Raw genomic sequence first — 83,471 nt, forward strand, 5'->3', positions numbered from 1 at the left:
CAGGAACTGTTTGGCCCGGTGGCCTCGATCATCACCGCACGCGATGCGGCCCATGCTCTGGCACTGGCGAATGACAGCGAATTCGGCCTCGCTTCCACCATTTACACACGCAACGTCGAGCTTGCCGAGCAGATGGCCGATGAACTGGAAACCGGTGGCGTGTTTATCAATGGCTATTGCGCCTCCGACCCACGCGTCACCTTTGGCGGCGTGAAGAAAAGCGGGTTTGGCCGTGAGCTCTCGCATTTCGGTGTGCGCGAATTCTGCAATGCCCAGACGGTGTGGCTGGATCGGCGCTGATTGCATAACGATGCCCGGGAGCCTTATGACTCCCGGGCTCACGCGCTATTCGTTCAGGTAATACAGCTTGTTCACAATCATCCAGCGGTAATTGATGTTCAGCAGCGACAGATAATCGGTAAATCGCATACCGAGATAATCATCAACGACTTTTACCGCGGCGGCATCGCCCGTGACATCGAGGCTGAGTACTTCCCAAAACGGTTTGACCTCTTTGGCTGCCGGCCCCTCAGCCTTGATCGCGCTGATAAATTCCTCCAGGGATGCCCATTCAAGCTTTTCCTCAAAGTGGCCAATGATGCGGCAAGACGGATGAAAGGCCTGTCGCAGCAAGGCTTCATCAGCGAACACCATGCCTTCTACATAATTGCGGACCACCACGTTGATGTGTTCTTTAGCCAGCAGTTGAGTCGTCATGTCATACCTCCAGCGTTCCCGTCCTCGCACCGCCGGATCAGGTTGTTCGATCATCCATCCCACCTTGAAAGTCTAGCACCGCGCGCTTAACCGTCCCGGACGGCGACTATGATGATGGGGGTCACTTGCCTTTCGAGGAGCTGAGAGATGTCGCTGACTCTTTATTACCATCCGCTGTCGTCGTTCTGCCACAAAGTGCTCATCGCGCTCTATGAAAACGCTGTCGACTTCGAAAAGCGGATCATCGATCTCGCCAACGATGCAGACCGAGCAGAGCTGCAAGCGCTGTGGCCGTTCGGCAAGTTCCCGGTCATCCGCGACCATGCTCGCCAACGCAACGTGGCGGAGACCACGATCATCATCGAATACCTGGACCGATTTTATCCGGGTGAACATCCACTCGTTCCCGACGATTGGGACACCGCGCTGGAAGTCCGTCTATGGGACCGAATCTGCGACCACTACCTACAAACGCCGCTGCAACAGATCGTGCTCGATCGCCTGCGCGACGCTCACGGAGATTTGACCAGAGAACGTTCCACACTGCGGACAACGTACGGCATGCTCGACCACCAGATGGCGTCGAGAATCTGGCTCGCCAGTGCAGATTTCAGCCTGGCCGATTGCGCCGCGGCCCCGGCCCTGTTCTATGCCAGCACGCTCGAGCCGTTCCCCGACGACTATGGCCACTTGAAAGCCTATTTCGACAGACTGATGAACAGGCCGTCCGTCCAGCGGGTCATCGACGAAGCCAGGCCCTGGTTTTCGTTTTATCCATTTGAAGAGGCCATCCCGGCGCGATTTCGCCAGCCGCCGGACAACACCTGACCGGCCTCGAAAGTTCGCCTACCCCACCACGTCAATCAACTGCTCGCGCTGCGCCCCCGTCAGCATCGGACCAAAACCGGCACCGGCATTTTCCGCCATGTAACGCGGGTTGCTGGTGCCGGGGATCACGCAGGTCACCGCCGAATGCGTCAGCAGGAACTTGAGCGCCAGTTGCGCCCAACTGTTGACCCCCACTTGTGCGGCCCAACCCGGTAGCGGCTTGCCCTTCAAGCGGGCGAGCAAATCACCGCCGCCGAAGGGCCGATTGCAGATCACCGCCACGCCCCGCTCGCGACACAGCGGCAGGATGCGTTTCTCGACGCCACGATCGTCCAGGGCATAGTTGATCTGCAAAAAGTCCAACGGCTCGGCCTTGAGCACCGCTTCCACCTCGTCATACGCCGACGCCGTGTAATGGGTGATGCCGATGTAACGGATGCGCCCCTCTTCCTTCCATTTGCGCAGTGTGGGCAAATGGGTTTTCCAGTCCAGCAGGTTGTGAATCTGCATCAGGTCGATCCGGTCGGTCTGCAGCAGCTTGAAAGACTGTTCCATCTGCGCGATGCCTTCTTCGCGACCACGGGTCCACACCTTGGTGGCCAGAAACGCCGGCGAGCGCGGCTCATGAATCGACAGCAGCTCACCGGTCGTCTGTTCGGCGCGGCCGTACATGGGCGAACTGTCGATCACCTTCCCGCCCTTCTCGAACAACGCACGCAGCACCGCAGGCAGTTGCTTGTAGGCCGGACTTGAAGGCTCGACATCAAAACCGCGATACGTGCCCAGCCCAACGATCGGCAAGCGTTCGGCGCTGGATGGAATGGCCCGGGTCAGCATGTTCTTGCCTCCTGTTTCGGTCGACGGCGTGGATGCTGCAAAAGCCGGATCGAAGGTGAAAACCGCCGAAGCACCGGCAGCCAGCGTGAGTATTTTTCGACGCGTGTAGCCATCAGTGTGGCTCATGAAATTGCCCTTCTACATTTTTGCTGTCAGCCACGGTCCACTGCACTTCTCACGTCGCACGCACGAGGCTGGCCACATCAGCATAGCTACCGGCGACTGCGCCGCTTTTTCCGACGGCAGGACGTTGAGCCATTTCACAGCGACGGGCACGGGTGCCCCTCCCGGTGCGTCGCGCGATCGGTCTACTACACTCTGACAGCGATCAAGCGATAGCCGTCTTCAGGCCAGAGCCGCCAATGCCGCCCACTAAAGTTAGCCGAATGCCACGCATCCTGGTGTCAACCGTCGTCATCATCGCCGTCGTGTATCTGGCGCTCTGCGCTGCGCTGTTCGTGTTCCAGCGCGCCCTCATCTACTTCCCGCAACCCCGCGCCGTCGGCACCTCGGCAACGCTGCTCACGTTATCGGTCGACGACGCGCAGGTGCTGGTGTCTGTCAGGCCTCACGAGGGGCCGAACGCGTTGATCTATTTCGGTGGAAATGCCGAAGATGTCTCCCGGAGCCTGCCTTCGTTTTCCGCAGCCTTTGCCGATCACGCCGTCTACTTGCTGCACTACAGAGGCTACGGTGGCAGTTCCGGATCGCCCTCCGAGGAGATGATTTCGCGCGACGCCCTGACCTTGTTTGACCTGGTCTACGCCACCCATCCACACATTACGGTGGTCGGTCGCAGCCTGGGCTCGGGCGTCGCCGTGCGCCTCGCCAGCCAACGCCCGGCGGCGCGTCTGGTGCTGATCACGCCCTACAACAGTGTTGAAGAACTCGCCGCCCGGCAGTTCCCCATTTTCCCGGTGAAGTGGTTGCTCAAGGACACCTTTGAATCCTGGAAATACGCCGCCCACATCACGGTGCCGACGCTGTTGATCGCGGCGGAGCACGACGAAGTGATACCGCGTTCCAGCACCGAGCGGCTCTTCACGCATTTCGCCAAGGGGGTGGCGTCGCTGAAGGTCATACCGGGTACGGGGCACAACTCGATATCCGAGAGCCCCGAATACCTCAAGGTGTTGGGCGGTGGTTTGTAAATGGCGGCGACTAGCGCAGCGACCGGAACGCGGTGCGAAGCTCCTCGGTAAACAGCTGCGGCTGTTCCCAGGCCGCGAAGTGGCCGCCCTTGTCGGCCTGGTGGAAGTAGATCAGGTTGCTATAAGCGCGCCGGGCCCACGACTCCGGCGGGCAGTAAACATCCTCCGGAAACACAGTGACGGCCACCGGCAGCGAAATCTCGGTGGTCTTCTGTGCGGCCGAAGAAAGCGGGCTTCGCCCCATGTTCTCCCAGTAGAGCCTGGCTGCCGAGGCGGCGCTATTGGTCAGCCAGTAGAGGGTGATGTCGTCCAGCACTTCATCCTTGGTCGGCAACTGTTGCGGGTCGGCGCCGTATGTCCACCGGGCAAAGCCTGGATGCACGAGCATGAGCGCGGCGAGGAAGGCCGGTGAATCCGTCGCGCCGTAACCGATCATCTGCGGCCGCGCGGCCATCATCGCGCTGTACGCCAGGTTCCCCTGTTTGACGAGCGTGGCGACGGCGTCGTAGGTCGCGCGTTCCTTGTCGGAAAATCCCGCCGGTGCCGGTCCGCCGACAGCGAGCGCCGCGCTCGCTTCCGCCGGTATCGTGGCGGGCAGGTTAAGGTGAATGCCGCGCAACCCGGTCGGCGCCTGGCGCGCCATCGCGCTGGTAATGGGCGCGCCCCAGTCGCCACCCTGGGCGACGTAGTGGGTGTACTCGAGGCGCTGCATCAGCTGCGCCCAGACCCGCGCGATGTGGTCCGGGTCCCAACCGATACCACTCGGTTTGCCAGAGAAGCCGTAGCCAGGAATGGACGGAATCACCACATCGAAGGCATCTGCCGCACTGCCCCCGTGCGCGGTCGGGTCGGTGAGCGGACCGACGACCTTGATGAACTCGAACACCGAGCCTGGCCAACCGTGGGTCATGATCATCGGCAAAGCGTTCGGGTGCGGGGAGCGCACCCAGATAAAGTGGATCTCGACCCCGTCGAGGGTGGTCACGTACTGCGCCAGATTATTGAGCTGCGCCTCGGCCTTGCGCCAGTCGTAGTCCGTGCCCCAGTAGCGAACCAGTTCCTGCAGCTGTGCCAGCTGTGCGCCCTGTGATCGATCGGAAACCGTCTCTTTGTCCGGCCAGCGGGTCGCCGCGATACGGTTGCGCAGATCGGTGAGGTCCTTGTCCGCAACATTGACGTGGAAGGGTTGAATGGCCTGGGGATCGGCGGCGGGAGCGGCGCTGGCGAGGGCCGAGACGCAAAGCACGAGGATAGCGATAGCAACCGCGAATAGGGGCTTCATCTTCATTACCTCAGTTGAGGGTCACGATAAGTGATGAGTTTGCGCTTATCGGTCACCGAAGACGCTTTACCAGCCGGTCAGAGAACGCATTGGGTAATGCCATATCGCAAGGGCGAAAGCTTCGCCACGCGTCAGGGCGCTTGCGTAATCTGCGGCGGACTGGACCTTTCAATATAGATGGCGTTGGGCGACTTCGGGCTATGAATAGGCACCAATCACCCACTTCACTTTTTCCAGCGCCTCCCGCAGTGCGCCCATCTCTGCCGACCCCAGCGCCAAGCGAATCGCATGCGGTACATGGGCAGAAGTCGCAAAAGGCTCAGCGGTTGAAATCGCGACTTTTTCACGCAGCAGCGCCGCGGCGATCTGGTCGGCCCTCGCATCTTCAGACAGAGGCAGCCAAAGAAAATAGGACGACGGGTGGCGAATGCACGGAAGGCCCGCCAGCACTTCTGCGGCGATGGCTTGCCTGGCCTGCGCATCCTGGCGTTTTTCAGCTTCCAGTTGCATGACGGTGCCATCGTCGAGCCACGTGCTCGCAATCGCCGTCAGCACACCCGGAGTATTCCAGGTGGTTGCCCTGATCGTGCGCTCCAGCGCGGGGACTTTTTCGGCCGGGGCGGCGACGAAACCTACGCGCAGTCCGGTGGCCACACTCTTGGAGAGTCCTGAAACGTAAACGGTCCGCTCGGGTGCGAGTTGCGCTATCGGTGCCGGCGGGTTCTCGGCAAGGAACGCATAGGCGGCGTCCTCGATGATCAGCAAGTCATGCTTGCGCGCAATCGTCACCAGCGAGTCGCGCTGATCGGCACTCATCACCCATCCCAGTGGATTGTGCAGCGTCGGCATCGAGTACACCGCCCGCACGCGGCGACTCCGGCACAGACGGTCCAACGCCTCCAGATCAGGCCCCTGTTCGGTCACGGGAATGGGCACGATTTCAAGGTGCAAGGCTTCGGCCAGCACGATGAACCCTGAATAGGTCAGCGCATCCGCAGCAATCACATCACCGGGTTGCAGCAGCGCCATCATCGTCACGGCCAGTCCATGCTGAGCGCCACTGACTATCAGCACTTGCTCGGCCTCCACCGTCAGCCCTCGGGCGAGTAAATGACGCGCCACCGAGGCGCGCTCATGCAGGCGCCCGGCGTGTGGCTGGTAGCGCAACAGGGATTCCAGATCACCGCCCGAGGCGAGTTGGCGCAGGGCATTTCGCAAGAGTTCTGCCTGCCCTGGGAGCGAGGGATAGTTGAAGTTGAGGTCGGTCATTCCCACGGCAACGTTTTTCTGGTCAATGCCCAAGCCCGGCGGCAAAGACGTCTCCCGCACGAACGTGCCTCGCCCCGTCTCGCCGCTGACCAGGCCCATGGCTTCGAGCTCTGCATAGACCCGGCTGGCGGTCACCAGCGCCAGCCCTTCTGTCGCCGCGAGTTGGCGATGCGTCGGCAAGCGCGTGCCTGGCAACAATCGGCCTGACCGGATGTCAGCCGCCAAAGCATCCACTAATGACTTGTACCGTGAGCGAGGCATGTCGAGATGTATCCATGACAATTTTTTGATTGTAGTGATCATCGACCATACGATGGATCTCTGCAAATTCAGAGAGCCCTCACATGGAACGGACCCTGCAAAACCCAACGACGGAAAAGACCGCGAGCGGATGGCTCAACGGGTTCATCGGCGTGCTGATTTTCAGCGGCTCGCTGCCGGCCACACGGTTGGCCGTGCTGGAATTCGATCCGGTGTTCCTGACCGTCGCCCGAGCGGCGATTGCCGGGCTCCTGGCGCTTTGCATGCTCGTGCTGTTTAAAGAAAAGCGGCCCGCCAAGCATCAGCTTATGCCTTTGGCGATCGTGGCAATGGGCGTTGTAGTAGGGTTTCCGCTGCTGACGGCGCTGGCGCTGCAGTACGTGACGTCGGCGCATTCCATCGTCTTCGTTGGCTTGTTGCCACTCGCCACTGCGGTGTTCGGCGTGTTGCGCGGCGGGGAGCGTCCACGGCCGGTGTTCTGGTGCTTCTCGGTGCTGGGCAGCGCGTTGGTCGTCGGGTTTGCCGTCTCCCAAGGACTGACCGCTTCGCCGACCGGCGACATCCTCATGCTGCTGGCCATCCTCGCCTGCGGGCTGGGTTATGCCGAAGGTGCGAAGCTTTCAAGAACCCTCGGAGGCTGGCAGGTGATCTCTTGGGCATTGGTCCTGTCGCTGCCCGTCATGGTCCCGCTGACCTGGTTCATGGCCCCGGCTTCGTTCTCGGGAGTCACCCCAGCCGCGTGGTTGAGCCTGGCTTACGTGTCGCTCTTCAGCATGTTGATCGGCTTCGTATTCTGGTACCGCGGGCTGGCCCAAGGAGGGATTGCCGCCGTCGGCCAGCTGCAACTGCTGCAGCCGTTTTTTGGGTTGGCGCTGGCGGCCACGCTGCTTCACGAGCACGTCAGCATCGGCATGCTGGGGGTTACCGTCGCGGTGATCCTTTGCGTGGCCGGGGCGCGAAAGTTTTCGAAGTGAGCGAGCGCGACAAGCGTTGCTGCCAGTTTCCGCCATTGGCGCGCTGGCAGGCTTCTTCAGAATCGAACTGCACATGGGCCGATACCGGGCTGACGAAAACGTCCGCTTCGCTTAACGCAACGGCAGTCAACTCAAGCATGCGCTCGCCCTGCCCGCTGGCCAGCGCCTGATCTTTATTGGCCTGCGTATCGAAGACCCAGATAACCCGCAGACTGGAGGGAAACAGGTCGTAATCGACCTCGTGGGTCAGCCAGCAGAACCCGACGATGTCCACTTTGGCCGTCTCACACGCCTCGGTCAGGGTGGCAATCAGGCGACGCTCGATCTGCGCCTGATCGCGTTTGCTTAACGGCATGGGTGAATCCTTGTGACGGGTAAAAAGACGCCATCATACGACACCGCTATGTCCTCGTTGGCGGACGCACTGCGCCCAGCGCAAATATGTCTCTTTCGCCCGTGAACCTTGTGTTGAAGCGCCAGTCATAGCCGAGCCGTGAATTCCACTTGCCCGCTCAGAGCTATTCATCCATGCGCCAAACCCGCCCGTTCGTTCGCGTTGCCTCGCTCTGTTTCATTCCTCTGTTTTCCCTGTTCGCCAACCCCGCCCACGCCGGTGCCGAAAGGCAGTTGGTGGAAGCCATCAACGACTACCGCGCTCATCCCGATCGCTGCCTGGGGCGCGCGGGTCGAGCGTTATCGCCGCTGGCATTGAAGTCGAACCTGGCTTTGCCGATCGGCTATGGCGGCGGTTTGCGCGATCGATTGAAGGCGTCCGGCTATCAGGCGGTGACCGTTCGCACGATTCGCGTGGTCGGGGCTCAGGATGCCGATGAGGCCTTCGACATGCTCCAGAGCGATTACTGTGGGGCGTTGCTCGATACCCAATATGCCGACATTGGCGTCAGTCGCGCCCGGAGTGAATGGCAGGTGGTGCTGGCGCAGCCCGTGCTGGACAGTCGCGTGGGTGATTCGCGAGCCGTCAGCAAAGCGTTGCTGGCACAGGTCAATGCGGCACGCTCCACGCCGCGACTTTGCGGTCGTCAGCGCTTCGCCGCCGCACGGCCATTGGCCTGGAACGCAGCCCTGGGCGCAGCGGCGCAAGGGCACAGCAAGGCGATGGCCTACGGCAACTACTTCGCCCACAAGGACCCCGACGGTGGCATGCCCGCAGACCGGGCCAGAGCCGCAGGTTTCCGTGGTCGGCAGATCGGCGAGAACATCGCTGCCGGCCAGGGCTCACCGAGTAAGGCCATGTCGGGCTGGCTGGCCAGCCCGGGACATTGCGCCAACCTGATGAACCCGATGTTTACCCAGATGGGCGCAGCCTATGCGGCGGACGCGCGCAGTGATGAAGGCGTTTATTGGACGATGTTGTTTGGCGCGCCTTGAGTGATTGAGCGGCGCCTTATTCAGGGCGCCGCACCGCCCTCACCTTCCCACTGCCACCACCGCCGCAGAAAAACTGATCGCCGCCGTCCGATTCAACCCCCGACACCCCGACGCCAGCCGGCAGCTTCACGCTCTCCAGCACCTCGCCGGTGGTCGAATCGATATGGCGTAACTCACTCTCGTCTTCTTCCCAGGTGCCATGCCACAACTGACCGTCAACCCAGGTCACCCCGGTGACAAAGCGGTTGGATTCAAGGGTGCGCAGAATCGCGCCGGTCTCGGGATCGATCTGATGAATCTTGCGATCCCGATACTCGCCGACCCACAGCGTCCCTTCCGCCCACGTCAGCCCTGAGTCACTGCCGCCAGGCGCCGGAATTGTCCCGAGTACACGGCCGGTCTGCGGGTCAATTTTCTGGATGCGATCTTCGGCGATCTGGAACAGGTGCTGGCCGTCGAAGGCGGTGCCGGCATGGGCAGCGACATCGATTGAACGCAGTGTCTTGCCGCTCGCCGGGTCCAGGGCGTTGAGTTTGTCGCCGGTGGCAAACCACACGTGCTGGCCGTCCCAGGTGACGCCGTGCACCTTGTCGACACCGGCAAAGGGTCCATATTCACGAACGATTTTGGCTGCTGACTGTTTCATGTTGGCATTCCTCGTTTCGGGTGGGTGACGTTCATCCTAGTCACCCGGCAGAGGCACCGGGAGTAACAAGGTCGTCGCGAAACCCGGCACCGGCGGGGTCATCCAGCGACGCGCCCGACCACGACCGAACGACTGCACCTTGCCCGCGCGGGCCAGTTCGTCGAGTGCCCGTTGCACCGTGCGCTGGCTGGCGCCAAGGGCCAGTGCCAGGGCCGAGCTCGACCACGACTCACCGTCGACGAGGAAAGCGAACACCGCCCCGTGCTTCTCTTCGACGTGTTGCGCCAGCACCACAACGTCGGAGGCAACCAGCGACACCAGGGCAAACCCGCGTTGGGTAGCCGTCACGCCGGCCAAGGGTTTCAGCGCCGCGCGCAGTCGCCCGACTTCGACTCTCAATCGTGCGCGAAGGGACTCATCGGCGTGCTTCAAACGAAAGGCCCGGGCAATCAGCGTTTCCCTCGACACGTCGGCCGGCCACGCTTCGGCGAGTGCTCGTGCGAGGGCCAACAAGACCGGGCGTGTGGCGAGGGAGACCGACATGCCGGCACCACGCACGGCGTAGCGACAGGCGTCCACGACCAGCGATGTGGACGCGAGCAACGCTTCAACCTCCTCCAGCAACAGAGGCCGTTCTTCGCCATGGGCAATCAAACGCGCGACGGGCGTGTTCAGGACAAGGGCAGCGTTTTCCACCTCGGCCGTCAGCGCAGGAATATCGGCGTCGCGCGCGGCGTGCTCGGCCCTTGTGAGTGCAGACCGCGCCTTGTTCGTCTCGAGCCGTCGCATCGCGATCCCCGCCACGACCAGTTCGTGGGCGGCGCGCAATGCCGGCGGCAATGGCGCGGGGTCAAGCTCGGCGAGCAGCACGTCAGCCTCTTCGAGATGCCCGATCAGCAGCAAACGCCGAATCTGCAGATACCGCGCATGAGCGGCGTTCACTCGATCGCCGTGCGTCTCAAGCGTCACCCGCGCTGACTCGAGCGCCTTCACCGGCCAGCCCAACTCCCGGGAGGCCAGCGCGATCTCGGCCTCGGCGACCACACAGCGCGCCCGAGCCAAGGCCTCCTTCGGTCCGAAGACCCGCGCCGCCCTCTGCACCAGCGCCTTGGCTCGCACCAGATCGCCGAGTTGCGCCATCGCAATCCCGCGCAACGCCAGCACCGGCGCATCGTCGCGCAACGCGACCCGGTTCAGCGCGCCGAGCGGATCACCCGCTGCCAGCGCCTGCGCTGCGGCCGTGATCAGCGAGTCCATCGCAATCCCGCCACCGTTGTCACTCCCACTGTCGGATGTTCGCTGTTGAGTCTATCTCACGATGCACCATCACGAGGGCGTGACTCTAAAGCCGCAAGTGCCTGCCCCGCCGCTGGGAAATCCTTAAGCGGGTATCGGTTTTTCTTATCGGGTGATTTAAAACGGTTGCTCAGCCTGAGGAACGGCGCGCTTTTGTTTGCACAGCAAAACCACACACTCGCTGACGAAGGCGCCGACCACCGCCAACGCCATGTCTTTCTGTGAATCCCAGGGATCGTTCTGCGCACCGATGAAGGCACGCGAAGTGTCGTCGCCCAGGTAGGCGCCGCCGATCCATTCCACCATTTCGTAAATGGCCGACGTCGACAGAATGATGTTCAACGCCATAAACACCAACCAGAAACCCCGCAACGGCGTCAGGCGCACCAACACTTCTCGAATGGGATAAACCATAAACAGCCCATAACTCAAATGGACCAGCCGATCAAAATGATTGCGCTGCAACCCCAGCGCTTTATCGAGGCTGACCCCGGTCAAGGCTGAACACCATTGGTCGTACGGCACCTTGGCATAGGTGTAGTGGGAACCCAGTTCGTGAATGCACAGGAAAACGAATACCAGGCTGATGGCAACCGCCGACAGGCGAAACCGGCCAGAAACCGCCACCAGTGTGCCCACCAGGAACAGCACCAAGAGGTTTTCCAGTGCCCAATCCACTCGGCTGCGGGGTGAATAACCCGACACCACGACGATCAACACAAACAGCATCAGCAGCGTCAGGTCGTATCGCTGGTGTGCCTTGGGCTGCATGGTTTGAGTTCCTCAGTCGGAGAGTGACGACCGCTCCCGGGGCCTTCTATATTGATCAATTGATCGCGAGTCCGGTTCAGGCACACCGACTAAAGGCAGCCCTCGCAACCTCATCGTCCCACCGAGCGCAGGCCGGCGGTGTTCAGTGGCAACTGATACGCCGCCGTAAAGTCCCGTGATGTAAGCGCTTTCGCCTGCGAGCCGCGTCTATGGGTCCAGATAGACGCGGCCCCGCCCCGTGACGCCAGTAAAAGACTCTGCCTATCACGACCCAATACTCCCCCTATTAGCTGACTTCCCAACTGGGGTCTAACCTTATTCGAGCGTCGGCACCATAAGCCGGCCGGTCAAGAGCTGATAAGGAGATAGGAATGGGTCAGAAACCTGACTAAACCTGCCGTAGGCCACCGTGCAGGCAACTCGATTGCCGCTGTTCAGAATTCCCCTGTGATCAAAACAATCAGTTGATCAAACTGCTGGCCCTGCAGCCTGTGTCATTGGTTTCGCCCGTTGCTGTTTAACGCCCACGTTGGGCCGGATAGCCGGATGAATACGACCAAAGGTAGCTCACACATGGCAAACGAATCGAAATGCCCGTTCATTAGCGCCGCTGGCGGTGGCACGACAAACCGCGACTGGTGGCCGAACCAATTGAATCTGAAAATCCTCCATCAGCACTCGTCCCTGTCCGACCCCATGGACAAGGACTTCAACTACGCAGAAGCCTTCAAAAGCCTGGACTTTGAAGCGGTCAAAAGAGACCTCACTGCGTTGATGACCGATTCCCAGGACTGGTGGCCGGCGGACTTCGGTCACTACGGGCCACTCTTCATTCGCATGGCCTGGCACGCCGCCGGTACGTACCGCACCGGTGACGGTCGTGGTGGCGCCGGTTCCGGCCAGCAACGTTTCGCGCCGCTCAACAGTTGGCCGGACAACGTCAGCCTCGATAAGGCACGTCGGCTGCTCTGGCCGATCAAGCAAAAATATGGCAACAAAATTTCCTGGGCTGATCTGATCGTCCTCACCGGCAACGTCGCCCTGGAGTCCATGGGCTTCAAGACCTTCGGCTTTTCCGGCGGTCGTCCGGACGTTTGGGAACCGGATGAGGACGTCTATTGGGGCTCGGAAAACAAGTGGCTGGGCGGCGACACCCGCTACGGCAAAAAAGACGAGCCCATGCAAGAACCCGGCGAAGGCCCACTTGTAGCTGAGCCAGGGGAAAACGAGGCAAGCCGCACTGAACAGGGGCGCAACCTGGAGAACCCGCTCGCCGCCGTGCAAATGGGCCTGATCTACGTTAACCCGGAAGGCCCGGAAGGCAACCCCGATCCGGTCGCGGCCGGGATAGACATCCGCGAAACCTTCGCGCGCATGGCGATGAATGACGAAGAAACCGTGGCACTGATCGCCGGCGGCCACGCCTTCGGCAAGACCCATGGCGCCGGACCTGCCGACAATGTCGGCGCCGAGCCCGAAGCCGCGGGCCTGGAAATGCAGGGCCTGGGCTGGAAAAGCTCTTTCGGCACTGGCAAAGGGGGCGACACGATCACCAGCGGCCTGGAAGTGACCTGGACCACCACACCCACGAAATGGAGCAACAACTACCTGGAGAACCTGTTCGGCTTCGAGTGGGAACTGAGCAAAAGTCCGGCCGGTGCGAACCAGTGGATACCGAAAAATAACGCCGGCGCCGGCATCATTCCGGATGCTCACGACCCGTCCAAGCGTCGCAATCCGACCATGCTGACCACCGACCTGTCGCTGCGATTCGACCCGATCTATGAGCCGATTTCGCGGCGTTTCCTGGCCAATCCAGACCAGTTGGCCGACGCGTTCGCCCGCGCCTGGTTCAAGCTGATCCACCGCGACATGGGTCCCCTCTCCCGCTACCTCGGCCCGGAAATGCCGAGCGAAGAGCTGCTGTGGCAAGACCCTATTCCAGCGGTCGACCATGCCTTGGTCAACGACAGTGACGTCGCCGCGCTCAAGAGCAAACTCCTGGCCTCGGGCCTGAGCGTCTCGCAGCTTGTATCAACGGCTTGGGCGGCGGCGTCGACTTTCCGCGGCTCCGACAAACGCGGTGGCGCCAACGGTGGGCGTTTGCGTCTGGCCCCGCAAAAGTTCTGGCAGGCCAACCAGCCTGAGCAACTGGCGAATGTGCTGGCGAAACTCGAGGGTATCCAAAGCGAGTTCAACAACAGCGGCAAGAAAATCTCGCTGGCAGACCTGATCGTGCTGGCCGGTAATGCCGGCGTCGAACAGGCGGCGAAAAATGCCGGTCAAACCGTGACGGTGCCTTTCTCACCGGGGCGGATGGATGCCTCCCAAGAGCAGACGGACGTGGAGTCTTTCGGCTTCCTCGAACCCATCGCCGATGGCTTCCGCAACTACCTCAAAGGCAAATACAGCGTCCCGGCCGAGCATCTGTTGATCGACAAGGCGCAACTGCTGACACTCACCGCGCCAGAAATGACCGCGCTCATTGGCGGCATGCGTGTGTTGAACACCAACGTCGGACAAACCAGGCACGGTGTATTCACCCAGCAGCCAGAAGCATTGACCAACGACTTCTTCAAAAACCTGCTGGACATGGGCGTGGAATGGAAACCGGTGTCGGAGGCTAATGAGGAGTTCGAAGGGCGTGATCGCAAAACCGGCGAATTGAAATGGACCGGCACCCGCGTCGATCTCGTGTTCGGCTCGAATGCGCAGTTGCGAGCGTTGGCTGAAGTCTATGCAACCGCTGATGCGCAGGAAAAGTTCGTGAAAGACTTCGTCGCCGCCTGGGCCAAAGTGATGGACCTGGATCGCTTCGACCTCAGGTAACACGAGCGGTATCGCTGAAACTGCAACGCCTCCCACTGTGGAGGCGTTGTTCGTTCAGGCGCGGCGCTGGCGGGAGGATGTCTGATCGCAGAAAGGACTAAGTGGGAGAGATCGTGGCCAGGGCGCCAATCAAAATGGTCAACACCAGAAATCCACCCAGGAAAATCGCCATCTTGCCCATTGGGCCTCCTACATTATGAGTTTGCGGTGCAGCGGTTGCCGCGACTGCGGAGCGTGCCGTTATTGTGAGCCGGTGGCTGTGTGCGTTACAGATGCAGATGACGCGGGAAAATACGGATCAGAACACCGAATCGGCGCTAGATCGCCTTTGAACGTCAATTGCGCCAGGGTCTATTTATGCCGCTGAGCTTTCATAAAATGCACGCCAATGGCGATGACTTCGTCATTGTCGACTCGCGAAACGCGACCAATCCAATGACAAGTACCCTGGCTCGGCGAATGGGTGATCGGCACCGAGGAGTCGGCTTCAATCAACTCGCGGTGGTGCTCGATTGCGAAGGTGCAGATGCGCGTTTGATGTTTTGGAACGCAGATGGCTCCACATTGGAAGTTTGCGGCAGCGCCACGCGGGGCGCCGCGGATGTGCTGATGCGCGAATCAAATACCACTTCAATAGCGCTCCGAACCAACCGTGGTCTACTCACTTGCGAACGAACTTCAACCGGCGCAATTTCCGTCAACATGGGGGAGCCGCTTTTCGGCTGGTCGGATATTCCCCTGGCTCTGGAACTGGACACTGCTGTTTTGCCACTTGCTGGTAGCCCAACAGCTTGCAGCATGGGAAATCCGCACTGCACCTATTTTGTAGATGATCTGACAGCCATCGATATAGCGGCTATCGGCCCGACAATTGAAACAAATCCCCTATTCCCCCTCAGGACGAACGTGCATTTCGTCCAGATCATCAACCGAAAACACATTCGGTTGCGCATTTGGGAGCGCTGGGGTGGCATTCCGCTCGGTTCAGGTTCCTGCTCTTGCGGTGCCGCTGTAAACGGAATTCGTCGTGGCTTGTTAGACCACACCGTTGAGGTTGAATGTGATGGCGGAACTGTGACGGTTCAATGGGATGGCGTGGGACCTGTGTTTCTTATTGGACCGGTAGAGGCCGCTTTTTCGGGGACAATCACGGATAACCTATTACACGTTTTATAGTGACTCAAGTTTTTGCAACAGCCAGGCCAGGTCGTAAAAAACACTGCTCAGTCACCCTTTTGCCCCATTGATCCCCCTCTTGTTCCTGTTCCAACTTAAAACCAAAGCCTTCATACAGTTTACGAGCGGCATCAAGACCTTTGAATGTCCAAAGCCGCGTCGCGCAAAAACCCTGTTCGTCACAGAAATTTATTGCTTCAACCAACAAGCGTTTGCCTGCTCCCTTACCTCGCGCTGAGTCATCAAGAATGAAACAGCGGAGAATCGCTTCGCCGCCCTCTCCTTCGCCGTCTATCGCGATGGAACCTACAATTCGCTGGCCGTCCAACGCCACCCACACCTCGTTGCGTGGATTGTCCAAACGCCCCATCAACTCCGCCATGTCTGATGCAACCAGACTTTCAAACGGCTGACCGAAGTCCGAATGTCTTGCGTAGTAGTCAGCATGCATTTCGACAATACGGCCGATGATTCCGGGACGGTAGCCCCGAGCAATGTCCAATTGCGCGGGAGGCAATTGCTCTGTATCAAGTCGATGGGCTTGCAGCGCGACCGCATAGTGGGCGATGCCCTCACTCACTGCCTGCTGTTGCTCATTCGTTAAGTGAGCCAAGGCAGCGCTCACCTGTTCTTTCGCGAATGAATCAATGGCTCGAAGGGTCTTCTTGCCTTTCGCCGTGAGTCGCAGTTTCTTGGAACGTGCGTCATCCTCGTGTGGAGCCTCTTCTATCTCGCCGGCCTCAATCAGCTTGCGCACCATACGGCTCACGGTGGACTTTTCCAGGCCGAGGAGCTCCACAAGCTCCACTGCCGTCATCGAACTCCGCTCCCCAATCTCCACAATCGTGTGGACGGACGAGGGTGGATAGTCCGTCGCAGCCAGCGTGGCTTGCATGAACCCCAACTCTCGCACCATGAGACGCGATACCGAACGGACTTGGTTAATCAGGTTTGATTGGGAATGAATCACGAGAAGCACCTCGAACGAAACGTCTTATTAGTTGCATAGAACAACCAAATAATCGTCAATTGAGGCTGGCTTCTGACCCAGTGCAACCGAGACACTGAGAATTCCAAACGCCCACAAAAAAGCCCACTGACCGTCACCGGTTCAGTGGGCTTTTGATCAGGCTTCTAGTTACAGAGCCATATCAGTCGCAGCATTAGCCTTCGGCGCCTTGGCCTTCTCAGCTGGAGCCGGAGCCGCCACCTGACCAATCACCGGCGGCGGAGTCCGACTTTTTCTGCTTAACCGCTACGCGGCAAGCTCGACGTAGCTCGACTCCCCACCTCCGGTCGCGCCCGACAACCAACCCCATACGAAGGTCAGCGTGGTACGTCCTGCGTGATCAATGCCTACCGTGCCACGAGACCAGCCGGAAAGAATCTCACCATCCGTGGTCAAGCACTGATAAAGAAGCTCAATGGTATCGGGGCCTGTCACGCGCCCGACTTGATTACCCCTGCGGATATGACCACCCTGGTAAGTACCCCAAATAGCACCTTCCTCGACATGGTAGTGAAATACTGTGCGTGCATCAGATAGCCCGTAGGCGTTGTCTGCTACCGAAAATCGGCGATTGTTCAAACGCTCGCTGATTTGAGAAAAGGGGATTTCCATAAATGTCGCGTCCTTTAGTCGAGATGATCCATTCCACCTTGGATGATCTTAAGCCATTTTGTCACGACGGATGAGGCACTGCTTTGGCCATCTCTGGAGATGCGAGCTCACGACGATATAAAGCAAGATGGGTTCACCGCACGCTTAAGCACGACGAGGAGTAAATCCGCCCTATTCAGGTCTGCTTCGCAGCCCAACGGGGGCAAGCCCCCTCGCCACAAAAAACTCGTCAGTCTTAGCATTTCGTGATCTGCAAGATCGAATTGCGGACACAAAAAAGCCCACTGACCGTCACCGGTTCAGTGGGCTTTTGGCTCACCGAATACCTACAGGACTGAGACAGATCATGAGCATTTTTAGTCGTATCAAAGCCCTCATAAAGCAGGAACCGAAAGAACAAATCGTCGGATATTCCATACCAGAACTGAAGTCGATCTTTACTAAGTCTTTATTAAACATTGATCCTCCCCTACCCGACTATCCGCAAAACACGTCTTTGGAGGACATAGGCATTCCAGCCTACTACTCTCCATTTTTAATCGGCAACGAAGATACTCATAAGCTCTTGACGCTCGTCGAAGACAACTTCACGTATGCGACTGAAAAAACGTTTAACGAACTACCCGTAAAGCAGTATGTAAACACTCAAAAAACTGAGCACTTGGTGTTTTTCATATCTACCAGAGAATTCAATTCTGTGACTGTACGACTGGTCACCAATAGTGTTGATTTCTTGGCCATCATTGCTCGCGAGAAATTCTCCGTGCCTCCTCCATGGATTGTTTTCGAGGGGTATAACCCTTCTTGGTGGGGAGGCGATATGCAAGGCGCTCAGGGCTACTATAACGACAGCTACTTCTCGCCGTTTTTCACAAATTTAAGCGCCGCAGAAAGGGAAATTTATTACGCAAGATACAGCGCGACGAATGAATGGATAAAAAGCTTGGAATTGATGTACGACGTTGAGTGATCGTTTACCTTTCTGGGGCCGCTTCGCAGCCCAACGGGGGCAAGCCCCCTCGCCACAAAAAACTCGTCAGCCTAAGCAATTCGTAATCTGCAAGATCGAATTCCAGACACAAAAAAGCCCACTGACCGTCACCGGTTCAGTGGGCTTTTGATCAGGCTTCTAGTTACAGAGCCATATCAGTCGCAGCATTAGCCTTCGGCGCCTTGGCCGGAGCAGCCGGAGCAGCAGCCGGAGCCGCCATCTGACCAATCGCCGGCGGCGGAGTCAGCTGCAACACCTTGGCGGTGTAAGCCCACTCTTCAGCCACTTTCTCAGGGTTGCCATTCAACTGAGTGCCATAACTCGGCACGATCTGATGCAGCTTTTCCTGCCAGGCAGGCGATGCAACCTTGTCCTTGAACACTTTCTGCAGCACGGTCAGCATGATCGGTGCAGCCGTCGAAGCGCCCGGCGAAGCACCCAGCAGACCCGCGATGGTGCCGTCTTGCGAGGCAACAATCTCGGTACCCAACTTCAGCACGCCGCCCGCGGCTTCATCACGCTTGATGATTTGCACGCGTTGGCCGGCTTGCCACAGGCGCCAGTCTTCGGCTTTGGCGTTCGGGAAGTATTCTTTCAGGGCGTTGAGGCGGTCTTCGTCAGACAGCATCAGTTGGCCAGCAAGGTACTCGACCAGCGGGTATTCCTTGATGCCGACTTTGGTCATTGGCCACACGTTGTGCGTGGTGGTGGTGGTCAGCAGGTCCAGGTACGAGCCTTCTTTGAGGAACTTGGTGCTGAAGGTCGCGAATGGGCCAAACAGGATGACGCGCTTGCCGTCCAGGACGCGGGTGTCCAAGTGCGGAACCGACATGGGCGGTGCGCCAACGGAGGCTTTGCCGTAGGCCTTGGCCAGGTGTTGCTCGGCGATGGTCGGGTTTTCGGTCACCAGGAACGAGCCGCCGACCGGGAAGCCTGCGTATTCCTGGGCTTCAGGAATGCCGGACTTCTGCAGCAGGTGCAGTGCACCACCGCCCGCGCCGATGAACACGAACTTGGCGTCGGTTTCGGTTTTGCTGCCGTCTTTCAGGTTCTTGTAGCTGACGCGCCAGCTGCCGTCTTCGTTCTTGGTGATGTCTTGCACTTCGCTAGACAGTTTCAAGTCAAATTTCGGCGTGGTTTGCAGGTGCGCGACGAACTGGCGGGTGATCTCGCCAAAGTTCATGTCGGTACCGATCGGGCTCCAGGTGGCCGCGACTTTCTGGTTCGGGTCACGCCCTTCCATCATCAGCGGAACCCACTTCTTGATCACAGCCGGGTCTTCGGAGTACTGCATGCCGGCGAACAGCGGGCTCGCTTGCAGGGCTTCATAGCGCTTCTTCAGGAACTTGATGTTGTCATCGCCCCACACAAAGCTCATGTGCGGTGTGGAGTTGATGAACGAACGCGGGTTCTTCAGCACGCCTTGCTGAACCTGCCAGGCCCAGAACTGACGGGAGATCTGGAAGGCTTCGTTGATTTCAACGGCTTTCGGGATCTGAACGTTGCCTTTATCGTCTTCCGGGGTGTAGTTCAACTCGGCCAGGGCGGAGTGACCGGTACCGGCGTTGTTCCAGCCGTTGGAGCTTTCCAGGGCGACGCCGTCGAGGCGCTCGATCATTTCCATTGAAGTGCCAGGTTCCAGCTCATTGAGCCAAACACCGAGGGTCGCGCTCATGATGCCGCCGCCAATGAGCAGCACATCGACTTTCTTTGCCTCTTCCGCGTGAACGGACGTGATCCCCATCGACAAAGCCAGCCCCAGCAGGGCCGTGTTCATTTTCTTAAACATCTGTAGCACCTTTGATAAAACGTCATCCGCCCTTCCATCCCCATGCTTGATGCCCCTGGTTCACAGCATGCAGGCAGCATGCTGCGGGTTGCGCACGCATAAGGATTGGAGGGTGGGCACACAAGGCCGACGTGTCTCCATCGACCTCAGTTTATATGTCCCTACTGAACTGACTTTTTATCGTTATTGGCTTCAGCTACTTGAGCGACAGTGATTCTGTTGGCGCGTCTCAAGGACGCACAAACTGAATAGGTCAAAGCAAGTTGGCGCGCAGAATATCACGACACGGCAAACCCGCGCGTCTGTTCCCGACTTGATAGTCCGCCTCGGCCACTATACTCATCGTGCTTTTCTCGATGAGCCGGTGAGGAGATGTCATGAGCGACACAGTTGATCTGCGCAAATATTCCTCCCAAGTGGTCGACGGCGTGGAACGCGCGCCCGGACGATCCATGCTGCGTGCCGTAGGTTTCACCGACGAAGACTTCAAGAAACCGCAGATCGGCATCGCCTCCACCTGGGCGATGGTCACACCCTGCAACATGCACATCGACAAGCTGGCGATTGAAGCCGAAAAAGGCGCGAATGCCGCCGGTGCCAAGGGCGTCATTTTCAATACGATCACCATTTCCGATGGCATCGCTAACGGCACCGAAGGCATGAAGTACTCGCTGGTGTCGCGGGAAGTGATCGCCGATTCCATTGAAGTCGTGGCCGGCTGCGAAGGCTTTGACGGTCTGGTGACCGTGGGCGGTTGTGACAAGAACATGCCGGGCTGCCTGATCGGTATGGCGCGGCTGAATCGCCCGTCCATCTTCGTGTATGGCGGCACCATCCGGCCGGGCGCCGGCCACACCGATATCATCTCTGTGTTCGAGGCCGTGGGTCAGCACGCGCGGGGGGATATCAGCGAGATTCAGGTCAAGCACATCGAGGAAGTGGCGATTCCCGGCCCCGGCTCCTGCGGCGGCATGTACACGGCCAACACCATGGCTTCTGCGATTGAAGCGTTGGGCATGAGCCTGCCCGGTTCCAGCTCTCAGGACGCCGTCGGCAGCGACAAGGCGTCGGACAGTTTCCGTGCCGGTCAGCAAGTCATGGAGCTGCTCAAGCAAGACATCAAACCGCGCGACATCATGACCCGCAAGGCCTTTGAAAATGCCATTCGGGTGGTGATCGCCCTCGCCGGCTCGACCAATGCCGTGCTGCACCTTCTGGCCATGGCGCATGCCGTGGATATCGAGCTGACGCTGGATGATTTCGTCGAGTTGGGCAAGGTGTCCCCGGTGGTGGCCGACCTGCGTCCCAGCGGCCGATACATGATGAGCGAACTGGTGGCCATCGGCGGCATTCAGCCGCTGATGAAGCGCATGCTCGCCGCCGGCATGCTGCATGGCGATGCGCTGACGGTCACCGGCAAAACCCTGGCCGAAAACCTGGAAAACGTGCCCGATTACCCCGAAGGTCAGGACGTGATCCTGCCCTTCGACCAACCGATCAAAAAGGACTCCCATTTAGTTGTGCTGCGCGGCAACCTTTCGCCCACAGGCGCAGTGGCCAAGATCACCGGCAAGGAAGGCCTGCGCTTTGAAGGCACGGCTCGTGTGTATCACGGAGAGGAAGGCGCACTGGCCGGCATCCTCAACGGCGAAGTCAAGGCCGGCGATGTGATCGTGATCCGCTACGAAGGCCCCAAGGGTGGGCCCGGCATGCGCGAAATGCTCTCGCCGACGTCGGCGGTCATGGGCAAGGGGCTGGGCAAAGACGTTGCGCTCATCACCGACGGCCGCTTCTCCGGCGGTTCACACGGGTTTGTGGTGGGCCATATCACGCCCGAAGCCTTTGACGGCGGGCCAATAGCGCTGATTGAAGACGGCGACAAGATCACCATCGACGCCGAAACACGGCAGATCACGGTCGATGTCTCCGACGCCGAACTGGCCGAGCGCAAAACCCGCTGGGTGCGCCCGGAATCCAAGTACAAACGCGGGGTGTTGGCCAAGTACGCGAAGACCGTGTCCAGCGCCTCGGAAGGCGCGGTGACGGACAAGTATCTGTAATCGACGTTGTCAGGACTGAAGAGGCCTTCAAAATCACCGAAACCAACTGATCGGTACGCAAGCCTTAAAGTCTGAACCGATCCACCGACTGCGAGAGCTTGCCTGCCAGGGTGGACAGTTCATCGGTGGTCGAGGCGGTCCGGCCGATGACCTTGCTGTTGCCTTCGGACATACCGGCAATCATTTCGACCTGATGGGCGATTTCATTGCTGGCCAGGCTCTGCTCACCGATGGTGCGGGTGATGTCATTGACCAGTTGCGTGGTGTTCAGCGTGGCGTCGAGGATTTCGCGGATGGCGCGCTCGACGTCGGCGGTCACGGCCATGCCTTTGTCGACCTGCGCCACGCCCGCCTCCATGCTGGTCACCGCCTCGCGGGTGCTTTGCTGGATGCGTGAGACCATCGTGGCAATTTCCTGGGTAGAGGCGCTGGTGCGTCCCGCCAGGCTGCGCACTTCGTCTGCTACCACGGCAAATCCACGGCCCTGCTCACCGGCACGAGCGGCTTCGATCGCGGCGTTGAGCGCCAGCAGGTTGGTTTGATCGGCGATGCCCTTGATCACCTGGATGATGCTGAAAATCCCTTCGGACTCCTTGTCCAGCGTGCGGATCACTTGGGCCGATTGCTGCGCCGAACGCGCAATGCCGTCCATGTCGTTGACCACCTGATGGATCACGCGACCGCCATCCTTGGCCAGTGCCTCGGCCTGATTGGCCATGTTCAGTGCGCGCTCGGCATGCCGGGTGATTTCCTCGATGCTCGCGGTCATTTCGCTGGCGGCAGCCGCCATAGTGCTGGCCGCTACGCTTTGTTGCTGACTGCTGCCGGCGACTTCGTGGCAGCCGCTGCTCAATTGTTCGCTCATGCCGCTCACGCCGTGGGCGTTGCTGCGCACGGCTTCGATCATGCCGCGCAGGTCGCGCTGCATGGTCGCGAGGCTGCGAATCAGGGCGCTGGCTTCGTCGTTGTGGGTGGGTTCGACAATCGGTTCGCTCAGGTTGCCATGGGCGATGCTGTCAGCAATGCGGCTGGCAGTCTGCAACGGCCCCATGATGCTCAGCATCACCGAGCGCCCCTGGGCCAGCAGCAATAACAGGCTGGCGATCAGGACACCGCCGAGGGTGAAATTGGCATTGCTGATGACATTCTGAGTGTCGGCACGGGTCTGTTGGGTGTTGGTCTCGATCAGTTCGCTGAGGGTGGCCAACTGACTTTCCAACTGGCTGAATATGCTACTGAAACTGCCCAGTTGTTGCTGCGCGGCCTGCGGATTTTCCAGCGCCACCCCAACAATGCCTTCGGCTGCGCTGATGTAGGTATCAAGGCTGGGCTTGATCTTGTTCAGGGCCCCTTTGATGGTGTCGTTGACCGGCTGCTTAAGGTTTTCACCGAGCATTTCACGAAAATGCGCCGCATGTTCCTCGATGGAACTGCGCACCTCGGCTTTGCTGCTGGTGCTTTTACCCAACCCGACCAACATCGCGGACAGCACGTCGGCGCGTAACGCATCGTGCATCATGTCGGCTTCGAGGTGGTTGCGCAGCACGGTCATACTGACCTCGTTGTCATTCACCGCCGCAGCCATTTGGGTATTTCCCAGGTAACTGACCAGGCTCATGATCAACGCGGTAGCCAGCCCGGTGCCAATCAGCAGAGTCAAACGTAATTTTATGGACACTCTGTGGTTCCTCTCTCGGCACGTTTGTCAGTTGCGTTGAAGCCAACCGCGGATTGGTTTGCTAAAGAGATTATCGACCGGCACGAGTGGTTAATGAAGCGAAAGTCCATACGCGCATGTCTTTACGACATGCGGTATGTTTTTTCGGTTTTGAGGGCGCCTGAATCAGGCAGCGGAGAAGAAGTAGCGCGTCAGGTGAAAGAAGATCGGCGCCGCGAAGCAAATCGAGTCCATCCGGTCAAGCATGCCGCCGTGACCTTTGATCATGGTGCCCCAGTCCTTGGCGCTCAGACTGCGTTTGATCGCCGACATGACCAGCCCACCGAGGAAGCCCATCACCACGATGACGAACGACATCAGCAGTGACTGCCAGAAGCTGAAGGGGGTCATCCAGAACATGCAGCCGCCAATCAGCGTTGCGGACAGGCCACCACCGACCAGACCTTCGACCGTTTTTGACGGACTCACCAGCGGCGCAACTTTGTGCTTGCCCAAGAGTTTGCCGAACACGTACTGCAACACGTCACTCAACTGAACGACGAACACCAGGTAGAACAGCAGCAGCGCGTTTTGGCCGGCGAATCCTTCCAGATCCAACAGCAACAGCGCGGGCGCATGGCTGATGCAATAAATGCAGATCATCACGCCCCACTGAATCTTTGCCGTCCTTTCCAGGAAGCCGTCAGTGTCCTGGCTCAGCACCGCAATCGCCGGTAGCAGCAGGAATGAATACACCGGAATCAGCAGCGTAAACATCGAATACCAGTGCGTACCGATCAGAATGTATTGCAGTGGAATCAGGATGAAAAACGCCGAAAACAGGGCGTTATGATCTCCCCGCCTGGTCGGAGTCAGGGTGATGAACTCCCTGAGCGCGAACAGTGAGATGAATCCGAACAGGACGACCGTTGCATTGCCGCCCAGCAGGTAGGACACGAAGAAGATGATGACCATCCCCCACCAGGCATTCACACGCTGATTGAGGTTTTCGATGGTCGAGACAGCGCCTTCCGTTTTGGCCCGCCGGGCCAGCAATCGACCGGCCAGCGAAGCAATCGCCAGCAAGCAGGCCAATCCGAAAAAGAACCACAAAAACTTTGCTTCAAGACTCATTTCGACAACCCCACAATGGCGTTACGCGCGCGTTCCAGAAACACCTGTTTAGCCTCGCCAGCAATCCTTTCCATCGGATTGCCGATACGGATCGTGCAGATGATCGGCAGAGGGACGTGTTTGCCTTTGGGCATGGAGCGGTGAAGGTTTTCCAGATAGATCGGCACCAGGTCGACATCGGGGAAGGTCTCGGCCAGCCGGTAAAGACCTGATTTGAATTCCCCGGGCAGTGCCTCGGATGAGCGCGTGCCTTCCGGAAAGAAGATGATCGAATGACCCGCCTGCACCACATCGAAAATGGGCTCCAGCGCGTTTTTACCGGGCGCCGGTTTACGGTCGATCAGCACAGCATTCAGGCCTTTCTGGGAGATGTACGAGAGAAATCGGTTCTTCCCCCAGTAATCGGCAGCGGCGATCGGCTTCACATTCAACCTCGCCTCAGGCGGCAGGGCCGCAATGATGGCCAAGGTGTCCATGTGACTGGTGTGGTTGGCGAAATAGATTCGCTGACGCGTGAGATCCGGCGGGCTCTCCCATCTGGCCGTGACGCCAATCAGCAGTCGAAGAACAGAAATCAGCGCATTACTGATCCACATGGTCGGTCCCCTTCAACTGCTTGGCGATCGCCAGCGTTCGCGTGACGCAGGTGGCGACTGAACCAAGGGCGATGACAACCAGCGCGATCAACAGTACGTAGTGAGTGCCATAAAACTTTGCTTCGATGGCATTCAGCAGCAGTCCTGCGGTCATCACGGCCATTCGATGCTGCTTGGCCATAGGGCCGATGAAGGTCTGCTTGAGGCCAATCGAGCCGCCGAACACCCTGACATAAGCAGTCAGTGCCGCCGCCAGGGCAGCAAACCATCCGAGGTCGGATTGGCCAATGGCATACCCCAACCCTACGATCAACAAACTGTCGGCGATCCGGTCGGGGAATTCGTTGTAGAGACTGCCGATGTCAGACTTCTTGCCGCCCTCTATCGCCACCATTCCATCGAAGAGGTTGCACAGCAGGCGCAACTGAATGCCGATCGCGCAGCAGATCGATCCAATGACACCGCTATCAATATTGAGCGCCACGACGCCAGCAAGCGCGAAGGCGATGCTGGCGACGGATATCTGATTGGGGGAAATGTCTCTTTTCACCAAAATGTCGGTGATGTGTTTTGCCCAGCCCGCAGAGCGCGTCTTGATGGGCCTTCTGTTGTCATCCACTGGCCAATATCCCTATAAGTGATGAGTTACTACGTGTTGCATTGTAATGGCGAGTCGCGCTGACTACCCAGGAATATGAGTCCTCAACGCAAGTTCGTTTTTTTCTCGGCTGCATGCTAGGTTGTACGATGACCGATAAGTGATATTTTTCACTCTCGCTCCTACAACCCACAACAACAAGGAAACACCGATGAAAAAAGTGAAACTGCTGATTGGATTCTTGTGCCTCTTCAGTGGCTACGTAGCCGCCGCCCCCGCTTCCGCGGACAAGGATGTTGCACAAGCCGTCGATCATCTGACGCAAGCCATGCTGCACAAGAACATTGCCGAACTGAAAGCACTGACCGCCGAGAACCTGACCTACGGGCACTCCAGCGGAAAGATCCAGGACAAGAAAGCATTCATCGACGATATCGAAACCGGCAAAAGCGCGTTCAAAACCCTGGAGATGCAGAACCAGACCATCACCATCTCGGGTGACGTAGCGTTGGTCCGCCATCACTTCTCGGCTCAAGCGCTCAAAGGCGCCGAAGTGGTTCCGACCGAAATCGAGAACTTCCAGATCTGGCAAAAACAGAAAGGCCACTGGTTGCTGGTCGGTCGACAAGCGTTCAAGTTCTGATTTTTGTGTAACGAAGGGGACATCGGTTAGCCAGGCTACGTTGTCCCCTGCCTTCTCCTTTACTACAAAACGACCGTTGATCCGCGAGTGCGCGGCGGAAATGTCTGTCGGTTCAAACTGCGACCAACCGTAGAAAAGGCCAGCGAGCCTGATAACTCCGGGCCTTCTGATCGAACAGATCGGGCTGATGATTCACCGGATTGATCCGCAAAAGCCCTTCTTCGACATCGCTCAAACCGTAAGGCGCGTACACCTCGCCGGTCACCACATCCAGACCGATACACGTCCCCGCAATCAGATACCGATCAATGCCATCCTTTGCCGACTGAAGCTTGGGATAAGCCCTGCCAAATCGCTGACCGTACCAAAGGTGAACCCGTGCCTGGTTCTTGATTTCGATGTTCACGTCCAGATCGTAAAAGAGCTTCCGGGCGGCAACGATGACTTCATTCTCGGCCTCCCACGACACGTCTTCATCAAAGTAGAAAACGTCGTAATCCTTGATGCCCCAAGCGGCGGGAAGCCCGGCTTGATGATTCCAGACCGCCTGAAAAAGACAGCCCGCCGTCAACATGCATTGGTCCAGGCCAATAGAAGGCAAGCGCCGGGCAATCTCGGCGTTTGCCGGATTGGCCATCGCGATCTCAATCAACGTTTCAGCGGTTAACGTCATGTTCTCTCCATGGGTGCCTCAAATCCTGGGGGCTGACGATACATTAAAACCGCCTGACGAAAGACCGGGCACCTGGGTTTCACTCCACTCGGCAGACCGCTACAGTGGCGCGACCGAGACTTGAGAAACGATGAACATGGATGCACTTCACCAAGGAAGTTGCCTGTGCGGCGCAGTGAAATATCGGGTGGCCGCCGGTCTGATTCCAAAGGCGAGTATTCGGATTGGATGTCCGTGGCGATAGGCACGCTGGATACGCCGTTTCTGAGTAAAAAACAGAAACACGTGTGTGTTGCATCGAAAGCGCCGTGGTACGCAATCGAGGATCAGTGGCCGCGGATGGAGTGAGCGCTTTCGGCCAAGAAGCGAAAGCACATGAGGTACATTGATACCGGACGCTAAATTCACTGATGGGAGGGACCGTATATGACGACGCGAACTGAAACTGCGATCCTGGCCGGCGGTTGCTTCTGGGGCATGCAGGATCTGCTGAGACGCTACCCCGGCGTGCTCTCCACGCGGGTAGGCTACTCGGGCGGCGATGTACCCAACGCGACTTACCGCAACCATGGCACCCACGCGGAAGCGATCGAGATCGTGTTCGATCCGGATCAGATCAGCTATCGCCAGATCCTCGAGTTTTTCTTTCAGATCCACGACCCGACGACGAAAAATCGTCAGGGCAACGATGTGGGTATGAGCTATCGCTCTGCGCTGTTCTATCTCAACAATGAACAGAAGCAGGTGGCCGAGGACACGGTGGCCGACGCTGATGCATCCGGCTTGTGGCCTGACAAGGTCGTCACTGAAATCGTGCCCGCTGGCCCGTTCTGGGAAGCAGAACCGGAACATCAGGACTACCTCGAACACTATCCCAACGGTTACACCTGCCATTTCATTCGGCCAGACTGGAAGCTGCCTAAACGAGGGTGATGGTGCGGCGAAAAAGCGGTCCCGCCGACGACTGTTGGCGAGACCGCTTCACGCCGAATACCCATGCTCCCCCGTCGGGAAAGCGCCCCCCTTCACCGCCGCCACATATGCCTCCAGCGCAGACTGGATGCTGTCTTGCCCGACCATGAAATTGCGTACGAATTTGGGCGTACGACCGGTCAGGGACAGCCCCAGCATGTCGTGAAGGACCAACACCTGGCCATCGGTTCCCACCCCGGCGCCAATGCCGATCACCGGGATGCGCACGGCCTGGCTGATCTGCTCGGCCAGCGGGCTGGGCAGGCATTCCACCAGCAACATCGCAGCACCGGCCTCTTCCAGGCCCAGCGCAGCCTCAACCAACTGACGGGCCCGAACCGGGTCGCGCCCCTGAACCTTGAACCCTCCCAGAATGTTGACGGATTGCGGGGTCAATCCCAGGTGCACGCACACCGGAACACCGTTCTCGGTCAGTCGGCGAACGGTGTCCGCCAGCCAGATATCCCCTTCGAGCTTGACCATGTGGGCGCCCGCCTTCATCAGGCAGCCGGCGCTCTGCAATGCCTGCTCAAGGGTGGCGTAACTCATGAACGGCATGTCGCCAACGATGAAGGCACCGGCATTGCCGCGTTTGACGCAGGCGGTGTGGTAAGCCACATCTTTTACCTCCACCGGCAGCGTGCTGTCATGACCGTGCAACACCATTCCAAGGGTATCGCCGACCAGCAACATCTCCACGCCAGCACTACTGGAGGCGTGGGCGAAAGTGGCGTCGTAGCAGGTCAGCATGACGATTTTCTCGCCGCGCTGTTTGAGTCCTTGCAGAGTGGTCAGGGTGATATCGGGCATGACGAATATTCTCGTGCTGTGGCTGGAAGGATCAATCGGGCACGGCTCTGCTGCGAAATCCGGGTGAGCCCGAATCTCGGCGGTGCAACGCATTGGGTCAGTGGTCGAACGCTTTGGCAGGGCTACACCAGCGCGAAGGCGAAATACCGAAAGCCTTCTTGAAGTGCCTGGACATGTGGCTTTGATCAAAAAAACCCGCATCGATCGCCGCATCCGACAGTGCCAGCCCCGCTTGGGTGAGCGCTTTCACCCGGTCCAGGCGCCGTAGCGTGAGATAGCGGTGCGGACTGGTGCCGAAGAACATACGAAAGTCATTCGACAGGCTCCAGCGATCCCGACCGGCGCAATCGGCCAGGTCGTCGAGGGTGATCGGCCGATCAAGGTTGTCGTCAATGTATTCGCGGGCTCGCGCCGCAGCGGCGAAGTGGTGGGCTGTCCGGCCGGGAGGCTGGCCCGCGAGCTCTGCCAGAGTCGTCACGAAGGTATAGAGGGCGTCGTCTTCCGCCAGCGAATCCAGTTCGTCACCCAGCGTATCGAAGAGCGCATCGGCCGCAGCGGCCAGGCGCGGATCCCGGGTGACGGCCGCCTTGAAAAACGGCAGCGGCTTGCCCTTCACAATCTGCTGAACCAGGGATGGCGGTACGTACACGCCGCGATAACGCAAACCCGCCTCGGAGCCTGCGCAACCATCATGGGATTCGTCGGGATGCACGATCATGGTTTCACCGGGCAGGCACAGTTTCGATTCACCCCGGTAATTGAAACGGTGCACGCCGGCGACGGTTCGGCCGATGGCGTACGTGTCGTGCCGATGAGGGTCGAAGGCGTGCGCGCAGAAGAACGCTTCGAACCGTTCAAGCTTCGAAGCCTCGGGAGCATGTCTGACCCAATCTCTTTGCGAAGGGTGATCTGGCATGGTGGCGCACCGGTGCGATTGCAGATGTGTACCTTCGAAACCATAACACGAGGGATCGACACGTCGCTCAAGCCGGTTCATGTCGCCTGAACGTGCAGGTAGAACGCGTGGAACATGAAGAACGCACAGACCACGAGCGCCAGCCCCATCAGACGATTGAACACCGTGAAATAAGACTCACGGGTAATACGTCGGCCGAGGATGGCGCCCAGCAGCGAATAAACTCCGGGCGCCCCACCGCCGGCGATTGCCAGCAGCGCAGAGACGATCGCGATGGAGGAACCGGTGATGTGCGCCGCCGGCAACATGACACTGGTGATCGGCAACACCACCATGATGCCTTTGGGGTTCAACACCTGAATCAAAAATCCGTTCCAGAACGTCAGGGTCTTTTGCGCTGCAACAGGGGGCTCGCTGGCCCCCGGCACCACCGTCGTTGCGGTATAGACCTGGTAGGCGAGATAGAGCGTATAGAGACCGCCGACCAGTGAAATGTAAGGCAGCGCCCTCTGGGAAATAATCGCTTCACCGGTATAGCCAAAGAGGATGAACAGCATCAACAACGCGCAGCCCACGCCGACGAAGAAACCCAGGGAGCGCCGAAACCTTCCCGTCAGCCCGGCGTTCAGCGCCATGAAATTGACCGGCCCCGGGCTGTACATCACGCTGAAGGCGTAGAGAAAAATGTCCATGACTTGCCTGCAATTAACCAAGAAACGCGGTACGAATCGTTGGAGTCTACGCAGGCAAACTGTCGCTTGGCTTGTACGTTTGTGGGTCGCGAATTAGCGGGTTGACGCGTGACAATAACCCACTTATTGATTAAGCACGCTCATCGGTGCTTCCGGTTGAGAGCACCTCATCAATAAAAGGATTATTCAGTGATCAGCTTCAGACAGCGCGCCGCCAAAGGGCTGCAAGCAGGCGACAGCTTCACGGTATCCCGCCGCTTCAGTGAGCAAGACATTCAACGCTTCGCCAACATTTCCCGCGACTACAACCCCGTGCATTTCGATGCGCGTTTCGCCGAGGCCCGCGGCTTCAGGACGCCGGTTTCCCATGGTCTGCTGACGGCCAGCCTGGTCACCGAAATCGGTGGGCAGATCGGCTGGCTGGCGTCAGGCATGACGTTTCACTTCAAGAAACCCGTGTATGCCGGCGACACCATCACCTGCCATTGGGTGATCACCAACATCGATGAAAAGGACCGGGCCACGGCGGCTATCACAATGACCAACGAGGACGACATCGTCGTGCTGGAAGCACAAACCAGCGGCGTCGTGCCGGGCGTGAAGGAGCGAGAAATCCTGACGCAGATGCTGCATGAAGGTGATCCCACAAACGGTGTCACGGCCCCTCGCGAATAACGGCTTCACGTGTATCGACGAAGGTGACCGGGGATTTGTATCGCTCTGTATGTTCGCGGGCGATCTTACACAGCGATACACAATCGCCGGATCAGGACACATACGCAGTACATGAAGGTGAAAAAGTGGGTGGCGTCGCACACCTGGTGTTCTTCGATGAACACAGGCTAATGAGCCCAACACCCCAGCAGGAGCCACCTCATGATCAATGAAATCGATACCGTGCTTTACACCGGCAAGACCCACACGACCGGAGGCCGTAACGGCGAGTCGCGAAGCGACGATGGACGTTTGGACATCAAGCTTTCCGCGCCTGGCTCGTCAGGGAGTGGCACCAATCCCGAACAGCTGTTGGCAGCAGGTTGGTCGGCCTGTTTCATCGGTGCAATGGGTAAGGCGGCTGTTGCGTTGAAAGTGACCCTGCCGAGCGATGTTGCCGTCGATGCCGAAGTGGACCTGGGCAAGACCGAAGATGCCTTTTTCCTCCAGGCGCGCCTCAATGTCAGCCTTCCGGGTCTGGATCCTGCAGTCGCACGGGCGGTGGTGGATGGTGCCCACCAGCGGTGCCCGTACTCGAAGGCGACCCGTGGCAACATCGACGTCACGATCAATCTGGTTTAATCGAAGCATTCCGGGCGGCGCTGCTCACTTTAGATCGGGGACATATCCGTTTCTGCGGTGATGGCTGCTGGCGGTTTCGCTTTTACAGCGAGTCACTTGGAAAAGCCCCCAAGTAACCAAGGGCTCTTGCCCCTGGCGTACGGCCCTTCGCTTAGGCTCAGGGTTCCCTCGCTCCGGTCCTGCTCCGTGGGCCCGCCGCCATCGGCCATCCATGGCCGGGGGCGGCTACCGCGGCATCCTTGCCGCGGTGCCCACTGCGCAGAACCTCCACTCGGCCTTCCGACGGGGCAGATCAAGATCAAAAGCCAAAGCAAAGCAAGATCAACAGCCCGGTGTTGTACCTGTGGGAGCGAGCCTGCTCGCGAAAAACGTCCGGACACCGCGTTCATTCAGACAGCCCGCGTTATCGTTCACGTCTTTCGCGAGCAGGCTCGCTCCCACAGGGGGAATGCATACGCATGAAGAGACAGGCCGGCCGGTAAGGCCGCCTCGCTTTGCTTTTGCGGTGCACGCCGCCTCGGGAGGCCGAGTGGAGGTTCTGCGCAGTGGGCAACCCGGCATGGATGCCGGGTTAGCCGCCCCCGGCCATGGATGGCCGATGGCGGCGGGCCCACGGAGCAGGACCGGAGCGAGGGCATGCCGAGCCTAAGCGAGGCACCGTACGAAAGGGGCAAGAGCGCTTTGGTTACTTTCCGCCGGGCCGCGCAGGCTTTTCGAAAGTGACTCGCTGTTAAAGCGAAACCGATAGCCGCCATCACCGCAGAAACGGATATGTACTCCAACCTTAAGTAAACAGCATTACCCGTGCAGCCTGCCTTCCCGGCAAGCTGCACTGGCCACTGCGCTCAATCGTCCTCATGCAACTTGATACCGCGGGCGTGAAGCAGGTGCGGAACCACCAGCACCAGCAGCGTCAGTGCGAGGAACGCGGCCGATATCGGTTGTGTCACAAACACCAGCCAGTCTCCCTCGCTGATGGACAACGCATTGCGCAGCTGCTTTTCAGCCATCGGCCCTAGCAACATGCCGACGATCACGGGGGCGACGGGAAAATCGAAACGACGCATCAAGACCCCGCCCCACCCAATCGCCAACATCAGCATAAGATCGAAGGAAGAATGGCGCATGCCGTACACGCCAATCGTGGCAAACACCAGAATGCCGGCATTCAGGTACGGGCGGGGAATCTGCAGAAGCTTGACCCACAGTCCCACCAACGGAAGATTCAACACCAGCAGGATCACGTTGCCGACATACAGCGAGGCCACCAGGGTCCAGACCAATTCTCCCGACGTCTGGAAGAGCATCGGCCCCGGCTGCAGGTTGTAGTTCTGGAACGCAGCCAACAGAATCGCCGCGGTAGCGGACGTCGGTATCCCGAGCGTCAGCAGTGGCACCAACGAACCCGTCGCACTCGCGTTGTTGGCCGCCTCGGGACCGGCAACCCCCTCGATCGCCCCCTCACCCTTACTGCCCGCAAACTCTTTCGGGTACTTGCTCAGTTTGCGTTCCGCCGAATAGGACAGGAACGTCGGAATTTCCGCGCCCCCTGCCGGAATCGACCCAAATGGAAAGCCGATCAACGTGCCCCGTAGCCAGGCGGGGACCGAGCGTTTCCAGTCAGCGCGCGTCATCCACAACGAGGTCAAACGGTGCCGGCCGGACGTTTCTTCTTTCTGATAAAGCAGGCTGTACAACGCCTCACCCACTGCAAACAAACCGACCGCCACGAGCACGACTTCGATGCCATCCACCAGCTCCGGCACCGCCAAGGTGTAGCGGGCAATGCCCGAGGTCGAGTCCAGGCCGATCAAGCCGATGGTCAGCCCAACCCCTAGCGAGGCAAAACCGCGCAGCATCGAAGCGCCGAGTACCGCAGACACCGTCGTGAAGGACAGCACCAGAATCGCGAAATACTCCGCAGGACCAAACTTGAGCGCCAGCGTGGCAACAATCGGAGCAAACAACGTCAGCAACACCGTCGCAATGGTGCCGGCAACAAATGAGCCTATCGCGGCGGTGGCCAGGGCCGGTCCTGCCCGGCCGTTGCGCGCCATGAGATTGCCTTCCAGGGCCGTGACCATGGAGGACGATTCACCGGGCGTATTGAGCAGGATGGAGGTGGTCGAGCCGCCAAACTGCGCGCCGTAATAGATACCGGCGAACATGATCAAGGCGCCCGTGGGATCGACCTTGGCGGTGATCGGCAACAGCAGCGCCACCGTCAGCGCCGGCCCAATACCCGGCAAGACACCAATGGCGGTGCCAAGCAAACAGCCGATAAAACCCCACATCAAGTTGATCGGTGTCAGCGCAGCGGAAAAACCAATGGCCAGGTTCGCGAGAGTTTCCACCTTGTTTACCTCCTTCGGCCCGGGTCAGATCCAGGCATTGACAAGGGGCGGCAGGGAAACCCCTAGCCCGGCGTTGAACAGCCAGTAAATCGGCAGGGTCAAGGCAATGCCGATAGCGAGGTCCTTCACTGGGCGACGACTGCCAAACCCCCGTGCCGAACAGGCAAACAGCAGCCCGGCGGCCAATACGAAGCCGATGAGGTTAATCAGCACGGCCACCCCTATAAGCCCCGCCGTCACCCAGGCTGCGCCAGCTTTTCCGCCGGGCAGCGCTTGGGCAGCTTCGTCGCTGTGGTCCGCCAGCTCGCGGAAACCACCGGTAGCGGCCTGATAACACAGCAACAGACCGACGACGCCCAGGAACACTGCGACGGCGTACGGATAGACATGGGCTCCCAGGATGACGAACCCCATCTCGGGAGGAAACCGAAATGCGCCCACCGCCAACACGGCGCTGATGGCGATCACTCCGACGCCGATCGCCAGTTGCACCGGCACGATTGCGCGAGGCTGAGTCATTTCGAAACCAGTCCGACCTCGACCAGCATCGCCCGCAGCCGCACATGCTCTTCGTCGACGAATTTGCCGAACTCATCGCCGGTCAGGACGTTGGGTGACCATTTGTTGGTGTCGATATTGTCTTTCCAGACTTTGCTGTTGGTGGCGGCCACGACGGCGTCGGTCACTTCTTTGCGCTGCTCGGGCGTGAGGTTCGCGGCACCGTAAACACCCCGCCAATTGCCGATGGTCACGTCGTAGCCTTTCTCTTTGAGGGTCGGTGCATCGATGCCTTCAATGCGTTCAGGGGCGCCGATGGCGAGGACACGGAACTGGCCGTTCCTGATGTATTGGCCCAGCTCGGCATAACCACCGGTGATCACCTTGATCTGCCCGCCCAATGCCTGAGCAACGACTTCACCCCCGCCCGCGAAGGCCACGTAATTCACCTTGTTGACCGGGACACCCATTTTCGCGGCCAACTCGGCAATGCCGATGTGATCGATCGACCCCTTGGAGCCACCGCCCCAGGAAATACTGGTCGGCTTGTCCTTGAAGACCTTCAGCAAGTCCTCCAGGGTTTTGAATTCAGACTCCTTGCGCACGGCAATCACGTTGTACTCGGTGAACAACCGGGCAATCGGCGTTACGTCCTTCAAGGTGATTTGCGGTGTGTTCTGTTCAATGGCAGTGACCATGATCGCGCCGACAACCAGCAGCGCATTCGGATCGCCCTTGGTGCTGTTGGCGAACTGCGCCAGCCCCAACGTCCCCCCTGCTCCGCCCTTGTTCTCGAAGGTGGTGGATTTGGCCGTGTTGGCCTCGATCATGGCTTTGCCCAGAACCCTGGCAGTCTGGTCATAACCTCCACCCACAGAACCCGGGGCCATGAACTTGACGGTGTCCAGCGCAAAGGCCGGTGTCGCGAGTGCGGCAGCGGTAACGGCCGTTGCGATGCAGCGGCTGAATCGACGGAACAAAGCGGACATAAGTTGTCTCCCGATTGCATTGTTTTTATAGGTGCCGGGTGAACGTCGATCAGGGCGAAAAAACCCTGCTCAATGAACATTGGCCTGCGGATAAGCGTAGGCCATGGTTAGGGAGACAGCATTTAACGAATTCGCTATCGTCACTCACCTATGAACCGGACCCGCTCGAACCAGGAAGGTGGACACATGACCGCCCCACATGCCGATCACCGCAGCAGCGCGTGGTCGGTGTTTCTGATCTTCCTGCGCCTCGGACTGACTTCTTTCGGCGGGCCCATTGCCCATCTGGGTTACTTCCGTGATGAGTTCGTCACACGACGGCGCTGGCTGACCGAGCGCAACTATGCGGATCTGGTCGCGCTCTGCCAATTTCTACCGGGGCCGGCCAGCAGTCAGGTCGGCATAGCGGTGGGTCCGGCTCACTGCTGTTCGGTGGTGGGCACGTTGTTTTGCCATTGCTGCAAGCCGAGGTAGTGCCCTCTGGCTGGGTCAATAACGAAACCTTTCTTGCCGGATATGGCGCCGCGCAGGCCGTACCCGGTCCCTTGTTCACCTTCGCCGCGTTCCTCGGCGCCTCGATGAACCTCGCCCCGTCGGGCTGGATCGGCGGCATGATTTGCTTGCTGGCGATCTTCGCACCGTCCTTTCTGTTGATCGTGGGGACCTTGCCTTTTGGGGAACGCTTGCGCCGCAGTTTGCGCACACAGGCCGCGCTGGCCGGTGTCAATGCAGCAGTGGTCGGCCTGCTGTTGGCGGCGCTGTATCAGCCTGTCTGGACCAGTGCGATTTTCAAGCCGCAAGATTTCGGTTTGGCACTGGTCGCCCTGGTTGCATTGATGTTCTGGAAACGCCCACCATGGCTGGTGGTGGTCGGCTGCGGGGTCGCGGGGTGGCTGTTGCCCCTTTTATAAGTCTTGCCAACGCACGTCGCCTTGATCCTCGACTCCTTTACGGCATTTACGCTTTGAACCTGCAACCTTCCGCCGCCGCACATCCTGGCTGTTCGCTGATCATGCAATGGTTCACCCAACAGGCCGAACAGCCAGCAGCTCGAAGTGCCTCCAGGGATTGACCACTACGTTCCGCGCCCCAACCCTTCTGTCGCATTGGCAAAAGCAGCGCTCGCCTCTTGAACCAGCCTGCGCCATTCAACGCTGCTGATGAGTCCGGTGCGCTCCATCTCATCGGCAGCCTTGAGCAACTCGTCATATTGCTCTTCGGCATCCATGCGGATTTCGGGCACTTTCAGGAGCTGATACCAAGCCGCCAGGGCTTCGCTCTTTTGATCACCACTCATGCTCAAACTCCCTAAGACAGACAGACTTCAATTGGAAGTTTTCTCACGGGTGACGTTCCTCGCTCCCGACATACGGCTCCAAAGCAATCGCTAACCTGATACTCGATGCCGCCGGTCACCCACCGTCACTTCGGCGCCGTTTCATTAGAAAATTGTCATTCAACTGTGGGTCGGTTGTGCGGATCGCCTGGTTAACCTTCATTCACTGCCGGGCACCCCATCGGCAGCCAACCCACCTCTGAATAGAGGAAGTCATCATGAAAATGTTAATCCTCGGGTTTGCTGCTCTCCTCGCCACGGGTTTTGCGTTTGCAGATACCCAGACCGCCGAACCTGTTATCCACGACAAGACCGGTTCCTTCGTCCACCTGGATATCGCCAAAGACCTGTCCAGCAATATCATCACGCAAGAATGCGGCATCGTCCCCGCGCAGCTGACTTACCTCGACCATCAGGGCCGCAAGCACGTGCTGGATTATCAGGTCCAGGGCATGAATTGCATTGGTGATAACTGATCAGACGCCTGTACTCACAGAGGATCGGGCTACTCTGGCGCCACTGGCTGACCTCTGTAGCCCGCCGTTGCGAGAGGTATGTGCTGACACCGCTTAAGGTTGGGGTACATAGCCGCCGTGACCGCAAAAACGGATATACACACAAAAAAAACAGGCAGGCCCTTGATCCACCGCCCCCTAGCTACGCATGTGTGTGTGTATCTGGAAACACCAAACTCAAGTGAACAGCATTACGGACGTGCACCCGGCTTTTTTCTTTCCTGCGCTTCTGACCCGATCAGACGAATCAAAAAGCGACTTCAACTGAAATGGCCAAAAACGCCATCCCCCTTGAGCAGTTTTGGCATAGGCCAAAATCATCACGGTGTCTAGACTCACCCCATATAACAGTGCAAAAGCACACTTGAATCCAGGCCTGTTCCAGGGGAACCCGCATGAACCCATCCGACATTTTTGTTATCAGCGCCGTCCGCTCAGCCATCGGCAGCTATGGCGGCTCGCTCAAAGATGTGCCGCCCATTCAACTGGCCACTGACGTTTGCCGCGCCGCCATTGAACGTTCGGGGCTGGCACCTGAACACATCGGTCACGTGGTGATGGGGCATGTGATCCCGACGGAAGCACGCGACGCCTACATCTCTCGTGCCGTGGCGATGAATGCCGGCCTGCCGAAAGAAACACCCGCCTTCAACGTCAACCGCCTCTGCGGCTCTGGCTTGCAGGCCATTGTCAGCGCAGCACAAAGTTTGATGTTGGGAGACGCAGGCGCTGCCCTGGCGGGTGGCGTCGAATCAATGAGTCGCGGAGCCTATCTGTTGCCGCAAGCGCGCTGGGGCGCACGCATGGGCGATATGCAAGCCATCGACTACGTGCTCGGCGTTCTGCAAGACCCGTTTGGCGGATTCCACATGGGCATTACTGCGGAAAACATCGCAGAGCGCTATGGCATCACTCGTCAGGCTCAGGATGAGTTGGCGCTGCTCAGCCAGCAACGGGCGGCCCGGGCGATTGCTGAAGGGCGGTTTACCGACCAGATCGTGCCAATCGAAGTGGCGTCCCGCAAAGGTACCGTGACGTTTGCGACAGACGAGCATGTCCGCGCCGAGGTCAATGCCGAGCAATTGAGCAAGATGAAACCGGCCTTCAAAAAAGACGGCAGCGTCACCGCCGGCAACGCGTCGGGCCTCAATGATGGTGCCGGAGCACTGATCATGGCCACGGGTCAGATGGTTCTCGACCAAGGCCTCAAGCCCATCGCCCGACTGGTCGGTTACGCCCATGCCGGCGTGGAGCCAGAGCTGATGGGGTTGGGACCGATTCCCGCCACCCGCCTGGTCCTCAAACGCGCTGGTCTGACCGTTGCCGACCTGGATGTCATCGAGTCCAACGAAGCATTCGCGGCCCAAGCGTGTGCCGTGGCGCAGGAACTGGGCTTTGACCCGGAGAAGGTCAACCCGAACGGTTCGGGAATTTCCCTGGGCCATCCGGTAGGCGCAACCGGTGCGATTATCGCCACCAAGGCGATTCACGAACTGCACCGTGTTCAGGGTCGGTATGCCCTGGCGACCATGTGCATCGGCGGCGGCCAAGGCATCGCCGTGTTGTTCGAACGCGTCTGATCGGCCCAAATGAAGACGGCGCCCATTGTGGGCGCCGTCTCGTTTTACCACGATGGAATCAGTGCGCAATGCACGCAGATTTCAACACGGTGTAAGCCTCGATCACTGCGCGACCACACTCGCGCCCCCTACCCGATTGCCGACCAGGCACTACCTTGCTGCAGACACCGCGGACCGCCCTGTTGCCGGCCGGTCGGTATCTCGATGGGCTTCATTTTTTCAAGCCCGAAGGTTCTACTAAACTACTCAGAACTACACAGATTCAGTGAATGATTTCACAGTACTGCTAAAGTGATAGCACGCGTCGCCACATGCTCCCAAAGCCCCCATTTTCGAAGGCGAGTGGCTAATCACGGTGACGCCAACGCTCTCAAGCGAGGGCAGCATGAACTGAATCGCGTGATCAGCGAGCGCGAGGGGCAGCAGGCATGAGGTCTAAATATGATATTTGAGCCCAACAGTACCCGCTCCGTTCTCCAGCGAAGAAGCAGTACGAGTATCGTTATTCAGGCTGGTCTGGATTGTGTTGCGGTGACTGGTGTTGCGTGGTTCTTGATCAATTATCATATCGGCTTCATAACGCAGTCCTATGTCATCCTGCTCCTGTTGCTACTGGGGGCGTTGGCCGTCGTGTACGACCACTATGCTATTTACCGCAGCAACGTTGGTTTTACCGTCAAAGCCTTCAAGCTTTTGAAAGCATGGACTGCCACGTTTGGCTTTCTCGTTGCCATGGCCTTTCTTACCAAGCAAAGCGAACAGTACTCGCGTTTATTGGTCGGGCAGTTATTTGTTGCTGGATATTTTGCTCAGATGCTTTTGCACCTCGCGACACGCGAGATGCAGAAGAAATTTTTGGCCCACTCGACCCAATTGGAAAACTCGCTCATCATTGGCTCGGGCGAACTGGCCAGCTATCTTCACAAGAAAATCAGCAATAATCCCTGGCTCGGTGAGCGCATAGTCGGCTGTGTGTTGATTGGCGCGGACGATGATCGGGGAAAGGAAAGTCTGGAAGGCGCGCAACGTCTGTCGATACTGGGCGATATCTCCGACCTTGATGAGTTAGTTGTCAAACATGCCATTCGTACCGTCTATTTCGTGACCCCTTTAGGTGGATCAGAGGTCATCCAGGATGTTTATTTAAGGCTGTTCGATAAACACATCTCTGTTAACTGGGTGCCTGACATTTTCTCGTTGCGCCTGATCAACCACAGTGTTCGCGAAATTGCCGGCATTCCCGTGCTGACCTTGTCTGAAACTCCGCTGATGGGGATGCGTCTGTTTCTGAAGAACCTTGAGGACAAAGTCCTGGCCTTTCTCATTTTGGTTCTTGCAGCACCGGTTCTGGTAGCCGTCGCCATTGCCATCAAGCTCGACAGCCCCGGCCCCATATTCTTTCGTCAACAGCGCATGGGGTGGAGTGGAGAAGCTTTTCGGATCTGGAAGTTCAGAAGCATGGTCGTCCATCAGCCTGAAGATGGCATCGTCAAGCAGGCGCAAAAGAATGACCCGCGCATGACCAGGGTTGGGGCCTTTATTCGGCGAACCAGCCTTGACGAGCTACCGCAGTTGTTCAACGTTTTGATGGGGGAAATGTCTCTGGTGGGGCCTCGCCCGCACGCTATTCAACACGATGTTCAGTACTCGCCCGATGTCTCGGGCTACTTTGCGCGTCACAACATTAAACCGGGCATCACAGGCCTGGCTCAGGTACGTGGCTATCGTGGTGAAACGAAGGATATAGATCAGATGATTCGGCGTGTTGACTCGGACATCGAGTACATCAACAACTGGTCGCTATGGCTCGATTTCGTCATTCTTGTACGAACGGTGTTTGCCTTCTCCGGCAAACATGCCTACTAGCCAGTCTTGAGTGCCTGGGCGATATCTAAACCCATTGATGCGGAATAAAGGCGAGGCCAACAACCGCCTCGCCGTATCAGGATGGAAAGAGGTCCAGCGTGCGCTCCACTTCATCAGGATCGACACTAAAACCGTCCCCCTCTGGGGTGCCGACCACAAAACCGAAATTTTGGTGATCGCGATCCGTTAGATATTTGAAAAAACAGAGGAAACGATTAGGCGGTTGCAAAACCAGTAGTGAACCTCCTAGCTGCAGCACATTAACGCCGTGTATAAGATGACTCCCCTCAATCCCTACCACGGTTCTTGCCCCGGCACAGGCCGCGACGATAGTCGGCACGTCGGATTTCGCAGGATCGATAATACGAAAACCTCTGCGGTCACGCAGGCGCTCGGCAAGCTCCATTTCATTGCGTAACAATCGCAGTTCACCCGTGCCACCTCGCAGAATGAACACGCCGGGGTGAGAGCAAACGTTGACGTGTGAAATCAACTTTTCCCCCATCGCACGAAAACGCAAATGCTTATTTCTGTTTTGACTCAGATCGTCAAAGATCACGAGCTCACGAAAAAAAGCATTACGTATACGAACCGGGGTCATACCAAGCCAGTCCTCATAGCCGGGGGTATGAAGTATGCCGTTCGTGACAGTGGAAACAAGGTTGGCAGACGCTGCCGTGGTCACCGGAACGCCCTCCTCGCATGCAATTGGATAGGTTATACAATCATCCATTAACCAGGACCCGAACCATTTATTCCCCCCCGCAGTGCAATACATCGCGCCGCGATCAATTTCGTTTTCTACACGAATATTTGGCAACCATCCGGATCTGGGCGATAACGATGCTTTGGCATTGCCTTTGTAGAGCGTGCCATCGATTAACCAGACATCTTTAAGCAGGTAACCTTTAGTCGGACCATGTTCAACACGACCGACGCCTTCCATTGTGCGGCGGGGATGCTCGTGAGGATAAAAAAGCTTCTCTTCCCATCCGGTTACACGCTCAAGCTGATTTGGCAAGAAAAAAGCGGGGGGAGCAATCGAGGTGTCGCCTGGATAAATTTCCCACGTTTTCACGGCTTGGCTTTGCAGGGTCAAGGACGGTTTTCGGGTGAGCCGTGTGTTAAACATGTATTTATACGCAGCAAGGCTCCACTTTGATTGGCCGTCAATCGTCAATGCATTGAACTCCGACATAGGCACCCCATCCAAATTTAGTTATACAGAAACAGCGTTCATGCCAAAACTGCACTTCTTTAAAATCAGCAACCTGTTCAGGTGGATACGATACTTTCCAGGACAGGGGGTGACTTCAGATGAGCGTAGCGACTACGCAAGGTGCCGAGAAGCGTTTCTCCCGGCGTCCTGGAACAATGAAGGTATATTTTAAAAAGGCCGCCAAAACCCATCTCGCGGTATCGATTTGCAACTTCCTCGTCACTCGGACCGTCCGGCAACCCAAGATGCAGTGTCAACTGCTTGCCTTCGACAGCAAACAGAGGCGTCTCCCAAAGAAATTGCGCTGCGCCCATCTTGGGCAGTCGAACAAACAAATAACCGTAATTGCCCAGCGTATCAACATCACCGCCTCGCCTTCTTTTCCACTCAAGAAGTCCATCGTCCGGGCGAGCCAGGCACGTTCCGATATCATAATAGTCAAAACCGTTTTCTATCGCCCACTCCAGTGCCATGAACGTAGTAATTGAATTAACTTCACGTAACTTTTTAGTATCTGAAAAAACAGCGTCAGGGTAGCCGAAACGCACGGTGCTCCAATAGCGCTTGCCTGCCCGGGTGACTACGCAGCCAAGATGGCATGCAACAATCTCATCCTCCAACAACACCAGATCGAGTCGCCCGGCAACTTTCGCCACCCGTTGAACTTCATGCGTTTCAATTTGAGAGGCGGCCGTACCATGCCTTGCCTTGGCGTAAGGTCGAAGCATTTCCCGGTCTGCACTTTCAATCTCGTCATCGTTCAACGCTCGTTTCATACGGTAGCGCAACCGGTTCTTGCGCAGATTTCGACGTAACTCAGCGTTGTATCTTGCTGTGATCTCGTCGATTGACTTGCTCAGCGGCACGACGGCACTCAGATATTGAGGCACATACAATGCCCCCACCGTCGGCATTTCACTGACCCACACCGTCCGGTCTGACGTGTCCAACTTTAACTGACTATTAACCGTTTGAGATTTAGCACCCAGTAGAACCTTCACAAATTCCCGCTGTGTTTTCCTGCCCACATAGAGAATGTCGTGGAGGCTATCTTCCCGCAGCCTGAACCTGACAATTTCCCAACGCCAAAAACAGGCTCGCCCAAGTATATCCCGCAACCAGGCAACCGCTTTCCTTAGCTCAAATCGCATTGAAGGAGATATTAATTTACGAACTAATTTTGCTATATATTCTTTCATTTGGTTATTAGCACAATTCAAGGAATGAGTATTTCAGTTTGCAAATCAACAAACTAAATACTCGAAATGAGCGCTCGACAACTGAGCACGTCACCTTTCTTTCGCGCGAAAACTCGCCATTCCCTCCCTGGAGTCAAGATTGTTCGACAACATTTTATTGACGCCAATCCTAATGAAAAAAAACAACCACGAACACCCTATCAACTCGACAATTCCAACTTGAGTAAAGGTGCTACACCGGGGTTTTGCAAGATATTTCAGCCGTGTTTTTTACGCCGAGGGGGGGGAGTCCTGCCAGGTGTCAAATTCCTGTCACGTCAAGAGTCCCTGTAGATCAACGTGCGCAACAAGAACTTCGGATTACCCACCACATAGCGTTTGAATAATCGCTTTGGCTCACCCAATAGCCTGAACACCCACTCACAACCGAGACGACGCACCCATTGCGGAGCGCGAGTCACCTTGCCGCCGAGAAAATCCAGGATCGCCCCTCCGCACACGACCAGACAGGGCACACCACTGACGGCTAACCTGGCAGCAACGGCTTCTTGCTTGGGCATGCCCATACCCAGCACAACCAGTTCCGGCTGAAACTGCCGGGCAAGGCTTATATAGGTATCCACCGGCGCGAAACCATGGTGAGCAGAGACGATGTTGACCGCAAATATCGCTTCGCTACGCTGCACCGCATTGGCAAGAAAGGGCTCTTCAGTACCCCAGAAAGCCACGCGCCGGCCCTTGAACGCGGCCAGCAATTTGGGAATGAAATCGGTGCCATTCATATTCAGCCCCGGCTCCAGGCCGAGACGACGAAACAGGATGGCCATGCCGGAGCCATCCCGCAATAACACGTCCGCAGCCAGCAGTGCGTTAAAGTAGTCGGTATTGGCCGCCACCAGATTCATGGCATGGGCATTGGCGAACCCGAGCACTGTCGTCACGTCAGGTCTGGATAACGCATCAATCAATGCTTGCTCGTCTTCAGCATCGCTGACCACCCTGAGTTTGCGGGTAATCGTTTGCCAGCTGTGCTGCCAGGATAAAGCGCGCATTAGTTGTCATCTCGCTTCGAACGCACCCATTCAACCTGGCGCTTAAGCAAAAAGCCGAGATACAGAGGGATTTTCTTCATCGCGTAGAACGGCGCATACAACAAGGCTGCAAAAGAAATAATCCTGCGACCAAACTGGCTCCATGCCAACAAGATAGTTACCCCCAATATTGCCACCCCGCAAGAAGCTATCAAGGCTGGCGCCAAAGCTCCGGACAGCATGAATACCAACCACGACAGACCAAATGCCGCCGCCAAGGCCAGCGTCAATAAGGCCAACGGTGGGACCAACAAATCCAGCGTCATCGCCAGCAGACGCCAGTTGCGCTGGCCAATCGACTCCAACAGCAACTTTGGCGTATCCCCAAGGATGACCCCTAGATGACCATGTTCCCAGCGCGTACGCTGGGTTGTTAAGCCTTCATCGCTGCGCGGAAAATAACTGGTTACCAGAGCATCGGGGCAGAACACAGGCGGCTTGCCGCTTCGGCATAAATCCAGACCCATCTTCAAATCTTCAACGATGTGGCCACTGGCCAAATTGATCAACGTCAGATCCCGCCAGACGAAAGCCATTCCCGTGCCCATTAGCTGACAGGGCAAGCCAAGCCGGGTCCAACCTTGCGGCCGAACCCGATTCTTCACACACCAGGCAAACTCGGCAAGCCGCACTTTTAGCCCGGAACCTGCTGGAGCAAGCATTAAATTAAGGGCTTGCGCTGGCCGCCCTGAGTCGATGCAACAGATGGCCAAACGCTCAATAGAACCCTCGGCCACCTGGCAATCCGCATCGACAACAATCATGACTTCCGGCGCATCACTCGCCAAATGACGCACCCCGCAGTCCAGCGCATAACCCTTGCCACGCTGCTGATCATTGCGGCGCTCCACCACCTCGGCGCCCGCCGTGCGAGCCTGCGCGGCTGTGTCGTCAGAACAGTTATCCGCCACCACCAACAGGCGATCACCCAAAAGCAACTGCGGCCGTATGCTGTTTAACGTCGCGACGATGATCGAGGATTCATTGTGTGCCGGTATCAACACCGCCACCCGCGGTCGCGGTCCTTGCGCCGACGAGCGCGACCGTGCAGGCAGGCAGGCCATCAGCACCTGTACAAACAGCACCAACACCGGCAGTAGGATGAGTATCAGCAGGGAGCTGAACAGCCAACCAAGTAATGTGATCATGCTTGCGCCCTAAACAAATTAGCCAACTTGGCCGCTTCGGTATCGATGTCGTGTCGCTCCAGCACTCGCTGATAGGCCGCCTCGCCCATCCGCTGCAACACCTCGACAGGTTGCGCGAGGCAGTCCGCCAACGCCGCCACCAACTCATCCACCGCTCCAGCGGGAAACAACCAACCGTTCACACCCTCTTGTACCAACTCGGGAATCCCTGCCACATAGCTCGTCAATACTGGCCGGCGCAAAGCCATGGCTTCCATGATGACTACTGGCAAACCCTCGGCGAAGCTCGGCAGCACCAAGGCCCGGGCCGCAAGAATTTCCGCCCGCACCTGCTCACTGCTGATCCAGCCGGTAATCCGCACCTGCGCCTGCAAGCCATGCCGTGCAATCAGGGCTTCGATTTCCGCGCGCATTTCTCCATCGCCGGCCAGTACTATTTCGAACTCCACACCTTGAGCTGCCAGGATGCGGGCAGCCTCAAGCAACAACAATTGTCCCTTCTGTTCACACAAACGACCTACGCAAACCAACCGCGGCGCAGATGGCACAGCAACAGCCGGCACATCGTGAAACGCCCGCTCCAGCCCACAGTGCACCACCTTTACCCTTGGCCAGTGCGCATGAGCCACCCAGCGAAACAGCTGGCTACGCCCATAAGAACTGATCGCCGCGACAAAAGCCGCACGCCGGACTTTCTCGCCCAAATGAATAAACTGCGGTTTGTCGAACTCCTCCGGGCCGTGCACGGTAAAACTGTACACCGGCCCACCAAGCACATTGGCCAGCATCACCACCTCGGTTGAGTTGGTGCCGAAATGCGCATGCACATGCTCGGCCCCAAACGCCTGCAACCAGATCAGCACGCGACACGCCTCGGACAAATAAACCAAATGGTACGGCCAGGGGCGATCGGCACGCTGGCCCATGCGCAGCGCCAGCCACAGCGCCGAAAAAAAACGTCGCGGCTGGGCGCGCAGCACCTGCAGCACAGGCACTAACAGCTCTTTGACTCCGCCCTGCAGCACATACTGAGTTTTATCGCGTTCAGACACGTCTTCGGCATCCACCAATTCGGCATCCCAGCCACGCAGAGCAATGCGCTGCACCACAAACCCCTGACGCTCCAACGCCAAAATCTCGCGACGAATGAAGCTATGGCTGACTTTGGGGTATTGATTGATGAAATAAGCGATACGCATAGGAACCAGACTTAGTTGTCGTTGCGGTGGATTATTACTGCAAGTAATCCCACAGTAGTACAGGTCTCGGGAACGTCAACTAGCCACACGGTTGCTGCTATAACTACCGATCAACACGCTGTCTATCTTTTTAAAGGTGTCGTCCAGCAACTCATAGCGCCTGCGATACATGGCCCGTTTTTTTGAAGCAATACTGTCGAGCGGCTTCCTGGAAAGAACCATGGGAATCTCAAAAAAATCTTCGCGCTCTGAAGGAGTCGCGCCATGTTCTAACCAGATCACATCATAATTTGCCGCCAGCTCCAGAGCTTTGTGAGCGCCAAAATACGGATGACGATGGTGGCGATACCCATCCCCTACCGCATAAATTTTTTCAACACCGATATTGATGGCAATGTATTTAATAACTTCGATCAGAAAGCTTCTTGGCCGCAGGCCTTCAAAGTCTTTTGTCAGGTCCCTGTAGATACTCAACGACAGTTCACTCTCGACGCCTTTATGTATCCCTTGAACAGCACCGATAAAAATACATAACTCAGTGTCCGTGCGACACAACGTGAATGCTATTGACGCAATGCGCAGTTCCCCCTGAAACAAGTTCAGCACCAACTCCCCTTCACGCATAAACCAGAAGGGACGATCGAGCACCAGGGAACAGCCAGCCGCAAACTCCGACAAATCACTCAGCAGCAAACTGTCACTTCGCCCCAACAGCAATAGCTGCGGACAGCTTTTGGTAACGACTTCGTAATGCGAGGCTAAAACACTAAGCTTATTCTTGGGGCTCCAGCTTTTACTGATGTAGGGCCAATGAACAACGCCTACACAATCCCCGCCTAACTTCTCAACACCGGACTTACCCAAGGCGTTCGACATACGCCCGCAAAACAACTTCAGCTCGGACCAGTTTTTTGCAACTAAAACCAGCATTTTAAACTTATTATTCAATGCCCTTAAGGAATACCCAGCGTGTAAAAAAAATACGCTCTTTAATATCACCCAATTATTCATATAAGTCTCACTTGTATTCGATCAACGCGGCCTTGCCGGCGCCGAATCTGTTCAGTAGAAACTTGACTTGGCCGAGCATCTCGGGAAATTTCCCCAGCACGAGAAAGAAAGCCCGTAGCCAGTTTTCGCGTGTGGATCTATCGCCACCGCGGGCGAGGCGCACGACCTGCAATGGATAGACCAGCAGAAGAAGCAGCCCAAACCATCCAAACACCAAACTCGCGATAACAGTCGCCAGCGGGACACCCAATCCCCAGAACCAGACACGGCGCGACTCGCGCAACCAATGTCGCTCCGGTGCAGCCCCATGCAAAAATGCGCCCTCGGCAAAGGCATAACCACCGCGCAAGGTACGCTGCCACCATTGGCCGAAACGGGTCATGGTTGCATCGTGCAAGGTCATTTCCTCGCCCAGACGCCAGACCTTCCAACCATTCCCACGCAGACGCACGCACAATTCAGGCTCTTCCCCGGCAATAAGGCCCGGTCGAAACCCGGACGCGTCGGCAAAGGCGTCAGCCCGCATCAACGCATCGCCCCCACATGCCTTGGCCTCACCTACCGGCGTATCCCATTCGAAATCACACAGTAAGTTGTAAACAGAGTGCTGCGGAAAACGTTCACGGCGCCGTCCACAGACCACCGCGACGTCAGGATGTGTATCAAGAAAGGCCTGCGCCCGGGGCAGCCAACCGCCGACAATTTCACAATCACCGTCAACGAACTGCACATACCGCATCGCCGGCAGTGAGCGTTGCAGGCAGGCAAATCCTTCATTGCGCGCACGCGCAGCCGTAAAGGGAATCGTCATGTCCAACTCGACCACCTCGACCCCAAGCCTCAGTGCCATCTGCACTGACCCGTCGGTTGATCCAGAGTCGACATAAACAACTTTCTGCGCCGAACCGGCGAGGGAAGTCAGACAACGCTCAAGCCGTAGGCCTTCGTTGCGACCGATAACAACGACACCCATCCCCATAGCCATGGCGCTCACTCAGCGACGCAATTGAAGTAATCCATCGGGTGGTTCATGAGAACTCCCTCGATTCTGCGTACTTCCTTTTCTTGATAGTCGCAGGCACGCCCACGGCCACCGAGTCGTCCGGCACATCGGTCAGCACCACAGCATTGGCACCAATCACGACATTGTTACCAATTCGGATATTGCCCAGCACCTTGGCCCCTGCCCCGATATCAACATTGTTACCCATCACCGGAGCAATCGGCTCACTCACATTCTTGAGGCCCACGACGACGCCATTGCGGATACGGCAATCATCGCCGAACTGCGCAAAGCCACTGATCACGATTCCGCCGAAATGATCGATGACGAAGTTGCGCCCGACCACCACCTCACACGGCAACTCGATACCCGTGACGATCTGCACCAGTTTGAAGAGCACTTTGTATATAAAGGAGAACAACTTGCGTAGCAGTGCCGGTCGCACACCGTAACGCCAGCGCCCAAAGCGATAAACCACCATCACCCAAAACCCCTGAGCCCCCCAGTCTCCGGCGTATGCATGTAAATCCGCACGTATGTTTTCGAACATAACTGGCCCTACCGTGTTGGTTGGCTAGCGAATTTGGTATCACGCAGCAACGCCCAGGTCACACGAGTATGCTGCCAACACGCCCCTAAAGCGGCCCGACCGCGGCCTTTCAATAGCGCCTTGAGCGCCACAATCAAATCACCCAGACTCACCAGTAGCATATGTGAGGCCAAACCGGGCAGACCGTGGTGCTTGCGGAAATACAAAAGCTCACTTTCGATTTGTATCGTGGGGAGCTGACGACTATCCGCATTGAGTTTGTCGACAGACTTGGCACTTTCACCGCCGATATGCACCACCGTGGTATACGGGTAGTAAACGACCTTCCAGCCTGCCTGTTTAACGCGTTTGCAGTGATCTATCTCCTCGAAATAAAGGAAGTAGCGCGGATCGAACAATCCGACCTGGTCGATGACTTCACGGCGGATCAGGTAATAGCACCCGGGCACCCAGTCGCACTCACGCACCGAAGCATGATCCCAGGCCATGTCGTCGACTCTTTTCACCACAGGGAAAAAGCGTTCAAGCCCCGTATGCGAAAGGAAGACATTCAACGGCGTTGGAAAATAGCGACAGGAGGGCTGTAAATCACCCGCTCGTCCAACCAATCGAACGCCGAGGACACCGCAATCAGGATGAGTTTCCATATAGTCGAGCGTCTTGCTCAGCGTATCCGCAGCAACAAAGGCATCAGTATTGAGGAGCAGCGCATACTTTCCCTGCAGGTGTTCAACCAATTGATTATTGGCACGCCCAAAGCCAACATTATTTTCATTGGCGAGTTGCAATGCCTCTGGACAAATAGTTGCCAGGCACTCCAGCGAATTATCGACAGAGGCATTATCCACCACCAAATAGCGCGTGCGATCCACGCTAGTTGACTGGCGTAACGCATTAAACATCGGCTGCAACAACTCCGCTGTGTTGTAATTAACCACCAACACGTCAAGGGGAGCGCTAGCCATTGGGTTGCTCGCCAAAAAAGTGTTGCGCTCTCATTTTTATAAGCTTCGGTTCAAATGTCGGGTCGTATACACCATTGCGCTGCCTGATAAGGTCAATCCATGGATAAGTGGCGCTACGCTCTTCGACTTTCGCCAACACTTCTTCCAAGGTACAGATAACTTTGGCTGGGTTACCCCCAACCACTACCCCAGGCGGAACATCTTTTACGACTACAGCACCGGCCGCGACAATCGAATTAGGGCCAATAGTCACACGCGGCATAATGATAGAGCCATAACCGATAAAACAATTATCCAGAATATCGATAGGGCCGACAGAGTCCAGTTTTTTATCAAAACGCACTTCAAGCATGCCGATTATTCCATCGTGGCCGAACAGCGTGCAACAAGATAAACCTACATTATTTCCGAGTCGTACCAGCGAAGGGTCAGTTATGTTGGCAGCAGGATTGATCCATACGCCTTGACCGATGGAGTGCAAAGATCCCCATCGAACCATATGTTTAGCCCATTCATACCCGTCCGGTTTACAGAATTTTTTATAGAGCGGGGTCCCATACCCCGTTGTTTTTGCAATATAAGCAATCGTGCGTTTTAGTAGACCAATCATCCTCTCAGCCTCATGAATTCAGCGATAGACACCTGTGCCAAGGTTAGAGACACCCTGATTCTTCATTACCACTTCCCTAAGAGTAGACGCTCCCTAAAATCCAACACTCAAATAATCAACACATGCTCCCCCCTCAGGAATACCTGCCCATCTGATGGTTAAGATGTTCCGCCAGCCTTAAAACAATTTGCAAAATAGGCATTGTGGGGTTGCAGGCACCGCCTGTAGCGAAAACACTGCTACCCGCCACGTAAAGATTCTCGACACCGAACACTTTGCAGTTCTCGTCGACAACGCCAAACTCAGGCGAAGCCGCCATCCGTGTGGTCCCCATATGATGAGCATGGGGATTGAGCCTCAGTGGCAAATCGACGTCATAAACGTAGTCTTCCAACTTGACAAAGCCCAACCCTGTTTCGGCAAAACACTTCGCCACTTCGAGCCCTATGGACTTGACGGTATTTCTGTCTGCCGGGGTCAGTTCCCAATGAACATTTACCTTCCTCATCCCTAACGCATCTCGCTCGTCGAGCAATGAGATTCGGCTGTCAGGGTTGGGAAACTGTTCGATCAGCGTGCCGAGCACCCCGTCTCCAGGGCAATCGAACTTGGCAATAAATTCAACCTTGCGCTCCGCACCCACTTCGCAAACGAGGTTCTCGAAAAAGCTCTTGATGGCAGCCATTCGCCCATAGGATTTCACTTCAGCTACAAGCGTGGCCGTCACATTCCCTTTACCTGACTTGTGCTCCATCACGAATGCATCGGTCGTGAAGTACTCCTGCCGAGCATCTGTACCCTGCCCGTCGTTCAGAATGAAGGTTCCCATTTCGACGTTCAGGTGCTCCATGAAGCATCTACCGACGAAACCATCCTTGCTGACGATACCGCCAGTTGCCAGAGACTCGCTGTTGAGCAGGTGCCTGGCATTCTCGATCGCGCCAGTCGCCAGAATGAATTGTTTTGCCGTGACTCGCTCTCGATGCAACTCATAGTCAGAGACGACTATCGTTGCTATGCGGCCGGCCTTGCTGTCGAACTCAAGATCGACGCAATTGCAATGGATGAAGACATCCAGCCCCTCGGTCTCATTAAGTTCCTTGGCATATTTTTGTGCAAATCGCGTCGGCGGGCTTAGCAGGAAACGATCAGCGTAAAAGTCGTTGCCGTCCAGACTCGCATTGATAGCCTTGAATCCGGAGTGCGGCGGAAGATCGACAATATCCATGGCCTCCGGCAGATTGCGCTCGATCTCGGAAAACGCGATGGGCCAGCCCGGCACAGGCACCGGAGGGGCCACGATAAAGTCCGACGGTTCGAATGGACGGCATCGCCCGGCCCAGTGATTGGAGGTCCCGCCAAGATAACGCAGGCGTGTTTCCTGAGCATACATCTCGAGGCCTGATGATGAGACCTTGTAGAGGTTCTGCGAGACCGGCGAATACTCGAGCCCACCGCCCTCGACAAGCACCACATGCCGACCATTACCGGCTAAACGCAAGGCCAGCGTAATGCCGGCTGGCCCACCGCCGATGATGCAAATGTCATAGTGGTCGCGCAGTTCTTTCTGCGATTGGTAGTCTTTGATCATGCGTGTGTTTGCCAAAAATGCCGGGCAGGCAGCACCCATCCGTTGATTACAATGAACTCGGATTTAGCAGCGGAAGGCCGGGCGGCTTTGGAAAATCCGAACATGATCCCTCCAAGACTCAATAGAGCAGAAGCCTGGAGGAAGCTTCTGCGCCCCATCACAGAGGTATTCAAATCAGTCTCTCTCATGATTCAAAGCTCCACGACATCGAGATTACATTGGAAATTTCAACGGCTACATCAAGGCCACAATTTGGCGACGGCCATCAATATCTCAATGGCGACGCGGTGCCGCAGCTTTGGAAACATCAAGAGAAATAGATCAAAGCCATTTAAAAAAAACCGTCAATAACTCCCCACACAATGCCCCCACTGCCAGCATAGGCAGCACCACCAATTCACGCTTGAGACTGAACATCCCCAGACGACAATTGACATAAAAAACCAGGAAAAGCGTAGGAAACGTGTACAGGGCAGCGCCCCAAATCGCGTATTTGACCCCGCCAATCGCCAACAGCAGAGGCAGCAGCACCCACAACGAGACCACGCGAATAATGTTATCCATGGCCTGGTACTTGGTGAGTCCCAAGGCAATCCAGACCTGATTCGCCAGCATGTAGCGCATTGTGAAAAAAGAGAGTGAAAGAATGGCCATCATGTTGCCGGCCTGGGCGTAACGCTCATCGTACAAGATGCTGATGAGCAGTGGACTGCCGGTCAGGAACAGTCCACAGAGAAACAGGCAGGCCAGATCGAGCATCAATTTCAAGCGGTAATACAAAGCGTGGAGCCGTACGGTGTCATTCGTTCTTGAGGCCTCACTGAAAGCCGGCAAGGCCACGGCCCCGACTACCTTTTGCAATGCAAGCTGAACGGCTCCCAAAATCAGCACGGCAATGGAGTAAACGCCCAGTTCGCCGGCCGTCATGCTGCCGCCGAACCAGACACGATCACCGTACATGGCCAATACGCCCACTGCCGACGACAACAGTATCCAACGGCCGAAGCCGACTAATTCATTGAGCGCAGAACGCTCCCACTGTAGACGGTTAGAAGGGCCCTCAAACCAGACATGCCCCAGCAGCGTGTTGACCATCGATTGGACCAGACCTGCAATCACCAGCGACCAGATGGACCTGGTGAAGTAACCGATGCCCAGCATGACCAACAGCCCGACGACCTGAGACCCAAACTCGGTGAGTACCACTTTCTTTTGCTGGAAAGAGCGCACTGCCAGGTCGATTTTGGTCGACTGAAAACCGACGATGATTGCCGAGAAACCGGTCACGGCCAACACCAGCGGCAACTCGGGTGCGGCGTAGGTGGAATTGGGCGACCACAGATTGAGGGCCTGTGCATACCAGGCGAGGGCCGCGAGGAGAAGTGTCGAAGCAAAAAGGATAAAGCCACGCACGATCTGCACGGTCCAGATGGTATTGAGAAAAACCGGATCGTTGCCACGCGGGCTCTGGATGATGTTCTGGCGCAAGCCGACATCGGAAAGCATGTGCAGAACCAGGGAAACGGTGATGGCGATCATCATGATGCCGAACATCTCCGGCATCAGCAGACGGGCCATTATCAGGTTGCCGCCCAAGCGAAAGGCTTGAGACGTAACCAGCGCCCCGAGATTCCATGCCCCGGCAGAGATCGCTCGCTTACGAAGGCCCAACGATGGCGACAAATCGACTAACGACATAACATCATCCCCGGACTCGATGGCTCAAAAGGAACTATAGTCGCGTTTAGCCATTCCACTAGCCGTCGCTCATCAATCAATAAGTCCAATCATCCATGCCTGAGCACTTCCGAGCGTTGATTGTCATTCTGGTCCTTACTGGCATCGTTTTTGCCATCGCACGTCGACCAGCGGCAGACCTGATTCCCGACCGTAATTTCACTCGTCGGCGCAATCTGTGGTTCGTATTGACGCTACTGGCATTTGTTTCGCACAGTTTCTGGGTGTACGCAGGCATTGCCGCGATCGTGTTGACCTTCGCACGAAATCGCGAGCGCAATCCCGTGGCGCTATTTTTCCTTCTGCTGTTTCTCATCCCGCCGGCCACGGCGGAGATTCCGGGCTTCGGCCTGATCAACTATTTTTTTGCCCTTAACCATATTCGTGTGCTGGCGCTGTGTGTGTTGCTTCCGGCTTTTTTCACTCTGCGCAAGCGCGCCGACACGGTCCCTTTCGGGCGTACCTGGCCTGACAAAATATTAGCCGCCTACCTCCTGCTGACGAGTCTGCTTTTCCTGCGCGAAACCACCGTCACCGACACCTTGCGCCAAACGCTCTACCTGTTCATCGAAGTTTTTTTGCCTTACTACGTTGCCAGCCGGGCGCTGAAGAACCTCAGCGACTTCAAGGACGCTCTGTTCGGTTTTGTACTCGCCGCCATGGTGCTGTCGCTTATAGGTCTCTTCGAATATGCCAAGCACTGGCAGCTGTACAGCGCGGTTGTCTACGCCATGGGCATGCAATGGGATTCCGGCTACTTGAGCCGGGGTGGCTCATTGCGCGCCAGCGCCACTACCGGCCAGGCCATTGCGCTGGGCTTCGTCATCAGCGTGGCCATCGGCTTTTACCTGTACTTGCAGGAGGAGGTCCGTAGCAAATTGCAGCGCAGCCTCGGCGCACTGTTGCTCGCCGGTGGTCTGTACGCACCGCTGTCGCGTGGCCCCTGGATCGGTGCAGCCGTCATGATCGTCGTGTTCATCGGCACCGGCCGTAAAGCAATCAAACGCCTGATGCTGCTGGCCGCCGCCGGGGCGCTCACCCTGCCCGTGCTGGCCATCGTGCCGGGCGGGCAAAAAGTGCTTGATCTGCTACCGTTTATCGGCACGGTGGATGTCGAAAATATCACCTACCGGCAGCGCTTGATTGATAACGCCGTGATCGTTATCCAGCGTAACCCTTGGCTGGGTTCTTTCAATTTCCGCAGCACACCGGAAATGCAGTCCATGATTCAGGGCCAGGGGATCATCGATATCGTGAACACCTATATCGGCATAGCGCTGTCGTTCGGTTTGATTGGCTTGACGCTTTTCGTGGTTTTTTTCGCCAGTGTTCTGCAGGGCATCCGCAAGGGGATGCGTTCGTTCCCCAACGAAGACGATGAGGCGCGCCGACTCGGACGTGCACTTCTGGCGACACTGGCCGGGATCCTGATCACTATCGTTACCGTTAGCAGTATCACGGTCATCCCCGTGGTGTATTGGTCGGTAGCTGGAGTGTGCGTGGCCTACGCTCAGATGGCACGCAGGCTCAAGCACACCTCGACGGCCGTCTCGGCGAGTGCCCATCTCCAACTCAGGTAGACCCCATGATCCAGTTGTCTCGCCGCCCCCAGATACTGCTCCTGCTGTTTTTGGCTATTTGGCCGATTCGTATCTGGGCGTCGGACTGGGTCGTCAGTGTGGATGAGCGCAACGGCCTGCCAATGCTGGAGCGTGGTGGTAGTCCGGCAATCGCTACGACATTCTCGTTCTTTGGGCGCAACTGGGACTGGACGTATTTGCAGACCGAATTCAAGGTAAACGCCCCTTATCGATACTCCCTTGCAGGCAAAAACAAAGCGCTGGATTTCGACTTGACTGCGCAGATTCAGAAGCAAGACGAACAAAAGCTGACCTGGAACTTTGCCGTGGATGCACACAGCGGGAAGTCGGGCGTTTCAGGTGGTGGCATTGTCTTCGAATTCGACCCCGCTCTTTTCGCTGGAGAAATGGGCGAGCCCACTTTGCTGCCCGACAACCGCGGCTGGACCTGGGGCAATGCGCAAGGGCGACGCATCGAAATGCGCTTCGAGCCCGCACTGGCGAGTGTGTACTTGGAACCGGGCAGTAAATCCGAGGTGCGTGCTTTTTTCTACAAGAACACGATCAAACCTGGCCGCCAGGAATTCACAGCGACCTTGAGCGTTTCTGGCGATGTGGCGGTCGGCCCAACCATTACCGAGCGTTTCGGGCTATCGGACCCAAAGAGCTGGCCGACTGACAAGCTCGACTGGAAAACCTCGCCGGTCGACCTGTCTTTTCTCAACGCTCAAGAAAAACCTGCAGGCAAGCGCGGCTTCGTCAAAGCCTCTGGCGAGCAATTGCTATTTGCCGACAACACTGCGGCGCGTTTCTGGGGCACCAACCTTTCGGCCTACGCGCTGTTCCTCACCTCAGACGATGCAATCAAGCTGCAGGCCAAACGCCTGTCGGCACTGGGTTTCAATCTTGTACGACTGCACCACCATGACTCGCCATGGGTCTTCCCGAACATCTTTGGCGATGGCAGGGTCACGCGCAGCACCCAGCAACTGAGCCCGGAATCGCTGAAAAAAATCGACTGGTGGATCAAATGCCTGAAAGACGAAGGCATTTATGTGTGGCTCGATATGCACGTCCAGCGAGTCTTTACTGAAAAGGACAACATTTATGGCTTCGATGAATTGCCGAAAGAAGAACAGAATTTCACCTATCTCAAGGGCTATTCCTATGTGAATGTCACCATTCAGCAAGCCATGAAGCGCTTTACCGAAGCCTACCTGACCCATGTAAACAGCTATACCGGTCTCGCCTACAAAGACGACCCGGCGATTGCCGCTGTACTGATCACCAACGAAAACGACGTCACCAATCACTTTGGCAATGCCCTGCTGCCAGACAAGAATTTGCCGAAGCACAACCGCGTCTACATGGCGGAGGCCGAGGCTTTTGCCAAACAGCACAATCTGTCTGCAGACCAGACCTGGCGCTCTTGGGAGCCAGGCCCCTCCAAGATGTTCCTCAACGATCTGGAGCGACGTTTCAACGTCGATATGATTCAACACCTGCGTGGAATAGGCGTGAAGGTCCCCATCGCCACGACCAGTAGCTGGGGCCGCAATGGCCTGAATTCCCTGCCGGCCCTTACCGCCGGCGACGTAATCGATGTCCATAGCTACGGTGGCTCGGGACAGGTCGAGAAAAACCCGCTCTACAGCGACGGCATAGTGAATTGGATTGCCGCCGGCCAGGTCATCGGTAAACCCTTGACCGTCACCGAGTGGAACAATGAGCCCTTCCCGATACCAGACCGTCACTCACTGCCACTCTATATCGCCGGCACCGCCAGCCACCAAGGCTGGGATGCACTGATGCAATATGCCTACAGCCAGGAACCCATGGGGGGCGTAGGGATGAGTGCCAACAACTGGCACGCCTATAACGACCCAGCAATGCTGGCCACCCTGCCCGCCGCCGCCTTGCTTTATCGCCGTGCAGACGTTCGCGAAGCAACAACGACCTACGTCTTCGCGCCGACGTCAGCCACCCTGTTCAACCAAATGATCACACCGGCCAACTCTGCTCTCCTGCGCACAGCCATGGAGAAAGGCAAGCTGGAAATCGCGATGCCACAGACGCCGGAATTGCCCTGGTTGCAACAGAGCGTTATCCCAAGCAATGCACAGGAATTTCATGACCCTGGCCAGTCGCTGCTGGACGCCAATGCCATCGAGTCCACGACCGACACCGGTGAGCTAAAGCGCAACTGGAAACAAGGCGTCTACACCATCAATACGCCGCGCACCCAGGCCGCTACCGGTTGGATCGGGGGTGAGTCGATCAGCCTTGGCAACATTAAGATTCAAGTGAAGACCACCAACGCCAGTGTGGTGGTGCAAAGTCTGGACGACGCGCCTTTGAGCCGATCGCAGGATTTACTGATTTCGTTAGGCACCCGTGCCGTCCCCCAGGACGGCGACAAAATACCTTTTTACGTTGAGCCCCTCGAGGGCACGCTAACCATCCAGGCGCCGCAAGGCTTGACACTGTTCACCCACGGCATTCTGGGGCAAATGAAGAAGCTGCCCGCGACCTACCTTGATGGCCGCTATACCATCAAGTTCGACGGCTTGCAGGCGTCGAACTGGTTGTTCTTGAAAAAAGACGTCACGCAAGCACAACCTTAGGCGACGTGCAGCCGACCTCAACTTGATGGAACAACGCCTTGCGGCGTTGTTCAGCGAGGGCTGTTTAAAGGGCTTCAAAATCAAACAATGGAACATAGCCTGCGCCGAGCAGATGTGGACATTTCGACAATACAAACTCATCACTCAATAAATCCTCCGAACTTTTATACCTGCTCGTTAAAACCCCTGTGATATTTAAAAGCGTATGCGACAAGGAGGATATGCTGATTTTCTGACTCTCTCTCTCCTTCAACTTTAAAAGCTTGAGCGATTGCTGGCTCGAAACATTATCGGACGCCCAGATAAATGCCGAAACCGGGAGATCGTATTGATTGCCAATGCCATGACCCAAGAGCCCGCGACTGTCATCCATCATGTTTTCACCATGATCCGATGAATAAAACAAGACAGATGGTTTTTTGCTTGACCTCAACTGATCAATAAGGGTGCCCAATAGCCAGTCCGTATACAAAATACTATTGTCATACTCGGCAGTAATCTTGTCTTTGAAGCTGTCTGTTGACGGCTTGAACTTAACGAAACTTTCCGGGTATCGGCGTGAATACTCGAAATGACTGCCCTTGACATGAATAAATATGGCTTTCTTTTGTGTATCGCTTTTATTTAGTATCTTTTCATATTCTGAAATCAATGCCCCATCATAGCTTCTCTCAAAATACTGACGGTATTGTGCCTCTGCGGCTATTTGTGGAATTATCCCGCCAAAACTATCAACCTCTTGCACAGACAACCAATAGGTCATGTACCCGGCCGCGCGATATATACCCACCAATGATTTTGTCGACGCAATGGCGTCCCAATCCGATATAGGCTCAAGGCTCAGCATTGAAGGAACCGCAAACGAGGTATAGGGGGCTGTCGTGCAGATCTGATTAAACTTGAAAAGCCCTGCCTGCTTACCGAGATTCGGGGTTGTTTCCTTGTTATAACCGTAGAGGGACCAGTTCTGCGGCCGTGATGACTCACCGATGACAAAAACAATGGTTTCTATATTGGATTGATCCGACGTACTGGTTATTTTTACATCAGATTCCCGACGGCGCTTGATAAGGTTCTCCGTCCCCAAATAAAGGTTTGCAGTCAGGGCAGCTTGTGACAAATAACCTATTGGCGTGCTTTGGTCTTTTGCAAGGAGATCCATGACTGCAGATTTCCCGAAAGAATTAAGTTTGACGGTTTTATAAAAATACGCCCCATACCCCACTAGCAAGGCGCTAACAACCAAAACAAAAATACCTTTGTTTTTATATAATTCGCGCTTATGCAGACCTATTAATCCAGCCCCATAGCACAATATGAAAATCACCAAAACAACACTGATGGGCTGCCAATAGGTCGGCAGAAACTCGCCAGCCTCCTGATAGTTTGTCAAGCCAATAAATATATAAGCAGCTGTTAATCTCGAGTTGAAATTCAACACCAAAAAGAGATCAATAGCTGCTACCAAATAGAACGGCAGCAGAATAATGTGGACCTTAAATTGACTGGACGAAATAAATCTAATCGCCAAAAGCCACAACACTGACATGCCAAGGGTGTAAACGACCAATAAATCAATTTTAGAGTATTGATAGTTTGCCAGCGTTCTAACAATCAACGGTGACAGCAGAAAGGACCACAATACTAAATTTGGCCATTCTGCTTTAACTATTCTTAATGAGTAATCGATAATTCTGGCAGGATTTTTCATTTGATAATTATCCTCGCAGGATGCCCAAATGCCTCTTCAGAGGGTAGCTTCAATTGGCGCGCTCGCTGAATCGTGTTCGAAATATTCTCTCCTTTGGCGCTCCAGACGTCGCGAGTCGCAAGGCTTGGCACTCCTCACACTTGGCATTGCGGGGCAAATGAAGAAGCTGCCCGCGACCTGCCTTGATGGCCGACTACAATCAAGTTCGACTGGCAGTAGCTTGCACAGCGATAGTGCCCAGGAAATCGGAGATCAGGATGAAATTTTTGGTGGTGGGTGGCGCGGGTTATATCGGCTCGCACATGGTGAAGCAGCTACTGAGTTCAGGTCACGATCTTGTGGTGGCAGACAATTTCTCAACGGGTTATCGCAGCGCGTTGAAGGGCGGGACATTGGTCGAACTGGACATAGCCGACGAACAGGCGCTGGACGCCCTGTTTGCGGAACACCACTTTGATGCCGTGTTCCACTTCGCCTCCTTTATACAGGTGGGCGAATCCGTCGCTGAACCTGCCAAGTACTATCAAAACAACTTCACCGCCACGCTGACGCTGCTCCAGGCGATGGTTCGCGCCGGGGTTAAAAACTTCATTTTTTCCTCGAGCGCCGCCGTCTACGGTGACCCGGTGTATGTACCGATCGACGAGGAGCATCCCAAGGCCGCGATCAACCCTTATGGACGCAGCAAGTGGATGGTGGAGCAGATGCTTGAAGATTTCGACCGCGCCTATGGGCTCAAATCGGTCCGCCTGCGCTACTTCAATGCCGCCGGAGCAGACCCTGAAGGACAGTTAGGTGAACGCCATGAACCGGAAACCCACCTGCTGCCCCTGATCCTGCAAGCAGCCTCCGGACGGCGCGCCACCATCACCGTCTATGGCCGTGATTACGATACGCCTGACGGCACTTGCATTCGCGACTACGTCCACGTTGTCGACCTCGTTGCCGCTCACGCGCTGGCCGTGGATTATCTGCTGGCAGGAGGTGCAAGCACGGCGTTCAACCTCGGTAACGGTCAAGGTTTCTCAGTACAGCAAGTGATAGATACCGCGCGCTACGTGACCGGCCAGGATATCTCTGTCAGCGAAGCGCCACGTCGCGCGGGCGATCCACCACGCCTTGTGGCCGATCCCCACAGGGCCAATACATTACTGGGTTGGCAACCGCAATTTGGCTCACTTGAACAGATAGTGGCGCACGCCTGGAGCTGGGAGCAGAAGTACCCTTGGCACTGACCGTCGGCGCTAGCCAATAGCGCCGACTCCTGCGGGTGATGCTCTAATAGTAAGAGCGATTTTCGGGTTCGGCTTTGTTCAACACCGTGCCAATCAGATTGGCTGTCCCAAGATGATGCAGGCTTTCCTCGATCTCTTTCCTGCTGTTCAATCCGTTAGCGACAACGAGCAGGACGCAGTCGAACCTGGGCAGGACGTTAATCACATCATCGGAACTCAACAACGGCGGCAAGTCGAAAATCACGATGCGTGAGTTGTAGCGCTCGCGCAGATCAGCAATCAAATAGCTTACTGCAGGCGATGACAACACCTCGGTGGAAAGAGGAATCGGCTCGCGCGTCGGCAGAACCACAAAGCGCGGCAAGGTCGGATTGACCAATACTTCTTGCAGTTCGGCTTCATCTGCCAACAATTCATTAAGCGATTTATCCATCGGCAGACCCAGGTACTCACCCACCTTCGGACGACGCAAGTCGAAGTCCACCAGCAACGCCGTCTTGGTCGTGTGATGCGCGATACTCATCGCCAGGTTTATAGCCAACACCGTCTTGCCTGCCTCTGGAGTCGGCGAGGTGATGGCGAGCGTGCGCCAGCCATTTTCCTCCATGATTTTTAGAACTTGTGTACGCAGTAGATCGAATGCCCCGCTCATACTCGAATTTTTGTTGTAAGCCACAATGCGGTTGCGCTCAAGGTGATCTGGCCGCAAAGGTACAACCTTGGTTTGCACATAACTGAGTGCATTCAGACCTGTGGACTGCGCGGTCGGCGTCATGGCTTTTGACGAGGTCTGTTGCTCGGCTTTTTCGGTATCGGGATTGAACATTTCCATGGCTATATTCCTTACGTAAACCGGCCCAGAGCTTTAAACATCAGAAGATCCAGAGGCATGTAGAGGAAGTGCAGGAGCACCAGAAAGATCGCGATTGTCGCGACTCCAATGACGATCAATAGCATTCGCCACTTCCTGCGGCGTGCCAGTTCAGCCTTGGTGTGAATGTAGGGAATGGAAACCAATACGCGTCTACCCAGCACGCTGGCCAAGGCCTGGGCACCGCGCACACGCTGACTCATCATCTCGAGGAGCATCACCAGCGCGCCAGCACCCACCGGGGCAAGCAAGAAACCCATGGCAACCACTTTTTTACGGTTCGGCCGTACCGGCTTCTCGGGCATCAGCGGCGACTCCAGAAGAACAAAACGCTCGGCTTTGTTTTCCTGCTCCAGGCTTTCGGAAATTTTCGCACTCATTTCCTTCGTGCGAATCTCCTCATATTTTTTACGAGCATTATCATGGTCACGCATCACCGTGACCAAGCCGCGCTCGACTTGCGGCGTCTCAATAATTTGTGCCTCATATTCGGCTATTTTTCCAAGTATTTGCTGCTTTTGATCGGCCAGCGACTTGATACGTGCTTCTGCTGCGGTGATCCGCGCCTGGGCCTTGGCAACGTCCAGATTGACCGAAGCCGCTGCACCAGCACCTTTGCCAGCCTCAAGTGCAGCAATTTTGCGTTTGACGGCACGCACGTCGGGGTGGGCTTGCGTATACAGCGACTGCAACCGGGTGTACTCAGCTTTGAGGCTAGCGAGATCCTGTGGTTTATCAACTGCCGCACCGGGTGTTCCAGGCTTGGTCACTAGCCCGGCATTCGCGGCGGAAAGCTCCAGCTCATTGAAGCGCAAGTCTTCACGGGCAGTTTTGTAGTCACGGTCGACCTCTTTAAGCTCGGTTTCGGCGCGCGTCAACATATTCATGCGCAGCTCTTGATGCTCGGGCAGCGCGTTACTGTGTGCCTGCTTGAAGTCCGCCAACCGGTTCTCGAGGGCTTCCAGTTCCACCCTGAGTTTGTCCGCCTCCTGCGTCAGGAACTCGGTCGTCTCACTTGCGCGTTCGGTGCGCTGCTTGATGTTTTCATCCAGAAACAGCGTCACCAGCTCCTTGGCAACTTTGTTCGCAATCTCGGGCTCCCTGTGTTCAAAGGAAAGACGGAAAGCAATCGTCACCTCTCCGCGCCCCTTGACCGCAGCACTGACCAGCGAGACCACAATCGCATTGCGCATTTCTTCAATCTTCTCGCTAACGCTCAGTTGCCGGCTTTGCGAAGCAAAAAGATTGTATTTGTCGATGATCCCTTCCAGATGATCACGGGTCATCACGCGCTGGCGAATAACTTCGATGCGCTCATCGGCAAAGGTATTGTTGTTGGCCGCCACCAGGTCTGGCGAAATCTGTTGAGACTCCACCAGAATCGTGCCGGATGACTCATAGGTCGGCGGGAGAGAGATCGCTACTGCTATGCACACGCCGAGTATGACCACGAAACTCACGATCAACAGCAGGGCGTGGTGCTTGATGATAGCTAGGTAGTCGTTGAACGACATTTCGTATTCAGTGGCCATATTTCTCACGCAGCTGAATTTCAGAGACCGGGATAACTATAGGTCAACGTCAGCCCGACGACGTTTGCAGTGGCATCCGGCAAGCCATCTTGCTGGCGTTGTTTGTATGTGTAGGATAGGCGTGCAATCCAAAAAGGCGAGAGTTCTTGGCTAAACCAGGCACTGTAATTTCGCAGGGTATTCGGCGTCCGGCCTTTGGCATCTTGCCAGGAGGCATCGAAACCGGTGCGCCGGGTCTCGTCGACGGCGTAGCTCCATGTCCCCCTCAGGGCATCAACCTCGACGAAACCGCCGTCCCCGCTGGCGAGAGTGCTACGACTGGCGTCGATGCTGGTATCAATACGCTCACCGGCATATTGCAACAATAAACCGCCCTGGCCTTTAGGGCCGCTACCTGTGCCGGAGACTTGGTTGAGACCGGCGTAGGCCGTCCCCTTAAGCCGCTCGGAGAATTGAACATTCAAGCCGACCGTGGGGGTGTAGCTGTTCGAGGAAGCCACTGCGGACCCCTTTTCCGGCTCATAGCGCCTCACGCCCAAACGGGTGAACAGCTCGACCTGCTCACTCCATGCATAGTTCAAGCTGAAGCGGGTCGCCAGCTCGTCATAGTTGGTCAGAGAAGCAACATCGTAAGTGACATGAGTGTAGTCAGTCTCGTTAACCAGGGTACTTCGCTCGCTGAGAGCAGTGCTCCAGTTGCCGCCCACCAAATACATCTTTTGCGTGCCATCGGAAGCAACTACGCCGGTTTCCTGAACCACCGTGGAAAGCGTAGAGTTTTCTTCATATCTCGCCACAAGCCCAAAAGCCCCCGTTTCGGTCTCTCGCTGCCACCCCAACCTTAATCTGGGATCTTCACGGTCCGAAACGACGGACGTATCCGAAGAACGCACGATATTTACCCCCAGACCGAACTGGAACTCATCCCGTCCGGAAGTACCCACGAGACTGTAATCGGGGGCGATGATGGTGCGAGTCACCCCTTTCTCATCACTCGTGAGCAGTAGTGGATTGCTGTCGTACTCGACCGTCGAAGGCACTGCTATAGCTGATTGCCAAGTAGCAGCATGGGCCAAGTCCGAACACGACAAAGCCAGGATTGCCGTCGCAATCCCGGTCGTTCGAAATTCAAGCAAGATAATCCTTAGTGCTTCGCGCAAGGCTAAGGCACGACCAGCGTATCGCCGGCTTTAAGTGGAAAATTGGTGGACATGTCATCCCCCGACATCAACTTGCTGTAGTTGACGTGCAGGATCTCTTGTCTAGTCCCATTGGGTCGCACGACCTTAATGTCGTCTTTATCGGCGAATTTGTCGAGCCCACCCGCCATGCTTATTGCCTGCAGCACTGACGTTTGACCGGACATATGCACGGTGCCGGGCTTCAGCACTTTGCCCTGGACGTAGACGACATTACCTTCGGTGCCGGTGACGACAGCGCTCACCTGCGGATCAGGTATGAATTTCTCAAGTTTGGCAGCGATTTGCTGCTCGACAGCGGTGGTATCAAGCCCTTCAACATCGACTCGCCCTACCAGCGGGAAGGTAATGCTGCCATTGGGGAGTACGCGTACATCCTGTTTGAGCTTGTCTTCGCCCCAAACGGAAATGGAAAGGCTATCTCCCTGATTCAGCTTGTAAGCCCCGTCCTTTTCGACGGCATTGGAAATGCTGGGCCAAACGGCCAGCGCGCACAGCACAGGTATCAATGAACGGAACATCGGGATCCCTCCGTCTAAGTAGCCATGCAAGGAGTTTAGAACAAAAAAACCTAGTCAAATGACTCTAGCCTATTTCCCGCCAAAGAAACTAAAACAGCAATCACATTGAGCTTGCGGGCGGTCAATTCCGCCAATGCAACACACCCAAAACCGGAACGATAGTGCAAAACAGCAGAATCGTGTTATTTAACAATAGGTTGGAGCGAGCAAATCACCTCCGACGTATTTCGCGCCAATATTAACGACATCACGCCTGTTTTAACCGGCTCAAGCGCGCCACTGTCACCCTGACGATGACTAGGTTTTCCAGTGCAACTAACTGATATCAACAATTACATCGCAACAGACATCATCCGCAAAAACTATATATAAAGCTGTGTATCTACCCAGCCACCAGAGTGACCGTCTAAACACCTTATTTCCAAAAACGGTAACAACTCGCTATATCTTCCGTCGGTTGGCGACCACAATAAAACCTAACAACGCAGAAGAAAATAACCAGGCTGCCGCAGAAAGCGGTACTGCATTGGGTTGGTTGATATCAGATACCCCAACCAGACTTTTATCCTGGAGAGATGAATCAATTTTGAATTTCTTATTATCAACCGCCGCCATTAATCCGTCACGGGAAGAAGAATTGACGGATACATCCACGCCTGAGTCAGCGTGATGATTGACACTGTTAGCTTTCGCAGAAGGGGCATCTTCGAGGTGAATATCAGTGGTCAATGAAGGCAAGCCAAGGCCTTTTCCGAAAGTAAACAGTGCGCCACCCGCGTGATCTTTGAGAGCACTACAAAGTTGAGGCCCCAACTCCTCGCAAGCGCTGCTTATGCGACTAATTTCATAGGCCAAACTGGTCGCCTGAGCACTAGCAACGGCTGCACCATTCAGGATCACAGACAACAACACAAATTTAATGACAAGTGTTGAGCGCATAACACCGCCTCCTTGCGCAGGGGGTTATTCTTTTGTCGGTTGAAGGAATCTTTATCGGCTAAATTGAGCCTATAAGCACATCGCTATTACGTCAATGGTCCGTCACAATAATAAATCGAAATTTCATTTTAGGAGGATGACGTCAAAATAACGCCACAACAAGCACGTCAGTCCCGTGAATTCTATCCATGTGAAATAGCTTCACGCCTGAACGTCAGCTCGCACCAGGATGCTGGCCCACGCCCGGCGCAGCGCCCTCCACCGGGCAAGGAAGCATCTTGGCAATGGCATAGGTTCGACCGACGACGACGCCTGTAAAGATGGAGTGTGTCGGCGACTTTCTGAAAGTACCTGGCGGTCGAGAGTTTTTGACACATGAAGACGGCATGGCAGGTAAAGGCTTCCCGTGCATTCTCAGCCCTGGAACACTTTGGAAGTCTCGGCGCTGCGCCAGGAACCCTGCTCAACCTCCCTGGCACCCACGCCGAGCAGATCAATGCAATGCGCGCAAAAGGCATCGCGATTGAATACCGGATGAATGACTGACCTTTACTTCGGTTGCGCCACCGTACGCAAATAAGGTTTCACCGTCTTGAAGCCATCCGGGTACTTCTTCCTGGCGTCGTCGTCGGATACCGACGTAGGAATGATCACGTCCTCACCCGGACGCCAGTTCACCGGTGTGGCAACCGTGTGCTTGGCGTTTAACTGGATAGCATCGAGCAGGCGTAACACTTCATCGAAATTGCGCCCGGCACTCATCGGGTAGACCAGCATCGCCTTGATCTTTTTATCCGGGCCGACAATGAACACTGAACGCACCGTGGCGTTGTCCACGGCAGTACGAGCGCCGCCACTGGCGTTCGGGTGAATCATGTCGTAGAGCTTGGCCACCACCAGATTCTCGTCGCCGATCATGGGGTAGTTGACCGCATGGCCCTGGGTTTCTTCGATGTCTTTGGCCCAGGTCTGATGGTTACCGACCGGGTCGACGCTGAGACCGACAATCTTGGTGTTGCGTTTGTCGAACTCCGGCTTGAGCCCGGCCATATAACCAAGTTCAGTGGTGCAGACCGGGGTGAAGTCCTTCGGATGTGAGAACAGGATGGCCCACTTGTCGCCAATCCATTCATGGAAATGGAGCGTGCCTTCGGTGGTTTCGGCGGTGAAATCCGGTGCTTCGTCGCCAATTCGAATGGTCATGTGCGTTTTCCTCGCTGTGAAGGGTAGGGAAACTCTCGGAACGGACCAGTATAGGAGACCTTGAAGACTTCGTTTTTCACCCCCGCCGAAGGGCTGGCATCAGCGGTACATGCTCGGACCTGTCGTGATGCTGTTCACTTAAGCTCGGTGTTTTCAAACGGGTGCAGCACGCCGATTTACCAGACTAAAACTTCATCCAGAAATGCTGCCTATACTGCAATCCGGGGTCGATAGAGAAAACGGGGCGGCAGTGCTTGCGTATGATTTTTTCCGAATTCTGCGGGTTCCCCGATCCAACGGCCCCGATTGTCTGCGCTAAGGACCTGACAGATGAATGTGATCGAGTATTTTGATCGAGTAAGAATCATCAATATCTCGTCAAGAAAGGATCGCCGTTTAGAAACAGTCGAAGAATTCACTCGCAACGGCTTTCACATTGATGATGAAAAAATAGGCTTTTTTGAGGCTGTTACGCCCAGTGAGGGAAATGGTTTCCCGAGCGTCGGGGTCCGAGGCTGCTTTTTGAGTCATCTGGGGGTGCTGGAAGAGGCAATGCGCCTGAATTTGAAAAATATCTTGATCCTGGAAGACGACATACAGTTTTCCAGACACATTTCTCAATATGGCAAAGAGGCCATCGAGTCCCTGGAAGGTATGGAGTGGGACATCGTCTATTTCGGGCATCCGTTTGAAGAAAATTCAAACGTGCCCACTTGGAAAGCAGTCGACCGGCCAATATATTTAGCCCATTTCTATGCTGTAAACGGGAAATGCTTTGGGAGATTGAGGGATTTCTTATTCCAGATTCTGGAGCGGCCGCCGGGACATCCTGACGGAGGTCCGATGCATTATGACGCTGCTCTCAATACGCTTATTCATAGGAATAAAGAAATTTCGGCTTACTATTTCACTTGGAATTGTGGCTATCAAAGGCCCTCGCGGACGGACCTGCATGAGCTTTCCATCCTTGACAGGGTGCCCCTCCTGCGGCCGGTAATGGGCCTGCTCAGGAGGTTAAAGGCAAAAAACCTGAGAAGAACCCGATAGTTTTCTCTCTTCAGGGAAGGTCTGAAGTACCCAATACCTGATGTAACCCGCCCGGCACGGCGCAGGCGCCGTGCCGTGGATTTTGGCGGACCGCCCTCGTCATTTGCGCGCCAACTTGTACCGGACGCACTCCTCGTAAAAGCTCTCGCGCAGGGCCGCGGGTTTCATCCGCGAATGACTGTCATAGGTCTGCTCGGTAATGCCCATCGCCATCATGTGCATCCATGGCTTGCTGAATTTGTAGGTATGTAACTTCTGCCGCGCTGCATACAGTGAAACCCCGGACAGCTTGAGTTCCTGGGCTCTCGCCGCAGTACCTGCGCCCCAGCTGCAAATGTAACGATCATTCGATGCCAGCTCTTTGGCCTGGACAGAGGCGGCAACGCTCGCCAGGCCTAACGAAATCAGCGCAACCATCACATTCCGCATTTGCATTCGATCCTAACTAACTGAAAATAAATTGATTCTGGTCAAAAGTTTCAGTCTTCGGGGCCAGCAAAATGCCTTAAGTGCGCTATAGCCTGTTTTCTCCGTGTTCTTACGGACATTTCTTGCGCCAATGCAATCCTTTGCTATAGCTAACGCTCTTCTCCCGCCAACGAATGAGGCAACGGAATGTCAGTCGCAAAGAAAATGACCGTAGGGCAACTGACGATGTTGACCGCCGTCAACATGTTGGGCTCCGGCATTGTTCTACTCCCCACTAAGCTTGCAGAAGTCGGCGGTATTTCCATCCTTTCCTGGCTGATCACGGCTACCGGCTCCCTGGCGCTGGCCTATGCCTTTGCACGCTGCGGGATGCTCAGTCGAAAGACCGGGGGGATGGGCGGCTATGCTGAATACACGTTCGGCAAGGCGGGCAACTACATCACGAACTACACCTATGGCCTCTCGCTGTTGATTGCCAATGTAGCGATCAGTATTACGGCGGTCGGCTATATCCAGGAGCTGTTCCATGTTGAACTGGATTCACTGCAAGTGGGTCTGGCGACCATCGCTCTGTTGTGGATCACCACTTTCGCCAACTTCGGCGGCGCGCGGATTACCGGCCGGATTGGTGCGGTTACGGTTTGGGGGGTGATTGCGCCGGTGGTGCTGGTGTCCACCATTGGCTGGTTCTGGTTCGACAGCAGTGTCTACGCCGCTGGCTGGAACCCCCACAACATGGGCTGGTTAGACGCCGCAGGTGCATCGGTGGCGATCACCTTATGGGCATTCCTCGGCCTGGAGTCGGCGTGCGCCAACACCGATGCCGTGGAAAATCCGGAAAGGAACGTCCCCATTGCGGTACTTGGCGGCACCCTCGGCGCGGCGGTGATCTACATCGCCTCCACCAACGTCATCGCCGGTATCGTCGGCAACCCGGAACTGGCCTCCTCCACTGCACCGTTCGGGCTGGTCTTTGCCAAGATGTTCACCCCTATGGTCGGCGACATTGTGATGGCTGCGATGATCCTCGCGTGCATCGGTTCGCTGCTGGGCTGGCAATTCACCATCGCTCAGGTCTACAAAAGCTCAGCGGACACCGGTTACTTCCTGTCGATCTTTGCCAAGTCCAACAAGGCCGGAACACCCATCATCGGCATGCTGGTGCTGCTGGCCGTGCAGACGGCGCTGGCTTTACTCACCATCAGCCCGGACCTGAGCAAGCAGTTCGACACTCTCGTCAACCTCGCGGTGGTCACCAATCTGGTGCCCTACATCCTCTCCATGGCCGCGTTGATGACCATTCAAAAGGTATCCAACGTTCCGGCGGGCTCGGCGCTGATAACCAACATCATTGCGTGGGTGGCAGCGGCTTACAGCTACCTGGCGCTGTACAGTTCGGGCGCACAGGCACTGATGCTCGGCGGCGTGGCAACGATCTTTGGTTACACGCTGTTCGGCTTCGTCAACAACCGCCTGATCCGCCTCGAAGCGCTCAATAACAGCGTACCGACACAGACCGTCAGCGCTCAGCACCTCATGGGTAAGCCGGTGCCGGTCAATAACTTGCAAGCAGTTAGAGTGGAGGCTTAATCATGACGGAACATAGACAAACGCTCGGGATGCTCACGCTGTTGGTCAGCAGCCCGCCGGACAAACGCACCGTCTTTGGTCGCGCCCTGGATCAGTTGATCAACGATGTGGAAGAACGCGCCGTCCGGGTGCTGGCGTCGGAAACCCTGAGCGACGCCACGTCGATCCTGCGCTCGGACCCGGCCATTCAATGCGTGCTGCTCAGTTGGGAAATGGACAAAAGCGAAGGCCACGAGCAATGCATCAAACTGCTCGCCAGCCTGCGTGAGCGCAACACCCGGGTGCCGGTTTTCCTGATTAGCGACCGCAGCACCGCGTCGACCATTCCGCTGGTGGTCATGCAACACGCCGATGACTTCATCTGGCTGCCAGAGGACACCAGCCGCTTCCTCAGCGGGCGCATCCTGGCGGCCATCGAACGTTATCGACAAGCCGCGCTGCCCCCCATGTTCGGGGCGCTGGTGAAGTTTGCCCGCACTTATGAGTACTCGTGGCACACCCCTGGACATGCCGGCGGCACAGCGTTTTTGAAGAGTACCGCGGGGCGCGCCTTCTACGAGTTTTTCGGCGAGAACCTGCTGCGTTCCGACCTGTCGATTTCGGTCGGTGAACTCGGTTCGCTGCTCGATCACAGCGGCCCCATCGGCCAGGGCGAGCGCTACGCCGCCAAGGTGTTCGGCGCCCATCGCACCTATTACGTCACCAACGGCTCGTCGATGTCCAACCGCGTCATCCTCATGGCCAGCGTCACGCGCAATCAAATTGCCCTGTGTGACCGCAATTGCCACAAGTCTGCCGAGCACGCGATGACCCTGTCCGGGGCCATTCCGACGTACCTGGTACCGACGCGAAACCGCTACGGCATCATCGGTCCGATCCTCCCGCAAACCCTGAGCGCCAGCGGCGTGAAAGACGCCATCACCAGTAACCCGCTGGTCAAGCAAGGCATCGACCCGACCCCCGTCCACGCGATCATCACCAACTCCACCTACGACGGCCTGACCTACAACGTCACCCGCGTCGAAGAGTTGCTGGGGCAAAGCGTCGATCGTCTGCATTTCGATGAAGCCTGGTACGGATATGCGCGTTTCAATCCGCTGTACCGCGAGCGCCACGCCATGCACGGCAGCCCGGACGATCACGACGACTCGAAGCCGACCGTGTTCGCCACCCAGTCGACCCACAAGTTGCTGGCCGCCCTCTCCCAGGCCTCGATGATTCACGTGCGTAACGGCCGCAACCCGATCGATCACGGGCGCTTTAACGAGTCGTACATGATGCACGCCTCGACTTCGCCGAACTACGCGATCATGGCTTCCTGCGACGTCAGCTCGGCAATGATGGAAGCGCCCAGCGGGCAAATCCTCACCACCGAATCGATCGAAGAAGCCATCAGTTTCCGCCAGGTCGTCTCGCGCATGCACAACGAGATGTTGAGCAAGGAGGAGTGGTTCTTTACCTGCTGGCAGCCGCCGACCGTGCAGGTTGGCGCGGCCACCGTGCCGTTCCATGAAGTCGACCCGGTGCTTTTAAAAACCGAGCCGAACTGCTGGGTACTGCATCCCAACGCGGTATGGCACGGCTTCGGTGACATCGAAGAAGGCTACTGCATGCTCGACCCGATCAAGGTCTCGGTGCTCAGCCCCGGCATGGGCGACGACGGCAACCTGCTCGACTCGGGCATCCCGGCTTGTGTGCTCACGGCCTACCTGGGACGTCAGGGCATCGTGGTCGAGAAAACCACCGACTTCACCATTCTGTTCCTGTTCTCTATCGGTATCACCAAAGGCAAATGGGGCACCTTGCTCAATGCCCTGCTCGACTTCAAACGCGACTATGACGACAACGTCGAACTGGAACTGTGCCTGCCGGATCTTCTGGCCGCCAACCAGGCTCGCTATGCTGGCATGGGCCTCAAGGACCTGGCCGACGAAATCTTCGCGGCCATGAAGAAACATAAAACCACCGCCAACATGGCCCAGGCGTTCGGCACACTGCCCAAAGCCGAATTCAGCCCGGTGGAGGCCTACGAAAAACTGGTCAGAAACGACATCGAACGGGTGACACTCGAAGAAGCCGCCGGACGCGTCGTGGCGACCGGGATCGTGCCGTATCCGCCGGGCATTCCATTGCTGATGCCGGGTGAAAACGCCGGGCCTGCGGACGGGCCGTTGCTGGCCTATCTCAAGGCGCTGGAAGCCTTCGACAAATCCTTCCCGGGTTTTACCCATGACACCCATGGGATCGAAAGCGAGGGCGGAGTTTATAGCTTGCTGGTGTTGAAATGAGCTAGCGCCTGTACGTACTGCGAAGTAAAAAACGGGCGCCCTGAAGGCGCCCTTTTTACATGTCTTCTCCTGAGTGATTAACCCGTCGGGGTTAAACCCTCACATTGCGTCCCGGCAACGATGATCGCTGGCTGGTTTCCCAATCCTGGACCAGACCGATGGGCGCATCGGACGCCGGCAGCATGCTGCGCCCTCGAACCAGATCGGAAGCCCGCTCAGCCAGCATGATGGTCGGTGCGTTGAGGTTGCCGTTTGGCTCGGTCGGGAACACCGACGAGTCAATCACCCGCAACCCCGCGATACCCCGCACACGCAGCTCCGAATCAACCACAGCCATCTCGTCTTCACCCATACGGCACGAGCCGCAGGGATGGTAGGTGCTTTCGAGGTTTTCACGCACGAAAGCGTCGATTTCTTCGTCGGTGTTCACCTGTGGCCCGGGCGCGATTTCGCCGTCGCGGAAGCGGTCCATCGCCGGTTGGCCGATGATCTCGCGGGTCAGGCGGATGCAGCGGCGGAAGCCCTCACGGTCTTCTTCGCGTTGCAGGTAGTTGAATTGAATCTGCGGATGCTCGTAAGGGTCAGCGGAGCGCACCCGAACATAACCGCGGCTCTTGGGTTTGTTCGGCCCGGTGAGCACCATGAAGCCATGGCCCTTGATCGGTTTGTTGCCGTCATAACGCATGGCTGCGGGCAGAAAGTGGAACTGAATGTCCGGCCAGCGCAGGCCCTTGTCCGAGCGAATGAAACCACCGGCCTCGAAATGGTTGGTGGCGCCGAGCCCGTCCTTGAACAACAGCCAGCGCAGGCCGATCAACAGTTTGCTCAGCGGGTCCATTTTGCTGTTGAGCGTCACCGGTTCCTTGCAGCCGAACTGGATGTACACCTCGGCGTGATCCTGCAGGTTCTCCCCTACCCCCGGCAGGTCATGGCGCACGCCAATCCCGGCTTTGCGCAGGACCTCGGCCGGCCCGATACCGGAGCGCTGCAACAGGTGCGGCGAACCGATAGGCCCCGAGGAAATCAGCACCTCACGGTTGCAAAAGACCTGGTGCGTCTGGCCTTCGTGGTCATACATGACGCCGACGGCTCGCTTGCCTTCAAGGATGATCTGACGGGTCATTGCATGGGTGATCACGGTCAGGTTCGGACGGCCCATGGCCGGGCGCAGGTAAGCATTGGCCGTGGAGCAGCGCACGCCGTTTTTCACCGTCATGTGCATGGCGCCGAAGCCTTCCTGCATGTAGCCGTTGCAGTCATCGGTCTTGATGTAGCCCGCTTCTGCGCCGGCCTCGACCCAGGCTCCGTACAACGGGTTTTTCATGTGATTACCGTTGGTGGTGTGCAAGGGGCCGGTGCTGCCGCGATAGCCGTCACCGCCCTCCTCGTAATGCTCGGCCCGTTTGAAGTAAGGCAGGCAATTGCGATAGCCCCACCCCTCTGCACCCAGCGACTCCCACTCGTCAAAGTCATACGCGTGGCCACGGATGTACACCAGGCCATTGATCGACGACGAGCCACCCAGCACCTTGCCCCTTGGACAGTGAATGCGACGTCCGTTAAGAAAAGGCTCCGGCTCGGTCTCGTAGCGCCAGTTGTACTTCTTGGTGTTCATCGGGATCGAAAATGCGCTCGGCATCTGGATCACCACACTGCGATCGCTGCCGCCGAATTCCAGCACCAGGACCGAGGTGGCCGGGTCTTCGCTGAGGCGGTTGGCCAACACACAACCTGCCGAGCCGGCACCGATGATGATGTAGTCGTATTTTTGCGTAGCCATGATTATCTCCGGACCGCCGATTCGTTGAAAACGTGCAACGAAGGCAGGGTCAACTTGTCGCCGGTGGTGTATTGCGGGAATGTTTTTTCGATGTGCTGGATGACGGCTTCTTCGCGCTTGAGGTCGATCGAGCGGCTGAACCAGTAGTACACCAGCCCCGACACGATCAGCCCGACGAGCCAGGCGATATCGATGCTGCCGAGCGCTTTGGCGAGCGGGCCGACATAGACCTCACGCTGTTCAACACCGTCGTAGATGTAGAAGAACGGGATCATCGAAATGAAGCCGATGGCATACGCCGCGATGCCGCGCAGGCCCCAGCTGCCGTAGATGTTGTCGTGGGGCATGAAGAAGTGCGGGATGGCGTAGCGACCCTTGCGGACGAAGAAGTAGTCGGTCAGGTTGACCGAGGTCCAGGGCACCAGGAAGTACAGCATCACCACCAGGTAGATGCCCAACACCGACAGGCCTTTGCCCGAACTCTGAATGCTCAGGGCCACGCCCAGTTGCAGCAGGATCACGAAACCGATCGCCAGGATGCGCGCCTTGCGGGTCGGCTCGATGTGCTTGATGGAGTCGACACAGGTCAGCGTGGTCAACTTCGCGCTGTAGATGTTCATGGCGATGACCGGCAGGAACGCCAGGATCGTGACAACCACCACCACAGTTCCCATCAGCGGCGACACGGTGTTGCCGACTTGCCCAAGGGCCACCAGCACGTCCGTGGAATGCAGGTGATCGGCCAGCCAGCCACCCACGGAAATCATCCATGCTCCGGACAACGAGGCACCCAGGAACACCACCGCGATCAGTTTGCCGCTGGAGGTGTTCTTCGGCAGGTAACGCGAATAGTCAGACACATACGGGGCGTAAGCGATGTTGTAACTCGCCGCTGCTGCGAACTGGGCGATGAAACCCGTCCAGTTGAAGCCCAATGGCGCCGGGGTCACTTCACCGGCTGCGAGTACCGGCACCGCAGCATCGGGAACCCAGCCCATCAGCACCGCCAACGTCACCAGACCGTAAAGCGGAAGCGACAGGTACAACGCCCATTTGAAACTGCGGTGCATCCAGTCATGCCCGAGGATCGCCAAGACGGCCGCCGGTATCGTCACCGCCACCGCGATTACCGCAGGGTTGAAGCCGAATAGCGTGTGCAGCCCCTGCATCATCAACACCAGGTTGACGATGTTGAAACCGGCGAACACGAACAGCGTCGCCAGCAGCACCAGGATCACCCCGCGATAGCCGAACTGCGCACGGGACTGGATCATTTGCGGCAGGCCAAGGTGTGGACCTTGCGAGCCGTGAAACGCCATGAACAGCGTGCCGAACATGATGCCCAGCGTGCCGGCCAGTGTGGTCCAGAGCGCGGTCAGGCCGACGCTCGGGCCAACGAAGCCGATGGTCATGGTGAAGAAGGTGAAATTGCCGAGGAACCAGAACGGGCCCTGGCTCGACAGTTTGTCGGTGCGCTCGTTTTCCGGGATGAAGTCAATCGAATGGCTTTCGACGACGGATTTGTCGTCCAGGACCGATACGCTCAGGGCTGACTTGGCGTTAGTGTTCATGATGGTCTCTTATTGTTGGAAGATCATGACGAGGTAACTGCATTCTTTGGGTAACGACGTCCCTGTGGGAGCGGGCTTGCTCGCGAAGGCGATGTGTCAGGCGACATTGATGCTGAATGTCCCGGCATCTTCGCGAGCAGGCTCGCTCCCACAGGGATTGAGTCAGCCTTGACTCAGGGAAGCGTGATCCAGACCGCCTTGGTCTCCAGCAGATAATCGAGCTGCTCCGCGCCCAGGTCCTTGCCGAATCCGGACTGCTTGTAGCCACCGAACGGCATCGACGGGTCGAGGGTGCCGTGGGCGTTGACGTAGACCGAACCCGCTTTCAACCGTGGGATCAGGCTGTGCACCTTTCCAAGGTCATTGGAATACAGTGCGGCCGCCAGGCCGTAGGGCGAGTCATTGGCCAGGGCCACGGCCTCTTCTTCATCGTCGAACGGTGCGGTAACCAGCACCGGGCCAAAGATCTCTTCCTGGACGATGCGCATGTCGTTGCGGCAATGGGCAAAAATGGTCGGTTCGACGAAGAAACCCGGGCCTTCGACAGGCTGGCCGCCGTAGACCAGTTCGGCGCCTTCTTGCTTGCCGGTTTCTATGTAATCGGTCACTCGCTCCTTCTGCAATGCCGAGACCAACGGGCTGATGAAGCAGTCTGGATCCAGGCCCGGTGCGATTTTCAGCGTGCGGGTGTAGGCGATCAGTTCGCGCAGGAATTCGTCGTAGACGCTGCGATGAATATAGGCGCGAGTACCGGCATCACACACCTGGCCGGAGTTAAAAAACACGCCGTTGGCAATCGCCTGGGCGGCGGCCGGCACGTCGGCATCGGCCAATACGATTACCGGTGATTTTCCTCCGAGTTCGAGGGTTAGTCGCTTCATTTCGTCCAACGCGGCGCGGCCAACGGTACGGCCGACCGGGGTCGAGCCGGTGAAGGTGAGCTTGTCGATACCGGGGTGCGTGGCCATGGCCGCACCGACCACGCTGCCGCGTCCGGTCACGATGTTGATCACCCCGTCCGGGATGCCGGCTTCCTGCACCAGTTCGGCAAAGCGCAAGGCCGACAGCGACGTCAGTTCGGCGGGTTTGACCACCACGGTGCAACCGGTTGCCAGGGCGGCACCGAGCTTCCAGGCCATGGTTTGCAACGGGAAGTTCCAGGGCACGATGGCGCCGACCACACCTACCGCTTCCTTGCGGGTATAAGCCAGGTAATTGCCCGGCAGCGACGGTTCAACGGTTCGGCCATGCAGCTTGGTCGCCCAACCGGCGAAATAACGCAGCGTATCGACCGTGCCCTGGATGTCGACATCCCGCGCGAAGGCGACTGACTTGCCCATGTCGATCGATTCGATTTCCGCCAGTTCGGCGGCGTTGCTTTCAATCAGGTCCGCCAGGCGTTGCATCAGCCGTTCGCGCTCTGCCGGTTTGGCCTGATGCCAGGCGCCACCGTCAAACTGTGCGCGGGCAGCTTGCACCGCACGGTCCAGATCCTCGGTAGTGCCCATCGGAATACGCGTGATCAAGCCCTCGGTCGACGGTTCGATAACGTCGGATGTCTGCCCGTCGCTGGCCTCGACAAAGGCGCCACCGATGAACATCTTCTGAACCTTGCTGAGGAAGGTCTGGGTGGCCTCGGATACACCAAATTTTTGCAAATACTGCTTAACGATCGTGTCCATTTTCATTCCCTCTGTGCGGCGCTCAGATCACGCCGTGGCCGTGGTGGTTGCGCTCATGGCGTGCCGTGCTTGAGCCCGCTCGTGGAAGATGAAACCAATGCTGTTGAGCAGCAGTTGCGCCGCCAGAATCGAGGTCATGCCGGAAGGGTCATAAACCGGTGCAACCTCGACCAGGTCCATGCCAACGATGTTGCCTTGGCTGCGTTTGGCCAGGGCCTGGATGATTTCCAGCACTTCGTAATAGAGGAAGCCGCCGTGACTTGGGGTGCCGGTGCCAGGGGCGATGGACGGGTCGAAACCGTCGATGTCGATGGTGATGTAGTAGTTGATGTTTTGCGGGATCAACGCCAGCACACCTTCGACGCCGAGGCGGCGCACATCACGGACCGAAAGGATCTTCGAGCCGGCCGCGTGGGCTGCTTCGTAGTCGTCGCGATTGGACGACGACACGTTGCGGATGCCCATCTGGGTCATGCCGACGATGTGGTTCATTTCGGACGCGCGGCGCAGCGGGTTGCCATGGCCGTAGCGAACACCATGACGCTCATCAACGAAGTCCAGGTGCGCGTCGAAGTGGATGATGTGGATCGGGCCACGGCCTTCGAACGCCTTGATCACTGGCGCGTGAACCGAGTGATCGCCACCGAGTACAACCGGCATGACACCGGCATCCAGAATCTTGCGCACGGCGTATTCGGTGTTCTCGTTACTGGTGACCATGTCGGTGTGCACGATATCGGCATCACCCACATCGACCATGCGCACGTCGGAGGCGGTCAGGTACATGACGTCATCTTCGTGGTCATAGGCGCCGGCATGGCCGAAGGAAAACAGGGTCGATGCCTCACGAATGCCACGTGGTCCGAAGCGTGCGCCGGAACGCCACTGGGTGCCCATGTCGTTGGGCACGCCGAGGACCGCCACGTCCGCATCCAATGCATCCCAGTCGGTGCACACCGGGGATTTACCAAAGGTGCAGTGACCCACGAATGGCAGGTTCAGGCGACCGGATTCATAACCGTTGTTCGACATTTCAGGCATCTCCAATTCTTGTTATCAGCTAGCGGACGTGGAAGGCGACCGCCGTTGGAAATGACTATGGGCGCAGGTTTTCGTGGAAAAAATGCTAAACATCAGATACTCATATCGGCATTACCGATGCATCCACACGCGGGAGGTTCAAGGTGATCCAGCTGCACGATGTCGATCTGAAACTGCTCAGGGTGTTTGCCACGATTGTCAGGTGCGGCGGTTTCTCTGCCGCGCAGGCGGCGTTGAATGCCGGCCAGTCAACCATCAGCGAACAGATGACTCATCTGGAAACCCGGCTCGGGGTCAAACTCTGTCAACGCGGGCGCAGCGGCTTTCGCCTGACCGAGCAAGGTGTGGCGATCCACGAAGCCACTCAGCGTCTGCTCTCGGCGGTGGAAAATTTCTGCATGGACGCCGACGTGCTCAAGCAGCACATCAGCGGCAAGCTCAATCTGGGGATCATCGACACCACCATTACCGATCCCGATTCTCCACTGCCGCGCACCACCCAGCGCTTCGTATCCAGAGGGCACGACGTGCACCTGAACGTGTACGTCGGCACCCCCGCAGAACTGGAAGAACGCGTGCTCGACGGTCGCCTGCACTTGGCCATCGGGCACTTCCCGATCTACGTTCCGGGGCTGTTGCACTCGCCGCTGTATCAGGAAGCATTGGGGTTGTATTGCGGACGGCGGCATCCGCTGTATGGCAGCAAGGCCGAAGGCGACGAACTGCTTGAAGAGATTGCCGCAAGCCGGATTGTCGTCAGGGGCTACATGCAGCAATACGACCTGGAACACTTGGGTGTGAGCAAAGCCGCTGCGACCGTCGACAACATCGAAGCGCTGGCGATTCTGCTGATTTCCGGCGCCTATCTGGGCTTTCTGCCGATGCACTTCGCCGCCCAGTGGGTCAAGACCGGCGAGATGCACCAACTGGCGCCGACGAGCCTGCAACTGATGTCGCCGTTCGACGTGATCACCCGACGTGGCACCGCGCCGCCGCCGATCCTTCAGGCGTTCCTTGAGGATCTGGCCGCCTGTTCGCGTGCCACCCGCACCACCTGACAGACACGGCGGGTGCCGGTCATACTCATTCTGTTCGCAACCCTTGCAGGCCACCCTATGCGCATTCACGTCACCTTCATCGACCGCGTCGGCATCACCCAGGAAGTGCTGGCCCTGCTCGGTGGGCGCCGTTTCAATCTGGATGCCGTCGAGATGGTGCCGCCCAACGTTTACATCGATGCCCCGACCCTCGGCGCCGATGTGCTGGAAGAGTTGCGCGAGGCTTTTCTTGGCGTGCGGGGCGTGCAAGCGGTGACGATGGTCGACATCCTCCCGGGGCAGCGCCGACGCTTGCAACTCGATGCCTTGCTGGCGGCCAGCACCGACCCGGTGTTGGCGGTGGACGAGCGCGGTCATGTGCTGCTGGCCAATCCGGCGTTGATTTCACTGTGCGGTCGAGAACCGGCCGGTGAGCCGCTGACGGCGCTATTCGATGATCCTTCGCTGCAACACACATTGATCGAACACGGTTTTCGGCTGCCCATGCACGAAGTCAGTCTCGGTGGCCAGACGCTGCTGCTGGACGCGATGCCGATCACCGATGCCGGCGCCCTGCTGACCCTGTATCAACCGAACCGCATCGGTGAACGCCTGTCGGCGCTGCATCATGACCATGCCGAAGGTTTCGACGCGCTGCTCGGCGAGTCCCCGGCGATTCGGACCCTCAAGGCCCGCGCCCAGCGTGTTGCAACGCTCGACGCACCGCTGCTGATTCAGGGCGAAACCGGCACCGGCAAAGAATTGGTGGCGCGTGCCTGCCACGCGATCAGCGCCCGGCATGACTCGCCCTTCCTGGCCCTGAACTGCGCGGCACTGCCGGAGAGCCTCGCCGAAAGTGAGTTGTTCGGCTATGCCGCGGGCGCCTTCACTGGCGCCCAGCGTGGCGGCAAACTCGGCCTGCTGGAACTGGCCGACCAGGGCACAGTGTTCCTCGACGAAGTCGGTGAAATGTCGCCCTACCTACAAGCCAAGTTGCTGCGCTTTTTAAGCGATGGCTGCTTCCGTCGGGTGGGTGGCGATCGTGAGGTCAGGGTCAATGTGCGGGTCCTCAGCGCGACTCACCGCGACCTGGAGAAAATGGTCAACGAAGGCAGCTTTCGCGAGGACCTGTTTTACCGCCTCAATGTGCTCAATCTGCAAGTACCACCGTTGCGCGAGCGCGGCCACGATATCCTGTTGATGGCCAATCACTTCATGCAACAGGCCTGCGCGCAGATCCAGCGTCCGGTCTGTCGCCTGGCGCCCGGGACCTATCCGGCGCTGCTCGGTAACCGCTGGCCGGGCAATGTGCGGCAACTGCAAAACGTGATCTTCCGCGCCGCGGCCATTTGCGAAAATCCGCTGGTGGACATCGACGACCTCGACATCGCCAGAACGGCGGTGGAGCGGCAAAACGACGGTGAGGTCGGCAGCCTGGAAGAGGCCGTCGAAGGCTTTGAAAAGCACCTGCTGGAACAGCTCTACCGCAGTTATCCCTCCAGCCGTTTACTGGCGGCACGCCTGCAAACTTCGCACAGTGCGATCGCTATCCGGCTGCGTAAATACGGCATTCCGAACAAGTCGTGAAGCCTCTACCGGAACACAATCCCGCCAGCAGCACTGCCCCTGTGGGAGCGAGCCTGCTCGCGAAAGCGGTGTGACAGGCGACATAAATATCGACTGACACTCCCTTTTCGCGAGCAGGCTCGCTCCCACAGGAGATAGGCGTCTTAAAATTAATACAGCGTATCGAAATCAAGACAAACCCCTCTCGACGCGTCTGGCCCAGACTTCGCTCCCTCCTCTGCGCATGTCTGTATTGATTTCAATACGGAAGTTGCGCACCAATTCTGCTAAAAACACCTCAACTATTTGATTTTTAAGCAATAAATAACATTGGCACCGCCCTTGCTATCAACCCTCAAGCCACGCTCGTTGCCCGACACGAGCCTGTCCATCGCCATCCGCCACCAGTAGCGGATGAGTCTGAACAATGAGGAGTTGATATGAACGAATTGCGTTTTACCGTCGATCACGAATGGCTGCGTCTTGAAAGCGATGGCCTGATCACTGTGGGGATCACCGCTTATGCCCAGCAAGCGCTGGGTGACGTGGTCTTCGTTCAGGTGCCTGAACTTCGCACCTTCGGCGCTGGCGATGAGGTGGCGGTGCTGGAGTCGGTGAAAGCGGCCAGCAGCGTGTACATGCCGCTGGATGGCGAAGTGGTCGAGGTGAATTCGACGCTGGAAAGCTCTCCCGAATTGATCAACGAAGACGCACTGGGTGAAGGCTGGTTCTTTCGTATGCGCCCCAGCGACCCCACCGCAATGGACAGTCTGCTCGACCAGAGCGCTTACGAGCGCCTGACCAACGACGACGCTTGAGGATTTGCGTATGACCACCCTCCTCGACACCCGCAACGAATTCATCGCCCGCCACATCGGCCCGCGTACCGGCGACGAGCAAGCCATGCTCAACAGCCTCGGCTTCGACTCGCTGCAAGCCCTGAGCGCCAGCGTCATCCCCGACAGCATCAAGGGCACCAGCGTCCTCGGCCTCGAAGACGGCCTCAGCGAAGCCGATGCCCTGGCCTTGATCAAGTCCATCGCCGGCAAAAACCAGCTGTTCAAGACCTTCATCGGCCAGGGCTACTACGGCACCCACACGCCGTCGCCGATCCTGCGCAACCTGCTGGAAAACCCGGCCTGGTACACCGCGTACACGCCGTACCAGCCGGAAATTTCCCAGGGCCGTCTCGAAGCGCTGCTGAACTTCCAGACCCTGATCAGCGACCTCACCGGCCTGCCGATCGCCAACGCCTCGTTGCTCGACGAAGCCACCGCCGCCGCCGAAGCCATGACCTTCTGCAAACGCCTGAGCAAGAACAAGGGCAGCCACGCCTTCTTCGCCTCCGTGCATTGCCACCCGCAAACCCTTGACGTGCTGCGCACCCGCGCCGAGCCATTGGGCATCGACGTGGTGGTGGGCGACGAGCGCGAACTGACGGACGTGACGCCGTTCTTCGGCGCTCTGCTGCAATACCCGGCGAGCAACGGTGACGTGTTCGATTACCGCGAACTGACCGAACGCTTCCACGCCGCCAACGCCTTGGTCGCGGTGGCCGCCGACCTGCTGGCCCTGACCGTGCTGACCCCGCCGGGCGAGTTCGGCGCCGACGTGGCCATCGGCAGTGCGCAACGCTTCGGCGTGCCGCTGGGCTTCGGTGGCCCGCACGCGGCGTACTTCTCCACCAAGG

Annotated in this window: 73 protein-coding genes and 3 pseudogenes (1 of these 76 only partly in view); 28 read left to right on the forward strand and 48 right to left on the reverse strand. The window is 57.2% G+C overall.

Annotated features, from left to right (window positions below; all coding sequences use genetic code 11):
* Window positions 1-300, forward strand: the final stretch of a protein-coding gene (locus IB252_RS17380; RefSeq protein ID WP_192409671.1) for an aldehyde dehydrogenase family protein. 1,092 nt of this gene lie to the left of the window's left edge; only the last 300 of its 1,392 coding nucleotides appear in the window; its start codon lies off the left edge, out of view; the stop codon is at window positions 298-300.
* Between the two features lie 45 nt (window positions 301-345).
* Here the strand turns inward: IB252_RS17380 and IB252_RS17385 are convergent, their stop codons facing one another.
* Window positions 346-717 carry a nuclear transport factor 2 family protein gene (locus IB252_RS17385; RefSeq protein WP_192409749.1) on the reverse strand — a complete coding sequence of 124 codons (372 nt, stop codon included), beginning with the start codon at window positions 715-717 and terminating at the stop codon, window positions 346-348.
* Between the two features lie 147 nt (window positions 718-864).
* Here IB252_RS17385 and IB252_RS17390 point away from each other — a divergent pair, with 147 nt between their 5' ends.
* Window positions 865-1,545 (forward strand): glutathione S-transferase family protein, encoded by a 681-nt coding sequence (locus tag IB252_RS17390; protein WP_192409672.1) that lies wholly within the window; start codon window positions 865-867, stop codon window positions 1,543-1,545.
* 18 nt (window positions 1,546-1,563) lie between these two features.
* Here the strand turns inward: IB252_RS17390 and IB252_RS17395 are convergent, their stop codons facing one another.
* Window positions 1,564-2,508 (reverse strand): aldo/keto reductase, encoded by a 945-nt coding sequence (locus IB252_RS17395; protein ID WP_192409673.1) that lies wholly within the window; start codon window positions 2,506-2,508, stop codon window positions 1,564-1,566.
* Window positions 2,509-2,744: 236 nt separating this feature from the next.
* Between IB252_RS17395 and IB252_RS17400 the strand changes: the two genes are divergently transcribed.
* Window positions 2,745-3,533, forward strand: a complete 789-nt coding sequence (locus IB252_RS17400) for an alpha/beta hydrolase (protein WP_192409674.1) — start codon at window positions 2,745-2,747, stop codon at window positions 3,531-3,533.
* 10 nt (window positions 3,534-3,543) lie between these two features.
* On the opposite strand, the gene IB252_RS17405 is transcribed toward IB252_RS17400, so the two are convergent.
* Window positions 3,544-4,815 carry an epoxide hydrolase family protein gene (locus tag IB252_RS17405; RefSeq protein WP_192409675.1) on the reverse strand — a complete coding sequence of 424 codons (1,272 nt, stop codon included), beginning with the start codon at window positions 4,813-4,815 and terminating at the stop codon, window positions 3,544-3,546.
* A gap of 198 nt (window positions 4,816-5,013) precedes the next feature.
* Window positions 5,014-6,345 (reverse strand): PLP-dependent aminotransferase family protein, encoded by a 1,332-nt coding sequence (locus tag IB252_RS17410; RefSeq protein WP_192409676.1) that lies wholly within the window; start codon window positions 6,343-6,345, stop codon window positions 5,014-5,016.
* 83 nt (window positions 6,346-6,428) lie between these two features.
* Between IB252_RS17410 and IB252_RS17415 the strand changes: the two genes are divergently transcribed.
* On the forward strand, window positions 6,429-7,319 hold the full coding sequence (locus IB252_RS17415; RefSeq protein WP_192409677.1) for a DMT family transporter: 891 nt from the start codon (window positions 6,429-6,431) through the stop codon (window positions 7,317-7,319).
* Here IB252_RS17415 and IB252_RS17420 read toward each other — a convergent pair.
* The gene (locus IB252_RS17420) at window positions 7,267-7,674 is read right to left on the reverse strand and encodes a hypothetical protein (RefSeq protein WP_192409678.1); all 408 of its coding nucleotides are present in this window, start codon (window positions 7,672-7,674) and stop codon (window positions 7,267-7,269) included. The genes IB252_RS17415 and IB252_RS17420 overlap by 53 nt on opposite strands.
* Before the next feature lie 173 nt (window positions 7,675-7,847).
* On the opposite strand from IB252_RS17420, the gene IB252_RS17425 reads away from it, so the two are divergent.
* Window positions 7,848-8,708, forward strand: coding sequence for a CAP domain-containing protein (locus IB252_RS17425; protein WP_192409679.1), 861 nt, complete (start codon window positions 7,848-7,850; stop codon window positions 8,706-8,708).
* A 16-nt stretch (window positions 8,709-8,724) separates the two neighbouring features.
* Here IB252_RS17425 and IB252_RS17430 read toward each other — a convergent pair whose 3' ends face one another.
* The 3 genes from IB252_RS17430 to IB252_RS17440 form a co-directional block, all read right to left on the reverse strand.
* Window positions 8,725-9,354, reverse strand: a complete 630-nt coding sequence (locus IB252_RS17430; protein ID WP_192409680.1) for a glutaminyl-peptide cyclotransferase — start codon at window positions 9,352-9,354, stop codon at window positions 8,725-8,727.
* A gap of 36 nt (window positions 9,355-9,390) precedes the next feature.
* The gene (locus IB252_RS17435) at window positions 9,391-10,611 is read right to left on the reverse strand and encodes a helix-turn-helix domain-containing protein (protein WP_192409681.1); all 1,221 of its coding nucleotides are present in this window, start codon (window positions 10,609-10,611) and stop codon (window positions 9,391-9,393) included.
* Window positions 10,612-10,767: 156 nt separating this feature from the next.
* Entirely contained in the window at window positions 10,768-11,421 is a 654-nt protein-coding gene (locus tag IB252_RS17440) for a DUF2238 domain-containing protein (protein WP_192409682.1), read from the reverse strand.
* A gap of 573 nt (window positions 11,422-11,994) precedes the next feature.
* On the opposite strand from IB252_RS17440, the gene katG reads away from it, so the two are divergent.
* Both katG and dapF read left to right on the forward strand, forming a co-directional pair.
* On the forward strand, window positions 11,995-14,250 hold the full coding sequence (gene katG, locus IB252_RS17445) for a catalase/peroxidase HPI (RefSeq protein ID WP_192409683.1): 2,256 nt from the start codon (window positions 11,995-11,997) through the stop codon (window positions 14,248-14,250).
* 357 nt (window positions 14,251-14,607) lie between these two features.
* Entirely contained in the window at window positions 14,608-15,426 is an 819-nt protein-coding gene (gene dapF / locus IB252_RS17450; RefSeq protein ID WP_192409684.1) for a diaminopimelate epimerase, read from the forward strand.
* Window positions 15,427-15,430: 4 nt separating this feature from the next.
* On the opposite strand, the gene IB252_RS17455 is transcribed toward dapF, so the two are convergent.
* Together IB252_RS17455 and IB252_RS17460 are read right to left on the reverse strand one after the other, a co-directional pair.
* A complete protein-coding gene (locus IB252_RS17455) occupies window positions 15,431-16,342 on the reverse strand; it encodes a bifunctional helix-turn-helix transcriptional regulator/GNAT family N-acetyltransferase (RefSeq protein WP_192409750.1) in 912 nt (303 codons plus the stop codon).
* Between the two features lie 339 nt (window positions 16,343-16,681).
* Window positions 16,682-17,047 (reverse strand): hypothetical protein, encoded by a 366-nt coding sequence (locus IB252_RS17460; RefSeq protein WP_111448688.1) that lies wholly within the window; start codon window positions 17,045-17,047, stop codon window positions 16,682-16,684.
* Window positions 17,048-17,393: 346 nt separating this feature from the next.
* Between IB252_RS17460 and IB252_RS17465 the strand changes: the two genes are divergently transcribed.
* Window positions 17,394-18,017, forward strand: coding sequence for a hypothetical protein (locus IB252_RS17465; RefSeq protein ID WP_192409685.1), 624 nt, complete (start codon window positions 17,394-17,396; stop codon window positions 18,015-18,017).
* A 163-nt stretch (window positions 18,018-18,180) separates the two neighbouring features.
* Here IB252_RS17465 and mqo read toward each other — a convergent pair whose 3' ends face one another.
* Complete coding sequence (gene mqo / locus IB252_RS17470) at window positions 18,181-19,827, reverse strand: malate dehydrogenase (quinone) (protein ID WP_192409686.1); 1,647 nt, start codon at window positions 19,825-19,827, stop codon at window positions 18,181-18,183.
* A 377-nt stretch (window positions 19,828-20,204) separates the two neighbouring features.
* On the opposite strand from mqo, the gene ilvD reads away from it, so the two are divergent.
* A complete protein-coding gene (ilvD, locus tag IB252_RS17475; RefSeq protein WP_192409687.1) occupies window positions 20,205-21,887 on the forward strand; it encodes a dihydroxy-acid dehydratase in 1,683 nt (560 codons plus the stop codon).
* Between the two features lie 64 nt (window positions 21,888-21,951).
* Here the strand turns inward: ilvD and IB252_RS30580 are convergent, their stop codons facing one another.
* The 5 genes and pseudogenes from IB252_RS30580 to IB252_RS17495 all read right to left on the reverse strand — a co-directional run bounded on the left by IB252_RS30580 (window position 21,952) and on the right by IB252_RS17495 (window position 25,893).
* The gene (locus IB252_RS30580; protein ID WP_371922120.1) at window positions 21,952-22,815 is read right to left on the reverse strand and encodes a methyl-accepting chemotaxis protein; all 864 of its coding nucleotides are present in this window, start codon (window positions 22,813-22,815) and stop codon (window positions 21,952-21,954) included.
* Window positions 22,810-23,565 (reverse strand): annotated as a pseudogene (locus IB252_RS30585) (MCP four helix bundle domain-containing protein); the annotation flags it as partial. The pseudogene IB252_RS30585 and the gene IB252_RS30580, both read right to left, overlap by 6 nt.
* Before the next feature lie 165 nt (window positions 23,566-23,730).
* A complete protein-coding gene (locus tag IB252_RS17485) occupies window positions 23,731-24,678 on the reverse strand; it encodes a phosphatidate cytidylyltransferase (protein ID WP_111448693.1) in 948 nt (315 codons plus the stop codon).
* On the reverse strand, window positions 24,675-25,274 hold the full coding sequence (locus IB252_RS17490) for a lysophospholipid acyltransferase family protein (RefSeq protein WP_192409689.1): 600 nt from the start codon (window positions 25,272-25,274) through the stop codon (window positions 24,675-24,677). The genes IB252_RS17485 and IB252_RS17490 overlap by 4 nt, the downstream gene beginning before the upstream one ends.
* Window positions 25,261-25,893 (reverse strand): CDP-alcohol phosphatidyltransferase family protein, encoded by a 633-nt coding sequence (locus IB252_RS17495; RefSeq protein WP_192409690.1) that lies wholly within the window; start codon window positions 25,891-25,893, stop codon window positions 25,261-25,263. Before IB252_RS17495 ends, IB252_RS17490 begins: the two co-directional genes overlap by 14 nt.
* A 190-nt stretch (window positions 25,894-26,083) precedes the next feature.
* Here IB252_RS17495 and IB252_RS17500 point away from each other — a divergent pair, with 190 nt between their 5' ends.
* A complete protein-coding gene (locus IB252_RS17500; protein WP_192409691.1) occupies window positions 26,084-26,515 on the forward strand; it encodes a nuclear transport factor 2 family protein in 432 nt (143 codons plus the stop codon).
* A gap of 112 nt (window positions 26,516-26,627) precedes the next feature.
* On the opposite strand, the gene IB252_RS17505 is transcribed toward IB252_RS17500, so the two are convergent.
* Window positions 26,628-27,188 (reverse strand): nucleotidyltransferase family protein, encoded by a 561-nt coding sequence (locus tag IB252_RS17505; RefSeq protein WP_192409692.1) that lies wholly within the window; start codon window positions 27,186-27,188, stop codon window positions 26,628-26,630.
* A gap of 426 nt (window positions 27,189-27,614) precedes the next feature.
* On the opposite strand from IB252_RS17505, the gene msrA reads away from it, so the two are divergent.
* Window positions 27,615-28,121 (forward strand): peptide-methionine (S)-S-oxide reductase MsrA, encoded by a 507-nt coding sequence (gene msrA, locus IB252_RS17510; protein WP_192409693.1) that lies wholly within the window; start codon window positions 27,615-27,617, stop codon window positions 28,119-28,121.
* A 48-nt stretch (window positions 28,122-28,169) separates the two neighbouring features.
* Here the strand turns inward: msrA and panB are convergent, their stop codons facing one another.
* The 3 genes from panB to IB252_RS17525 form a co-directional block, all read right to left on the reverse strand.
* Complete coding sequence (gene panB / locus IB252_RS17515; protein ID WP_192409694.1) at window positions 28,170-28,970, reverse strand: 3-methyl-2-oxobutanoate hydroxymethyltransferase; 801 nt, start codon at window positions 28,968-28,970, stop codon at window positions 28,170-28,172.
* Between the two features lie 97 nt (window positions 28,971-29,067).
* Entirely contained in the window at window positions 29,068-29,886 is an 819-nt protein-coding gene (locus tag IB252_RS17520) for an AraC family transcriptional regulator (RefSeq protein ID WP_192409695.1), read from the reverse strand.
* Window positions 29,887-29,963: 77 nt separating this feature from the next.
* The gene (locus IB252_RS17525) at window positions 29,964-30,578 is read right to left on the reverse strand and encodes a LysE family translocator (protein WP_192409696.1); all 615 of its coding nucleotides are present in this window, start codon (window positions 30,576-30,578) and stop codon (window positions 29,964-29,966) included.
* Window positions 30,579-30,767: 189 nt separating this feature from the next.
* On the opposite strand from IB252_RS17525, the gene IB252_RS17530 reads away from it, so the two are divergent.
* Together IB252_RS17530 and IB252_RS17535 are read left to right on the forward strand one after the other, a co-directional pair.
* On the forward strand, window positions 30,768-31,253 hold the full coding sequence (locus IB252_RS17530; RefSeq protein WP_192409697.1) for a MaoC family dehydratase: 486 nt from the start codon (window positions 30,768-30,770) through the stop codon (window positions 31,251-31,253).
* Between the two features lie 201 nt (window positions 31,254-31,454).
* Window positions 31,455-31,874, forward strand: coding sequence for an organic hydroperoxide resistance protein (locus tag IB252_RS17535; RefSeq protein WP_192409698.1), 420 nt, complete (start codon window positions 31,455-31,457; stop codon window positions 31,872-31,874).
* A gap of 845 nt (window positions 31,875-32,719) precedes the next feature.
* Here the strand turns inward: IB252_RS17535 and IB252_RS17540 are convergent.
* The 3 genes from IB252_RS17540 to IB252_RS17550 are packed head-to-tail and all read right to left on the reverse strand — an operon-like array spanning window position 32,720 to window position 35,715.
* Complete coding sequence (locus IB252_RS17540) at window positions 32,720-34,228, reverse strand: tripartite tricarboxylate transporter permease (protein WP_192409699.1); 1,509 nt, start codon at window positions 34,226-34,228, stop codon at window positions 32,720-32,722.
* Window positions 34,229-34,252: 24 nt separating this feature from the next.
* Window positions 34,253-34,747 (reverse strand): tripartite tricarboxylate transporter TctB family protein, encoded by a 495-nt coding sequence (locus IB252_RS17545; protein WP_192409700.1) that lies wholly within the window; start codon window positions 34,745-34,747, stop codon window positions 34,253-34,255.
* On the reverse strand, window positions 34,744-35,715 hold the full coding sequence (locus IB252_RS17550) for a tripartite tricarboxylate transporter substrate binding protein (RefSeq protein ID WP_111448701.1): 972 nt from the start codon (window positions 35,713-35,715) through the stop codon (window positions 34,744-34,746). Before IB252_RS17550 ends, IB252_RS17545 begins: the two co-directional genes overlap by 4 nt.
* A gap of 186 nt (window positions 35,716-35,901) precedes the next feature.
* On the opposite strand from IB252_RS17550, the pseudogene IB252_RS17555 reads away from it, so the two are divergent.
* Window positions 35,902-36,626 (forward strand): annotated as a pseudogene (locus tag IB252_RS17555) (chromate transporter).
* 164 nt (window positions 36,627-36,790) lie between these two features.
* Here the strand turns inward: IB252_RS17555 and IB252_RS17560 are convergent.
* Window positions 36,791-37,012, reverse strand: a complete 222-nt coding sequence (locus IB252_RS17560) for a hypothetical protein (RefSeq protein ID WP_111448703.1) — start codon at window positions 37,010-37,012, stop codon at window positions 36,791-36,793.
* 257 nt (window positions 37,013-37,269) lie between these two features.
* Between IB252_RS17560 and IB252_RS17565 the strand changes: the two genes are divergently transcribed.
* The 3 genes from IB252_RS17565 to IB252_RS17575 all read left to right on the forward strand — a co-directional run bounded on the left by IB252_RS17565 (window position 37,270) and on the right by IB252_RS17575 (window position 41,012).
* On the forward strand, window positions 37,270-37,527 hold the full coding sequence (locus IB252_RS17565) for a DUF2790 domain-containing protein (RefSeq protein WP_192409701.1): 258 nt from the start codon (window positions 37,270-37,272) through the stop codon (window positions 37,525-37,527).
* Between the two features lie 434 nt (window positions 37,528-37,961).
* Window positions 37,962-39,146 (forward strand): acetyl-CoA C-acyltransferase family protein, encoded by a 1,185-nt coding sequence (locus IB252_RS17570; protein ID WP_192409702.1) that lies wholly within the window; start codon window positions 37,962-37,964, stop codon window positions 39,144-39,146.
* Window positions 39,147-39,587: 441 nt separating this feature from the next.
* Window positions 39,588-41,012, forward strand: coding sequence for an undecaprenyl-phosphate glucose phosphotransferase (locus tag IB252_RS17575; protein WP_111448707.1), 1,425 nt, complete (start codon window positions 39,588-39,590; stop codon window positions 41,010-41,012).
* Between the two features lie 76 nt (window positions 41,013-41,088).
* On the opposite strand, the gene IB252_RS17580 is transcribed toward IB252_RS17575, so the two are convergent.
* The 12 genes from IB252_RS17580 to IB252_RS17635 all read right to left on the reverse strand — a co-directional run bounded on the left by IB252_RS17580 (window position 41,089) and on the right by IB252_RS17635 (window position 54,296).
* On the reverse strand, window positions 41,089-42,210 hold the full coding sequence (locus IB252_RS17580) for a glycosyltransferase 61 family protein (protein ID WP_192409703.1): 1,122 nt from the start codon (window positions 42,208-42,210) through the stop codon (window positions 41,089-41,091).
* 77 nt (window positions 42,211-42,287) lie between these two features.
* A complete protein-coding gene (locus IB252_RS17585; protein WP_192409704.1) occupies window positions 42,288-43,430 on the reverse strand; it encodes a hypothetical protein in 1,143 nt (380 codons plus the stop codon).
* A 317-nt stretch (window positions 43,431-43,747) separates the two neighbouring features.
* Window positions 43,748-44,482 (reverse strand): WecB/TagA/CpsF family glycosyltransferase, encoded by a 735-nt coding sequence (locus IB252_RS17590; protein WP_192409705.1) that lies wholly within the window; start codon window positions 44,480-44,482, stop codon window positions 43,748-43,750.
* Window positions 44,482-45,669, reverse strand: a complete 1,188-nt coding sequence (locus tag IB252_RS17595; protein WP_192409706.1) for a glycosyltransferase family 2 protein — start codon at window positions 45,667-45,669, stop codon at window positions 44,482-44,484. The genes IB252_RS17590 and IB252_RS17595 overlap by 1 nt, the downstream gene beginning before the upstream one ends.
* The gene (locus IB252_RS17600) at window positions 45,666-46,868 is read right to left on the reverse strand and encodes a glycosyltransferase (RefSeq protein ID WP_192409707.1); all 1,203 of its coding nucleotides are present in this window, start codon (window positions 46,866-46,868) and stop codon (window positions 45,666-45,668) included. The genes IB252_RS17595 and IB252_RS17600 overlap by 4 nt, the downstream gene beginning before the upstream one ends.
* Window positions 46,869-46,943: 75 nt before the next feature.
* Window positions 46,944-47,879 carry a DUF535 family protein gene (locus tag IB252_RS17605; RefSeq protein ID WP_111448713.1) on the reverse strand — a complete coding sequence of 312 codons (936 nt, stop codon included), beginning with the start codon at window positions 47,877-47,879 and terminating at the stop codon, window positions 46,944-46,946.
* A gap of 7 nt (window positions 47,880-47,886) precedes the next feature.
* Window positions 47,887-48,864, reverse strand: a complete 978-nt coding sequence (locus tag IB252_RS17610; RefSeq protein ID WP_192409708.1) for a glycosyltransferase family 2 protein — start codon at window positions 48,862-48,864, stop codon at window positions 47,887-47,889.
* Window positions 48,865-48,907: 43 nt separating this feature from the next.
* Complete coding sequence (locus tag IB252_RS17615) at window positions 48,908-49,432, reverse strand: serine O-acetyltransferase (protein ID WP_111448715.1); 525 nt, start codon at window positions 49,430-49,432, stop codon at window positions 48,908-48,910.
* An 8-nt stretch (window positions 49,433-49,440) separates the two neighbouring features.
* Window positions 49,441-50,397 carry a glycosyltransferase family 2 protein gene (locus IB252_RS17620; protein ID WP_192409709.1) on the reverse strand — a complete coding sequence of 319 codons (957 nt, stop codon included), beginning with the start codon at window positions 50,395-50,397 and terminating at the stop codon, window positions 49,441-49,443.
* Entirely contained in the window at window positions 50,390-51,007 is a 618-nt protein-coding gene (locus IB252_RS17625) for an acyltransferase (protein ID WP_192409710.1), read from the reverse strand. Before IB252_RS17625 ends, IB252_RS17620 begins: the two co-directional genes overlap by 8 nt.
* A 133-nt stretch (window positions 51,008-51,140) precedes the next feature.
* On the reverse strand, window positions 51,141-52,598 hold the full coding sequence (locus IB252_RS17630; RefSeq protein ID WP_192409711.1) for an FAD-dependent oxidoreductase: 1,458 nt from the start codon (window positions 52,596-52,598) through the stop codon (window positions 51,141-51,143).
* A 321-nt stretch (window positions 52,599-52,919) separates the two neighbouring features.
* The gene (locus IB252_RS17635; protein WP_192409712.1) at window positions 52,920-54,296 is read right to left on the reverse strand and encodes an oligosaccharide flippase family protein; all 1,377 of its coding nucleotides are present in this window, start codon (window positions 54,294-54,296) and stop codon (window positions 52,920-52,922) included.
* Window positions 54,297-54,391: 95 nt separating this feature from the next.
* Between IB252_RS17635 and IB252_RS17640 the strand changes: the two genes are divergently transcribed.
* Window positions 54,392-55,915, forward strand: a complete 1,524-nt coding sequence (locus IB252_RS17640) for an O-antigen ligase family protein (protein WP_192409713.1) — start codon at window positions 54,392-54,394, stop codon at window positions 55,913-55,915.
* 5 nt (window positions 55,916-55,920) lie between these two features.
* Window positions 55,921-58,539, forward strand: a complete 2,619-nt coding sequence (locus IB252_RS17645) for a glycosyl hydrolase family 5 (protein ID WP_192409714.1) — start codon at window positions 55,921-55,923, stop codon at window positions 58,537-58,539.
* A 64-nt stretch (window positions 58,540-58,603) separates the two neighbouring features.
* Here IB252_RS17645 and IB252_RS17650 read toward each other — a convergent pair whose 3' ends face one another.
* Entirely contained in the window at window positions 58,604-60,250 is a 1,647-nt protein-coding gene (locus tag IB252_RS17650; protein WP_192409715.1) for a phosphoethanolamine transferase, read from the reverse strand.
* A 257-nt stretch (window positions 60,251-60,507) separates the two neighbouring features.
* On the opposite strand from IB252_RS17650, the gene galE reads away from it, so the two are divergent.
* Window positions 60,508-61,485, forward strand: coding sequence for a UDP-glucose 4-epimerase GalE (gene galE, locus IB252_RS17655; protein WP_192409716.1), 978 nt, complete (start codon window positions 60,508-60,510; stop codon window positions 61,483-61,485).
* A 43-nt stretch (window positions 61,486-61,528) separates the two neighbouring features.
* Here the strand turns inward: galE and IB252_RS17660 are convergent, their stop codons facing one another.
* The 5 genes from IB252_RS17660 to IB252_RS17680 all read right to left on the reverse strand — a co-directional run bounded on the left by IB252_RS17660 (window position 61,529) and on the right by IB252_RS17680 (window position 66,547).
* A complete protein-coding gene (locus IB252_RS17660; protein WP_225607487.1) occupies window positions 61,529-62,260 on the reverse strand; it encodes a CpsD/CapB family tyrosine-protein kinase in 732 nt (243 codons plus the stop codon).
* A gap of 68 nt (window positions 62,261-62,328) precedes the next feature.
* The gene (locus tag IB252_RS17665; protein ID WP_192409718.1) at window positions 62,329-63,888 is read right to left on the reverse strand and encodes a GumC family protein; all 1,560 of its coding nucleotides are present in this window, start codon (window positions 63,886-63,888) and stop codon (window positions 62,329-62,331) included.
* Window positions 63,889-63,908: 20 nt separating this feature from the next.
* A complete protein-coding gene (locus tag IB252_RS17670) occupies window positions 63,909-65,024 on the reverse strand; it encodes a hypothetical protein (RefSeq protein ID WP_192409719.1) in 1,116 nt (371 codons plus the stop codon).
* Between the two features lie 26 nt (window positions 65,025-65,050).
* Entirely contained in the window at window positions 65,051-65,608 is a 558-nt protein-coding gene (locus IB252_RS17675) for a polysaccharide biosynthesis/export family protein (RefSeq protein WP_192409720.1), read from the reverse strand.
* Window positions 65,609-66,049: 441 nt separating this feature from the next.
* Window positions 66,050-66,547, reverse strand: coding sequence for a hypothetical protein (locus tag IB252_RS17680; RefSeq protein WP_192409721.1), 498 nt, complete (start codon window positions 66,545-66,547; stop codon window positions 66,050-66,052).
* 375 nt (window positions 66,548-66,922) lie between these two features.
* Here IB252_RS17680 and IB252_RS17685 point away from each other — a divergent pair, with 375 nt between their 5' ends.
* Window positions 66,923-67,093, forward strand: coding sequence for a hypothetical protein (locus IB252_RS17685; RefSeq protein WP_192409722.1), 171 nt, complete (start codon window positions 66,923-66,925; stop codon window positions 67,091-67,093).
* Window positions 67,094-67,096: 3 nt separating this feature from the next.
* Here the strand turns inward: IB252_RS17685 and IB252_RS17690 are convergent, their stop codons facing one another.
* Entirely contained in the window at window positions 67,097-67,750 is a 654-nt protein-coding gene (locus IB252_RS17690) for a peroxiredoxin (protein WP_008155786.1), read from the reverse strand.
* Between the two features lie 330 nt (window positions 67,751-68,080).
* Between IB252_RS17690 and IB252_RS17695 the strand changes: the two genes are divergently transcribed.
* A complete protein-coding gene (locus IB252_RS17695) occupies window positions 68,081-68,797 on the forward strand; it encodes a glycosyltransferase family 25 protein (RefSeq protein ID WP_192409723.1) in 717 nt (238 codons plus the stop codon).
* A gap of 99 nt (window positions 68,798-68,896) precedes the next feature.
* Here IB252_RS17695 and IB252_RS17700 read toward each other — a convergent pair whose 3' ends face one another.
* Window positions 68,897-69,226, reverse strand: coding sequence for a hypothetical protein (locus IB252_RS17700; protein WP_008146735.1), 330 nt, complete (start codon window positions 69,224-69,226; stop codon window positions 68,897-68,899).
* 186 nt (window positions 69,227-69,412) lie between these two features.
* On the opposite strand from IB252_RS17700, the gene potE reads away from it, so the two are divergent.
* Both potE and IB252_RS17710 read left to right on the forward strand, forming a co-directional pair.
* Complete coding sequence (gene potE / locus IB252_RS17705; RefSeq protein WP_192409724.1) at window positions 69,413-70,816, forward strand: putrescine-ornithine antiporter; 1,404 nt, start codon at window positions 69,413-69,415, stop codon at window positions 70,814-70,816.
* A gap of 2 nt (window positions 70,817-70,818) precedes the next feature.
* Window positions 70,819-73,104, forward strand: a complete 2,286-nt coding sequence (locus tag IB252_RS17710; protein ID WP_192409725.1) for an Orn/Lys/Arg decarboxylase N-terminal domain-containing protein — start codon at window positions 70,819-70,821, stop codon at window positions 73,102-73,104.
* A gap of 91 nt (window positions 73,105-73,195) precedes the next feature.
* Here the strand turns inward: IB252_RS17710 and betA are convergent, their stop codons facing one another.
* The 4 genes from betA to speB form a co-directional block, all read right to left on the reverse strand.
* Window positions 73,196-74,884, reverse strand: a complete 1,689-nt coding sequence (gene betA, locus IB252_RS17715; RefSeq protein ID WP_192409726.1) for a choline dehydrogenase — start codon at window positions 74,882-74,884, stop codon at window positions 73,196-73,198.
* Between the two features lie 2 nt (window positions 74,885-74,886).
* A complete protein-coding gene (locus IB252_RS17720) occupies window positions 74,887-76,455 on the reverse strand; it encodes a purine-cytosine permease family protein (RefSeq protein ID WP_192409727.1) in 1,569 nt (522 codons plus the stop codon).
* 173 nt (window positions 76,456-76,628) lie between these two features.
* Window positions 76,629-78,137, reverse strand: coding sequence for an aldehyde dehydrogenase family protein (locus tag IB252_RS17725; protein ID WP_192409728.1), 1,509 nt, complete (start codon window positions 78,135-78,137; stop codon window positions 76,629-76,631).
* Between the two features lie 27 nt (window positions 78,138-78,164).
* Complete coding sequence (speB, locus tag IB252_RS17730) at window positions 78,165-79,169, reverse strand: agmatinase (RefSeq protein ID WP_192409751.1); 1,005 nt, start codon at window positions 79,167-79,169, stop codon at window positions 78,165-78,167.
* Window positions 79,170-79,321: 152 nt separating this feature from the next.
* Between speB and IB252_RS17735 the strand changes: the two genes are divergently transcribed.
* The 4 genes and pseudogenes from IB252_RS17735 to IB252_RS17750 all read left to right on the forward strand — a co-directional run.
* Window positions 79,322-80,236 (forward strand): LysR family transcriptional regulator, encoded by a 915-nt coding sequence (locus IB252_RS17735; protein ID WP_192409729.1) that lies wholly within the window; start codon window positions 79,322-79,324, stop codon window positions 80,234-80,236.
* 57 nt (window positions 80,237-80,293) lie between these two features.
* On the forward strand, window positions 80,294-81,802 hold the full coding sequence (locus tag IB252_RS17740; RefSeq protein WP_192409730.1) for a sigma-54-dependent transcriptional regulator: 1,509 nt from the start codon (window positions 80,294-80,296) through the stop codon (window positions 81,800-81,802).
* A 419-nt stretch (window positions 81,803-82,221) separates the two neighbouring features.
* Window positions 82,222-82,599, forward strand: coding sequence for a glycine cleavage system protein GcvH (gene gcvH / locus IB252_RS17745; protein ID WP_192409731.1), 378 nt, complete (start codon window positions 82,222-82,224; stop codon window positions 82,597-82,599).
* Window positions 82,600-82,609: 10 nt separating this feature from the next.
* A pseudogene (locus IB252_RS17750) lies at window positions 82,610-83,471 on the forward strand (glycine dehydrogenase (aminomethyl-transferring)); the annotation flags it as partial.

Source organism: Pseudomonas sp. PDM10, assembly GCF_014852295.1.
GTDB lineage: Bacteria > Pseudomonadota > Gammaproteobacteria > Pseudomonadales > Pseudomonadaceae > Aquipseudomonas.

What these genes read in the sequence shown, in the direction of transcription:
- IB252_RS17710 (WP_192409725.1), top strand. Translation starts at nt 70,819, where the DNA reads ATGACGGAACATAGACAAACGCTCGGGATGCTCACGCTGTTGGTCAGC.
- IB252_RS17680 (WP_192409721.1), bottom strand. Translation starts at nt 66,547, where the DNA reads ATGCGCTCAACACTTGTCATTAAATTTGTGTTGTTGTCTGTGATCCTG.
- IB252_RS17700 (WP_008146735.1), bottom strand. Translation starts at nt 69,226, where the DNA reads ATGCGGAATGTGATGGTTGCGCTGATTTCGTTAGGCCTGGCGAGCGTT.
- IB252_RS17585 (WP_192409704.1), bottom strand. Translation starts at nt 43,430, where the DNA reads ATGAAAGAATATATAGCAAAATTAGTTCGTAAATTAATATCTCCTTCA.
- IB252_RS17455 (WP_192409750.1), bottom strand. Translation starts at nt 16,342, where the DNA reads ATGGTGCGAGAGTTGGGGTTCATGCAAGCCACGCTGGCTGCGACGGAC.
- IB252_RS17620 (WP_192409709.1), bottom strand. Translation starts at nt 50,397, where the DNA reads ATGGCTAGCGCTCCCCTTGACGTGTTGGTGGTTAATTACAACACAGCG.
- IB252_RS17645 (WP_192409714.1), top strand. Translation starts at nt 55,921, where the DNA reads ATGATCCAGTTGTCTCGCCGCCCCCAGATACTGCTCCTGCTGTTTTTG.
- IB252_RS17610 (WP_192409708.1), bottom strand. Translation starts at nt 48,864, where the DNA reads ATGGCTATGGGGATGGGTGTCGTTGTTATCGGTCGCAACGAAGGCCTA.
- IB252_RS17520 (WP_192409695.1), bottom strand. Translation starts at nt 29,886, where the DNA reads ATGCCAGATCACCCTTCGCAAAGAGATTGGGTCAGACATGCTCCCGAG.
- katG (WP_192409683.1), top strand. Translation starts at nt 11,995, where the DNA reads ATGGCAAACGAATCGAAATGCCCGTTCATTAGCGCCGCTGGCGGTGGC.
- IB252_RS17580 (WP_192409703.1), bottom strand. Translation starts at nt 42,210, where the DNA reads ATGTCGGAGTTCAATGCATTGACGATTGACGGCCAATCAAAGTGGAGC.
- IB252_RS17550 (WP_111448701.1), bottom strand. Translation starts at nt 35,715, where the DNA reads ATGTCCGCTTTGTTCCGTCGATTCAGCCGCTGCATCGCAACGGCCGTT.
- IB252_RS17725 (WP_192409728.1), bottom strand. Translation starts at nt 78,137, where the DNA reads ATGGACACGATCGTTAAGCAGTATTTGCAAAAATTTGGTGTATCCGAG.
- IB252_RS17565 (WP_192409701.1), top strand. Translation starts at nt 37,270, where the DNA reads ATGAAAATGTTAATCCTCGGGTTTGCTGCTCTCCTCGCCACGGGTTTT.
- msrA (WP_192409693.1), top strand. Translation starts at nt 27,615, where the DNA reads ATGACGACGCGAACTGAAACTGCGATCCTGGCCGGCGGTTGCTTCTGG.
- potE (WP_192409724.1), top strand. Translation starts at nt 69,413, where the DNA reads ATGTCAGTCGCAAAGAAAATGACCGTAGGGCAACTGACGATGTTGACC.
- IB252_RS17665 (WP_192409718.1), bottom strand. Translation starts at nt 63,888, where the DNA reads ATGGCCACTGAATACGAAATGTCGTTCAACGACTACCTAGCTATCATC.
- mqo (WP_192409686.1), bottom strand. Translation starts at nt 19,827, where the DNA reads ATGTTTAAGAAAATGAACACGGCCCTGCTGGGGCTGGCTTTGTCGATG.
- IB252_RS17690 (WP_008155786.1), bottom strand. Translation starts at nt 67,750, where the DNA reads ATGACCATTCGAATTGGCGACGAAGCACCGGATTTCACCGCCGAAACC.
- IB252_RS17415 (WP_192409677.1), top strand. Translation starts at nt 6,429, where the DNA reads ATGGAACGGACCCTGCAAAACCCAACGACGGAAAAGACCGCGAGCGGA.
- IB252_RS17400 (WP_192409674.1), top strand. Translation starts at nt 2,745, where the DNA reads ATGCCGCCCACTAAAGTTAGCCGAATGCCACGCATCCTGGTGTCAACC.
- IB252_RS17605 (WP_111448713.1), bottom strand. Translation starts at nt 47,879, where the DNA reads ATGAATAATTGGGTGATATTAAAGAGCGTATTTTTTTTACACGCTGGG.
- gcvH (WP_192409731.1), top strand. Translation starts at nt 82,222, where the DNA reads ATGAACGAATTGCGTTTTACCGTCGATCACGAATGGCTGCGTCTTGAA.
- IB252_RS17675 (WP_192409720.1), bottom strand. Translation starts at nt 65,608, where the DNA reads ATGTTCCGTTCATTGATACCTGTGCTGTGCGCGCTGGCCGTTTGGCCC.
- IB252_RS17720 (WP_192409727.1), bottom strand. Translation starts at nt 76,455, where the DNA reads ATGAACACTAACGCCAAGTCAGCCCTGAGCGTATCGGTCCTGGACGAC.
- IB252_RS17590 (WP_192409705.1), bottom strand. Translation starts at nt 44,482, where the DNA reads ATGCGCGCTTTATCCTGGCAGCACAGCTGGCAAACGATTACCCGCAAA.
- IB252_RS17440 (WP_192409682.1), bottom strand. Translation starts at nt 11,421, where the DNA reads ATGCAGCCCAAGGCACACCAGCGATACGACCTGACGCTGCTGATGCTG.
- IB252_RS17600 (WP_192409707.1), bottom strand. Translation starts at nt 46,868, where the DNA reads ATGCGTATCGCTTATTTCATCAATCAATACCCCAAAGTCAGCCATAGC.
- IB252_RS17615 (WP_111448715.1), bottom strand. Translation starts at nt 49,432, where the DNA reads ATGTTCGAAAACATACGTGCGGATTTACATGCATACGCCGGAGACTGG.
- IB252_RS17420 (WP_192409678.1), bottom strand. Translation starts at nt 7,674, where the DNA reads ATGCCGTTAAGCAAACGCGATCAGGCGCAGATCGAGCGTCGCCTGATT.
- IB252_RS17435 (WP_192409681.1), bottom strand. Translation starts at nt 10,611, where the DNA reads ATGGACTCGCTGATCACGGCCGCAGCGCAGGCGCTGGCAGCGGGTGAT.
- IB252_RS17465 (WP_192409685.1), top strand. Translation starts at nt 17,394, where the DNA reads ATGAGCATTTTTAGTCGTATCAAAGCCCTCATAAAGCAGGAACCGAAA.
- IB252_RS17430 (WP_192409680.1), bottom strand. Translation starts at nt 9,354, where the DNA reads ATGAAACAGTCAGCAGCCAAAATCGTTCGTGAATATGGACCCTTTGCC.
- IB252_RS17650 (WP_192409715.1), bottom strand. Translation starts at nt 60,250, where the DNA reads ATGAAAAATCCTGCCAGAATTATCGATTACTCATTAAGAATAGTTAAA.
- dapF (WP_192409684.1), top strand. Translation starts at nt 14,608, where the DNA reads ATGCCGCTGAGCTTTCATAAAATGCACGCCAATGGCGATGACTTCGTC.
- IB252_RS17385 (WP_192409749.1), bottom strand. Translation starts at nt 717, where the DNA reads ATGACGACTCAACTGCTGGCTAAAGAACACATCAACGTGGTGGTCCGC.
- IB252_RS17485 (WP_111448693.1), bottom strand. Translation starts at nt 24,678, where the DNA reads ATGAGTCTTGAAGCAAAGTTTTTGTGGTTCTTTTTCGGATTGGCCTGC.
- IB252_RS17405 (WP_192409675.1), bottom strand. Translation starts at nt 4,815, where the DNA reads ATGAAGCCCCTATTCGCGGTTGCTATCGCTATCCTCGTGCTTTGCGTC.
- IB252_RS17740 (WP_192409730.1), top strand. Translation starts at nt 80,294, where the DNA reads ATGCGCATTCACGTCACCTTCATCGACCGCGTCGGCATCACCCAGGAA.
- betA (WP_192409726.1), bottom strand. Translation starts at nt 74,884, where the DNA reads ATGGCTACGCAAAAATACGACTACATCATCATCGGTGCCGGCTCGGCA.
- IB252_RS17525 (WP_192409696.1), bottom strand. Translation starts at nt 30,578, where the DNA reads ATGGACATTTTTCTCTACGCCTTCAGCGTGATGTACAGCCCGGGGCCG.
- IB252_RS17500 (WP_192409691.1), top strand. Translation starts at nt 26,084, where the DNA reads ATGAAAAAAGTGAAACTGCTGATTGGATTCTTGTGCCTCTTCAGTGGC.
- galE (WP_192409716.1), top strand. Translation starts at nt 60,508, where the DNA reads ATGAAATTTTTGGTGGTGGGTGGCGCGGGTTATATCGGCTCGCACATG.
- IB252_RS17395 (WP_192409673.1), bottom strand. Translation starts at nt 2,508, where the DNA reads ATGAGCCACACTGATGGCTACACGCGTCGAAAAATACTCACGCTGGCT.
- IB252_RS17625 (WP_192409710.1), bottom strand. Translation starts at nt 51,007, where the DNA reads ATGATTGGTCTACTAAAACGCACGATTGCTTATATTGCAAAAACAACG.
- IB252_RS17460 (WP_111448688.1), bottom strand. Translation starts at nt 17,047, where the DNA reads ATGGAAATCCCCTTTTCTCAAATCAGCGAGCGTTTGAACAATCGCCGA.
- IB252_RS17575 (WP_111448707.1), top strand. Translation starts at nt 39,588, where the DNA reads ATGATATTTGAGCCCAACAGTACCCGCTCCGTTCTCCAGCGAAGAAGC.
- speB (WP_192409751.1), bottom strand. Translation starts at nt 79,169, where the DNA reads ATGTCGAACAACGGTTATGAATCCGGTCGCCTGAACCTGCCATTCGTG.
- IB252_RS17425 (WP_192409679.1), top strand. Translation starts at nt 7,848, where the DNA reads ATGCGCCAAACCCGCCCGTTCGTTCGCGTTGCCTCGCTCTGTTTCATT.
- ilvD (WP_192409687.1), top strand. Translation starts at nt 20,205, where the DNA reads ATGAGCGACACAGTTGATCTGCGCAAATATTCCTCCCAAGTGGTCGAC.
- IB252_RS30580 (WP_371922120.1), bottom strand. Translation starts at nt 22,815, where the DNA reads ATGCAGCGCGACCTGCGCGGCATGATCGAAGCCGTGCGCAGCAACGCC.
- IB252_RS17640 (WP_192409713.1), top strand. Translation starts at nt 54,392, where the DNA reads ATGCCTGAGCACTTCCGAGCGTTGATTGTCATTCTGGTCCTTACTGGC.
- IB252_RS17410 (WP_192409676.1), bottom strand. Translation starts at nt 6,345, where the DNA reads ATGCCTCGCTCACGGTACAAGTCATTAGTGGATGCTTTGGCGGCTGAC.
- IB252_RS17695 (WP_192409723.1), top strand. Translation starts at nt 68,081, where the DNA reads ATGAATGTGATCGAGTATTTTGATCGAGTAAGAATCATCAATATCTCG.
- IB252_RS17560 (WP_111448703.1), bottom strand. Translation starts at nt 37,012, where the DNA reads ATGAGTGGTGATCAAAAGAGCGAAGCCCTGGCGGCTTGGTATCAGCTC.
- IB252_RS17535 (WP_192409698.1), top strand. Translation starts at nt 31,455, where the DNA reads ATGATCAATGAAATCGATACCGTGCTTTACACCGGCAAGACCCACACG.
- IB252_RS17635 (WP_192409712.1), bottom strand. Translation starts at nt 54,296, where the DNA reads ATGTCGTTAGTCGATTTGTCGCCATCGTTGGGCCTTCGTAAGCGAGCG.
- IB252_RS17390 (WP_192409672.1), top strand. Translation starts at nt 865, where the DNA reads ATGTCGCTGACTCTTTATTACCATCCGCTGTCGTCGTTCTGCCACAAA.
- IB252_RS17505 (WP_192409692.1), bottom strand. Translation starts at nt 27,188, where the DNA reads ATGACGTTAACCGCTGAAACGTTGATTGAGATCGCGATGGCCAATCCG.
- IB252_RS17685 (WP_192409722.1), top strand. Translation starts at nt 66,923, where the DNA reads ATGAAGACGGCATGGCAGGTAAAGGCTTCCCGTGCATTCTCAGCCCTG.
- IB252_RS17545 (WP_192409700.1), bottom strand. Translation starts at nt 34,747, where the DNA reads ATGACTCAGCCTCGCGCAATCGTGCCGGTGCAACTGGCGATCGGCGTC.
- IB252_RS17630 (WP_192409711.1), bottom strand. Translation starts at nt 52,598, where the DNA reads ATGATCAAAGACTACCAATCGCAGAAAGAACTGCGCGACCACTATGAC.
- IB252_RS17570 (WP_192409702.1), top strand. Translation starts at nt 37,962, where the DNA reads ATGAACCCATCCGACATTTTTGTTATCAGCGCCGTCCGCTCAGCCATC.
- panB (WP_192409694.1), bottom strand. Translation starts at nt 28,970, where the DNA reads ATGCCCGATATCACCCTGACCACTCTGCAAGGACTCAAACAGCGCGGC.
- IB252_RS17660 (WP_225607487.1), bottom strand. Translation starts at nt 62,260, where the DNA reads ATGACGCCGACCGCGCAGTCCACAGGTCTGAATGCACTCAGTTATGTG.
- IB252_RS17490 (WP_192409689.1), bottom strand. Translation starts at nt 25,274, where the DNA reads ATGTGGATCAGTAATGCGCTGATTTCTGTTCTTCGACTGCTGATTGGC.
- IB252_RS17595 (WP_192409706.1), bottom strand. Translation starts at nt 45,669, where the DNA reads ATGATCACATTACTTGGTTGGCTGTTCAGCTCCCTGCTGATACTCATC.